This is a genomic window from Pseudoalteromonas sp. DY56-GL22 (genome assembly GCF_041414715.1).
GTDB lineage: Bacteria > Pseudomonadota > Gammaproteobacteria > Enterobacterales > Alteromonadaceae > Pseudoalteromonas > Pseudoalteromonas simplex.
Genome location: NZ_JANHZR010000005.1, coordinates 1 through 115,343 on the forward strand (window position 1 = coordinate 1; position 115,343 = coordinate 115,343).

The 115,343-nt window shown below is 40.9% G+C and carries 113 protein-coding genes and 1 pseudogene (1 of these 114 running past the window's edge); 83 read left to right on the plus strand and 31 right to left on the minus strand.

All coding sequences use genetic code 11. From position 1 onward, the window contains the following. The coding region (locus tag NO991_RS12100) for a beta strand repeat-containing protein (protein WP_371352059.1) at positions 1 to 3,561 on the plus strand (3,561 nt) is incomplete at its 5' end. A 157-nt stretch (positions 3,562 to 3,718) separates the two neighbouring features. On the opposite strand, the gene flgN is transcribed toward NO991_RS12100, so the two are convergent. From flgN to flgA, 3 genes are all read right to left on the minus strand, one after another. Beyond that, a complete protein-coding gene (flgN, locus tag NO991_RS12105; protein ID WP_371352060.1) occupies positions 3,719 to 4,150 on the minus strand; it encodes a flagellar export chaperone FlgN in 432 nt (143 codons plus the stop codon). Further along, complete coding sequence (flgM, locus tag NO991_RS12110; RefSeq protein ID WP_054553314.1) at positions 4,143 to 4,463, minus strand: flagellar biosynthesis anti-sigma factor FlgM; 321 nt, start codon at positions 4,461 to 4,463, stop codon at positions 4,143 to 4,145. Before flgM ends, flgN begins: the two co-directional genes overlap by 8 nt. Before the next feature lie 79 nt (positions 4,464 to 4,542). After that, positions 4,543 to 5,247, minus strand: a complete 705-nt coding sequence (gene flgA, locus NO991_RS12115) for a flagellar basal body P-ring formation chaperone FlgA (RefSeq protein ID WP_054553313.1) — start codon at positions 5,245 to 5,247, stop codon at positions 4,543 to 4,545. 142 nt (positions 5,248 to 5,389) lie between these two features. Between flgA and NO991_RS12120 the strand changes: the two genes are divergently transcribed. The 21 genes from NO991_RS12120 (at position 5,390) to NO991_RS12220 (ending at position 26,818) form a co-directional block, all read left to right on the plus strand. Next, positions 5,390 to 6,322 carry a chemotaxis protein gene (locus NO991_RS12120; protein WP_054553312.1) on the plus strand — a complete coding sequence of 311 codons (933 nt, stop codon included), beginning with the start codon at positions 5,390 to 5,392 and terminating at the stop codon, positions 6,320 to 6,322. Between the two features lie 21 nt (positions 6,323 to 6,343). Continuing rightward, positions 6,344 to 7,174, plus strand: a complete 831-nt coding sequence (locus tag NO991_RS12125; protein ID WP_054553311.1) for a protein-glutamate O-methyltransferase CheR — start codon at positions 6,344 to 6,346, stop codon at positions 7,172 to 7,174. A gap of 135 nt (positions 7,175 to 7,309) precedes the next feature. Further along, entirely contained in the window at positions 7,310 to 7,720 is a 411-nt protein-coding gene (gene flgB, locus NO991_RS12130) for a flagellar basal body rod protein FlgB (protein ID WP_166341756.1), read from the plus strand. Between the two features lie 2 nt (positions 7,721 to 7,722). Beyond that, a complete protein-coding gene (flgC, locus tag NO991_RS12135) occupies positions 7,723 to 8,154 on the plus strand; it encodes a flagellar basal body rod protein FlgC (RefSeq protein WP_036970207.1) in 432 nt (143 codons plus the stop codon). A gap of 13 nt (positions 8,155 to 8,167) precedes the next feature. Next, positions 8,168 to 8,851, plus strand: a complete 684-nt coding sequence (locus tag NO991_RS12140) for a flagellar hook assembly protein FlgD (RefSeq protein WP_371352061.1) — start codon at positions 8,168 to 8,170, stop codon at positions 8,849 to 8,851. Positions 8,852 to 8,902: 51 nt separating this feature from the next. Then, positions 8,903 to 10,270: a flagellar hook protein FlgE gene (gene flgE, locus NO991_RS12145; protein WP_054553308.1), complete on the plus strand. Its 1,368-nt coding sequence runs from the start codon at positions 8,903 to 8,905 to the stop codon at positions 10,268 to 10,270. 160 nt (positions 10,271 to 10,430) lie between these two features. Continuing rightward, positions 10,431 to 11,195 (plus strand): flagellar basal body rod protein FlgF, encoded by a 765-nt coding sequence (locus NO991_RS12150; RefSeq protein ID WP_054553307.1) that lies wholly within the window; start codon positions 10,431 to 10,433, stop codon positions 11,193 to 11,195. A 21-nt stretch (positions 11,196 to 11,216) separates the two neighbouring features. Next, positions 11,217 to 12,005, plus strand: coding sequence for a flagellar basal-body rod protein FlgG (gene flgG / locus NO991_RS12155; RefSeq protein WP_054553306.1), 789 nt, complete (start codon positions 11,217 to 11,219; stop codon positions 12,003 to 12,005). Positions 12,006 to 12,020: 15 nt separating this feature from the next. Further along, a complete protein-coding gene (flgH, locus tag NO991_RS12160) occupies positions 12,021 to 12,704 on the plus strand; it encodes a flagellar basal body L-ring protein FlgH (protein WP_054553305.1) in 684 nt (227 codons plus the stop codon). A 12-nt stretch (positions 12,705 to 12,716) separates the two neighbouring features. Then, positions 12,717 to 13,811, plus strand: coding sequence for a flagellar basal body P-ring protein FlgI (locus tag NO991_RS12165; protein ID WP_054553304.1), 1,095 nt, complete (start codon positions 12,717 to 12,719; stop codon positions 13,809 to 13,811). Between the two features lie 194 nt (positions 13,812 to 14,005). Next, a complete protein-coding gene (gene flgJ, locus NO991_RS12170) occupies positions 14,006 to 14,974 on the plus strand; it encodes a flagellar assembly peptidoglycan hydrolase FlgJ (RefSeq protein ID WP_054553303.1) in 969 nt (322 codons plus the stop codon). A gap of 13 nt (positions 14,975 to 14,987) precedes the next feature. After that, positions 14,988 to 16,997, plus strand: a complete 2,010-nt coding sequence (flgK, locus tag NO991_RS12175; RefSeq protein WP_371352062.1) for a flagellar hook-associated protein FlgK — start codon at positions 14,988 to 14,990, stop codon at positions 16,995 to 16,997. Between the two features lie 2 nt (positions 16,998 to 16,999). Beyond that, positions 17,000 to 18,232, plus strand: coding sequence for a flagellar hook-associated protein FlgL (gene flgL, locus NO991_RS12180; protein ID WP_300583707.1), 1,233 nt, complete (start codon positions 17,000 to 17,002; stop codon positions 18,230 to 18,232). A gap of 347 nt (positions 18,233 to 18,579) precedes the next feature. Further along, complete coding sequence (locus NO991_RS12185) at positions 18,580 to 19,542, plus strand: flagellin (RefSeq protein WP_138619201.1); 963 nt, start codon at positions 18,580 to 18,582, stop codon at positions 19,540 to 19,542. A 414-nt stretch (positions 19,543 to 19,956) separates the two neighbouring features. Further along, on the plus strand, positions 19,957 to 20,922 hold the full coding sequence (locus NO991_RS12190) for a flagellin (RefSeq protein ID WP_138619199.1): 966 nt from the start codon (positions 19,957 to 19,959) through the stop codon (positions 20,920 to 20,922). A 162-nt stretch (positions 20,923 to 21,084) separates the two neighbouring features. After that, positions 21,085 to 22,047, plus strand: a complete 963-nt coding sequence (locus tag NO991_RS12195; protein ID WP_138619197.1) for a flagellin — start codon at positions 21,085 to 21,087, stop codon at positions 22,045 to 22,047. 79 nt (positions 22,048 to 22,126) lie between these two features. Further along, a complete protein-coding gene (locus tag NO991_RS12200) occupies positions 22,127 to 22,543 on the plus strand; it encodes a flagellar protein FlaG (RefSeq protein ID WP_138619195.1) in 417 nt (138 codons plus the stop codon). A 26-nt stretch (positions 22,544 to 22,569) separates the two neighbouring features. Continuing rightward, on the plus strand, positions 22,570 to 23,976 hold the full coding sequence (gene fliD / locus NO991_RS12205; protein ID WP_138619193.1) for a flagellar filament capping protein FliD: 1,407 nt from the start codon (positions 22,570 to 22,572) through the stop codon (positions 23,974 to 23,976). 41 nt (positions 23,977 to 24,017) lie between these two features. Further along, a complete protein-coding gene (fliS, locus tag NO991_RS12210; protein ID WP_138619191.1) occupies positions 24,018 to 24,446 on the plus strand; it encodes a flagellar export chaperone FliS in 429 nt (142 codons plus the stop codon). Further along, on the plus strand, positions 24,436 to 24,732 hold the full coding sequence (locus NO991_RS12215; protein ID WP_171043852.1) for a hypothetical protein: 297 nt from the start codon (positions 24,436 to 24,438) through the stop codon (positions 24,730 to 24,732). Before fliS ends, NO991_RS12215 begins: the two co-directional genes overlap by 11 nt. Before the next feature lie 7 nt (positions 24,733 to 24,739). After that, a complete protein-coding gene (locus tag NO991_RS12220; protein WP_138619187.1) occupies positions 24,740 to 26,818 on the plus strand; it encodes a 6-hydroxymethylpterin diphosphokinase MptE-like protein in 2,079 nt (692 codons plus the stop codon). Between the two features lie 17 nt (positions 26,819 to 26,835). Here the strand turns inward: NO991_RS12220 and NO991_RS12225 are convergent, their stop codons facing one another. The 7 genes from NO991_RS12225 to NO991_RS12255 form a co-directional block, all read right to left on the minus strand. Next, the gene (locus NO991_RS12225) at positions 26,836 to 28,137 is read right to left on the minus strand and encodes a DUF4910 domain-containing protein (protein ID WP_371352063.1); all 1,302 of its coding nucleotides are present in this window, start codon (positions 28,135 to 28,137) and stop codon (positions 26,836 to 26,838) included. Then, positions 28,116 to 29,171: a pseudaminic acid synthase gene (pseI, locus tag NO991_RS12230; protein WP_138619183.1), complete on the minus strand. Its 1,056-nt coding sequence runs from the start codon at positions 29,169 to 29,171 to the stop codon at positions 28,116 to 28,118. The genes NO991_RS12225 and pseI overlap by 22 nt, the downstream gene beginning before the upstream one ends. A 4-nt stretch (positions 29,172 to 29,175) precedes the next feature. After that, on the minus strand, positions 29,176 to 30,069 hold the full coding sequence (locus NO991_RS12235; RefSeq protein ID WP_371352064.1) for a DapH/DapD/GlmU-related protein: 894 nt from the start codon (positions 30,067 to 30,069) through the stop codon (positions 29,176 to 29,178). Next, on the minus strand, positions 30,066 to 31,025 hold the full coding sequence (locus NO991_RS12240; RefSeq protein WP_371352065.1) for a hypothetical protein: 960 nt from the start codon (positions 31,023 to 31,025) through the stop codon (positions 30,066 to 30,068). The genes NO991_RS12235 and NO991_RS12240 overlap by 4 nt, the downstream gene beginning before the upstream one ends. Further along, positions 31,025 to 31,714 carry a pseudaminic acid cytidylyltransferase gene (gene pseF, locus NO991_RS12245; RefSeq protein WP_294413444.1) on the minus strand — a complete coding sequence of 230 codons (690 nt, stop codon included), beginning with the start codon at positions 31,712 to 31,714 and terminating at the stop codon, positions 31,025 to 31,027. The genes NO991_RS12240 and pseF overlap by 1 nt, the downstream gene beginning before the upstream one ends. A gap of 14 nt (positions 31,715 to 31,728) precedes the next feature. After that, positions 31,729 to 32,421, minus strand: coding sequence for a phosphoadenylyl-sulfate reductase (locus tag NO991_RS12250; RefSeq protein WP_371352066.1), 693 nt, complete (start codon positions 32,419 to 32,421; stop codon positions 31,729 to 31,731). Between the two features lie 62 nt (positions 32,422 to 32,483). Then, positions 32,484 to 33,236, minus strand: coding sequence for a phosphosulfolactate synthase (locus NO991_RS12255; protein ID WP_138619173.1), 753 nt, complete (start codon positions 33,234 to 33,236; stop codon positions 32,484 to 32,486). 145 nt (positions 33,237 to 33,381) lie between these two features. Between NO991_RS12255 and NO991_RS12260 the strand changes: the two genes are divergently transcribed. Genes NO991_RS12260 through NO991_RS12280 form a run of 5 tightly spaced genes read left to right on the plus strand, consistent with a single transcriptional unit; the run spans position 33,382 to position 38,507 of the window. Beyond that, positions 33,382 to 35,019: an L-aspartate oxidase gene (locus NO991_RS12260; RefSeq protein WP_371352068.1), complete on the plus strand. Its 1,638-nt coding sequence runs from the start codon at positions 33,382 to 33,384 to the stop codon at positions 35,017 to 35,019. Between the two features lie 3 nt (positions 35,020 to 35,022). After that, a complete protein-coding gene (locus tag NO991_RS12265; protein ID WP_138619169.1) occupies positions 35,023 to 35,382 on the plus strand; it encodes a 2Fe-2S iron-sulfur cluster-binding protein in 360 nt (119 codons plus the stop codon). Next, the gene (locus tag NO991_RS12270; RefSeq protein WP_300543701.1) at positions 35,382 to 36,881 is read left to right on the plus strand and encodes an argininosuccinate lyase; all 1,500 of its coding nucleotides are present in this window, start codon (positions 35,382 to 35,384) and stop codon (positions 36,879 to 36,881) included. Before NO991_RS12265 ends, NO991_RS12270 begins: the two co-directional genes overlap by 1 nt. Beyond that, on the plus strand, positions 36,881 to 38,287 hold the full coding sequence (locus tag NO991_RS12275) for a class I adenylate-forming enzyme family protein (protein ID WP_138619165.1): 1,407 nt from the start codon (positions 36,881 to 36,883) through the stop codon (positions 38,285 to 38,287). Before NO991_RS12270 ends, NO991_RS12275 begins: the two co-directional genes overlap by 1 nt. Next, positions 38,277 to 38,507, plus strand: a complete 231-nt coding sequence (locus tag NO991_RS12280) for an acyl carrier protein (RefSeq protein WP_339980780.1) — start codon at positions 38,277 to 38,279, stop codon at positions 38,505 to 38,507. The genes NO991_RS12275 and NO991_RS12280 overlap by 11 nt, the downstream gene beginning before the upstream one ends. Before the next feature lie 5 nt (positions 38,508 to 38,512). Here NO991_RS12280 and NO991_RS12285 read toward each other — a convergent pair whose 3' ends face one another. Genes NO991_RS12285 through pseB form a run of 3 tightly spaced genes read right to left on the minus strand, consistent with a single transcriptional unit; the run spans position 38,513 to position 41,510 of the window. Next, a complete protein-coding gene (locus NO991_RS12285) occupies positions 38,513 to 39,313 on the minus strand; it encodes an AAC(3) family N-acetyltransferase (RefSeq protein ID WP_371352069.1) in 801 nt (266 codons plus the stop codon). 19 nt (positions 39,314 to 39,332) lie between these two features. Beyond that, positions 39,333 to 40,499 (minus strand): UDP-4-amino-4,6-dideoxy-N-acetyl-beta-L-altrosamine transaminase, encoded by a 1,167-nt coding sequence (gene pseC, locus NO991_RS12290; RefSeq protein ID WP_371352070.1) that lies wholly within the window; start codon positions 40,497 to 40,499, stop codon positions 39,333 to 39,335. A 9-nt stretch (positions 40,500 to 40,508) separates the two neighbouring features. Continuing rightward, the gene (gene pseB, locus NO991_RS12295; protein ID WP_138619159.1) at positions 40,509 to 41,510 is read right to left on the minus strand and encodes a UDP-N-acetylglucosamine 4,6-dehydratase (inverting); all 1,002 of its coding nucleotides are present in this window, start codon (positions 41,508 to 41,510) and stop codon (positions 40,509 to 40,511) included. 209 nt (positions 41,511 to 41,719) lie between these two features. Between pseB and NO991_RS12300 the strand changes: the two genes are divergently transcribed. After that, a complete protein-coding gene (locus tag NO991_RS12300; protein WP_300543689.1) occupies positions 41,720 to 42,505 on the plus strand; it encodes a flagellin in 786 nt (261 codons plus the stop codon). A gap of 142 nt (positions 42,506 to 42,647) precedes the next feature. After that, entirely contained in the window at positions 42,648 to 44,087 is a 1,440-nt protein-coding gene (locus tag NO991_RS12305) for a sigma-54 dependent transcriptional regulator (RefSeq protein WP_300543686.1), read from the plus strand. 33 nt (positions 44,088 to 44,120) lie between these two features. Here NO991_RS12305 and NO991_RS12310 read toward each other — a convergent pair whose 3' ends face one another. Next, positions 44,121 to 44,708, minus strand: a complete 588-nt coding sequence (locus tag NO991_RS12310; protein WP_187490181.1) for a DNA-3-methyladenine glycosylase I — start codon at positions 44,706 to 44,708, stop codon at positions 44,121 to 44,123. A 128-nt stretch (positions 44,709 to 44,836) separates the two neighbouring features. Here NO991_RS12310 and NO991_RS12315 point away from each other — a divergent pair, with 128 nt between their 5' ends. The 31 genes from NO991_RS12315 to NO991_RS12465 all read left to right on the plus strand — a co-directional run bounded on the left by NO991_RS12315 (position 44,837) and on the right by NO991_RS12465 (position 75,374). Further along, on the plus strand, positions 44,837 to 45,949 hold the full coding sequence (locus tag NO991_RS12315) for a PAS domain-containing sensor histidine kinase (protein WP_054562185.1): 1,113 nt from the start codon (positions 44,837 to 44,839) through the stop codon (positions 45,947 to 45,949). Then, entirely contained in the window at positions 45,946 to 47,349 is a 1,404-nt protein-coding gene (locus NO991_RS12320; protein WP_371352071.1) for a sigma-54-dependent transcriptional regulator, read from the plus strand. Before NO991_RS12315 ends, NO991_RS12320 begins: the two co-directional genes overlap by 4 nt. A 170-nt stretch (positions 47,350 to 47,519) precedes the next feature. Continuing rightward, positions 47,520 to 47,852, plus strand: a complete 333-nt coding sequence (gene fliE, locus NO991_RS12325; RefSeq protein WP_054553276.1) for a flagellar hook-basal body complex protein FliE — start codon at positions 47,520 to 47,522, stop codon at positions 47,850 to 47,852. 20 nt (positions 47,853 to 47,872) lie between these two features. Beyond that, positions 47,873 to 49,588: a flagellar basal-body MS-ring/collar protein FliF gene (gene fliF, locus NO991_RS12330; protein ID WP_054553275.1), complete on the plus strand. Its 1,716-nt coding sequence runs from the start codon at positions 47,873 to 47,875 to the stop codon at positions 49,586 to 49,588. Continuing rightward, a complete protein-coding gene (gene fliG / locus NO991_RS12335; RefSeq protein ID WP_054553274.1) occupies positions 49,581 to 50,621 on the plus strand; it encodes a flagellar motor switch protein FliG in 1,041 nt (346 codons plus the stop codon). The genes fliF and fliG overlap by 8 nt, the downstream gene beginning before the upstream one ends. Before the next feature lie 3 nt (positions 50,622 to 50,624). Beyond that, positions 50,625 to 51,443 (plus strand): flagellar assembly protein FliH, encoded by an 819-nt coding sequence (gene fliH / locus NO991_RS12340; RefSeq protein WP_054553273.1) that lies wholly within the window; start codon positions 50,625 to 50,627, stop codon positions 51,441 to 51,443. A gap of 17 nt (positions 51,444 to 51,460) precedes the next feature. Next, positions 51,461 to 52,795 carry a flagellar protein export ATPase FliI gene (gene fliI / locus NO991_RS12345; protein WP_054553272.1) on the plus strand — a complete coding sequence of 445 codons (1,335 nt, stop codon included), beginning with the start codon at positions 51,461 to 51,463 and terminating at the stop codon, positions 52,793 to 52,795. Continuing rightward, positions 52,795 to 53,250, plus strand: coding sequence for a flagellar export protein FliJ (fliJ, locus tag NO991_RS12350; protein WP_054553271.1), 456 nt, complete (start codon positions 52,795 to 52,797; stop codon positions 53,248 to 53,250). The genes fliI and fliJ overlap by 1 nt, the downstream gene beginning before the upstream one ends. 112 nt (positions 53,251 to 53,362) lie before the next feature. After that, on the plus strand, positions 53,363 to 55,681 hold the full coding sequence (locus NO991_RS12355; protein ID WP_300360308.1) for a flagellar hook-length control protein FliK: 2,319 nt from the start codon (positions 53,363 to 53,365) through the stop codon (positions 55,679 to 55,681). A gap of 72 nt (positions 55,682 to 55,753) precedes the next feature. Then, entirely contained in the window at positions 55,754 to 56,275 is a 522-nt protein-coding gene (fliL, locus tag NO991_RS12360; protein ID WP_054553269.1) for a flagellar basal body-associated protein FliL, read from the plus strand. Between the two features lie 9 nt (positions 56,276 to 56,284). Continuing rightward, complete coding sequence (gene fliM / locus NO991_RS12365; RefSeq protein WP_054553268.1) at positions 56,285 to 57,376, plus strand: flagellar motor switch protein FliM; 1,092 nt, start codon at positions 56,285 to 56,287, stop codon at positions 57,374 to 57,376. 22 nt (positions 57,377 to 57,398) lie between these two features. Beyond that, positions 57,399 to 57,800 carry a flagellar motor switch protein FliN gene (gene fliN / locus NO991_RS12370; protein WP_054553267.1) on the plus strand — a complete coding sequence of 134 codons (402 nt, stop codon included), beginning with the start codon at positions 57,399 to 57,401 and terminating at the stop codon, positions 57,798 to 57,800. Continuing rightward, positions 57,797 to 58,180 (plus strand): flagellar biosynthetic protein FliO, encoded by a 384-nt coding sequence (fliO, locus tag NO991_RS12375; protein WP_054553266.1) that lies wholly within the window; start codon positions 57,797 to 57,799, stop codon positions 58,178 to 58,180. Before fliN ends, fliO begins: the two co-directional genes overlap by 4 nt. Before the next feature lie 4 nt (positions 58,181 to 58,184). Beyond that, positions 58,185 to 58,925 (plus strand): flagellar type III secretion system pore protein FliP, encoded by a 741-nt coding sequence (gene fliP / locus NO991_RS12380; protein ID WP_054553265.1) that lies wholly within the window; start codon positions 58,185 to 58,187, stop codon positions 58,923 to 58,925. A 40-nt stretch (positions 58,926 to 58,965) separates the two neighbouring features. After that, complete coding sequence (gene fliQ, locus NO991_RS12385; protein ID WP_054553264.1) at positions 58,966 to 59,235, plus strand: flagellar biosynthesis protein FliQ; 270 nt, start codon at positions 58,966 to 58,968, stop codon at positions 59,233 to 59,235. Continuing rightward, positions 59,236 to 60,015 (plus strand): flagellar biosynthetic protein FliR, encoded by a 780-nt coding sequence (gene fliR / locus NO991_RS12390; protein WP_054553263.1) that lies wholly within the window; start codon positions 59,236 to 59,238, stop codon positions 60,013 to 60,015. Between the two features lie 9 nt (positions 60,016 to 60,024). Then, positions 60,025 to 61,155: a flagellar biosynthesis protein FlhB gene (gene flhB / locus NO991_RS12395; RefSeq protein ID WP_054553262.1), complete on the plus strand. Its 1,131-nt coding sequence runs from the start codon at positions 60,025 to 60,027 to the stop codon at positions 61,153 to 61,155. A gap of 71 nt (positions 61,156 to 61,226) precedes the next feature. Continuing rightward, positions 61,227 to 63,338 carry a flagellar biosynthesis protein FlhA gene (gene flhA / locus NO991_RS12400; protein ID WP_054553261.1) on the plus strand — a complete coding sequence of 704 codons (2,112 nt, stop codon included), beginning with the start codon at positions 61,227 to 61,229 and terminating at the stop codon, positions 63,336 to 63,338. 20 nt (positions 63,339 to 63,358) lie between these two features. Then, entirely contained in the window at positions 63,359 to 64,840 is a 1,482-nt protein-coding gene (gene flhF, locus NO991_RS12405; protein WP_199529236.1) for a flagellar biosynthesis protein FlhF, read from the plus strand. Continuing rightward, positions 64,833 to 65,693 (plus strand): MinD/ParA family protein, encoded by an 861-nt coding sequence (locus NO991_RS12410; protein WP_054553259.1) that lies wholly within the window; start codon positions 64,833 to 64,835, stop codon positions 65,691 to 65,693. Before flhF ends, NO991_RS12410 begins: the two co-directional genes overlap by 8 nt. Before the next feature lie 26 nt (positions 65,694 to 65,719). Continuing rightward, positions 65,720 to 66,430: an RNA polymerase sigma factor FliA gene (locus tag NO991_RS12415; RefSeq protein WP_054562345.1), complete on the plus strand. Its 711-nt coding sequence runs from the start codon at positions 65,720 to 65,722 to the stop codon at positions 66,428 to 66,430. Between the two features lie 40 nt (positions 66,431 to 66,470). Continuing rightward, complete coding sequence (cheY, locus tag NO991_RS12420; protein WP_016708035.1) at positions 66,471 to 66,854, plus strand: chemotaxis response regulator CheY; 384 nt, start codon at positions 66,471 to 66,473, stop codon at positions 66,852 to 66,854. A gap of 17 nt (positions 66,855 to 66,871) precedes the next feature. After that, positions 66,872 to 67,639, plus strand: a complete 768-nt coding sequence (locus tag NO991_RS12425) for a protein phosphatase CheZ (RefSeq protein WP_138599034.1) — start codon at positions 66,872 to 66,874, stop codon at positions 67,637 to 67,639. A 15-nt stretch (positions 67,640 to 67,654) separates the two neighbouring features. Beyond that, positions 67,655 to 69,946, plus strand: coding sequence for a chemotaxis protein CheA (locus tag NO991_RS12430; protein ID WP_054553257.1), 2,292 nt, complete (start codon positions 67,655 to 67,657; stop codon positions 69,944 to 69,946). A gap of 62 nt (positions 69,947 to 70,008) precedes the next feature. Next, the gene (locus NO991_RS12435; RefSeq protein WP_138618591.1) at positions 70,009 to 71,169 is read left to right on the plus strand and encodes a chemotaxis response regulator protein-glutamate methylesterase; all 1,161 of its coding nucleotides are present in this window, start codon (positions 70,009 to 70,011) and stop codon (positions 71,167 to 71,169) included. Next, on the plus strand, positions 71,162 to 71,926 hold the full coding sequence (locus NO991_RS12440) for a flagellar motor protein (protein ID WP_138599032.1): 765 nt from the start codon (positions 71,162 to 71,164) through the stop codon (positions 71,924 to 71,926). Before NO991_RS12435 ends, NO991_RS12440 begins: the two co-directional genes overlap by 8 nt. A gap of 6 nt (positions 71,927 to 71,932) precedes the next feature. Next, positions 71,933 to 72,892: a flagellar motor protein MotB gene (locus NO991_RS12445; RefSeq protein WP_138599031.1), complete on the plus strand. Its 960-nt coding sequence runs from the start codon at positions 71,933 to 71,935 to the stop codon at positions 72,890 to 72,892. An 11-nt stretch (positions 72,893 to 72,903) separates the two neighbouring features. Then, positions 72,904 to 73,674, plus strand: a complete 771-nt coding sequence (locus tag NO991_RS12450; RefSeq protein WP_054553253.1) for a ParA family protein — start codon at positions 72,904 to 72,906, stop codon at positions 73,672 to 73,674. A gap of 2 nt (positions 73,675 to 73,676) precedes the next feature. Beyond that, positions 73,677 to 74,435 carry a chemotaxis protein CheW gene (locus NO991_RS12455; RefSeq protein ID WP_055020708.1) on the plus strand — a complete coding sequence of 253 codons (759 nt, stop codon included), beginning with the start codon at positions 73,677 to 73,679 and terminating at the stop codon, positions 74,433 to 74,435. A 21-nt stretch (positions 74,436 to 74,456) separates the two neighbouring features. Beyond that, a complete protein-coding gene (locus tag NO991_RS12460; RefSeq protein ID WP_054553251.1) occupies positions 74,457 to 74,954 on the plus strand; it encodes a chemotaxis protein CheW in 498 nt (165 codons plus the stop codon). A 15-nt stretch (positions 74,955 to 74,969) separates the two neighbouring features. Beyond that, positions 74,970 to 75,374 (plus strand): DUF2802 domain-containing protein, encoded by a 405-nt coding sequence (locus tag NO991_RS12465; RefSeq protein WP_054553250.1) that lies wholly within the window; start codon positions 74,970 to 74,972, stop codon positions 75,372 to 75,374. A 17-nt stretch (positions 75,375 to 75,391) separates the two neighbouring features. On the opposite strand, the gene NO991_RS12470 is transcribed toward NO991_RS12465, so the two are convergent. Together NO991_RS12470 and NO991_RS12475 are read right to left on the minus strand one after the other, a co-directional pair. Then, complete coding sequence (locus tag NO991_RS12470; RefSeq protein ID WP_054553249.1) at positions 75,392 to 75,700, minus strand: EscU/YscU/HrcU family type III secretion system export apparatus switch protein; 309 nt, start codon at positions 75,698 to 75,700, stop codon at positions 75,392 to 75,394. A gap of 5 nt (positions 75,701 to 75,705) precedes the next feature. Beyond that, positions 75,706 to 78,330 (minus strand): flagellar hook-length control protein FliK, encoded by a 2,625-nt coding sequence (locus tag NO991_RS12475; protein WP_371352074.1) that lies wholly within the window; start codon positions 78,328 to 78,330, stop codon positions 75,706 to 75,708. Positions 78,331 to 78,432: 102 nt separating this feature from the next. Between NO991_RS12475 and ccmA the strand changes: the two genes are divergently transcribed. Genes ccmA through NO991_RS12525 form a run of 10 tightly spaced genes read left to right on the plus strand, consistent with a single transcriptional unit; the run spans position 78,433 to position 86,148 of the window. Continuing rightward, positions 78,433 to 79,053 (plus strand): cytochrome c biogenesis heme-transporting ATPase CcmA, encoded by a 621-nt coding sequence (gene ccmA / locus NO991_RS12480; protein ID WP_138599030.1) that lies wholly within the window; start codon positions 78,433 to 78,435, stop codon positions 79,051 to 79,053. Beyond that, a complete protein-coding gene (ccmB, locus tag NO991_RS12485) occupies positions 79,053 to 79,739 on the plus strand; it encodes a heme exporter protein CcmB (RefSeq protein ID WP_054553246.1) in 687 nt (228 codons plus the stop codon). Before ccmA ends, ccmB begins: the two co-directional genes overlap by 1 nt. 1 nt (position 79,740) lies before the next feature. Then, the gene (locus NO991_RS12490) at positions 79,741 to 80,478 is read left to right on the plus strand and encodes a heme ABC transporter permease (RefSeq protein WP_054553245.1); all 738 of its coding nucleotides are present in this window, start codon (positions 79,741 to 79,743) and stop codon (positions 80,476 to 80,478) included. Between the two features lie 2 nt (positions 80,479 to 80,480). Further along, positions 80,481 to 80,684, plus strand: a complete 204-nt coding sequence (gene ccmD / locus NO991_RS12495; RefSeq protein WP_054553244.1) for a heme exporter protein CcmD — start codon at positions 80,481 to 80,483, stop codon at positions 80,682 to 80,684. Beyond that, entirely contained in the window at positions 80,681 to 81,160 is a 480-nt protein-coding gene (gene ccmE, locus NO991_RS12500; RefSeq protein ID WP_054553243.1) for a cytochrome c maturation protein CcmE, read from the plus strand. Before ccmD ends, ccmE begins: the two co-directional genes overlap by 4 nt. 1 nt (position 81,161) lies before the next feature. Next, entirely contained in the window at positions 81,162 to 83,117 is a 1,956-nt protein-coding gene (locus NO991_RS12505) for a heme lyase CcmF/NrfE family subunit (RefSeq protein WP_187490190.1), read from the plus strand. Continuing rightward, positions 83,114 to 83,683 (plus strand): DsbE family thiol:disulfide interchange protein, encoded by a 570-nt coding sequence (locus NO991_RS12510; protein WP_138599028.1) that lies wholly within the window; start codon positions 83,114 to 83,116, stop codon positions 83,681 to 83,683. The genes NO991_RS12505 and NO991_RS12510 overlap by 4 nt, the downstream gene beginning before the upstream one ends. After that, entirely contained in the window at positions 83,683 to 84,144 is a 462-nt protein-coding gene (locus NO991_RS12515; protein ID WP_138599027.1) for a cytochrome c-type biogenesis protein, read from the plus strand. Before NO991_RS12510 ends, NO991_RS12515 begins: the two co-directional genes overlap by 1 nt. Beyond that, a complete protein-coding gene (gene ccmI, locus NO991_RS12520; RefSeq protein ID WP_138618589.1) occupies positions 84,145 to 85,407 on the plus strand; it encodes a c-type cytochrome biogenesis protein CcmI in 1,263 nt (420 codons plus the stop codon). 9 nt (positions 85,408 to 85,416) lie between these two features. Continuing rightward, a complete protein-coding gene (locus NO991_RS12525) occupies positions 85,417 to 86,148 on the plus strand; it encodes a VacJ family lipoprotein (protein ID WP_138599025.1) in 732 nt (243 codons plus the stop codon). A gap of 63 nt (positions 86,149 to 86,211) precedes the next feature. Here NO991_RS12525 and NO991_RS12530 read toward each other — a convergent pair whose 3' ends face one another. Continuing rightward, entirely contained in the window at positions 86,212 to 87,435 is a 1,224-nt protein-coding gene (locus NO991_RS12530; RefSeq protein WP_054553237.1) for an EAL and HDOD domain-containing protein, read from the minus strand. A 370-nt stretch (positions 87,436 to 87,805) separates the two neighbouring features. Here NO991_RS12530 and putP point away from each other — a divergent pair, with 370 nt between their 5' ends. After that, positions 87,806 to 89,317 carry a sodium/proline symporter PutP gene (gene putP, locus NO991_RS12535; RefSeq protein WP_371352075.1) on the plus strand — a complete coding sequence of 504 codons (1,512 nt, stop codon included), beginning with the start codon at positions 87,806 to 87,808 and terminating at the stop codon, positions 89,315 to 89,317. 63 nt (positions 89,318 to 89,380) lie between these two features. Here putP and NO991_RS12540 read toward each other — a convergent pair whose 3' ends face one another. Then, positions 89,381 to 89,683 carry a YebG family protein gene (locus NO991_RS12540; protein WP_294410653.1) on the minus strand — a complete coding sequence of 101 codons (303 nt, stop codon included), beginning with the start codon at positions 89,681 to 89,683 and terminating at the stop codon, positions 89,381 to 89,383. 246 nt (positions 89,684 to 89,929) lie between these two features. On the opposite strand from NO991_RS12540, the gene NO991_RS12545 reads away from it, so the two are divergent. Further along, the gene (locus NO991_RS12545) at positions 89,930 to 90,223 is read left to right on the plus strand and encodes a helix-hairpin-helix domain-containing protein (RefSeq protein WP_054553235.1); all 294 of its coding nucleotides are present in this window, start codon (positions 89,930 to 89,932) and stop codon (positions 90,221 to 90,223) included. Between the two features lie 27 nt (positions 90,224 to 90,250). Here NO991_RS12545 and NO991_RS12550 read toward each other — a convergent pair whose 3' ends face one another. The 3 genes from NO991_RS12550 to NO991_RS12560 all read right to left on the minus strand — a co-directional run bounded on the left by NO991_RS12550 (position 90,251) and on the right by NO991_RS12560 (position 92,352). Next, the gene (locus tag NO991_RS12550) at positions 90,251 to 90,553 is read right to left on the minus strand and encodes a DUF6170 family protein (protein WP_054553234.1); all 303 of its coding nucleotides are present in this window, start codon (positions 90,551 to 90,553) and stop codon (positions 90,251 to 90,253) included. Next, the gene (gene dsbB / locus NO991_RS12555; RefSeq protein WP_371352076.1) at positions 90,553 to 91,071 is read right to left on the minus strand and encodes a disulfide bond formation protein DsbB; all 519 of its coding nucleotides are present in this window, start codon (positions 91,069 to 91,071) and stop codon (positions 90,553 to 90,555) included. Before dsbB ends, NO991_RS12550 begins: the two co-directional genes overlap by 1 nt. Before the next feature lie 129 nt (positions 91,072 to 91,200). Further along, positions 91,201 to 92,352: a chorismate mutase gene (locus NO991_RS12560; protein WP_054553232.1), complete on the minus strand. Its 1,152-nt coding sequence runs from the start codon at positions 92,350 to 92,352 to the stop codon at positions 91,201 to 91,203. Positions 92,353 to 92,734: 382 nt separating this feature from the next. On the opposite strand from NO991_RS12560, the gene NO991_RS12565 reads away from it, so the two are divergent. Continuing rightward, positions 92,735 to 95,698 (plus strand): EAL domain-containing protein, encoded by a 2,964-nt coding sequence (locus NO991_RS12565; protein WP_082389262.1) that lies wholly within the window; start codon positions 92,735 to 92,737, stop codon positions 95,696 to 95,698. A gap of 16 nt (positions 95,699 to 95,714) precedes the next feature. On the opposite strand, the gene NO991_RS12570 is transcribed toward NO991_RS12565, so the two are convergent. Continuing rightward, a complete protein-coding gene (locus tag NO991_RS12570; protein WP_054553231.1) occupies positions 95,715 to 96,044 on the minus strand; it encodes a translation initiation factor in 330 nt (109 codons plus the stop codon). Positions 96,045 to 96,177: 133 nt separating this feature from the next. Here NO991_RS12570 and NO991_RS12575 point away from each other — a divergent pair, with 133 nt between their 5' ends. The 4 genes from NO991_RS12575 (at position 96,178) to NO991_RS12590 (ending at position 100,122) form a co-directional block, all read left to right on the plus strand. Beyond that, positions 96,178 to 96,483: an STAS domain-containing protein gene (locus NO991_RS12575; RefSeq protein ID WP_054553230.1), complete on the plus strand. Its 306-nt coding sequence runs from the start codon at positions 96,178 to 96,180 to the stop codon at positions 96,481 to 96,483. Then, the gene (locus tag NO991_RS12580; RefSeq protein ID WP_300361975.1) at positions 96,483 to 98,153 is read left to right on the plus strand and encodes a fused response regulator/phosphatase; all 1,671 of its coding nucleotides are present in this window, start codon (positions 96,483 to 96,485) and stop codon (positions 98,151 to 98,153) included. The genes NO991_RS12575 and NO991_RS12580 overlap by 1 nt, the downstream gene beginning before the upstream one ends. Before the next feature lie 45 nt (positions 98,154 to 98,198). After that, a complete protein-coding gene (locus tag NO991_RS12585; RefSeq protein WP_371352077.1) occupies positions 98,199 to 98,858 on the plus strand; it encodes a GAF domain-containing protein in 660 nt (219 codons plus the stop codon). A 73-nt stretch (positions 98,859 to 98,931) separates the two neighbouring features. After that, on the plus strand, positions 98,932 to 100,122 hold the full coding sequence (locus tag NO991_RS12590) for an amino acid aminotransferase (RefSeq protein ID WP_371352078.1): 1,191 nt from the start codon (positions 98,932 to 98,934) through the stop codon (positions 100,120 to 100,122). A gap of 78 nt (positions 100,123 to 100,200) precedes the next feature. Here the strand turns inward: NO991_RS12590 and NO991_RS12595 are convergent, their stop codons facing one another. The 8 genes and pseudogenes from NO991_RS12595 to NO991_RS12630 form a co-directional block, all read right to left on the minus strand. Next, positions 100,201 to 100,950, minus strand: a complete 750-nt coding sequence (locus NO991_RS12595; RefSeq protein ID WP_138599020.1) for a DUF3379 family protein — start codon at positions 100,948 to 100,950, stop codon at positions 100,201 to 100,203. Then, positions 100,950 to 101,498, minus strand: a pseudogene (locus NO991_RS12600) (sigma-70 family RNA polymerase sigma factor); the annotation flags it as partial. The pseudogene NO991_RS12600 and the gene NO991_RS12595, both read right to left, overlap by 1 nt. Before the next feature lie 78 nt (positions 101,499 to 101,576). Further along, on the minus strand, positions 101,577 to 103,226 hold the full coding sequence (locus tag NO991_RS12605) for a BatD family protein (protein ID WP_371352079.1): 1,650 nt from the start codon (positions 103,224 to 103,226) through the stop codon (positions 101,577 to 101,579). Next, the gene (locus NO991_RS12610) at positions 103,220 to 105,097 is read right to left on the minus strand and encodes a VWA domain-containing protein (protein ID WP_371352080.1); all 1,878 of its coding nucleotides are present in this window, start codon (positions 105,095 to 105,097) and stop codon (positions 103,220 to 103,222) included. The genes NO991_RS12605 and NO991_RS12610 overlap by 7 nt, the downstream gene beginning before the upstream one ends. 1 nt (position 105,098) lies before the next feature. Beyond that, entirely contained in the window at positions 105,099 to 106,088 is a 990-nt protein-coding gene (locus tag NO991_RS12615) for a VWA domain-containing protein (protein ID WP_371352081.1), read from the minus strand. Further along, positions 106,081 to 106,521 carry a DUF4381 domain-containing protein gene (locus tag NO991_RS12620; RefSeq protein ID WP_371352082.1) on the minus strand — a complete coding sequence of 147 codons (441 nt, stop codon included), beginning with the start codon at positions 106,519 to 106,521 and terminating at the stop codon, positions 106,081 to 106,083. The genes NO991_RS12615 and NO991_RS12620 overlap by 8 nt, the downstream gene beginning before the upstream one ends. Positions 106,522 to 106,523: 2 nt before the next feature. Then, positions 106,524 to 107,468, minus strand: a complete 945-nt coding sequence (locus NO991_RS12625) for a DUF58 domain-containing protein (RefSeq protein WP_371352083.1) — start codon at positions 107,466 to 107,468, stop codon at positions 106,524 to 106,526. Positions 107,469 to 107,471: 3 nt separating this feature from the next. Next, positions 107,472 to 108,428 (minus strand): MoxR family ATPase, encoded by a 957-nt coding sequence (locus tag NO991_RS12630; protein WP_054553219.1) that lies wholly within the window; start codon positions 108,426 to 108,428, stop codon positions 107,472 to 107,474. Positions 108,429 to 108,764: 336 nt separating this feature from the next. On the opposite strand from NO991_RS12630, the gene fadI reads away from it, so the two are divergent. From fadI to NO991_RS12650, 4 genes are all read left to right on the plus strand, one after another. Beyond that, positions 108,765 to 110,075: an acetyl-CoA C-acyltransferase FadI gene (gene fadI, locus NO991_RS12635; protein ID WP_371352084.1), complete on the plus strand. Its 1,311-nt coding sequence runs from the start codon at positions 108,765 to 108,767 to the stop codon at positions 110,073 to 110,075. After that, on the plus strand, positions 110,075 to 112,300 hold the full coding sequence (gene fadJ, locus NO991_RS12640) for a fatty acid oxidation complex subunit alpha FadJ (protein ID WP_371352085.1): 2,226 nt from the start codon (positions 110,075 to 110,077) through the stop codon (positions 112,298 to 112,300). Before fadI ends, fadJ begins: the two co-directional genes overlap by 1 nt. A gap of 148 nt (positions 112,301 to 112,448) precedes the next feature. Continuing rightward, positions 112,449 to 113,378, plus strand: coding sequence for a signal peptidase I (gene lepB, locus NO991_RS12645; RefSeq protein ID WP_235373038.1), 930 nt, complete (start codon positions 112,449 to 112,451; stop codon positions 113,376 to 113,378). Between the two features lie 91 nt (positions 113,379 to 113,469). Further along, on the plus strand, positions 113,470 to 114,000 hold the full coding sequence (locus NO991_RS12650) for a GNAT family N-acetyltransferase (protein WP_371352086.1): 531 nt from the start codon (positions 113,470 to 113,472) through the stop codon (positions 113,998 to 114,000). 13 nt (positions 114,001 to 114,013) lie between these two features. On the opposite strand, the gene NO991_RS12655 is transcribed toward NO991_RS12650, so the two are convergent. Beyond that, complete coding sequence (locus NO991_RS12655; protein ID WP_054553214.1) at positions 114,014 to 114,400, minus strand: MmcQ/YjbR family DNA-binding protein; 387 nt, start codon at positions 114,398 to 114,400, stop codon at positions 114,014 to 114,016. 190 nt (positions 114,401 to 114,590) lie between these two features. Between NO991_RS12655 and yeiP the strand changes: the two genes are divergently transcribed. Then, entirely contained in the window at positions 114,591 to 115,163 is a 573-nt protein-coding gene (gene yeiP, locus NO991_RS12660) for an elongation factor P-like protein YeiP (protein WP_054553213.1), read from the plus strand. 145 nt (positions 115,164 to 115,308) lie between these two features. Continuing rightward, positions 115,309 to 115,343 carry the 5' end (the start) of an RDD family protein gene (locus tag NO991_RS12665; protein ID WP_054553212.1) on the plus strand. 694 nt of this gene lie beyond the right edge of the window, so only the first 35 of its 729 coding nucleotides appear in the window; it begins with the start codon at positions 115,309 to 115,311; the stop codon falls past the right edge of the window.

The following is a 115,343-nucleotide window of genomic DNA, read 5'->3' on the forward strand; positions in this document are numbered from 1 at the left end:
AACTACACAGTCAGTGCCAGTATCAGTGATGCAGCAGGTAATAACAGCAGTGCCAGTGACAGTGGTGAAGTCGACACTATAGCGCCAGACATTCGTGTGATCCCTTCATTTTTACTGGGTAATTTGGTTGGCTTGTCTGGGACTTCAGACTTACCAGAAGGAAGTGTGATCACGATCACTGAGCACCTTGTCGGTGGATTAATTGGATTAACATACACTGCCATTACAGATGCGAATGGAGATTGGACTTTAGCGAATATTACTGTACCACTGCTTAATTTAGCTTATGTAACAGCAAGTGGAACAGATGCAGCAGGTAACACTGCAACGGTGAGCACCCTTGATTTTGATAATGTAGCACCTGAACTAACAGTGTCTGTTGCCGCACTTACTAATGACACAACACCAACTATCTCGGGTACAACGGATATGGGTCAAGGAACGGTTATTAATGTGACTGTTCAAGACGCTAATGGAGATTCGCAAAGCTTTACTGCAACTGTGCAAAGCGATCAAACTTGGTCTGTTGATGTACCAGCAGAACTTGCTGATGGCACATTCACAGTAACAGCATCGGTTCGAGACCAGGTGGGTAATTTAACAACTGAACAAACAACAGGTGTACTGGATAGTATAGCACCAACTTTAAGCGTAAATGCTATTGGTGGCACAGCTGAAGCTCGACCAACTATCTCGGGTAGTAGTAATGAGATAGGTGGTTCAGTGGTTGTTGAAATAGCGGGTCAAACTCTGACTACGACGGTTGATACAGATGGCACATGGCAGCTTGAAGTACCTGTCGACATCGTTGATGGTAGTTACACGATTACGGCTAGCATAACGGATGATGCAAACAACACGCAAACTGCAACAGCATCAATAACAGTTGATACAGTTACGCCTGTTGTATTGCTTGACGTATTGGGAATTGGAAACTCAAGTTTGCCAGTTATTTCAGGTACATCAACAGAATCGCCGGGAACTCAAGTATCTGTCACGATTACAGACAGCAATAGTGATACCCAAACACTGACTGCGACAGTGTTGGGAGATGGAACATGGCAAGTTACACCAGCCGCGTTACCTGATGGAAACTATACTGTAACAGCGTCAATAACGGATGTTGCGGGTAATATTGGCAGTGATACTGAATCTGGTTCTATAGATACACTTGCTCCTTCGCTCACTATTAATAGCTTAGGAACGACAAATGATTCTACACCTACAATTAGCGGTACAAGTAATGAACCTGCAGGTAGCATAGTCTCTTTGAGTGTTTCTAACGGTGGGAATATTTATTCATTATCAGCTACAGTGCAAATTGATGGTACTTGGTCAGTTGATGTTGTTACACCACTTGACGATGGTTCAGTTACTATTACTGCAAGCATCACTGATGCTGCAAATAACACGACGACTGCCACAGACAATGCAACATTAGACACTAATGCACCAACAGTATCTATTGGCACGTTGGCAATTACAAATGATACAACCCCCATCATCTCAGGTACCAGTGATGCAGTAGACGGCACACAAGTTACAATAAATGTTGAAGATGCACTTGGAAATACACAAACAATAACTACAACGGTAACGGGTGGTATTTGGAGTGTTGAGCTTGCTACTGTACTCAGTGAAGGACAATACACGGTAGATGCAAGTGTAACTGAAAATGGTTTAACTGGAACAGCATCAAAGGTTGGTGAGATAGATCTCACGGCGCCATCAATCTTGGTTAATGCACCAGCAATTACAAATGATACTACACCGACAATTAGTGGTACCAGTGATGCACCTCAGGGCACCGTTGTCACGTTAGTTGTGTCTGATAGTTTAGGTAATGATGTTACTGCTTCTGCTATTGTTAATGCATCAGGTAATTGGTCTGTGGCATTACCTTCCTCAATAGCTGAAGGAGCATACACGGTTGAAGCCAGTATCTCTGATGCTGCAGGTAATAGCGCAACCACTTCGGTGTCTGGCATTATAGATATCACTGCGCCTGATGTTGTTATAGACACGATTGCTGTTGCAACCGATTTAACACCGCTCGCTTCTGGCAGTGCAACAGGAGCAGTCGCTGGTAATCGAGTGGTTGTCACCTTCGTTGATGCAGCAGGTGTTAGTCATAGTGTTGAAACAACGCTTGATTCAAGCCTTAACTGGCAAGTTGAAGCAACCCAAGCGCTTGCCGAAGGACAGTATACGGTAACCGCTGTTGTGACTGATACTGCTGGGAATGATGGTTCAGTAAGTACAACGTCTGCGGTTGATACTACGGCACCGATTGTGAGCATTGATCAAAGCAGTTTAATACTCACAAACGACTCAACCCCTGTTATCAGCGGCACATCTGATGCTGCAAATAGTACAGTAGTAATTGTGTTCACTGCCGCAGGCGGTTTACAACATACAGTTACTACCACAACCGATGCGAGTGGCAATTGGCAAGTTGAAGCAGGTCAAGCGTTAGCTGATGGAGTGTACTCGGTCACTGCAAGCATCACAGATACCGCAGGTAATACAGGAACTGATAGTAAAACGGGCGGAGAAGTTGACACTGTAGCTCCAGAGTTATCAATCACGCCGTCATTCTTATTAGGTAACTTGGTATCGCTTTCTGGTACTTCAGATTTGCCTGAAGGAAGTGTTATTACCATTACAAACTACCTAATTGGAGGTGGCATAGGAGTTCCTTACACAGCCACCGTTGACGCTAATGGTGATTGGCAAGTGCTTAATTTGTCAGTCTCTTTATTAACTCTCGCATATGTTGAGGCCTCTGCGACAGATGCTGCAGGTAATACAACCACTATATCGAGTATTGATTATAGTAATGACCCTAGCTTAGATGCTTTTGATGTTACTAACTATAATCCAGGTATATTAGGTTTACTCTTACCTTTCGCCGAAGGCACTGCTGAGCCGGGAACTGAGGTTTATGCTATTGGCTCTAACTTAATCGGCCTTAATTTACTCAATATTATCGACGCTTCAGTTCTTAGTTCTTCGCCAAGCACCACAACTGATAGCGACGGTGACTGGAGCATAGGGCTTTCTTTTCTTGATTTAGGGAATGAATATTACTTTGCTATTGTTGATACTGAAACTGGTGAGTATATCGTCAAGAACACCTCTAACGATTTAGTCGGTACAGGTGTGATTGAATCAGAGCCTGATAGCGGCATCATATCTCTTGGGGCAGAACCTGTTTTAGCAGGCTTAGATAACTCTGAAGAGCCACCAGAAAATGAAAATTCAACTTCAGGCGCTGAGCAGCTCGGTGAAAGTATTGATTTAAGCGTGATATTAGCTAAAGCGGATACAGAACCGACATTGCACTCTAACTCTGCTCCGCTTGAAGTAACAATCGATGATGTTTTAAGTGACTCAGAACAAAGTGAGGTACTGGCATTGAATATCGATAGCGAACAGCAAAGTTTAGCTTTTGATCCTAATGACTCAATAAGTTCACAACCTGCAAGTGATATTCAGAGTGAATCAGAGGACATGATTAAGAAACTAATCGAAGATGGAAATAAATCTGTAGATATTTAATCAATAAAAGAAAAGCGCTGAAATGCGCTTTTCTTACAGTACCTTGCTTAATTGAGTGATATTGCGTATTACTTTTAGCTCATTTAACTCTGCAAACATTAAAAAACGCGATAACTAACTTAGTTATCGCGTTTTTTTAAAAGAATAATATTGGGGTTTAGGCTTTCAAGTTGTGGACGATTTTTTTATCGCCTTGAATTACGCTGCCGCCTTGGTCGTAGGTCATCGATGAAGGCGCACCGATTAGAATATCTTTAAGTTGTTTAACACTTAACTGTGCTTGGTGAGCCGCATGGGCGTTTACATCGTTTTTCTTTTTGCAGTTTGCTAGGAGAGTGTTAACTTGCTTAATAAGTGCACTCACGTCATCATCTTGCGATTCGTTGTGCGCGACAAGCTTTTGCACTTCTTTATCTATGGTTTGGATTTGTTGGAGCAAAGAAATTTTTTGTTGGGCAATACTCTTTAATCCTTCGCCACGTTTTGCAGCAATGGCTGTCAATTCATCATCTAAAAGTGCAGCAATAGACTCCAAGCACGAAACTTGCTGTGTTAGTTTGCTGGCTATTAAATGATTATGATCAGCCATAGACATCAAACTCGAATGCAGCGATGTTCTTTGCTAGCTTTTCAGCATCAATTTGGTATTTACCTTCGCTGATCGCTTTTTTCAGCTCAGCCACTTTATTGCTATCAAAACCAGAAGACTGCTCTGCTTTTTCTTGCAGTGATTTAAGCTGCTTTGCCTGAGGTGTTAAACTGACAGAATCTGCACTTGCTTTAGGTGCGGCTGATTTAGCAGCAGCTGCATTAGCATTATCTTTTTGTAAATCAAGCTTTTTTTGCTTGGTATTTGTCAACACAGAAGGCTGTTGTTGACCATTATTGACATTGCTTACCATAATTTTTGACCTATACATTACCCAACTTATGCCTTTATATCGGCGGGCACAGCGGATACTTTAGCATAAATAGTTAAAATTAAATATTTACCTGTACAGACTCGACTCCATCCACACGCGCATTTAATACTTTACCTGATTTTTTATTTTTTACACGTACTAATTCGTCTAACGTGCCATCTTCTAGCGCAATTCCGGTGGTTTTGATCCTTAAGCCCCGTAACGAAGCATAGATAGTTACGTTATCGCCTTTGCAAACCATGCAAACTTGGCTCATAACAATAGGTGTACCACCGCGTAAATTTCGCTTACTGCGACTGCCAATAAGTATAGACTCATCTTGTACGTATTGCGTTCTAACAAATTGCTTAGGTTTCATTTCTAGGCGTAAATGTTCGGCACGAATAACTTCACCTCGAGTAAGACTCGTTGTAACAACAACGACTGGCTCAAGTTCTATAATTCTAACGTGAACGTATTGGGTCCAACTATTTATGTCTTGGCACTTAAGTTGTACCGTGACCTGCCGATTAAAAGGAGGCTCTGTTGGTAACTCTTTGTTTAATGGCGACTCACATAACCTATCAGGAATGCGACTATCCAGAGGCAAAGCGCTTATCTGTGGTGTTGTGTTCAAGTCAGGCATGTGTTCACTCACAAAATCAACAGCGATCTGTTGAAGTTGCTCGTTGTTATAGACTTCTGCTTGTAGTTGTGTTGCAAACAACAGGCTAGAAAGAAAATAAAAAACACTGTATCTTCGGCTTTTTTTTAACAAACTCATATTGTTTCGACTATGCTTATTGTTGAAAACAAGGTATAAATATTTTGCGTCAAAAAACAGACGCTTCGTAACCTTATGTAGCTTTAACACAAAGAAGGCAATTATTGTTCCAGCTCTGATTGTTTATCTTTAGGAGATTGAAATGGCAGGCATTTTAGACTCAGTTAACCAGCGAACTCAGTTGGTTGGGCAAAACCGCCTTGAATTACTATTATTCAAACTCAGAGGGCGTCAGCGCTTTGGTATTAACGTGTTTAAAGTAAGAGAGGTTTTGCAATGCCCGCCACTTACGAACATGCCAAAATCAAATGCCTATATTCGCGGTGTTGCGCATATTCGTGGACAAACTATTTCTGTTATTGACTTATCAATGGCTGTCGGTGGTCCTGCAATTGAAAACATAAAAGACAGCTTTATCATCATTGCCGAATACAACCGTTCAGTACAAGGGTTTTTGGTTGGTGGTGTAGAACGTATCGTAAATATGAACTGGGAAAAAATAATGCCACCACCTTCGGGAGCTGGACGTTATTCTTACCTAACAGCAGTCACAGAAATAGAAAACGAACTGGTTGAGATTTTGGATGTTGAAAAGATCCTAAATGAAATCTGCCCAGTGAACACTGAAGTTAGCGCAGATGTTGTTGGTGAAGGTGAGTTCCAGAAAGATTTAGGTGAAAGAATCGTCTTTATTGCTGATGACTCTGCTGTCGCGAGAAATCAAGTAAAACGAGCGCTTGAGCCACTTGGTGTACAAACTGAGCTTGCTAAAAATGGCAAAGAGGCCTTACTAAGACTAAGAGAAATAGCTCAACTTGATTGCCAGAACGATATTACTGAGCGAGTTGGCTTATTAATTTCAGATGTTGAAATGCCAGAAATGGATGGCTATACCTTAACCGCCGAGATAAAGGCCGATCCAAAATTATCACCTTTGCATGTGATCTTACATACTTCTTTAAGTGGTGTATTCAACCAAGCAATGATTGAGAAAGTGGGAGCTGACGATTTTATTGCTAAATTTAACCCAGATGAACTAGCGACTGCTGTAAAAAAATGGGTTCATTGTGATTAATAGTTTATAGGTGGTATTACTTTGGAAAATAAGCATTTACAACAAAGCGAATACGATCAATTTCGCTCTTTTTTAGAGCAACAATGCGGCATTGTGCTTGGCGATAATAAACTTTATTTAGTTAAAAGCCGTCTCGCTCCACTTATGGCGCGTTTTAATGTCGAGTCTTTATCGCAGTTGGTAAGTAAAACACTGAGTCCTCATGAGAGGCAGCTTCGTGCCGCTGTGGTTGATGCAATGACAACCAATGAAACGCTTTGGTTTCGTGACCAGTATCCGTTTGAGTTATTGAAAACGAAATTATTTCCTGAGCTTAAAGATGTGCGTAGACCATTAAAAATATGGTCAGCGGCAAGTTCATCAGGACAAGAGCCGTATTCAATTGCCATGTCGGTTGCCGAGTTTCAGTCAAAAAACCCAGGTGTATTAAAGATGGGGGCGCAAATAATCGGCACTGATATCTCTAATACCATGCTTGATATGTGCAAAAACGCTGAGTATGACTCGCTAGCGCTTGCGCGTGGTTTGTCGATGGAACGCCGTCAAAAGTTCTTTAAAGACAGCGGCAATGGAATGGCTCAAGTCATTGACCCTATACGTAAAATGGTCAGCTTTAGACACCTTAACTTACTGGATTCATACGCTTTAATGGGCAAGTTTGACATTATATTTTGCCGTAACGTGCTCATTTACTTCTCACCAGAGGTAAAAGCTAAAATTATCTCGCAATTTGCTCAAGCCCTAAACCCTAAAGGTTACCTCTTTTTAGGTGCGTCAGAATCAATGGCGGGCTTAAGTGATAGCTTTGAGATGGTTCGTTGTAATCCAGGCATCATCTACCAGAAAAAGTAAACCTTTCTTAGCAACCTAGCTCTTAGGTTGCTAAATTTATCTATTATTCAATATCTTACGAAAATAAAATGTCCCTTTCATTATTGGCCTAGCTTTTGCATTAATCACTCTGGAGTCAATTTTTTGGAGATGGTTATGGCTATCAGTTTTGATAAAGCATTTGGTGTTCACCCCCATGCAATGTTGATCCGTTCACAACGCGCTGAGTTATTAGCGACCAATATCGCTAATGCTGATACGCCGGGCTATAAAGCGAAAGACATTGATTTTGCCTCGGCATTAAAAGCGGCAAAAAGCAACCAACAAGGCGGCAATAGCATGGTAAGAACCGATGCTAAACATATTGCCGGAGGCAGTCGTTTTGTTGGCGGTGCAGAAATGTTTCGTACGCCAAATCAATCAGATACAGGCGATGGTAACTCTGTAGATATACAAGTGGAACGAAACTTGTATGTACAGAACTCATTAGAGTATCAGGCAAGCCTGCAATTTATGAGTAGTAAAATTAAAGGCCTTAAAAAAGCCCTCGGTAGTCAAGGAGCTTAATCATGAGTTTATATAATGTTTTTGATATTTCAGGCACGGGTATGAGTGCACAAAATGTGCGCTTAAATACCACAGCGAGTAATATTTCGAATGCAAACACGATTAGCTCTAGCCAAGACCAGACATACCGAGCGCGCCATCCTGTTTTTGCTGCAGAGTTGACCAAAGCGTCAGCATCGCAAAGCAATCCTCAGGGCTCTTCTGTAGGCGTTAAAGTTTTAGGTATTGTAGAGAGCGATAAGCCGCTACAAATTGAATATAACCCGAATCACCCAAGTGCGGATGAAAATGGTTATATCTACAAACCTAACGTTAATGTTGTAGAAGAAATGGCAAATATGATTTCTGCCTCTCGCTCTTACCAAACAAATGTGCAAGTTGCTGATGCAGCTAAGCAAATGTTAAGTAAAACACTGTTGTTAGGACAACGGTAATCGAGGATAAGTTATGAGTAACGACATCAGCTCTGCATCATCATCCTATATGGATAGCTTGCGTTGGAATCAAAGCAATACGCAAACAACTGAGGAAGACAACAACACACTTTCTCAGGAAGATTTCTTTTCGTTGTTAACACAGCAGTTGTCGTTCCAGGATCCGAGTAACCCTGCTGATAACGATCAAATGATCGCGCAGATGACGAACTTTACTATGGCTGAAGGTATTTCAAACTTAAACGAGAAGTTTGACTCACTGACTGCATCAATGACATCAAATTCTGCGTTACAGGCTTCCACTTTGGTTGGTAAGCAAGCGTTATTAGAGTCTGACACCATTGACTTTGACGGTGAAAACCTTTCTAAAGGGTCGGTGGTTGCTGAGACAGCCGTTGAATCTTTAACGCTAAGAATAACAGATTCTTCAGGTCAGTTAGTACGAACCATTGAACTAGGTTCTCAGTCTGCGGGCGCACTGCGTTTTGAGTGGGATGGTAAAGATAACGATGGCAATGTGCTCCCTGAAGGCGAGTATGACATCAGTGCTGAAGGCTTTGTAAATGGAGACTACAGCAGTATGCCTATGGCGACCTTTAAGAATATTGAAAGTGTCAATATTAATGGCGCAAGCGGCATTATCGTAAATACAAAAGAGGGTGCGGTTAGGCTAACTGATATAGCTGAAATCGCATAAGTATAAAAGGTTTGGGTTAGCTTAGGCTAAGAGATAGGTTAGAGGTGAGTTATGAGCTTCAATATTGCATTAACAGGCTTAGCAGCCGCACAAAAAGATTTAGACGTAACAGCAAATAATATTGCTAACGTTAACACTACGGGCTTTAAAGAGTCTCGTGCAGAGTTCGCTGATGTATACGCATCATCAGTATTTAGTTCTGGTAAAACAAAAAATGGTGACGGTGTAAGGACAACAATGGTGGCACAACAATTCCACCAAGGTTCACTCTCTTTCACAAATAACTCACTTGATTTAGCAATTACTGGTGAAGGTTATTTCGCAATGGCGAATGACTTAGGTGCACAAGACTTTACTTACACGCGTGCTGGTGCGTTCAAACTTAATAAAGATAACTTTATTGTGGATGCGAGCGGTAATTACTTACAAGGTTTCCCTGTTGATGAAGCAACCGGTGACACAACCTCTGTAAGCTTAAGTACATCTTCTGCGCTACAAATTCCAGATGCATCAGGTTCACCACGTGCAACCACGAATGTCTATTCGTCATTTAACCTTGATTCACGTGCCTCTGCGCCAACTGTGACACCATTCGATCCAGAAACAAGTGCAACTTATAACAGCTCTACATCGACAACGGTGTATGACTCATTAGGTGAACCGCATATTCTACAGTTCTTCTTTGTGAAAACTGATTCTACAGTGACTGGTAATGAAAATGAGTGGGAAGTATACGCTACATTAGATGAAAAGCCATTTGATGCAACAGGTGTTGAGCAAACCACAACACCTTATACACCATTATCAACTTTTCAGTTTGATGCCAGTGGCTTACCACAAAGTACAGATGGTACAGCGAATACTGATACAACATTTAATCCATTAACGTTACCGAGTGGTTTAGGTGCTGCGACAGGCCTTTCTGATTTACTTTCGAATGGTGCAAGTTTCCCTGATGATGTGACTATTAACTGGCGTGATGAAGCGGCAACAGCAAATAAAGTTCCAACTCAATACGCAAGTAACTTTGAAGTAAAAGCATTAGAGCAAGATGGTGCGACTGTAGGTCGTCTATCAGGAATTGATATCGGTTCTGACGGTAAAATTGTTGCGTCATACAGTAATGGAGATACGTCGTTCCTAGGTCAAGTTGCTATGGTGCGCTTCTCTAATTCTCAGGGCTTGCAACAAGTTGGTGATACATCTTGGAAGAAGAGTTTAACGTCAGGTGAGCCGATTGCGGGTGAACCAGGTTCAGGTACTCTAGGTTCAATTAACTCATCAGCGCTTGAGCAATCAAACGTTAACTTAACCAATGAACTTGTTGACTTAATTAGTGCTCAGCGTAACTTCCAAGCAAATTCACGTGCGCTTGAGGTTAACTCAACACTACAACAAAACATCCTACAGATCCGTTAATCTTAACGGTTCTAAGCTTAATCCGACACGAAGGCTGCTTCCTCTATTGGCAGCCTTTTTTCATTCTTACTATTCATTTTTCTCTTCTATTTTAGCGTCAATTTTACTTTGGCACTTTTATTGCATTTCCTAATTATCGTATTTTTAGTGAGTCAATGTTATGGACAAAATGGTCTACATTGCCATGTCGGGTGCTAAGCAAAGTTTGCGAGGTCTTGAGCTCAAGGCCAACAATCTTGCTAATGCTAACACCACTGGCTTTAAAGCTGATTTTGCACAAGCTCGCTCTATGCAAGCCTTTGGTGAAGGTCTGCCATCTAGGGTGTTTGCAATGCAAGAACGCCCAGGATCTAATATGGAATCGGGTGGTTTTGTTGAAACTGGCCGTGAGCTTGATATCGCGATGAGCGACCGTGGTTGGTTGAGCGTACAAGATGCATCCGGCAATGAGGCGTACACTAAAACTGGCACCTTAAACATTACTCCAGATGGCGCATTGATCACGAGCCATGGCCGTCAAGTAATTGGCGAAGGTGGTCCAATCATTTTGCCATTGCCTATTGAAAAAGTTGAGTTTAGTGAAGATGGCGCTATTCAGGTTCGCCCGCAAGGTGCGCCTGCTAACTTTTTGGAAGTGGTTGATCGCTTAAAAGTGATTGAGGCTGATAACACTCAGCTTGAAAAAGGCAATGACGGTTTATTTCGACCAAAAGAAGACATGTTGGTCAATGACCTTTGTGGTTTTTGTGACATTTCACCAAACGTAAAAGTACTGTCGGGAACGCTTGAAATGTCGAACGTAAACCCAGTGCATGAAATGGTCGATATGATCAGCAATCAACGCCAATTTGAATTACAAGTTAAATTGATGAAAACAGCCGAAGAGCTCGATGAGCGTCAAGATCAGCTGTTACGCATTGTTTAAGATGACTGAGAGGGTAGAGTTATGAATCCTGCATTATGGATCAGTAAAACCGGGCTTGACGCCCAGCAAACCGATATTTCGGTGATCTCAAATAATCTCGCGAATGCCAGCACGGTAGGCTACAAAAAAAGCCGCGCCGTATTTGAAGATTTACTATATCAAAACATTAACCAGCCAGGTGGCCGCTCGTCGCAAGACACTGAAATGCCGTCAGGCTTAATGCTTGGTGCCGGTGCCAAAGTGGTTGCTAACCAAAAGAACTTTTCACAAGGTAATATGCTTACCACTGAAAATTCATTGGACTGGATGATCTCAGGCCCAGGTTTTTTTGAAGTGCAATTACCAGATGGCAATATTGCCTATTCACGTAATGGTCAATTCACGACTGACGAAGATGGTCGCATTGTAACTTCCGGCGCGGGTTTTCCATTACAGCCAGAAATGAACGTACCAGACGATGCACAATCAATTACTGTTTCACAAGACGGTGAAGTATCAGTGCGTATTTCAGGTCAAGCAGAGAACGTGGTCATCGGTCAGCTCACCATTAGTGATTTTATTAATCCATCGGGTCTTGAGCCTATGGGGCAAAACTTATACACAGAAACCGCTGTGAGTGGCGCACCTGTGCAAGGTAATCCTGGTATCGACGGTTTAGGCACTGTGGTTCAAGGTTCCCTTGAAACCTCTAACGTGAATGTAACGGAAGAGCTTGTTAACTTGATTGAAACGCAACGAATTTATGAAATGAATTCAAAAGTGATTTCAGCGGTTGATGAAATGCTTAGTTACATCAATCAGCAACTTTAATGGGTAGGAGGCAGCATGCGTAATATTATCTTAGTCACATCAGCAGCATTGATGCTGGGTGGTTGTATGACAACGCAAAATCATCATGTGGTTCAGGATGACCCTTACTATGCGCCTATGTATCCGGAACCAAGTACTGAACAAGTGGTACCAACAGGTTCGTTGTTTGATAGTTATTCGGCAAATGACTTGTACTCAGATAAAAAGGCATTACGCGCCGGCGATATCATCACTGTTAAATTGCAAGAGTCTACCCAAGCAACTAAAGCGGCAAAAACTGAAACCGACAAAGAAACAGATGCTAGTTTAGACCCTGTTATTGGGCTTGGCGGAAACCCGGTTAACATTGGTGGCGACAGCATTCAGTTTGGTATTGGCTCAGGGGCATCGTTTAAAGGCGATTCAAAGTCTAACCAATCAAATAGCTTATTTGGTGATATTTCTGTCAATGTGATGCGTGTTTTACCGAATGGGAACTTGGTTATTCGTGGTGAAAAATGGCTCACTTTGAATACTGGTGAAGAATTTATTCGCCTAGAAGGTTTAGTTCGTCCTGAAGATGTGCAAGCAGATAACACAGTAACTTCCAATCGTATTGCTAATGCGCGAATTCAATACTCAGGTAAAGGGCAAATTCAAGAAACGCAAAGTGCAGGTTGGCTGTCTCGTTTCTTTAGTAGTTCGCTTTTCCCATTTTAGAGGAATAAAGTCATGAATGGGTTTAAATACATCATCGCTCTTTGCTTAATTAGCCTGCAGTTTTCTGCACAGGCTGAGCGAGTCAAAGATGTATCTATGGTTGAGGGCGTACGCTCTAACCAATTAGTGGGTTATGGATTGGTTGTTGGTTTGCCTGGCACAGGCGAACAAAGCCGATTTACTCAACAAAGCTTTAAAGCCATGTTAAATGGTTTTGGTATCACCTTACCAGATAGCTTAAAACCTAAGATTAAAAATGTTGCCGCTGTGGCTGTGCATGCAGAGTTACCGGCATTTAGAAAACCGGGTCAAACCATTGATATTACGGTTTCGTCTATTGGTAGTGCGGGTAGTTTACGTGGTGGTACCTTATTACAAACCTTTTTAAAAGGGGTTGATGGCAATACCTATGCGATTGCACAAGGTAGCTTAGTTGTTGGTGGTCTAGGTGCGGAAGGGGCTGATGGTAGCCGTGTAATTATTAACACACCCACAGTGGGTCGTATTCCAAACGGTGCCATTGTAGAGCGTGCTATTAAGAGCCCGTTTATGCAAGGTGACTACATTACCTTTAATTTAAATCGCCCAGATTTCACAACAGCAAAGCGCCTAGAGCAAACGATTAATGATTTGGTGGGGCCTGACAGTGCTCAGGCAATTGATGCAGCGTCAGTGCGAGTGTTAGCACCGCGAGATGCATCTCAACGTGTTGCGTATTTATCTACCCTTGAAAACTTAGAGTTTAAGCCTGCAGACACAGCAGCAAAAATTATTGTTAACTCCCGCACAGGTACAATTGTGATTGGCAAAAACGTGAAGCTACAGCCTGCGGCAATAACTCATGGTGGTTTAACGGTTACGATTGCTGAGCAGCAAAATGTGTCACAGCCAAACGCTTTAAGTGATGGTGAAACTACCGTTACCAATCAAAGTATTATTGATGTGAACGAAGATGATTCACGTGCTTTTGTATTTAATCCAGGTGTTAATCTTGATGATCTCGTACGCGCAATCAATGAGGTGGGGGCCGCACCGGGTGATTTAATGGCAATCCTTGAAGCTTTAAAAGAAGCGGGGGCGATAAACGGGCAACTGGTTATCATTTAAATTAAAACGCGCTGTCGAGCGCGTTTTTTGTTTTAGTCATTCTTAAATCGTTCAGCATATAAACATCAGTCAAAATCTTGGCCCTGAAGTTACTCCATTCCTGTATCAGTTATTAGCCATTCATTTATAAAGTTTTTTATTGGCGCAATTTTTGCATTTTAATTTTCATTATTAACTATTGTGTCAAAAAGCTGATGGATACTAATCATCTCGACAAGCAAAACTTTTTTGATTTAGGCAACTTAGACTCGCTACGTCAAAGTGCTCTAAAAAGTGATGCCTCTAGCGATGCGTCAAAAGAGGCGCTGAAAAAAGCGGCGGCACAATTTGAATCTATCTTCACTCAAATGCTGCTGAAAAGCATGCGTAAAGCAAATGAAGCGTTTGAAGATAAAGATAGCCCATTTAATTCAAGCGGCGTTAAGTTTTTTGAAGAGATGCATGACCAACAGTTATCGGTTGAGCTTTCATCAAACGGCTCGCTGGGTCTAGCTGACTTAATTGTTCAACAACTCTCGCCAGATGGTAAACAGTTTACTCCAGGTTCTGTGCTTAGAACGACGGCTGAGTTCGACAGTGATAAGCGCGCAACCGGTGCAACGAGCGACAGTCACAAGATTAAAGCTGAGCCAAACGCTGTTGCAGATACCGCTGCGAACGAGCAAACAGAAAACCGCTTTGAAGATGCTGAGTCTTTCATTAGCTCTGTTTGGGAGCACGCTAAAAATGCGGCTGAGAAAATTGGCTTAAATCCAGCTGTGATGGTTGCTCAAGCAGCACTTGAAACGGGCTGGGGTAAACACATCATCAGTAAAGCTGATGGCACAAGTAGTAACAACTTATTCAATATTAAATCGGATAGGAGCTGGCAAGGTGATAAAGCGAGTAAAGTCACGCTTGAGTTTGAACAAGGTGTGCCAGTTAAAAAGCAAGCAAGTTTTCGCTCTTATCAATCGATTAAAGACAGTGTGAACGACTTTGTGGATTTCTTAAATGAAAATCCACGTTATCAAGAAGCACTTAATAATACCGCAGAGCCTGCAGCCTTTTTAGATTCGTTACAAAAAGCAGGCTATGCAACTGATCCAAATTATGCCGATAAAATTAAGCAGGTATTGAAGCGCGTTGAGCTTCAAAGCGTCGCTGCTTCATTGGTACGTTAAGGAGTAGACCCTCATGTCATTTAGCTTATATGACATAGCAAATGCCGGTGTAAGAGCTAACTCTGAGCTTTTACAAACCACCAGTAAAAACATCGCCAACGTTAATACCGAGGGCTATGTGCGTGAGCGTACTGAGTTCACAACCATGATCGATAACCAAGTCGGTCGTGGTGAAACGTATCGCTTACTGAATGAATTTGCACAAAAGCAATTAAATAGAGATACCTCAAATAAAGCATTCTTTGATCAGTTTGTAACTGAAGCAAGCCGAGTAGATAGCTTGTTTTCTGAAGAGTCAAACAGCTTATCAACCAGTATCAACTCGTTTTTTAACAACGTACAAGAAAGCTTAAATCAACCGTCATCAACAGTAGCTCGTTCACTGGTAATGACGGATGCACAAAACTTAATTGATCAAATGGACAGATTGTCGAGCATTGTGGTTGACCAAAAAGCCGTGGTAAATGAGCAGCTAGAAATCTTCTCTGATGAAGCAAATAACTTCATTCAAAGCATCAGTGAACTAAATACCAAGATTGCATCTGTTCATGGCACTGATCGTGAGTCATCGTCGAGTGGTTTGTATAACGAACGTGATAAAGCAATTCGTGACTTATCTGAGCTGATTGATATTGAAACACTCGATGGCAACAACGGCGAAAAACAAGTTTATTTAGGCTCCGGTCAAGCACTTGTCATGCAAAGCGGCACATTTAACCTGTTTTCATTCAGTGGCGACCCTGATCCGAACTTTAAAGAATTAAAACTTGATGTAAACGGTGGCAAAGCCGTGCCGCTTGAAGTTGATGTGAGTAAATTGAAAGGCAAAATTGGTGGCTTACTGGCATTTCGTGACGATATTTTAGTGCCTGCTCAAAACCAACTTGGTCAAATGGGTTTAGCGTTAGCTGATGCCTTTAACCAACAAAATAGCTTAGGTATGGACGCTAATGGTGAAATTGGCGGCGATATTTTTGCTATTCCAACGGTTGATGCGTTCGGTTATCAAGCTAATACGGGCACATCAACAATGACGGCAACCCTTGAACCTGGCAAAGGCAGCGAATTGCCAGCAAGTGATTTTATTGTGACCTATACAAGCGCAACCACTGTTGAGATTCAGGCAATCGATAATAAAGGTGAACCCATTGGCACCGCATCTACAGCGAATGTGACTGCCGGTGTGATTGACTCATCAACTATTACGGGTGGTGAAGCGTTTGGTTTACAACTCAACGTATCAGGTGCTGCCAATACTGGTGACCAATTTATGGTGAAGCTAAATTCACAAGCTGCAACGACCCTCGAGCTTGCAACTGAACGCCCTGAAGATTTAGCGTTAGCATCACCTATTCGAACTGCTACTGATATTAATAACACCAGTGATGCAAGTATTTCTGCTGGTACAGTTTCAGATATTGATAACTCAACGGGTATTACCGTGGGGCCACCTCCTAGCTTGGCGAATGGCGATATCACACTCGTGAAAACGGCGAATGCTAACGAATATCAAATTACGGATGGGAACGGTACATCGACCTTTACTATTACACCACCTGCTGAAAATATTCTTGCCCAAGCTGGCGCGCCTTATGATACCTATGGGTTTGACTTTAACATTGAAGGATCACCTGCAACAGGTGACACCTTCACAGTAGAGTTTAACACTGGTGGTTTTGATGATAACCGTAATGGTTTGCTATTGGCCGATTTACAAAATGGTGAGCTAGTGCGTCAAAATGTTGAAGCAAGTAGTACTGCTGATAATCATAAAACGTTTAATCAAGCCTATTCAGGCATTGTCACTGATATTGGTGTAGTGACTAGTCAAGCCCAAACGAATGGTGCGGCCTTTACAGCATTGGCTGATCAGTCTGAAGCTTGGTATGAATCACTATCAGGTGTAAACCTTGATGAAGAAGCGGCAAACTTACTGCGCTTTCAACAATCGTATGCAGCATCAGCACAGGTCCTTTCAACAGCACGTACTATTTTTGACACCTTATTAAGTGCGGCGAGGTAATTATGCGTATTTCAAATAACATGATGTATAAGAATAACCTTAATTCTATTCTTAACTCACAACAAAATGTAAACAAAGCGCAAGAGCAGGTTAATACCCAAAAGCGTGTATTAACTGCTGCTGACGATCCTTCCGCAACGGCTCGCGCACTACTTTATACAGATCGCATTCAGGGTAATGAGCAGTTCACAAAAAACATTACTATGCTGAATAGCCGCCTAACAACAGAAGAAAGTGTGCTGCAAAATATTAAAGGTGCGCTTGAGTCTGCTTATACTTTATCTATTCAAGCTGGTAATGGTGCGTATAGTGATATCGACCGTGAAGGTATTGCTGAAGAAGTTAAAGCATTGCAAAGTACGGTACTTGATTTGATGAATGCAAAGACCGAAGACGGTAAATTTATCTTTTCAGGTTACCAAGATAATACTCCGTCTTACACCTTTAATAATACTTCTGGTCGCTATGAATATGGTGGCGATCAGGGGCAACACAAAATCAAAGTAGCTGAAGGTGTAGAAATTAAATCAAGTGACAATGGTTTTGATACGTTCGAAAAAGTAAATGCTCGACTAAATGTGGCCTCAAACGATGGCACTGTGTCAGGCGGTATCTCAAGCTCAAAAATTTATGTTACTGAGCAAGCTGATTTCGATAAGTTTCATCAGGCAAATTACAACGCTGATCCTGCCGCAGCCGCAAATGCTAATACACTAAGCTTTATTACTACCACAGGCACACCTAATACATTTGTTGTGCAGCAAGCGGGTGTAACGATTGATAGTGGCAGCTTTGAAGGCGGCAAAATTGAATATCAAGGTATGGAAATTTCTGTTTCGCCTGTTGCAAACGGCCAAGTTGATGTTGACCTTGAAGCACCACAAAAAGAGAATGCGTTAAATACTTTGGATGACCTGATAGCAGGACTAACCAATCCTGATTTAACCCAGGAAGAGTTTGATCAAGTTTTAGCAGATGCCATTGTACAACTCGATAATGCTAAAAATCAGGTTTCACTTGTACAGGCAGGTTTGGGTGGTCGCTTAAATACAGCCAAGAAAATTGAACAATCAAACGGTGACTTAGATACTAGCAATAAAGCTGCAAAAGCTGAGCTTGTTGAGCTTGATATGGCTGAAGCGATTACTGAACTTACCAAACAAGAAACATCACTGCAAGCTGCACAGGCAACATTTGGCCGTTTGGCTAACCTTTCTTTATTTGATTACTTATAATTTTTATAGGTTAAGCTCATTTTATGAGCTTAACCTATAAAACCTTCCTTAAGATTCACACTTTAAAAGTGCTTTTAGTGCTTTCTTTTTAGTATTTATATCTTTAGTAAAACATCGTGATAGCGGCTTTCAAGGTAACCAGCAGCCATGTTTAGCTAAAGTTTTAAAATATTTTTCCTTTAAATACAGCGCATTAAATAAAAAATGAAAAATTGTTTAAAAATTCACTAAAGGATTTTTTTACCGGACCGATAACTTAATTAACCAAGCAACGTAGCAAATAACCGCTACGGCTTAATTAGAGTAAGTTTGAGAGTAAATGATAAGTTTACTTCGGGAGAAATATCATGGCACTTTATGTAAATACAAATGTTAGTTCATTAAACGCTCAAAGACAATTAATGAATTCTGGTAACTCACTTGACACTTCATTCAAGCGTTTATCATCAGGTTTTCGTATCAACAGCGCAGCTGACGATGCGGCTGGTCTACAAATTTCAGACCGTTTAACATCACAAATTAACGGCCTTAACCAAGGTAACCGTAACGCAAATGATGGTATCTCTTTAGCACAAACAGCTGAGGGTGCTCTTGATGAAGTAACATCAATGTTCCAGCGTATTCGTACGCTTGCACAACAAGCTGCAAATGGTTCAAACACTGATGAAGACCGTTTAGCACTACAAGAAGAGATCCGTTCTTTAGCATCAGAAGTAAATCGTGTGGCTGAAGATACTACTTTTGGTGGTCAAAACCTGCTTGATGGTTCTTATTCTGCAAGTTTTCAAGTCGGTGCTGATGCAGTTCAAACAATTAGCTTCAGCATGAAAAATGTTGGTGGTACAGCAAATTCACTAACTGCTAACGGTGGTTTTACAATGTCAGGTATTGCCGGTGTAGCTTCTGGAGTTACAGGAAAAGGTATGTCCACTCTTGCTGCAGGAATTAGTGATGTAGGTACAGGTTTGACTGCTGCAACTGTTGGCTTCTCAGCTTTTGGTGCAACAACAATCAGCGTGTCTTCTCAGGTTAATGCACAACAAATCTTGGCTGGTATGGATGCAATGATTGCGGTAGTTGATAAAAAGCGTGCAGAGCTAGGTGCGGTTCAAAATCGTTTCCAATCAACGATTCGTAACCAAGCTAATATCTCTGAAAACTTAAGTGCAGCTCAGTCTCGTATTAAAGATACCGACTTTGCGACAGAGACAGCTAACTTAACTAAGATGCAAATCTTACAACAAGCTAGCCAAACAATCTTAAGCCAAGCGAATCAACGTCCTCAAGCAGCATTAAGCTTACTAGGTTAATAGTTTGAGTTAAAGTGAAGTCAAAACTTTGACTTAAAAGAAAAGCGCCTTTGTCTAATGGGGTATTAACAAAGGCGCTAGATTAGGATTATAAAGCGGAGGCGCTCAAAATCCTGACAGTAGTGTTCTAACATTTGTAAGAACATAAAATATAAAGCACAAATTATGCCATAATTTGTGTCAATTGAACCCACTCTTAAACTTATCTCTTAAAAAGGCTCCAGATGGAGCCTTTTTCATTATTTTTTCGAATAGTTGGCCTACTAATTGCTCTTATCTTTTCAAGTTAACTAATTAATCCGCAAAGTGGCAGTTTTTTGCCCCAGGCTACTCAGGTTTGCCGCTGTAACAAGTCACTTTGTCAAATTCACTTTTAAAGTGACTTAACTTTGACAGAAAAGAAGAGAGTTTATTATGGCTTTATATGTAAATACTAATGTTAGTGCATTAAACGCACAAAGACAGTTGGATAGAACAGGTACAGATCTTGATACCTCTTTTAAACGTCTTTCATCAGGTCTTCGCATTAACAGTGCGGCTGATGATGCTGCTGGTTTGCAAATCTCTGACCGCTTACAGTCACAAATTCTAGGTTTGAATCAAGGTAACCGTAACGCGAACGATGGTATTTCACTTGCGCAAACTGCTGAAGGGGCATTAGAGGAAATTACTTCAAGCTTTCAGCGAATTAGGACTCTTGCACAACAAGCAGCAAACGGTTCAAATACGGATGAAGATAGGCTTGCTCTTCAAGAAGAAATTCGTCAGTTATCTGCTGAAGTAAATCGTATTGCTGCAGACACTACTTTCGGTGGTCAAAACCTTCTTGATGGTAGTTACTCAGCTAGTTTTCAAGTTGGTGCTGATGCCGTTCAGACTATCGGTTTTAGTATGAAAAATGTTGGAAGTACTGCTAATTCACTAACTGGAAATAGTGGTTTTACTATGTCGGGTATAGCTGGTATTGCTTCAGGCGTTAGCGGAAAAGGAATGTCTACATTAGTTGCAGGTATTAGTGATATAGGCACGGGATTAACTGCAGCTACAGCAGGTTTTAGTAATATTACTGCAAGTGGAATAAGTGTATCTTCTCAAGTAAATGCTCAGCAAGTGCTCGCAGCTATGGATTCTATGATTGCTGTGGTAGATAAAAAACGTGCTGAATTGGGTGCTGTACAAAACCGCTTTCAATCGACTATTCGAAACCAAGCGAATATTTCTGAGAATTTAAGTGCTGCAAAATCACGAATTAAAGATGCTGATTTCGCGGCTGAAACGGCGAATTTGACAAAAAATCAAATTCTTCAACAAGCAAGCCAAACAATTTTAGGCCAAGCAAATCAAAGACCTCAAGCTGCTTTGAGTTTGTTACAAGGTTAAAATTTAAAAAAGAGTTAAAAAATTTACAAATAAAGCTAAAGCTTTCGCTTTATCAGACGATAACTGATTTAGAGAACTATCAATCTAGGACTCTATGTCGGTTAAATAGCAGGGTAGGGGTATCCCGCTGTTTAGCTATTAAAAGATAAAGCGGAGGCTAACATGGCTATCTATGTAAATACTAATGTGAGTTCTTTGAACGCACAGCGTCAGTTAATGAAATCTGGCAACTCCCTAGACACTTCATTCCAACGACTATCATCAGGCTTACGTATTAATAGTGCGAAAGACGATGCAGCGGGTATGCAGATCACTAACCGTTTAACAGGACAAGTTAACGGCCTTAATCAAGGTAACCGAAATGCGAACGATGGTATTTCTCTTGCACAAACTGCTGAGGGGGCACTAGACGAAGTAACATCAATGTTCCAACGTATTCGTACGCTTGCACAACAAGCATCGAATGGTTCGAATACTGATGAAGATCGTCTTGCTCTTCAAGAAGAAATTCGTTCATTAGCTTCAGAAGTTAATCGAGTGGCTGAAGATACTACCTTCGGTGGTCAAAACCTTCTCGATGGAACTTATAATGCCAGCTTCCAAGTCGGTGCTGATGCAGTTCAAACAATTAGCTTTAGCATGAAAAATGTTGGTGGTACAGCAAATTCACTAACTGCTAATGGTGGTTTTACTATGTCGGGCATAGCCCAAGTCGCTTCAGGTGTGACAGGAAAAGGTATGTCGACACTAGCTGCAGGTATTAGTGATGTTGGTACAGGTTTAACAGCAGCAACAGTTGGCTTCTCTGCATTCGGCGCAACAACTATTAGCGTATCTTCACAAGTTAATGCGCAGCAAGTATTAGCAGGTATGGATGCAATGATCGCTGTTGTTGATAAAAAACGCGCTGAGTTAGGTGCGGTTCAAAATCGTTTCCAATCAACAATCCGAAATCAATCAAATATAGCTGAAAACTTAACTGCTGCACGTTCACGTATTCAAGATACTGATTTTGCAACAGAAACTGCTAACTTGACTAAGATGCAAATCTTACAACAAGCAAGTAGTTCTATCTTAAGTCAAGCAAATCAGCGCCCACAAGTAGCTCTTTCGTTACTAGGTTAGTCTAAGTTTTAAGTCGCTGTACAGAGGAAATTTTCAGTGCAGTGACTTATAATTTAATAGATAACATCTGGAGATAGAAATGATAGATATTAATTCCGCAGCTAGAGCTTCAGACAATGTTAATACTACAAACAGTGTTTCTGTAAAATCAGTATTAGATGAAGAGAAGCTTAATAAAGGCACAGAAATTGCAGGTAGAGAACCTGTAAATATTGATGAAGTTTCAAGTAAAAAGCGTCAAGAAAAGCAGGATATGATTGCCGAAGTAAAAGAAAATCTTGAGAAGCTTAATAAATATATACCGGTAACTGCAACGAACTTAATTTTTGAGTTTGATGAGCTAGGTGAACCACCGATCATTAAAGTTCTCGATAAAGAAAGTGAAGAGGTGATCCGTGAGATACCCACAGAAGAGTTTCGAGAAGTGGCTAAAGCTTTGGATGAATTTGCCGATAAATTAACTAATAAAGGCATGCTATTTAATCATTCAGCATAACAATGTAATATTTTCAGGAGGTTACAATGCCGTTAATTACTTCAGCTGGAATCGGCTCTGGCTTAGATCTTGAGAGCATTATCTCAGCAACCGTAAGTGCTGAAAACACTCCTAAAATGAACGCATTTGTTGCAAAAGAAGAGTCTTTACAGGTAGAGCTTTCAGCCATAGGTGAAATTAAATCTGCTCTTTCTAAATTGCAAGATACCATCGAGAAGTTAGCTGATCCAGATAACTTTAACAAAAGAATTGCAACTATCAAACAGCCTACAAGTGATGATGGAGATCTGATATCAGTAACACCAACTTCAGATATCTCTCCTGGGGACTTCAATATTGAAGTGGTTGAGCTTGCTCAGGGTAGTAGAGCTACTTCTAATGATGGCCTCTTTGCATCCACTGATGATGTGGTTACCGCATCAGGTGGTACTTTATCTTTTGCTGCTGGTGATAAGAGCTTTGACTTAACACTCGATGCAGGTGCAACTCTTGCTGAATTGCGTGATGCTATAAATGATTCAGATGATAATTTTGGCGTAACTGCCAATATTATTAACACAGGTACAGAGTCTAAGCTTGTCCTAACTTCATCTGTTACAGGTACTGGTAATGACTTAGTAATTACGAACGATACTGCTGAACTTGATAATGTTTCGACACTTGCTAACGATGGTGTTACTGCTGGTGGTATTGCGATTGGGTCAGGTGATGAAGCTAAAGACGCTTCGATAAAAGTTGATGGTATTACTATTACCAATGATACCAACACGTTTAAAGATGCTGTTCAAGACATGACCATTACAGCTAAAAGAGAAAGTGTCGATGGTGAAACTGCAAAGTTATCAGTTCAGGTTGATCGTGAAAGTGTCACCAAGCTTGTAGATGAATTTATAGCGAATTATAACAATGTAATAGGGCAGTTAGGCTTTCAATCAAGAGTGGGTAAGCCACTCAATGGTGATGCAACGATTCGCTCTTTACAGTCCCAGTTGGTCAATAATTTATCTGTCAACTTAACAGATGCGGGCCCATTTGAAAGTATCTTTGATATTGGTTTAGGTGTAAATAAAGACGGTTATTTAGAAAAATCGTCCTTAGTTCGTAGTTTGAACGAAGCTATGGATGAAAATTATGATGATATTGGCAAGGCTTTTGCAGGTGAAAACGGGTTAGCTACACAATTTGAAACTTTATTAGAAAACTATGTTGACTCTAACGGTATAATTAAACAAAGAGAAACAAACTTAAACGCTCAGTTAGATGATCTAGAGGATGATGTCGCTAATCATGAATACAGAATGACTGAGCTAGAAGCTAGGCTCCGTAAACAGTATTCTGGTCTAGATGTACTATTGGCTCAGATGCAATCAACTCAAACTTATTTGAGCGCTCAGTTATCTAGTTTACCAGGGTTCACTAAATCAAAGTCTTAGTGTAGCAACTAACATCTCCAGCAATTATTTTTAGGTGAATTATGTATAATGCGAAAGTAAAAAATTACCAGAAAGAAGCACTAAAAACGCGAGTCGCGGGTGCTGATCGTTATGAAATAATCCAAATGTTAATGGCTGGGGCATTAGAAAAAATGGTATTAGCTAAAGTTGCAATTGAGAAAAAGCATCTTGAAGCTAAAAGTGAGCATTTATCCAAGGCATCTGCGATTCTTGAAGCATTAAGAGGGTGCTTAGATTTTGAAGTTGGCGGTGAGGTTACAGAAAACCTTTATGCATTATACTCATATATGCTAGACCGCCTTCTTGATGCGAGCATTAAGAATGATCCAACCGTTATAGATGAAGTTTCGAGCTTATTAAAAGAAATCAAATCTGCATGGGATTCAATCCCAAATGATATTCGTCAGCAAACACTGAGTGAAAACGGTGTTGATGCTAATGTTGGCTGAGCGCTTAGATCAACTAGATACTTGCATCTGTTCTTTGTTAAAAAATATTGAAAATATGAATATTGACGATGCCGTTGCAAATACTAAACAGATCGAAAAATTACTGGAACAGTGTTTTGCTTCGTCTTACATGTCAAATACAGATGTTAGTCGTCTTGAATCAATTTTAAATGATTTTAATAACTTGGTGACAAAAGTCGCAGCTTTGAAGGTCGAAACAGCAAAATCTTTGGGCACACATCTCAAAACGCAAAAAAAATTAGACATTTATAAAAGTATTAAATGAGAGCCATATGACTAAAGAATCGAGCTTAGAACAGCAAATCGAGTCGCTCGCAGAAAAACTTGATAGTTCTTTGCAGCAACAGATAAATGAAGAGAAGTTTGCTGAGCAGGCTAACATTCGGTTTACTAATAATTTAACTGCTTTTGAAAAGTACTATCCTGAAATTGCTCAAGCGATTAAAAATTATAAAACTCGGGATGATTTTTGTTTACATGTAACCCAAGAACTTAAAGCAAATTTCGTTAAAAAAGGTGAGAAAGTACCTTTATATAGTGATAACCCTTACTCCCAATGCGTTGAACAAGTTGAAAGAAACCTAAATAAACCTGCTATTAGTGCGGTTAAATATGATTTCAGAAAAAAGAAGAAAGACAATCGCATTCATGTCAAATACATGAATAAAATTAGTGAATTACTAGCTAATATAAGAGAACAAAAACCTGATACATTGAAACAACTGCCAGATCGCTTCCCTAGCGCAATGATTTTTGGTATTGGTTTAGGATACCATCTTGAATATATGCTTGATAAGGTTGAGTTTGATTATATCCACATCGTGGAACCTGACTTTGAACTATTTTTTGCAAGTCTTTTTTGTATAGAGTGGGATGTAATTATTCAAAGAATAGATGATTCATTAGGTTGTTTATTTATACATCTAGGAATTAGCTATGAAAACTTCTTTGATTCACTTTACAAAGTTGTACAAGATATTGGAGCTTTTTCAATATCTAAAACCTTTTGCTATCAACACTACCCAAATAAAGAATTAAACTCATTAATTTCAAATTTCTTTAAGCAGTTTTATCAATTTCAGAATGGCTTTGGGTTTTACAATGATGCGGTTACTAGCATAGCTCACACAATTAAACATATGAATAGTAACTTGCCATTTTGGATAAGTGATAATGTTGTAGCTGATGATGTAGCTGAAATACCTGTTTTTGTCGTGGGTAATGGACCATCATTAGATAGTGCGGAAGAATTACTAAGACAAAATAAAGATAATGCAATTATTTTGGCTGCAGGAACCGCCTTAGGTTCACTGCTTAAAATGGGTATAAAGCCAGACTTTCATGTTTTAATCGAGCGTCCTAAACGTAATTATGAAATTTTGCTTGAGACTCAAAAGAAAGAAGATTATTCGGATTTAAATTTATTAACAACTAATGTTATTTACTCACATACTCCTGAGCTTTATAAATGGACAGGTCTTGCAATAAAGGGGAACGAAGCAGGTTCAGACTATTATGCTTTGGCTAGAATAGGGAATGGGTTGTTGCGTAGAGAAATAATTCCCTATTCAAACCCTTTAGTTGCAAATACAGCTTTGTCTTATGCTAGTTCATTTGGGTTCAAAAATATCTATTTAATTGGTGTGGATAATGCGATAACAGGTTCTGGGGAGCATCATTCTAAGTACTCTATTTACAATGATTCATCTTTAAAACGACAGTTTAAGCCTCTCAGCGGTTACGATCATGAAGTCGAAGGGAATCTTGGAAATATAGTTTATGCAAATAATTTCTATATGGTTTCTAAAAATCAAATGGAATTATTAATTAAACATAAACCAAACTCTAATTACTATAATGTTGGCCATGGTGCAAAACTAAAAGGAGCTTATCCACTAACAGAAGAAGAAGTCTTAATTCCTAGCCTTTCTACAGATAAAAATGAGGTTGTTGAATATATAAAAAATACTCAGTTTATCAGTGAGTCAGTAAAGGATGATGATTATCAAATGCTTGACTTAAAAGCTTTCTCTACTATTGCAAAACACATAAAAGATATATCTCAATCAAGCTTTTCGAGTCGTCAAGATTGTTTAGATATTCTTCGACGCCAATCGAGGTATGTGTATTCTTTGAGAGGGGGGCGTTATAGTTATTACTTTCAATTATTCAAAGGCTCTTTGTTATATTATCATTGCCCATTGATAACTCTTTTGTATAGCTATGAGGATGATAACTTGACACTTAATTGGTTTAAAGAGGGTCTAGACATGTGGAATGAGTATTTAGACGAAATGGAAGCTGATTTCCCTGAGAGTTATGATAAGCCATGTGACTGGGGACTGGAGTGAAAAAAGAAGCGTTTTATTCAAAGCGCTTCTATTAATTTATTTTCTAATGCAATCTTTATTAAGTTTATAACTTCATCAGTGCTGATTCCAAGAATGTTAGCCAGGTCTATAACATCATTTTTTCCGTCACAGTAAGCTAAAATATTAAGAAGATTCCTAGCAATATTTGATGAACCTTTTTTGCTAAGAGTTGGATACAAGTTATATTTGCTTAATTTAGGTTCACATAACTTAGTTGTAATATACTTGTGATTTTTTTCAAATAATTGAATACACTTCTTAGCAAAGTCTAGCCCACCTTTTAAACCAGAGGGGGTCATAAAAGTTAAGTCATCTAATGAAGTATGGTACTCAGGATAAACTCCATACTTTGTCCTCATTATAGAAGTAATTGGTAAATCGATATTGGGTGCACAATATTGGCGTTCATCACTTCCTCTTTTTAAAAAAGAGTATATCTTTGCGTCATTTTTATAGTTTTCACTTAATACCTTTTGAACGACTTTGTCACTCAAGTTATCGCCATAACGTGATTGTACAGTTGAATAGTCGCCGTCATCCCCTATGCATGTTAAAACTAAGCCTGCAGTAATATTATTTTTTAAATGTTCTAAATTACGGCTTAAATAGGTGATAGTGCCAATAGTCTCGGTTGTAAAAACAAAGCGATAACTATAAAAGTTACTCTCACTTTTTGCTAACCAGTTGATCAAAGCCAAAGAGACAAGGGGGCCTGAAAGTTCATTATTTGCGAGTGAGGGGTGACAAACATAACTAGATATTAAAATTTCTTTTTTACTTTTACCCGGGATAAGAAGTTCTGCATAGGTTAAGGAACCATCGAAATGATTACTGTTAATGAATACGTGGTAATCATCTTCAGTTAGAGACTTTCTTTGTTTGTCTGTTATGCAAAACCCCCATCGAGGCTCATAATAAGATGTAACATAAGGAATTGCTTCAGGCTGTTCAGGCAATGAATGCAGATGTTTTTGTAGCTCATTAAGCGGGATTATTTTATCGACTTGGGTTGAGTAGCCAAGTACATGTAAATTTGAGTCTTTAAAATTTACTACGGTATTCCCTTTAGAATCTTTTATCCATGCTTCTTCTATACTCCACTCTTTAGGAACAGTCCAATCAAATACTGGGGTACCGGAACGTACCTCATGCCTAACTAATGAGTACCCCTCAATATAATTATCAATAATATCTAAAGTCTTTCTAACACCATTACCGGTAATGCTTCTGCAAATAGGAAATAACTCCTGTGCGATTTGATGTAGTGCTTCTCCGTCTAATTCTTTAAAGTTTGACATAGTAGACTCCAATCTAAAGGGGTTCCTGCATTAATATTTTGTTTTGCTGTACACTTTAATACTTTGTTTTTGTTTTTTGGGGGTAAGCCATGGCCAGGGCGAATACTTCTTATCATGTCACTAGTGATAAGTTGTCCTTTTGGGATATCTTTAACAGCATATAGTGAACGGAAGTTTTTGCGTGGTGACGAGTTACTGTAGTCAACCTTACCAATAGTGGCGAAACCGTTTCGTAATTTATCAGTGAATTCTTTCATTAGGGAAATAGGTAAAGAAAACTCAGAGTCAATTGCTCCGTCTTTTTGACTTACGGTAATATGCTTTTCGATCATCGAAGCGCCGTTGGCAATAGCAATAAGAGAACATATTTCATCCGTACTATGGTCAGAAAGCCCAATAGGGATTTCAAAGCTTTGTTGCATATCAGCGATTGTTGATAAGTTAAATTTGTCATAAGGGGCAGGGTAGTTACTTATACAATGCATTAAACCGATATTTCTATTCCCTACTTTTTTACATGTGTCTAATACCTCTTCTATCCCAACTTTATCTATGATACCGGTTGAAATAATCACAGGTTTTAGCGTTTTAGCAGCCGCCTCAATTAAATCTAGGTCCATTGCTTCAAAAGAAGCAATTTTGTATGCAGGGCAGCCTAATTCTTCTAAAATACAAAGTCCCTGATAAGAAAATACGGAAGAAAATAGAGTGATACCTATCTCTTTCGCATAATCAAATAAATTGGGGAGCCACTCCTTAGGGGTTGCACCTTGTTCATAAAGTTCAAACAAGCTACGATCTTTCCACAAACCACTTTTTACAATGAAGTCACCTTCACTGATATCCAATGTCATATCATTAGCAGTAAAGTATTGAATTTTTACAGCATCAAAACCATTTTCTTTCGCTGCTAATATTAACTTCTTAGCACGATCAATCTCATTGTCATGATTACCTGATATCTCTGCAATTAAATAAGGTTTTGAGTAGTTTTGAATGTTGAAATTATCTATTACAATTGATTTATTAAACATAGTGTTAGCTTGCCTGGTCTTCTATGAATTTTCTGAGGTTAATAGTGTGTTTTATTGCAAAGTTACCCGAAACATCAGCTTTTTCGGGTATATCACTTACAACAGTTGAACCAATTCTAACCTTTGCTTTATCTCCAATTTTAACCCAGTTTGATATCGTACAATTGGCGCCAATCCACACATCACTTCCTATCGTTGATCTACCAGCAATATTTGAGTTACCACTAATTTCTGTGGATTGTCCGATAACAACATCATGAGCAATGTTTACGCCAATTCCTATGTGGCAATAATCACCGATAAGTGTTTTTCCCGAGTAAAACAATCCTTTTGAAATGTTTGAATTTGCATGTATGTAGCATCCTTTACCAATAATGACTGAACCATAATGAGTAATATGCTTTTTTATGCCATTTATTGACTTCGCAAGCATTCCTTCGGTACTAATAGTGCAGTTTTGGGCTATGTATGCACCATCATTTAACACCGTGTTTTTTCCAATATATGCTCCTGAACATATGGTTGTATTATGACCAATGTGAACAGGAGGGCAAATAACAGCATTTTCACTAATTGAAGCTGTTGGGCTCACATAGTGGGTTATTAAATCTTTTGTCGAGAAGTAAGTATTATGAATGTAATGAAATAGATCATCGAATCTATTAGTTGTTATCACCGCTTTATCAGTCTGAATGATTACTTCAGGAGCTATTATGCAAATTACATTGCTATTGTTTATAGCTTGTTGGAAGTATTTTTTATTTGCTGCGAGTACAATGCACTTTTCTCCTGTTCCCCAACAAAAATCTGTACATTTTGCTTGAATGTCACTATCAATATTCTGTGTTTTAATATCATCAAATACAGATAAAATTTCGTTTAAAGGGATTTTGATCATGTAAGCAATACCTCTGCTATTCTTTTTGCTGCTAACCCATCGATAAGTGGCTTCCGTGGTTTTTTAAGAGAAATGTTATTCAGAAGTTCCTTGAAGGGTTGCCCACTTATTTTGCTTGTTAGACAACCTAAACTATGTGCTAAGCCTGATTGTTGCCAAGAGTTAGCTATTTTTATTTGATTCTCAGCGAAGTAGCCACAACTAAATGGTATACCAATATATGCCATTTCATAGCTTAAGGTGCCTGCAGAAACAATAGCATAATGACAGCGTTTTATTATTTCTGAATAATCACTTAAGTCAACATGAGTTGTAATGTTAGCGTTGTTTAGTTTTTCTACTAAAGGAACTGAGCTAGATAAGGATGATGCTACAAGGTGGATCTCACCTTTGTATACCCTACTAACCTGGTTGATTATGCTGGCGGCAACACCATTATCATTACCACCGCCCATGCAAACAAATACACCCTCACCCTCTAAAGGTTTAGTAACCAAATTAGGGTTTATGATGGCAAATTTAGCGCCGCAAAGCAGCTTGATTTCTCTATTTAGTACCGCCTTTTTGTACCAGCCTTTATTCGCACAAGGGTTTATATTTATTACAAACTTACCTAAATAACTTCCTTCGCACTTAAAATCATATTGACCAAACATAATCCCATAGGAAGTTAGAGTTTCCTGGAAGATCACATCACATTGATAATGATCAATTAAAAGTTTGGGAATATTCTTTTCAATACATATTTGCGCAATTTCACCAGCATCTGAAAAGCTACTATTTATTTTTATGACCTCATCAAAGTATAGATCTATAAATGAGTTATTGAAATTTTTTCCGACAATTGCAATGGTTTTTTGTTTTCTTTTTTTTAGTTCTTTAGCTATTTCATTGCATCGGTTAAGGTGTCCATAACCAACACTTGAGTTAGCATCAAAATTAAATCCAATAGCCATTAATTCTGTTTCATTGCTTTATAATACAATTCAGCTCTAACCCAATCATCTTGAGTATCTATATCATGAACTAAATAGTGAGGTAATATATGTATTAGTGCGTCAGATGAATCTATAACTTTTTTAATTTCCTTATCGTTGATTGTTTTATACCAATAAAACTGTCCAGCGTCATGGTAAGCTTTCTGTAAATCTTGCGATCTGTTGCTCACGTGTTGAGGAAATAAAAGCTCAAGTCCGTTTTCTGTCTGGGTAAATCCCCTATATGGGCTGTAATGGAATTCAGTAGCACTGAAACAAGCATTTTTCTTGTTTGACTGATTGAGCATATCAAATGAATTTATCAACTGTTCTGGATTTATAAATGGAGTAGTTGGGTAAATACAGCAAATGTAATCAATGTTTTGTGTTTGCTCAAAAAAGTTTAAGGCATCTTGAACTACTTCTCTGGTAGGAGCGAAATCATCAGCTAGTGCAGGGTCACGCATGAAGGGAACCTCAGCGCCAAATTGCTTTGCTATTTCAGCTATTTCAAAACAGTCAGTAGATACAACCACCTTGTCAAATAAACCACTGCTAATAGCTGTTGTTATTGCGTACCCGATAATAGGTTTACCGCAGAACAGCTTAATATTTTTTTTGGGTATTCTCTTACTCCCACCACGGGCAGGAATGATCGCTATTTTCATTTATTGTCCAGTCTTTATTCGTGTAAGCCACACTCACGCTTTAATCCAAAAAAGCGTGTTTGTTCTATGCTTTCTACTTCATATATTGATTTAGTAGTGTGAGTATCACCGATTGAAATATATCCCTTATGCCACAGGGGGTTGTACTCTAGAGAGTTATCTTTTATGTAGCTATCAATATCTTCGGAGGTCCAATCTAGAATAGGAGACACTTTGTATCGATTATTTGATAATTCAACAAACATTTTTTGTTCACGTGTGGGTGACTGTTCCTTCCTTATTCCGGAGAACCATGTTGCCGCATGTAAATCATTTAATGCGCGTTGCATAGGCTCAACTTTCCGGTTTTGATTGTAAAGTTCCAAGCCCTCTAAACCATTTTCCCAAACTTTTCCAAATTTTTTTTCGTATTTTTCTCTATCGAGCAATGGCCTAAATGTTTTCAAATTTAAGTTAAGTGTAGATGTTAGGTGTTTTGAAAATTCAATTGTCTCATCAAATAGGTAACCCGTATCAATAAAAACAACTAAAATATCAGGCTTATGGAATGTCATTAAATGGAGCATAACGGCAGCTTGGGCACCGAAACTAGTACTAACGATATGTTGTTTAGGTAAGTTTTTTAGAGCCCAGCTTATACGTTGGCTAGCATTCCAGCTAACCATGCGTTTATTGATTAAGTCGATATCTATATTTGTGTCCAACATCATAACTCCATCACTTCAGAATTAAATTACTTTTAATTATATCGGCCGAAGTTTAGAAAAATTTATTTGAGATGAATTGAGCACAAAGTATCAGAGCGCAACCCTAGTCTAAGTGTCTCTAGAGAGATAACATCTTCATATGCAATATTTCCCATATTTACATCTCGGCCATATTGCTTAATCATGAAAACTTGGTGGGCTTTTTTGGGGGCTTCAAAGATTAATTTGTCGATTTCAACACCTGATTCCATTACCTCCTCGACTAATCCCATTCTTATTTCGCCATCACCTCGATATAAGCCAGCTGTTCCACTTTCTCTTCCTTCTAAAATAATACTTTTTGCTCCAGCATTAATTTCACTTTTTATTTGCTCTACCCACTTTGATGGAGAAACAACCACCTTATCATCTTTACTGCCCACTTCAGAAAGCACAGTAAAGTCTTTGGCAAATCGGCTAATTAGTTCGTTTTTTTCTTTTTGTGGGATTGAAATTGTACCGTCAGATATTTCAATTAAAGATAATTTATGTTGTTTAAGAAAATCGATGTATTCATCCACTTTATTAGTCAAGTAACAATATTCGAACAAGGTACCACCAAGGCAAGGTTCTATACCATGAGATTTAATTAAATCTAATTTTGCTTCTAAATTGGGAGTAATTAATGATGTTCCCCAGCCAAGTTTGATAACATCTATGAATTCACCGCAGGCTTCTAATTGCATTTTGAGCTGCTCTAAACCCAACCCCTTATCAAGCACATTAGTTTTACCTGTTTGGCGCGGTTTAGTTGGTCTTTGGTCGATGAGTTTCATATCTAATCCTTTTTTAAAATATATGATAGCTTAAGCATTATCTATGCCTGAATTACTGTATCTGTTTGTTTTATTTTACTTCATAATAGATTAGGTTTTAGCAAAAATACTTATTTTTTAACTGATTTGATATCTAGGAGCTTAGTTGAGTAAATTAACATCACTTAATGCTGAAGTTTTAGTTATCGGTGCAGGCATCGCTGGTTGTTGCGCTGCGTTAGAGGCAGCTTATGCAGGTAAGAAAGTAATTTTAATATCAAAGATTCCGCCTCTACACTCTCATTCAGTCAGTGCCAGAGGAGGGGTAAATGTTGCCATAAATGAACCCGATGCTTTTGCTCATATAAATGACTGTCTTAATGCGGGTAGAGGAGTTGCTAGTAAAGACTGTATTGAGTATATGTGCGAGTCTGCTCCTGAAAATCTTCATTGGTTAGAAAAATTAGGTGTGCAGTTTAGTAAAGATGAGTCAGGGCACTACAAAAACAAAGCCTTCGGGGGGTCTAATATTCCCAGAGCTTGCTTTAGTAAAGATAGGACCGGGCTTGCGATTATGGTCGCTTTAATCAAGCAAATAAAAAAGAATGAACTAATCACCTTACTAGATCAGATGATGGCTGTAGAGTTAATCCAAGAAACTTGTCAAGTTATTGGCGCTCAAGTTTTACACTTGCGGAATACTCAGTTATTCAAAGTTTTTGCTAATTCAGTGGTATTGTCTACTGGGGGAGGTTTGAATAGCTATAAATATAATACAAATGCTGTTTCTACAACTGGTGATGGCCTGTCCCTCGCATTCAATGCTGGTGCTGCATTAAGGCATATGGAATTTGTTCAGTTTCACCCTTTGGGTTTACGAAATAGTGGTATACAAATACCTGAACCTGTACTTGGTGCTGGTGGTAAAATAGTCTCAATTTCAAATGACAATGTTATGTCACGTTACTATCCAGAGAAAAAGGAGTTGGCTGGTAGAGATAAAGTGTCTATAGCAATTGCAAAAGAATTAAGTAATCACCCAGGCTCTGAACTCTATCTTGACTTAACAAACATTCCAGAGGAAAAAAAGTTTGCTTTGAAAGAAGCCTCTTTGATAGCGGCTACTTACCTAAATGCCGATGTAACTAAGGATAAAATTTCTATAATACCTTCAGCTCATTATTTAATGGGGGGGGTTAGTTGTAATATTAATGGTCAAGTTCTTAATTATATGGGCGATATAATAAATGGTTTATTTGTTGCGGGTGAAGCTGCTTGTAATGGTGTGCATGGTGCAAACCGAATCGGTGGGAATTCGTTGCTTGAAGTTGTTGTCTTTGGCCGTCTAGCTGGACAAAATGCTGCAAAGTTCCAAAAAAAGGCTAATTACCAAAATGCCTCTTTCAAGGAGTTTACTTTTCCGTTTGGGGATAGCAAAGAGAAAATGGGAGAAATTCTGAGCACTTTGAAAGCGACAATGTCTCAAAACGCCGGAGTAATAAGAAATGAAAATGGGTTGAAAGAGCAATTGAAAATATTAGCCGACTTGAATCAAAGGTATTTAGATATAAAAATTAGCGACCGCACTCACTTTTATAATCAGCAAATAAAACAATATGTTGAACTTAAAAATATGCTTTTAATCTCAGAGGCTATATGTCGAGCGGCTCTTTGTAGGCCTGAATCAAGAGGAGCCCATTATCGTGATGACTTCCCATCAGAAGGCAATTTTTTTGAAATGGCTACACTAACCTATAAACATGAGTTAGGTGGAATGGCATGTGAGTTAATTAGGATTTCATAATTAATGAACACAATAACATTAAACATTTATCGTTTTAACAAAGAAACAGTGAGTCCATCAATCTTACAACCTTTCACTCTTAGCTATAGCAATGAAGAGACTCTTCTCGATTTGCTTATGAGAGTCCTGTATGAATTTGATAGCACTCTGGCTTTCGATAAAAACTGCCGAATAGGGTTGTGTGGTAGTTGTCGTTTAAAAGTTAATGGCAAAGTGATGTTAGCTTGCAGTGAAAATGTAGCAAAGTTAGTTTCCGAATTTGGCAATGAGCTTGAAATAACCCCTTACAATTGCACGAAAGTTGTTCGTGACCTGATCGTAGAACCGCAGTTTGAAAACTGTTCAGAAATAGAGGTGAAATAATGAGTAATAGTTTTTTAGGTGCGGGTTCTCGCTTTAAAGAAGGTCCAGATCAACGCTTATATAACAGTGCATTTCAATATGAACTTGAATGTAGCCCATATATTATGAGCAACTTAAGTATAGCGGATATGAGTCATGTCATGACTTTAATTCAAGGGGGAGTAATTTCTTCATCAAAAGGAAGAAAGTTGCTATCAGGTCTTCTTGAAGTCCACCTACAAGGAACTGAAAACATTCCTTTAGATCCTGCTGTTGGAGATAGTTACAATAACAGAGATAAATATTTGCAACAGCAAATTGGCCCTGATAGTGGTTATGTTCACATCGGACGTGCTCGAAGGGAAGCTAGTACAATAGCTTGGCAAATGGTTTGCCGCGAAAAATTATTTTGCCTTCATGAAAAGTTAATTCAGTTATGTGAGGTATTTAATCACGTTGTTTCACAACATTTAAATACTTTTATGGCAGACTTTACCTATTTACAACATGCACAGCCCACTACTTTAGCCCATTATTTACAAGGGTTTCAAAGACCGCTATTAAGAGATATTGGTCGCATAGAAACAGCTATAAAAATGGTGAATTTATCTCCTGCATGTTCAGGGAGTGTTAATGGCTCTCAAATTGAGATGAATCGAGAGTTTATTGCCGAGTTGCTGGAATTTGATGGCATATTAACTCACACTCGGGATGCGATGTGGGCACCAGATATGTGTATTGATGTGATGACGAGTCTTTGTTCGATAATGACAAGCTTAAATCGAATCAGTGAAGAGTTTATTATTTGGAATAGCGCAGAATTCTCTTACCTTGAGTTAGCTGATGGCTTTACCCGCACAAGTGTCATAATGCCACAAAAGAAAAATCCATATGGGTTAGCATTCATTCGTGGTCAAGCTAGAACCTTTAATGGCATGATGACAAATATTTTATCAACAAATCAGACTATTAGTGGGCAGCCTGATAACCGACTCTATGCTTATGGAGAACTACCAAAGGCTTTAGATTATGCTATTCAGTGTGTCGACCTTTTTGCCGGGATTTTATCTACATCTAAATTTAACAAGGATAAGCTTGCAGAAGCTGCGGCTGACAAATTTATTGTTGCAACAGACTTATGCGATATGCTGGTCAAATTTTCGGACTTAGATAATCGTAGTGCTCATAAAATCATCGGTAGGGCAGTAAGGAATGCTTGTGATGAAGAGCAAGATGGTTTTACTCTTGATAGTATAAAGTTAGCAGCACAGCAGTTAAATATTGATTTGCCAAACATTCCGGATCAGGTATTTAATTCTAACATTGACATACCTTCTCTTATTTCTTTAAGGAAAGGACTTGGTAGTGCAAACCCCGAGCAGGTTAAATTAATGGTTCAGGACAGTCAAAATAGTATAGCTCAGGCACATTCGTTTCAAGAAAATTATAGAATGTCATCTTTCAATGAGCGCTTTGTGAAAAAAGTGAATCTCTTTTTGAATGAGCTAAAGGACAAATAATGTTAACAAGTATTTATACAGAAGTAGCAAACAAAAAAGGTACGAAAATAGCGGTTTCATTTGGCGATAAAGAATACAGCTATGATGAGTTTCATATAGAAATAGACAAATTCGCTACTTTTTTAAAATCAAAAAATATAAAGCCTAGTCAAAGAGTCGCAGTATCAAATTTTTCACCTGTTGAGCTCCTTTTTTCTTATTATGCTGGTGCAAAATGTGGGGTTAGCATAGTACCTATTCCCTTTATTGATCCACAGAGACTTCAGGGGGCATTGGAAACTAGTGATGCTGCATTGTTTATTGAATCTTACCCTCAATTAGAGCCAAAGAATATTGATGTTTCATTTGATCAAGAAGCTATGGTTATTTTTACTTCTGGAACGACTTCCAGCAAATTGAAAGGGGTAAGATTATCTCAGTGTGGCATCAACGATATTTGTGCATTCATGAATAGTAAGATGGAGGTTGATGAGGGAATTGCAGAATTAGTTTTTGCTTCAATAGATCATGCATTTGGTTTTGGGCGATGCCATAGTGTCCTGATGGCCGGCGGAAGAATTGTATTACCAACTCAGCTTAGTAATCCTTTATCAATTTCATCATTGTTTAGTAAGTATGATTGTAATGCATTATCAACGGCACCTTCTTTGTTAGCAGCTTTACTACAAGTAGGCAAAAGTGAGTTGGCGGCAGTTGCAGACAACCTAAAATGGCTACAAACTGGCGCAATGAGATTTGATCACTTTTTCCGAATTGAATTATGTAATTCACTGCCTAAAACAAGAATATTTCTCCATTATGGGTTAAGTGAAGCTATGCGAGTAACATTCTTTGAGCTAAACCGTAATTTAGATAAGGTCAAGACCGAAGGACCTGCTTCAGAATGCTCTGAGTTAAAAATTATTGATGATCAAGGCTGCGCTTTACCCCCTTTCGAAAGTGGACGAATAGCAATTAGAGGAAGTAATTTATGCTTAGGGTATCTCGATGATGAGCTATGGAATAGTCAGCTTCAAGATGGTTGGTTTATAACTTCTGATGTTGGGTACTTAGATGAGCAAGGTTATCTAGTCTTTTCAGGAAGAAGTGATGATGTAATAAATTATAATGGTGTTTTAGTGCACCCTGATGAAATAGAATCTAAACTGGTGACGTTATTTAAGAGCAATGCTTTTACAGTACTTGGTATGGAAGATCCCAGTAAAGTTAAAGATAGTATTATTGTTTTATGTGTAGAAGGAGAAACTAAAGTAACTCTCAAGGATGTAGCAAAACATTTGAAAGATACTGATTCAAATTTTAGACCGAATAAGCTATTTACATTAAGTGAGCTACCACGAACACGTTCTGGTAAAGTAAGTAGAGCATTAATTAAAAAGCATTTATGTGAGCAATATGAAAAGTAAACAAATCATAAAAGAGTTAATTTTAATTCAAAACCCAAGTGTGGATCTTAGTAACGAAGCGGATTTTTCATCAAGCTTTGCTGAACTTGGACTGGATTCTATAGATGTTATGACTATAGTCTTAAAAATTAAGAGAGAGCTAGGTATAGACATCAACGATGAACAGTTGTCTAAGTTAGGTACTGTTTCTGAGTTAATAGAGTTTTTAGATAATAAATAAATGCATTAAGCTTGGTAGGGGCGACTATTCGGTGGCTCCGCAAGCCAACTGTAAATATCATCTCTCATCAGCTCAGTCGTTGCTTTATAAAACTCTCTCATATTGAAGCCCCAGACGCTGCCATGGCACATTTTAGAGTGATTCAATTTAAATTGTTTTTCGAAATTTTCAAATATTTTGACATTTTTATCTCTTTTTATATCGCAGTTTAGATACGTTACTAGATGATAAAAAGCTTTCATTTTTGTGTGCTGCCCAGTTTCAATTGGATGTATGAACTCTTTTGTATACCTGTAAGGTACGTTCATGTCAGACTCACATTGGTGAACAAGGCTGACAATTTGTTTTGGGTGAATACCTACGGAAATAAAAATACTGTTAAGCTCCAGCATCCTAGAAAATGGAGTGTGCATACCATAACTATGGGGAGCTGTGTTTTCGCAAATATAAGAAGCTTCTTTTCCTATAGCAGTGCGAGACGAGAAAGGGTGAAGCTGTCTAATGCTTCCTGTTTGATTTCTGATAAATTCGCTAAAAGCACCGGTTTCAGAAGGTGTATTTTTTAGTGAAAATGGAATGTTAGTATTACAAAGTGAAAAGCTATGGGTTGGCACTACAATTGTACCTTCTGGGCCTATCAAATCCATAATCACCTTAAGATGTAAATTTAACAGCTCGAACTTACTCAAAGAAAGAGAAATACCAACTTTTGTGATATCTCCAGTAACATAAACAACTTTTCCTTCTGTGATACCAACAGAAGAGTATGCCTGTTTTAAACTTTCGTAAGATATGTCTGCTAACATGAAAGCTCTAATTCCTTGTTTAATTCACTAGGTTAAAGAATTCCGTAATTACAGCTTTTTGCTCATCTGCTGTCATAGTTGGGTGCAGAGGAATAGTAACAGCCTGTTTGTAGTAGGTTTCTGCATTAGGGAAATCACCGTCAGAAAAGCCTAAAGCTTGATAATAAGGCTGTAAATGGATAGGTATATAGTGCAAGTGAGCAATAATTCCTTGCTCGCGCATGCCTGTAATGACTGACTTGTGTTTTTCTATATCACACTGTGTTAAACGAACAATATATAAATGGTAGCTAGAGTAACACTCATTCGATTGTGTTAAATGAGCTACCGTTGAGTTTGCAAATGCATGGTTATATGTTGTTGCAATGTCGTTTCGCACTGATACAAAGTTGTCTAGCTGCTTTAACTGACTCAGTCCTAAAGCGGCTTGCATATCAGTCATTCTATAATTAAAACCAAGCTCTAACTGTTGATAATACCAAGGGCCGTGACTTGACTCGGTCATTTCTTCAGGAATATTAGTAATACCATGACTTCGCAAGCGGCTCATTTTTTTGTTGAGCCCAGCGCAGTTGGTAACCGCCATACCCCCTTCAGCAGATGTAATTATCTTGACTGGATGAAAGCTAAACACAGTAATATCTGAATAAACACAGCTGCCAACAGGCTTATCTTTGTACTTGGCGCCAATAGCATGCGAGGCATCTTCAATAACCTTAAAACCATACTCTTTGGCAAGTGCATTGATTGCTGCCATATCGCATGACTGACCAGCTAGATGAACAGGGATCACGACTTTAGGGAGTTGCTGGCTTTGTTTGGCTAATGTCAGTTTTTCTTTAAGCGCTGCAACAGACATATTGCCAGTTTCAAGGTCGATATCAACAAAGTCGACCTCTGCGCCACAATACAGCGCGCAGTTACTCGATGCGACAAAGGAGATTGGCGACGTCCATACAATGTCGCCTTTACCTACGTCTAAGGCAAGGCAAGCAATATGTAACGCTGAAGTCGCACTGTTAGTAGCACAGGCATAGTGAGCACCACAATATTCTGCAATGGCACTTTCAAATGCTGGAACAGCAGGTCCTTGCGTTAGCCAGTCAGACTTTAAGACATCAATTACGGCGTTGATGTCATCTTGAGAAATACTTTGTTTGCCGTAAGGAATTACCTTATTCGCCATAATGAAGTATTACAGTAACGCTTTGACATTGAAGTTTTTAATTTCTTCAATGCTCATATAATCAGGGTTATCTAGTGAGTTATACTCGAAACCTTGGGCAACTTGCTCGCCTTTTTCACCCAGTGCATTTTCAGTAAAATCATTGCTACGACTACTGAATTTAATACCCGGAGCGATAACAAAGTGATCGCTATATTCGTACGTTTCAAAGCATAAGTCGGCAGGACACATAACTTCGTGTAACTTTTCACCAGGGCGAATACCGATTATTTTAATTGGTAAGTCAGGTGCCATGGCTTTGGCAAGATCAGTAATACGAATTGAAGGGATCTTTGGAACGAAAATTTCACCACCTAACATACGCTCAAAGTTAGTTAATACAAAATCAACACCTTGTTGCAGGCTGATCCAAAAGCGAGTCATTTCTTCATGAGTAATTGGTATATGGTCGCGGCCTTGGTCGATAAACTTTTGGAAAATAGGCACAACAGAGCCACGCGAACACACTACATTACCGTATCTTACTACAGCAAAGGTTGTTTTATGGCCGCCAGCAATATTGTTAGCAGCAACAAATAACTTGTCTGATGCAAGTTTAGTCGCACCATATAAATTGATTGGGTTCGCGGCTTTATCAGTTGACAGTGCAATGACTTTTTCTACGTTATTATCAAGGGCGGCATCAATAACGTTTTCAGCACCATTAATATTGGTTTTGATACATTCCATTGGGTTGTATTCAGCGGCGGGTACTTGTTTTAATGCTGCAGCGTGAATCACATAGTTTACGCCACGCATAGCACGACGAAGCCTTTCTTTATCGCGTACATCACCAATGAAGTATCGCATACAGGGTTGGTCAAACTCTTGCTGCATTTCAAACTGCTTTAGTTCGTCCCGTGAGAAGATAATGATCTTCTTAGGTTTATAGCGTTCTAGTAGCGTTTTGACGTATTTTTTGCCGAATGAACCAGTACCACCGGTAATTAAAATCGTTTTATTGTCGAACATAGCGTTACCTAAGTTATTTATCATTGGCGTAGTTATTTATAAAAGTGAAATACGCAAAGTGAGAATTTTGACACAATTCTCAGTAATTTAACTATTAACTAATACACTAGCAAGTCAGATGCCAAGTTAATTTATCTAAACCATGGTACAAAGTACAAAATTTGGCAAATTAAGCTATAATTTAAGCAATCGGTTTGTCGGAGGCCGCCATGAAAATTCAATCACCCAATACCGGGTTTTTAAACCAAACTCAGCAAACGGGCAATAAGCTTGCTGAGCAACTAGCATCAGGTAAAAAAGTAAATTCAGCGGCAGATGATGCCGCTGCATTGCAAATTATTGATAGACTAACATCGCAACAAGATGGCTACAGTCAAGCAATTAACAATGCGTACGATGGTATTTCTTACTCGCAAGTAACAGAGTCAAATCTATCTGGTGTAAATGATGCCGTTTCTCGCATTCGAGAGCTGTCTATTCAAGCGGGTAATGGTGCGCTCACAGATAGTGATAGGGCTGCACTCCAAGAAGAAGTGTCGCAATTACAAACGCAAATATCAGAAACATTTGAAAATGCCACATTCGGTGGTAAACCTTTATTTGATGGTGAGCAAGTGTCGTTTCAAGTGGGTCCTGATGCTAACACCACACAATCAGTGACGCCATCTGATGGTAGTATTGCTTCAGTTATTGCGGGAATCGATATTTCAACCCAAGCAGGAGCTCAAGCTGCGATTGATATTAGCGACCAAGCAGCTGAAGAAATTAACACGCAAAGAGCTGAGCTAGGCGCTTTTCAAAACACCTTGGCGAGTACGATAAAAGGTTTAGGTAACCAGCGAGAGAGCATTGCTGCGAGCCAAAGCCGAATAGAAGATACTGACTATGCAAAAGCTGTGTCTGATCAAGTAGCTAATGATATTTTATCGCAAGCATCGATTGCCCTACGTGGTCAGGCAAATCGTTCAGCCGAATCTATATTAGGCTTGCTTTAATTCTTTAGTATTAAATTTTAGTGCTAAGTGACTATTTTTTGGCGTTGATGTCAATAAATTGCCGCTTAGCGCTTGCATCCCTCCTAAACTCGCTTACAATTTAGAAATTAACTAACCTCGTGGTAACTGTGGTTCGCCAATAATGATCTTAATTTTAGACAATAATAATAATCGTGCGATAGGTTTACATGCAGCACTTACCTTCATTGGTGAAACTGCACAATTAGTTGATGAGACTTCATTACAGTCTTTTTGTGAAAAACATCAACAGCAAGAATGCATGGTCATTCTTGGTGCTTTACAGCAGCTAAATCACGAGGCTGTGATCAAACAGTTTCCTGCCATTCCGTTTTTATTAATTGGTGAAACACTCAAACCGCTGCTAAGCATTGCTAATGTAGTTGGTTTAATTTGTGAACCATTTAACCATGACGTAACTACTCAGCTATTGCATGATTGTCAGCAATATCAGCGCATGCTACCAGGTGACCATAAACAAGCTAAATCTAACAAATCATTTGATGGTTTAGTCGGTGAAACCGAAGCTGTAAAAGATGTGCGCTTTTTAATTGAGCAAGTAGCAAAAACCGATGCCAACGTGCTGATCTTAGGTGAGTCAGGCACAGGTAAAGAAGTTGTTGCACGTAACGTTCATTTACTCTCTAAACGCAATACCGGGCCATTTGTGCCGGTAAACTGTGGTGCTATTCCTGGTGAACTACTTGAAAGTGAGCTATTTGGCCATGAAAAGGGCGCCTTTACGGGCGCTATTTCTGCACGCAAAGGGCGCTTTGAATTAGCGCAAGGCGGCACGCTGTTTCTAGATGAAATAGGTGATATGCCTTTGCAAATGCAGGTTAAACTACTACGTGTGTTGCAAGAGCGTAGCTATGAGCGAGTAGGGGGTACTAAGCCTATTCAAGCTGATGTACGCATTATTGCTGCAACTCACCGCAACCTTGAAGAGATGATTGAAAAAGGCGACTTCCGTGAAGACCTTTTTTATCGCTTAAACGTGTTTCCAATTGAAAATCCTTCGCTAAGTGAGCGTGCTGACGACATTCCTTTGCTGTTGAAAGAGTTAATGCGTCGTGTGAACGAGCAAAGTGGCACAACGGCCAAATTCACTGAGCGTGCGATTCAAAGCTTAAAAGAGCATGCGTGGCCGGGGAATATTCGTGAGCTTGCTAACTTAGTTGAGCGCATGGTGATCATGTTCCCTGATAAAGTGGTTGATGTGCCAGACCTACCAGCTAAATATCGTTATATTGAAGTTGATGCTTATGAGCCTGAGTACCCTGAAGAGTTGATGGAGCGAGATGCTTTCAACGATATTTTCAGTACCGGCTTTAGTGATTATGATGAGGAAGAGCTTGATACCCCAGCAACAACGGCTGACTCAGGTTTATTACCAGATGAAGGAATTGAGCTCAAAGAATACCTAGCTGAGCTAGAAATCAGCTTAATCAGCCAAGCATTAGAGCGCTACGATTATGTTGTTGCACGTGCAGCAGAAATTTTAGGTGTTCGCCGCACCACACTGGTCGAAAAAATGAAGAAATATAACCTAACGCGCGATTAAGCCGCGTTAGGTTTCTTCCTCGGTTTTATCTCTTTAATATTCACTAATTATCTCAGCTTTTCTAAAGCAATCATTGCTATGGTCATTTACCATGCCACAGGCCTGCATGTGGGCATACACCGTCGTCGGGCCTAAAAACTTAAAGCCGCGCTTTTTTAAATCTTTGGCGAATGCTGTAGAGGCTTCAGTAATAGCCGGGTAATCCTCTAATTTATCAAGATTGTTTACCAATGGTTTGCCACCAACAAACTGCCATTGGTAATTTGAGAAACTGCCAAACTCTTTTTGAATCTCAATAAAACGTTGCGCGTTATTGATAGTGGCGGCGATTTTAGCGCGATTACGAATAATACCTTCAAACTGCATTAAACTTTCGACGTCGTCTTCGGTCATTCTGGCAACATCTTCAACAACAAAGTTTTTAAAGGCACTGCGATAGCCATCACGTTTTTTAAGTATGGTATACCAACTCAGTCCCGCTTGTGCTGACTCTAAGGTTATAAACTCAAATAAGCGGTGATCATCATATAATGGCACCCCCCATTCTTGGTCATGATAGGCCACATAATCTTCTTTGCTGGTATCGAGCCATGGGCAACGACAATGGTGTTCTTTTTGCATTATTCCCTCGCGATTGTCATTTTTTTGTCAGTGTTGTTTTTGTCTTTAATTTATTGAAATAAAACAAAAATAAATTTGGTACGGATTGTGCATTTGACTAGGTAGACACGATTTTTTGAGTATCGATTATGGCCTTAGCAAATGTCCTAAAACCACAATTTATCACAGCCAAACAATATAACCCATGCTTACAACAAGAAGAGTATGTGGGTGAGTTGAGTGAGCTGCGCCAACAAGCCAGTTGGTTAGGTCATTTGGTTGATACCATGCCTGCAGGTGTGGTGGTTTTGGATGGCCGAGGTATGATCGCAAAAGCCAATCAAATTGCCATTGATATGCTAGGTGAACCCCTTGAAGGTGAAAAGTGGTTTAGCGTAATTCAACGCTCATTTCGACCACAGCAAGACGATGGACATGAAGTATCACTTAAGGATGGCCGTTTAATAAAGCTTGATATTACTGCGCTTGCTCCAGAGCCAGGGCAGTTAATTTTAATGACAGATTTAACTGAAACCAGGCGCTTACAAAAGCGAGTAGCACATATGCAGCGCTTAAGTGCGCTTGGCAAAATGGTCGCTTCGCTTGCTCATCAAGTCAGAACACCGTTATCAGCGGCCATGCTGTATGCCGCAAATTTAGGCTCAAAGCGATTGCCAGAAAGCTCGCGTGGCAACTTTCATACGAAGCTAATGTCGCGTTTAAAAGATTTAGAAACCCAAGTGAACGATATGCTGTTATTTGCCAAAAGTGGTGAGCAACAAGTGGTCGAAAGCGTTTCAATGCAACAGTTACTTAATGAAGTAAAAGCCGGTGCTGATGCTATGGTTGCACAAAATAACAGTGAACTTAGCGTGAACTTGCCTGAGCCAGATATTGAAATTATGGGTAATAAAACTGCTCTGGCGAGTGCTATTCAAAACCTGATCCACAATAGTATTCAAATTATTGGCTCTGAGGCTGTGGTAACCCTGAGTGCCGAACGTGACGAAACTAGCGAAAACTGTGTTCGTATCAGTGTCAGTGATAATGGCCCGGGTGTTGATTTACGCCATGCCAACAAATTATTCGAACCTTTTTACACTACCAAAAGCCAGGGCACGGGGCTTGGACTTGCAGTTGTAAGTTCAGTCGCCAATGCGCACCAAGGACGGGTTGAAGTGACAAATAATGCTCATGGGGGAGCATGTTTTAGTTTGATCTTGCCAATTAGTGCAGAACCAATGTCAGCGGAGGCAAAATGAATACTAACTCTATCTTAGTCGTTGAAGACGACGCAGGTTTACGAGAAGCGCTAATCGATACCCTTGAGATGTCGGGTATTGATTGCGTTGCTGCAGATAGCGCTGAACAAGCGATGATCTTGCTTAAGCAAAATAGCTATTCATTGGTTGTTAGTGATGTGCAAATGGGCGCCATGAGTGGCCTTGACCTATTACGTAGCATTAAACTTAATTATCCTGAGCTGCCGGTATTAATGATGACAGCCTATGCCACCATTGATGATGCTGTAGAAGCAATGCGTTTAGGTGCGATTGATTACATGGCAAAACCGTTTGCTCCAGAAGTGCTCCTTAACATGGTGAGTCGTTATCTACCTGAAAAGGAAAAAGAAACCGATGGCCCAATCGTTGCCGATCCATCGAGTATTAAGCTATTAGAGCTCGCGAGCAAAGTTGCCCGCTCAGATGCCAGTGTCATGGTACTCGGCCCAAGTGGCTCGGGTAAAGAAGTGTTGGCTCGTTTTATCCACGATAAATCAAATCGTAGCGATGCCCCCTTTGTGGCTATTAACTGCGCTGCTATTCCTGAAAACATGCTTGAAGCAACCTTATTCGGTTACGAAAAAGGGGCGTTTACCGGCGCTATTCAAGCATGTCCGGGTAAGTTTGAACAAGCTCAAGGTGGCACCATCTTACTTGATGAAATAACTGAGATGGATTTAGGCTTACAAGCAAAATTACTGCGTGTACTTCAAGAGCGCGAAGTAGAGCGCTTAGGCGGTCGTAAAACCATAGAGCTTGATGTTCGCGTACTTGCTACAAGTAACCGAGATTTGAAAGAAGCGGTGAGCGAAAATCTATTTAGGGAAGATTTATATTATCGCTTAAATGTATTCCCGCTAATGTGGAAACCATTAGCCGAGCGTCCTGGTGACATTGTTGTATTGGCAGAGCATTTAATAGAGCGTCATTGCCTGAAAAGTAAAGAGCCTATAGCTCAACTAAGTGAGGATGCGAAACAAAAGCTGCTATCGCATGCTTGGCCAGGTAACGTACGAGAGCTCGATAACGTTATTCAACGGGCGTTGATATTATGCGATGGGAATAGTATTCATCAAGATGATGTCTTTATTGAAGAGTTGCTTACGGCGGATATCAAGCCAGTCGCTACGCCGCCACACAACGCTCCGGTATATCAAGAACAGCCTGTTGAAGTTAATCTAGATACCGTGCCACAAGTGAGTGAGCAAGGTAATTACAAAGACGAGCTGAAAGACAAAGAGCATCGTATTATTTTAGAAACCTTAGCGCGTTGTAACGGTAAGCGTAAAGAGGTTGCAGAAACCTTAGGTATCAGTCCGCGCACGTTACGTTATAAACTGGCGCAAATGCGAGACTTGGGTATCGCCTTACCTGCATAAACTCCTTCCAAAAAGTTAGTCAAACAAGCTCGCATTTTTGTGAGCTTGTTTGCTGTCAAAACTCTGACAAGTAAATTAACTGCGCTAAGCTATTGAAAATCCAGGTTTTATTTTGTGGCACGGTTTGTGCTTTATCAGTGCATAAGTAAACTGCATTGTCAGAGAGTATTATGAAAGTTCAAAACAGCGCATTATTTCAAGAAATGCAATCTATGGCTTCAGAAGTTGGTCGTAGTAACTCAATTAATAATTTACCAACACAAACTCAGCCAACTTCATCGGCACAGTTTGGTGATTTACTTACCAATGCACTTGATACAGTGAATGGCTTACAACAAGAAGCAAAACAAAAAGTAACCGCGCTTGAAATGGGCGATCGCAGTGTTTCACTTGCGGACGTAATGATTGCTTCGCAAAAGTCATCAGTTGCCTTTGAAGCGACGGTACAGGTTCGCAATAAACTTGTTGAAGCTTATAAAGAAATTATGAACATGCCTGTGTAACTAGGTAGTGGAGAATTATTGTGGCGCAATCTAATCAATCAACTGATCTAGCCTTAGCAGGCGGCGGTATCGATGCAACCGATACTGACGATCAACAAGAGCAAAAGTCAGGCTACCTAAGTGCCTTAAATGGTGTAGACGTTTTACGCCAGGCTACTTTAGTGATTGCTTTAGCAATCTGTTTGGCTATCGCAATTTTTATTATTATTTGGGCTCGTCAGCCAGATATGCGTCCGCTTGGCAAAATGCCAACGGAAGAGCTTATTCAAACGCTGGACTTCTTAGACGCTCAAAAGATTGATTACGAACTTGATGGTAACGTCATCTCTGTTGAAGAAGGTGAATACCAAAACATCAAATTATTGATGGCTCGTGAAGGCCTAGAGCAAGCGCCAAGCTCAGGTACTGACATCATCATGCAAGACATGGGGTTTGGTGTAAGCCAACGCCTTGAACGTGAACGTTTAAAACATGGTCGTGAGCAACAGCTTGCACGTACCATCGAAGAGCTAAAAAATGTTACTCGCGCCAAAGTACTTTTAGCTATTCCAAAAGAAAACGTATTTGCTCGTCGTGAAAAACAACCTTCAGCAACGGTAGTACTAACCTTAAAACGCGGCCGTACGCTTGATGGTGAAGAAGTTGACTCAGTAGTTGATATTGTTGCCTCAGCAGTCCAAGGTTTATCGCCAGAGCGTGTTACTGTTACCGATCAAAATGGTCGTTTACTGAATTCAGGCTCACAAAACTCACTTGCTGCTCGCTCTCGTAAAGAGTATGAAATTGAGCGTAAGCGTGAAGAAGAATACTTAAATAAAATCGATAGCATCCTTATTCCAGTTGTAGGTTTAGGTAACTACACAGCGCAAGTCGACTTAAATATGGATTTTAGTGCAGTCGAAGAAACACAAAAACGTTATAACCCAGACTTACCCGCTGTGCGCAGTGAAACCACGTTCGAAGAAAACAACATTGGTGGTCTTGCTGTGGGCATTCCAGGTGCGCTAACGAATCAGCCGCCAGTTAACTCTAATATTCCTGAGGTCGCTGGCCAAGGTAGTGCAGGTTCAGCAACGAACCCAAGTCGTTCGCATAAAGAAGCAACACGTAACTACGAACTTGATACCACAATTTCGCATAAGCGCCAGCAAACCGGTGTTATCCGCCGCATCAGTGTGTCAGTTGCCGTTGATTATGTACCACAAGTAGGTGAAAACGGTGAGACAACTATGGTTCCTCGCTCTGTCGAAGCATTGTCAAATATTCGTCGCTTACTACAAGGTGGTGTTGGGTTTGATATGCAACGCGGTGATGCACTTGAAGTCGTTACAGTGCCATTTGTAAGACAAGATACAGGTGAAGCGATTGAAGTTCCACTTTGGGAGCAAGATTGGTTCATGAAGATGCTACGCTTAGCATTAGGTGCACTGGTTATCATCGTACTTATTGTCTTTGTTGTAAGACCTATGCTGAAACGTCTAATTTACCCAGACGATACACTAGAAGAATATGATGAAGATGCATTAAGTGCAGGTGTAGATATTGGTGATAGCACGCTAGATATGCTAAATAAAGACTTTGACTCTGCTGCTGTAGGATTCTCAAGTGATGGTACACTACAGCTGCCAGACTTACATGGCGATGAAGATTTACTCAAAGCAGTTCGTGCATTGGTTGCAAATGAACCAGAACTGTCTTCTCAAGTAGTGAAAGCGTGGTTAACAGAAGATGACTGATCAAGAACAAAAACAATTACCACCGGCGTTTGATGTTGATAAATTAGACGGTGTTGATAAGGCGGCAATCTTATTGCTGAGCTTATCAGAAGAAGATGCTGCGCAAATCCTTAAGCACTTAGAGCCAAAGCAAGTGCAAAAGGTGGGTATGGCAATGGCCGCACTAGATGATTTATCGCAAGCGAAAATTAGCGCAGTCCATAATTTGTTTATTGAGCAAATTCAAAGCTTCAGTACCATTGGCTTCCAGTCTGAAGACTTTATTAAAAAAGCCCTTACAGCAGCGCTTGGTGAAGACAAGGCTGCCAGCCTTATTGACCAAATTGTTATGGGCTCAGGGGCGAAAGGTCTTGATTCATTGAAGTGGATGGACTCAAAGCAAGTGGCGAATATCATTCGTAACGAGCACCCGCAAATTCAAACCATTGTTTTATCTTATTTAGAGCCAGAGCAATCAGCGGAAATCTTGTCGCAATTCCCAGAAAAAGTGCGTTTAGATTTAACCATGCGTATTGCAAACCTTGAAGAAGTTCAACCAGCAGCATTGCAAGAGTTGAATGAAATCATGGAGAAACAGTTCGCAGGTCAAGCTGGTGCGCAAGCTGCGAAAATGGGTGGCTTGAAAGCGGCTGCTGATATCATGAACTACCTAGATACCAATGTTGAAGGTCAGTTAATGGATTCAATCCGTGAACACGATGAAGAGATGTCACAGCAAATCCAAGACCTTATGTTTGTCTTTGAGAACTTAATGGATGTTGAAGACCGTGGTATTCAAGCGATCCTTCGTGAAGTACAGCAAGATGTATTAATGAAAGCAATTAAAGGTACTGACGAAGCATTAAAAGAGAAGATTTTGGGCAATATGTCAAAACGTGCCGCTGAATTACTCGCTGATGATCTTGAGGCAATGGGCCCTGTTCGTATTAGCGAAGTAGAAGCGGCACAGAAAGAAATTCTTTCTACGGCACGACGTTTAGCTGACTCAGGCGAAATCATGCTTGGTGGCGGTGGTGGTGAGGAGTTCCTGTAAGCCATGAGTAAGTCTTCATTTCATACAGGACGCCCAGTGCATGCCAGTGAAGCTGCCGATGAATTATTGGAAAACTGGCCAATTCCTGAAGTGACGCAAGATACAACAAAACTCGCTGGACGCTCAACGGCGTATGGCACGCCTTTAGCTGACTTATATCGTAAAGAGCAGCAAAAGCAGCAGGCCGAAGAGCAGCCAGAAGAGCCTGAAATTCCGTCATTGACCATGGCTGAACTTGAAAAAATCCGTCAAGATGCCTATGAAGAAGGGCTAAAGCAAGGTCATGAACAAGGCTATATAGATGGTTTTGAAAAAGGCGCGCATGAGGGGAAAGAAGCTGGTTTTAAAGAAGGTGTTGAGCTTGGTAAGGAGCAAGGCCAAGAAGAAATTAAGCCTATTTTAGAAGAGCAGCTCACCAACTTAAGAAGCTTACTTGATAGCCTTTCTCAACCATTATCTAAAGTCGATGAAAGTGCCGAAAAGCAGTTAGTGCAATTAGCTGTTATGTTAACTGAAGTCTTAGTTTACCAAGAAATCAAAACCTCACCAGAAGTCATTTTACATGCTTTGAAGCAAGCCATTGATGCGTTAGGTGAAGAGCAAGTGAAAGTACGTATTCACTTACATCCTGATGATATTGCTTTAATTACCGAAAGTTATGGCGAACAAACTATCGCAGATAACCATTGGCAGTTAGTGGCAGAGCCGACTTTAGAGCGCGGTGGCTGCGAAATTAAAACCCCGCAATCATCCCTCGATATGACGATAAAAACTCGCGTCAAAGAAACGTTGGAAAACTTTTTGCATAGCAGTGGTATCTAACACTTTTTAGGCTCATTATGAGTGCTCAATCAATGACTCTTAGCGAACGCTTACAGCGCTATGAAAAACATATCAAGGCTCCAAAACCGGCTGTTGCCGGTATTCTGACGCGTGTTGTTGGTTTAACGCTAGAAGCAAAAGGGCTTAGAGCACCTGTTGGTAGTCAATGTAAAATTGAAACCATTAACGGCTTTGTTGATGCTGAAGTTGTTGGCTTTAATGACCAAACACTGTACTTAATGCCAAATGATCACATCTCTGGCGTACTACCAGGTGCGCGAGTTATCCCAAAAGTAAACGAAACAGGATTGCCTGTAGGCATGAGTTTACTTGGCCGCGTAGTGGATGGCCTTGGTCGGCCACTTGATGGCTTAGGTGCAATTAATGCTGAGCATCACTTAAAGTTTGCGCAAAACGCAATTAACCCGCTGGCAAGACGACCAATCAGTCAACCTATGGATGTAGGTGTACGAGCCATCAACTCCGTTATTACCGTGGGTCAAGGCCAGCGTATGGGTCTGTTTGCAGGCTCTGGTGTTGGTAAATCAGTGCTACTAGGTATGATGACTCGTGGTTCTGAAGCAGATGTAATCGTGGTTGGCCTTGTGGGTGAACGTGGTCGTGAGGTAAAAGAATTCATTGAAGAAATTTTAGGAGTCGAAGGGCGTAAGCGCTCAGTGGTAGTTGCAGCCCCTGCGGATGCGTCACCATTAATGCGTTTAAAAGGCTGTGAAAGTGCAGTGACCATTGCGGAATACTTTCGCGATCAAGGACTTAACGTGTTGTTATTACTTGACTCGGTTACCCGTTATGCCATGGCACAACGTGAAATTGCCTTAGCGGTTGGTGAGCCTCCGGCTACGAAAGGTTATCCGCCTTCAGTATTTGCTAAATTACCTGCGCTGGTGGAGCGTGCCGGTAATGGTGGTGAAGGGCAAGGTGCCATTACAGCGTTTTTTACTGTACTTAGTGAGGGCGATGATATGCAAGATCCAATTGCTGACTCTGCCCGCGCTATTTTAGATGGCCACATTGTTTTATCTCGAGATTTAGCCGACAGTGGTCACTATCCGGCTATTGATATTGAAAAGTCGATTTCTCGTGTAATGCCGCAGGTTGTATCTGAAGCGCATATGCAACAAGCGCGTGTGCTCAAGCAAGTGTATTCAATGTATCAACAAAACAAAGATATGATCACCTTAGGGGCGTACCAAAAAGGCACCGATCCTATGCTCGACCAAGCAATTAATATGATGCCGCGAGTCAATCAATTCCTTCAACAAGGTATGAAAGATGTGATCAGTTATGATGAAGGTCTGCAAGGTCTCGCGCAGTTATTAGGGCAAGGTTAATGGCTAAAAGTAAACTTGATTTATTGTTAAAGCTTGAGAGCGATAAAGAAGAGTCTTTACGCATGGATTATTTAAAAGCACAGCAGCACTTACAAAGTAATCAACAAAAACTGCAAGGGCTAAATAACTTTCGTTTAGAGTATTCTCAGCAGTTACATTTGAAAGGACGCTCTGGTTTGTCTAGTGCTGGCTTCAGCCAATATCATGCTTTTATTGCAAAAATTGAAGAAGCGATACGCCAGCAAGCAAGTACAGTGAATACCGCAAAACAAGTTGTGACACAGCGAAAAGCACTGTGGTTAAAGCAACAAGTGAAAGCAAAAGCAGTAGCGAAGTTAATCGAAAAGCAAGCTGAAAAACAAGCGATGCAAGTGGCAAAAGCAGAACAAAAAATGCTGGATGAATTTGCTGCAAATCAGTTTTATCAGCGTCAACTTAAAAATGCACTTCTTTAAAATACTTCTTTTTTAGGCATGTTAATTGCATTTACCTAACCAGTAGCATTAATTTTGGCACTTGCGGCGGCAAATTGCCTCATTACTTTAGATGACTAGGTTTAGGTGAATTATGGCGATCAGTGATATCAATTTGCAGGTTAAAACTGAGCAAGGTACTGGTTTTTCAGGCAAAGACTCAGAGTCTAACAACAAAGCATCGGGCTTAAGTTTTTTAACTTCACTGACAGAAGCAAGTGAAGCGGCAAACGCGCAAGCAAAAAGTGATGCAGATGCTGACTCAGTTGATGAACCTAAAGCTATCAGTACTTCTGAAGAACCTAAATCAGATGCAAAACCAGGTGATGAGAATACAGCGACTGATGCTAAAGCTGCAACTACTCCCACATCTACAGATCAGCAGCCTAAAATAAATCCAGATGTTCGTAATGAAGCTGTAACTAAAGAACAAAGCGATGAACTTGCACTTGTAGAAGATGATGATAACTCACTGCTTTCGCAAATTAATGCGGCTCAAGCTATGAGTACACGTGTTAATAAATTGATTGAAAATAATGACTTTAGCCCGGTAGTTGTTGATAAAAAACCAACCCCAATCGATACCATTACACCTGTAATACCTTCACCTATGACAGACGTTGCGCAAACCGATGATTCAAAAGTCGCAGCAGAAGATGACAACTCAATCGCAAGTTTATTACATAAGTCTAAAGTTGCGACAGCGGTAGATAGTCAACTAAAAGCGATTGGTGATTTACCGCCAAAAGATAGCGTGACCCCTATTGTTGATGGCCCATTAACAGACAAAGAAAAGCAGGGTGTTTCAGCTGTTAATACACCGGATACAAAACCTCAGGTAGCTAACTTTGCCAGTGCAATACAAGCAACTGACAGTAAAGAAACCACTGTTGATTTAGACGCTGTAAAAACAGCTGATGGAAATGAACTCAGCGCGAATGATAAAAGCAAAGCTGTTTTAAGCAAGATGCTTAGCGATGCAAATAATAGCGTTCAAACTGATGCAAAAGCGGCTGAAGTGACGACAAAGCAAGCGCATGGCAACGTTGATAAGCCAGCAGTAAACCTAGCTACTGAGCAGGTAGCTCCGAAGAGCGTTGAAGCAAGCGCGGCAAAAGCATCAGATAAACCAGTAACTGATAAGTCAATCGTTAACCTGCTTGCCAAACTACAAAGTGGCGACGGGCAGGCTGTAAGTGAGTTCGCTAAAGGTTTGTCGCTCAGCACTGATCAACAAAAGCAACTTGAGCAACAAATCAATCAACTAAAAGTTGACAATAAGCTTGGCGCTGATGAGCTGGCAACAATCAAGTCGCTATTGACTGATGTGATGAGTAGTAAGCCTACAACACAAACTGCACAGAGCCCTGTATCACAATTTGCTGTAGAGCAAGACATTGCTGATGAAAGCCTGACAAAACAAGATGCTAAATTAGCTGATAATAAAGCGCTTGATACTAAACTGCCGACTAGCATCGAAAAGCAAATCACTGCACTGACGAAAGATGAGCAGCAAGCACTGTTAAATAAAGTGAATACTCAACTGCAAACGTTAACGCCGGGTACTGCTCAGTACGAAAAACTTTCTGCGGCACAAACTGTGCTCAAAGAGGCTATTAATGCTCCTGCAATAGTCAACACAGCGATGCCGATAACCGTCGCCACAGTCAATGCTGAAAATAATAATACAAAACAAAACAATACTGCGCAGGTTACAGCCGATGTTACAAAGGCTGCAACTAGTGAAGAAGTAACTTTAGAGCTTGATACAAAAATTAATACCGAACGTACACAAGAAGCTGTGCCTTCGCGTGTAGCTCAGTTATTTACTCAGTTAACGACTCAAGCCAATGCAGCAACACAACCGGGTGCCTATGAGGTGGCTCATCAGCAATATGAGCAAGCACTAGACGCACAAACAATGCAGACTCAAGCAACGACACAAACTCAGGCTCACTCTAAATCGGTGAGCATTGACCCTGGTGTAATGCAAGCGATCAATATTATAAAGAGTGACGCCGCAAAGATGCTTCAAGAGCGAGTTAGTGCGTTACTAAATATAAATAACAAAGAAGCGGAAATTCGCTTAGACCCACCAGAAATGGGCAGTATGCAAATTCGTATACGTAGCGATGCTGAACAAGCGCAAATTAATTTTGTTGTTCAAAATCAGCAGGCTAAAGAAGCTTTAGAGCAATCAATGCCACGTTTGCGAGAAATGCTTGCGCAGCAAGGTATTGAACTTGGTGAAAGTAGTATTCAGCAAGGTAACCCTGAGCAACAACAAGAGCAGTCTGGGCAAGGGCAGCTTGCAGGAAATCAACAAGCTGAGGAGCAACAACCAGAAGTAACAGCGCAAAGCGCAGAAACTTCTCGACAACAATCTTCATCATCAATAGATTACTATGCATAAGTCCTGCTATTATAAGAAATAAAATAGTTACAGCGTGATAAACAGCTTGCTGTAACTTTGAGGGAAGTGACAATGGCCGAAGAAGCAAATTTAGAAATAGAAGATACGGGTAAAGGCAAAAAGAAGCTGATTATCATTATTGCAGCTGTAGTGTTGATTGTTGGCGCCGCCGCAGGTTACTTTTTATTTATGGGTGATGATGCCCCTGAAGAGAGCCTAGCAGATGAAACCACAGTGACTGAGGCTGCTGCACCATCGAGCTCCGCACAGATTGGTTCGGCTCTCTATGTCGCAATGCCACGCCCATTTGTATTTAATGTACCCGGTGCGAGTCGCGACCGTATTGTACAAATAAAAGTTCAGCTACTTGTTCGCGGTGAAGTGAACGAAGAAACTGCCAAAAAGCATATTCCACTTATCGAAAGTACCTTACTTGGCGTTCTTTCAACAACGACCGCAGATGAATTAGGTACCAGTGAAGGTAAAGAGTCAGTGCGTGTTGCTGCACTTGAAAAAGTACAATCAGCATTAAGTGATGTTGAAGGTAGCAAAGTGATAGAGCGGGTATTATTCACCGGCTTTGTGATGCAATAAGGGGTCAGCGTGAGCGATTTATTATCTCAAGACGAAATTGATGCGCTTTTACACGGCGTTGATGAAGTCGAAGAGGAAGATATTCACGAAGGTGATGACTTAGACAGTAATACCTTACAGTATGACTTCTCATCACAAGATCGTATTGTCCGTGGTCGTATGCCGACCTTGGAGATCGTGAATGAACGTTTTGCCCGTCATATGCGAATTAGCCTATTTAACATGATGCGCCGCACCGCTGAGGTGTCAATCAACGGCGTGCAAATGATTAAATTTGGCGAATATATTCATACCTTATTCGTGCCAACTAGTTTGAACATGGTACGTTTTCGTCCGTTGAAGGGCACTGGCTTAATTACCATGGAAGCCCGATTAGTATTCATTTTAGTGGATAACTTTTTTGGTGGTGATGGCCGCTATCATGCAAAAATTGAAGGCCGTGAATTTACGCCAACAGAACGGCGTATTGTTCAAATGCTACTTAAAATTATCTTCGAAGATTATAAAGAAGCATGGGCGCCGGTAATGGATGTATCTTTTGAGTACCTTGACTCAGAAGTTAACCCAGCAATGGCGAACATCGTAAGTCCAACTGAAGTGGTTGTTATTAGCTCCTTCCATATTGAGCTAGATGGTGGTGGTGGTGATTTCCATATCGCATTACCGTATTCAATGCTTGAGCCTATTCGCGAATTGCTCGATGCCGGTGTGCAATCAGACACCGAAGACACCGACTTACGTTGGAGTAAAGCATTACGTGATGAGATCATGGATGTAGAAGTCGACCTATCGACTCAATTGCTTGAGGTTGATTTAACGCTACAACAGATTATGGAGCTTAAAGCTGGCGATATTATCCCAGTTGAAATGCCAGAGCATATCACCGTATTTGTAGAAGAACTGCCGACCTTTAGAGCGAAAATGGGCCGCTCACGTGACAATGTGGCACTACAAATTAGCGAAAAAATTAAACGCCCTGAATCAGTTAAGTCAGAACTACATGTGTTCACAAAAGGTGGCAAAAAACTGGATTCAGATGCAGAATTAGCAGAACTAGAAGAAGATCTACATCTATCTGAAGGTGTAGATTTAGACTGGTAGTCGATTTATAAGGTTAAACATAATGAGTGATGATCAAGATACAATGGACGAATGGGCCGCGGCACTAGCCGAAGCTGAAGAGGCTGAGGGTGGCTCAGGCGATGCTGCTGTGGCAGAGCTTGATGAATTAAAAGATGAAAGACATGAGCTATCGGGCGACGAAAAGCGAAAACTTGATACCATCTTGGACATTCCGGTTACTATTTCTATGGAAGTGGGCCGTTCAAAAATCAACATTCGTAACTTATTACAGCTTAACCAAGGTTCGGTGGTAGAACTAGACCGAGTCGCTGGTGAGCCGCTTGATGTATTGGTTAACGGCACGCTGATTGCGCATGGTGAGGTGGTCGTTGTAAACGATAAGTTCGGTATTCGTTTAACTGACGTTATTAGCCAAGTTGAGCGTATTAAAAAGTTACGATGAATGCTTTAGTTGCTTTAACAAGTGCGTCGAGCACTGCATTTCCTACGGCATCACCGACGGCAGATTTACTGTCTATGGTGATGTCTTTGCTTTTAGTGCTGGTGGTTATCATTGCTTTGGCTTTTTTGGTTAAAAAACTAAATCCAAATCTTGCTAATAGTGATGAATTTAAAGTAGTGCGCAGTTTGCCTTTGGGCTCTCGTGAGCGCTTGATGGTCATTGAAATCGATAACGCTCAGCACTTAATTGGTGTGACCCCGCACAGTATTAACTATCTGCATAAACTAGAAACACCATTACAAGAAAAAGAACTGCCAGAACTTGCCAAGAAATTTGGAAAGTTACTGAACCCACAATCACCTTCAAATAAAAAGAATTAACGCTATGATCAAGTGGATACTTATTTTAGCAAGTGTGTTGTTTTTGCCGTCGGTTAATGCTGAAGGCATAGAAGCACTGACCATTACCACCAACCCTGATGGCTCTCAAGATTACTCAGTGACGCTACAAGTATTAGCGATCATGACGGCGCTGAGCTTTATTCCAGCGGCGGTCATTATGATGACCTCATTTACACGGATTATTGTGGTTCTGGCGATACTACGCCAAGCAATAGGCTTACAACAAACGCCTTCGAATCAAATTTTGTTAGGCATGTCGCTATTTTTAAGTATTTTTATTATGGCGCCAATTTATCAGCAGGTGAATGAGCGTGCCATTGAGCCGTACTTGAATGAGCAAGTTACTTCAGTGCAAGCATTAGAACTTGCCAAAGAGCCAATGAAAGCGTTTATGCTCTCACAAGTTCGTATAAAAGATTTAGAGACCTTTGCGAAAATAGCTGGTTATGAGCAATTAGATTCGCCAGAAGACACGCCGTTGATTGTATTGATCCCAGCGTTTGTTACCAGCGAATTGCAAACGGCCTTTATCATTGGTTTTATGTTTTTCATTCCCTTTTTGATAGTTGATTTAGTGGTGGCCTCCGTATTAATGGCCATGGGTATGATGATGCTTTCGCCGATGATTGTGTCTTTGCCGTTTAAGATCATGCTGTTTGTGTTGGTGGATGGCTGGAGCCTTGTGATGGGCACGCTGGCGAAGAGCTTTGGGCTCGGGGTGTAACAATGCAATTCAAGGCACATAATTAGGTAGGAGAGACAAAATGGAACCCGAAATTTTTGTCGATATACTCAGTGACGCGCTATTTTTAGTTATAAAGTTAGTGTCTGCAATCGTAGTACCTGGCTTATTAGTCGGTCTAGTCGTAGCAGTTTTCCAAGCGGCAACATCAATCAATGAGCAAACCTTAAGCTTTTTACCTCGTTTGCTAATTACCATAAGCGCACTTATTATAGGTGGTCACTGGTTCACGCAAGAGCTTATGGACTATTTTACCCGTTTAGTGATGTCTATACCGGAGATTGCAGGCTAAATGGAATTTCCATTTGCGGTCATTATTCAATGGCTCAGCGACTTTTTGCTGCCATTAGTGCGTATTAGCTCAATGATAATGATTATGGCAGGCCTTGGTGCGAAGAATGTACCAAGCCGAATTAAGCTTGGTTTAGCTGTAGTTGTAACCTTTGTTGCTGTGCCTATGCTGCCCCCTGCGACTTTCAACAATCTTTTTTCGTTTGAGATGATTCTTGTGGTCATTCAGCAAATGCTTATTGGTGTCGCGATTGGGTTTGCATCTGTTTTATTGCTAAATACTTTTGTTCTTGCTGGGCAAATACTCGCGATGCAAACAGGTCTTGGTTTTGCGTCCGTAGTTGATCCATCGAATGGTCTGAGTGTACCCGCTGTGGGACAATTTTATCTAATCTTGGCGACCTTGCTTTTCTTTGTGTTCAATGGCCACTTAATGATGATTCAAATGGTCATTCATAGCTTTGAAGTGCTACCAATTGATGGCAATTGGTGGGCGGTTGATCATTACTGGGATATCGTTACTTGGGGTGGTTGGATGTTCACCACAGCCTTGGTGCTTGCTTTAGCTCCACTGACAGCCATGCTTGTTATTAACATGTCGTTTGGTGTAATGACCCGAGCGGCACCGCAGTTAAATATTTTCTCAATTGGCTTTCCGTTTACCTTAGTAGCTGGTCTTGTGATTATTTGGGCAACATTAGGCAACTTTATGACTCAATTTGAGTTTCAGTGGTTAAAAATGGTTGAGTTAATGTGCAGCCTTGTTGGTTGTACACCTTAGGAGCGCGCCATGGCTGAAGATTCTGGTCAAGAAAAAACCGAAGAACCCACGCAGAAAAAAATTGATGATGCCAAGAAGAAAGGTCAGGTTGCCCGCTCAAAAGAGCTAGGTACCATGTTTGTGCTTATTTTTTCTGCAGTTTCACTCTTGTTGTATGGCCCTGAAATTGGTAAAGGTCTTTATAATATAATGGGACGTTTATTAAGCCTTAACCGTAATGAAACCTACGACACCACTAAGATGTTTTCAGTGTGGGGAATTGTTGCGGATGCATTGTTATTCCCTATGGCAATGTTTGTGTTGATCATCGTCATAGCCGCTTTTGTTGGCAATACTTTACTGGGGGGTTATAACTTTAGTTGGCAAGCGGCAGCCCCAAAAGCAAGTAAGATGTCGCCAGCTAAAGGTATTAAGCGTATGCTTGGCCCTCAAGCAGGAGTAGAGCTAGTTAAGTCTATTTTAAAATTTGTAGTGGTTGCAGGCTTTGCTGTGTTCTTAATTAATACTTTCTTTGATGAAATACTGCACCTAAGCATTGAAAGCGCGCCCGGAAATTTTATCCATGCACTCGAAATACTATCTTGGATGTTCTTGGGGTTAACTTGTACGTTAATCATTATTGCTGCAATAGATTCTCCTTATCAAAGTCACAAACACCATAAACAGTTAAAAATGACCTTACAAGAGGTAAAAGACGAATTTAAAAACTCTGAGGGTGATCCGCAAATAAAAGCGCGTATTCGCCGTACTCAGCGTGAAATGTCGCAAAGGCGTATGATGCAAGACGTGCCTGATGCAGATGTGATCGTAACTAACCCGACCCATTATTCTGTAGCACTCAAATACGATACAGCTAAAGCGGGTGCGCCTATTGTTCTTGCCAAAGGCGTGGACGAGCTTGCTATGCAAATTCGTAAAGTGGGCAAGGGGAATGACGTGCCAATTGTTGAATCACCCATGCTTACTCGTGCGCTGTATCACACCACCGATGTTGGTCATCAAATACCTGATCAGCTATTCACTGCCGTTGCACAAGTGTTAGCTTATGTCTTCCAGTTAAAACGCTTCCAAAAAGGGCGCGGTAAACGTCCTGTACCACTCAATAAAAAGCTCCCAATACCCGATGCCTACAAATACTAAACAGTAAATTTATAACTTGGAATAGTTATTGCAAATTCCGTGTAGTGTCAATTTTTTGAAATTGTTGAATTATGGAATTTAAAGCGGTATTACAACAACTTAACAGAGATAAAAAAGAATATGCGAAGGGTATCGGCACGCCGTTAATGGTACTTGCTGCGCTGGGTATGGTGATTTTACCCCTGCCGCCATTTCTTTTAGATATTCTATTTTCGTTTAATATCGCGTTAGCACTGGTGGTGTTACTGGTTACAGTTTACACCATGAAACCCCTTGAATTTGGTATGTTCCCTGCGGTTCTACTGATTGCAACCATCATGCGCTTAGCGCTGAATGTCGCCAGTACCCGTGTAGTATTACTCGAAGGTCATAACGGCGGTGATGCAGCCGGTAAAGTTATCGAGGCCTTTGGTTCGGTGGTTATCGGCGGTAACTATGCAGTTGGTTTAGTGGTCTTCCTGATTTTAATCATTATTAACTTTGTGGTTATCACCAAAGGTGCAGGTCGTATTTCTGAAGTATCAGCTCGCTTTACTCTTGATGCAATGCCGGGTAAACAAATGGCGATTGATGCTGATTTAAACGCTGGTTTTATCAGTGCAGAGCAAGCCCGTGAACGCCGTGAAGAGGTTACCCGCGAAGCCGATTTCTATGGTTCAATGGATGGTGCGAGTAAGTTCGTAAAAGGCGATGCAATAGCGGGTATCGTTATTCTAGTGATTAACATCGTTGGTGGTTTATTTGTTGGTATGATCCAACATGATTTATCGTTCAGCCGTGCGATGGAAGTGTACACCTTGCTAACCATTGGTGATGGTCTAGTTGCACAACTGCCTTCATTGTTACTGTCAATCGGTACTGCAATCGTTGTTACCCGTCAAAATGAATCGCACAACATGGGCGACCAAGTTAAGACTCAGCTAGGTAACGAAAAGTCTTTGTATATCGCATCAGGTATTTTGATCATCATGGGTCTAGTGCCAGGTATGCCGCATATTGCATTTTTAAGCCTAGGTGGATTACTGGGTTACCTTGCTTACTTCACCCAACAACAAAAAGCCAAAGCAGAAGCCGAAAAAGCAGAGCAAGAAGCAAATGGTGGTGCGCCAGGAACAGGTGTTGCTAATAAACAAGAGCAAAAAGAACTGGGTTGGGATGATGTTCAACAGGTTGACGTTATTGGTTTAGAAGTGGGTTATCGCTTAATTCCACTTGTTGACCAATCTCAAGGTGGTGAACTATTAAATCGTATCAAAGGTGTGCGTAAGAAACTGTCTCAGGAGCTTGGTTTCTTGGTACCTCCTGTGCATATTCGCGATAACTTAGAACTGGACCCTAACGCTTACAGAATCACTATGATGGGTGTTTCAAGCGGTGAGGGTGAGCTTAAGCATGGTGATGAGTTAGCGATTAATCCAGGCCAAGTATTTGGTCCAATCAAAGGGGTTGCCACAAAAGACCCTGCATTTGGTCTAGATGCGGTTTGGATCAAACCAGATCAAAAAGATGAAGCACAATCACTTGGCTATACAGTCGTTGATTCAGCAACTGTGGTTGCAACTCATATTAGTCAGTTACTTACTAATAGCGCAGCTTTACTGCTTGGTCATGAAGAAGTGCAAAACTTATTAGATATGTTAGCGAAGAGTCATCCTCGTCTTGTTGAAGGGCTGGTTCCTGACGTATTACCACTCACTACTATCGTAAAAGTGCTACAAAACTTACTCAATGAAGGGGTGGCAATTCGCGATATGCGCTCGATTGTTCAAACCCTTGTTGAGTATGGCCCACGTAGCCAAGACCCTGATGTACTAACGGCTGCAGTGCGAATTTCACTGCGCAGATTGATCGTTCAAGATGCTGTTGGTATGTCTTCTGAGATCCCTGTCATAACCTTGGCGCCTGAGTTGGAACAGATGTTGCATCAGTCACTTCAGAATGCAGGTGACGAAGGTGCCGGAATAGAGCCAAGCCTTGCAGAGCGACTTCAACAATCATTGAATGAAGCGCATCAAAACCAAGAAATGGCCGGTGAACCTTCGATACTGTTAACGTCAGGAATGTTAAGAACTGTGTTATCTCGCTTCGTTAAGTACACCATCCCAGGTTTAAGGGTGATGTCTTACCAAGAGGTACCAGACGAAAGACAGATTAAGATTGTCAGCTCAGTAGGCCAACAATAGGATAGTAAAGGGGTTGAACCATGAAAATTAAACGTTTTTTTGCTAAAGATATGCGCACAGCACTGAAAGAAGTGAAAGATGAACTAGGTGTTGATGCGGTTATTATGTCGAACAAAAAGCTTGCTAACGGCGTTGAAATCGTTGCAGCTGTTGATTACGACAAAGCAGCCCCGAAAGCCGAAGCTAAACCAGCAGTGGCACAATCAGCACCTGCTCCACAGCATAACTTTGTTAAACCTGAGCCAATGCGTGCTAAACCTGAGCCGCAAGCGAAAGTTGCTGATAGCCTTCAAGCGTTACTTGAGCGTCAAGCCCCACGCCCTCGTTCGCCAGAGCTTGCGTCAATGTTTAGTCAATCTGGTATTGATACGAGTGAACACTATCAAGCAAAAGAGCCAAGCTTTGAGCAGCAACAGCCTGAATATAAGCAAGCTCCTCGTTATCAATCGCAGGCAGCACCTCGTGTACAAACTCAAGCACATAGCTTAGGTTTTGATGACGATTTAGATTCTGGTTTTGATGATTTAGATTCACCCGCTGAGCACAAAAACTCAGCACCTGCGAATCAATCAGAAATGACGACCATGCGCGAAGAAATGAATGCGATTCGTCAATTACTTGAACACCAAGTATCTGGCTTAATGCAACAAGATATGGCTCGCCGCGATCCGACTCGTGCATGTATGATTGACCGCTTAGCGGGTATGGGCATTGAACGTGATGTTGCTGAGCAAATGGCCTGTTTCATTCCTGATGATGTATCACGTCAACAAGCGTGGCAAGCATTACTGCAAATGGTTGAAAACCAAATGCATACAACGAATAACGAAATCCTACGTCAAGGTGGTGTATTCGCATTAGTGGGCCCAACGGGTGTTGGTAAAACAACGACTGTTGCGAAATTAGCTGCACTGGGCGCACAAAAATATGGTGCTGATAAAGTGGCGTTGATCACCACTGATACATATAGAATTGGTGCCTACGAACAATTGGCTACTTATGGTCGTATTATTGGCTGTGGTGTTAAGCAGGTAAAAGATGCGAATGAATTAGCTGAAGTGCTATACCATTTACGTAATAAGCGTCTAGTATTAATAGATACAGCGGGTATGAGCCAACGTGATTTACGTTTAACTGAGCAATTAAACACCTTAATGCGTAATCAGCGTGTTGATATTCGTAGTTATTTAGTATTAAGTGCGACAGCACAGATAAATGTGTTGCAAGAAACCGTAAGACACTTTAAAAAGGTTCATCTAAGTGGCTGTATCTTCACTAAATTGGATGAATCTTTAAGTTTAGGTGAGATTATTAGTATAGCGATTCAAAATCGCCTGCCAATAGGGTATCTTACTAACGGTCAGCGTGTTCCTGAAGATATTCGCGTAGCGAATGCTGAAAAACTAGTGAAAAAAGCTGAACAATTGTATTTAAAACGAGCAAAAGCACAACATTCACGACGTCAAGCAGTAGCGTCGAACACAGTAGGGATGTATGATTAACACAGTATTAGATCAAGCAAGCGGCCTGCGCAAAATGAATCAAAATAATAATAGTGGCGTTAAAGTTATCGCTGTGACTGGCGGTAAAGGTGGAGTGGGTAAAACCAATGTTTCACTCAACACCGCAATCGCATTAGGGCAGCAAGGAAATCGTGTATTAGTACTAGATGCCGATTTAGGTTTGGCAAACTGTGACGTGATGCTTGGCCTTCGTGTTGAACGTAACTTATCTCATGTTTTGTCAGGCGAGTGTGAGCTTGACGAAATTCTCGTTGAAGGTCCTGCAGGTATAAAAATTGTACCAGCGACGTCTGGTTCGCAAAGCATGGTGGAATTAACACCATCTGAGCATGCAGGCCTTATCCGCGCTTTTAGCGAGTTAAACACTGAGTTTGATATTTTAATTGTCGATACCGCTGCAGGTATTTCTGACATGGTATTAAGCTTTTCTCGTGCAGCCCAAGATGTTGTTGTGGTTGTATGCGATGAACCTACCTCAATTACCGATGCTTATGCGCTTATAAAAGTGCTTAGCCGTGAGCATGGCGTATATAAATTTAAAATTGTTGCCAATATGGTGCGCAGTTTGCGTGAAGGGCAAGAATTATTTGCTAAACTTTCAAAAGTAACGGATCGCTTTTTAGACGTTTCAATGGAGTTGGTAGCTACCATTCCTTATGACGAGAACATGCGTAAATCTACGCGACGTCAAAAGGTGATTGTTGAATTATTTCCAAACTCACCAGCTGCGGTGGCGTTTAAAACATTAGCAACAAAAGCAGTTAAGTGGCCGATCCCTAATCAACCTTCTGGCCATTTAGAATTTTTCATTGAAAAACTAGTAAACGGCTAACTATGACAACATCGGTGAATAAAGCGATGGGATATCAATCAGCACAAAACTTAAATGCGATTGTTGAAAAACATGCCTCTTTAGTTAAAAAAGTGGCGTGCCATCTAATTGCTCGTTTACCTGCCAGTGTCCAACTCGATGATTTAATTCAATCAGGCATGATAGGCCTAATTGAAGCATCAAAAAACTTTGATGCTAGCAAAGGGGCTAGTTTCGAAACTTTCGCTGGAATTCGTATTCGTGGTGCGATGTTAGACGAAATTCGTAGAGGTGACTGGGCACCACGCTCAGTTCACCGAAATGCTCGCCTTGTGGCTGAAACCATTTCCGAATTAGAAAGCACGCTAAATCGTGAACCTAAAGATACAGAAGTCGCTGAAAAACTTGATATAACGCTCGATGAGTACCATCATATTCTACATGATGTAAATTCTAGTAAAGTATTAGGTATAGAGGACTTAGGCGTTGATGAAGACGTCATTACACCTGTAGGTCAGGATTTAGGACTAGACAAACCGTTTAATAACGTTAAAAATGAGCGGTTTAACCAGTCTCTATTAACGGCTATCCAATCGTTACCAGAAAGAGATGCACTTGTTTTGTCTTTGTACTACAACGACGAAATGAACTTAAAAGAAATAGGACACATACTCGATGTTAGTGAATCGCGTGTGAGTCAGATACATGGTCAGGCGATGATTAAGCTCAAAGCAAAAATCAATGACTGGATTAATTAGTAGTAAGTAAATATAGGTTCAAACCTCACCGGAGGATGTTTTGGATAAAAACATGAAAATTCTTGTTGTTGATGATTTTTCTACAATGAGACGTATCATTAAAAATCTATTAAGGGATTTAGGTTTTACCAATGTGCAGGAAGCTGACGATGGGTCAACAGCATTGCCAATGCTACAAAATCAAGAATTTGATTTTGTTGTAACAGATTGGAACATGCCAGGTATGCAAGGCATTGATTTGTTAAGAGCAATTCGTGCTGATGATAGCCTTAAGCATATTCCTGTATTAATGGTGACAGCTGAAGCGAAAAAAGAACAAATTGTTGCTGCTGCTCAAGCGGGTGTTAATGGCTATATCGTTAAACCATTCACTGCTGCGACACTTAAAACCAAATTGGAAAAAGTGTTTGAACGTTTAGGTTAATCTAAGGGGAGAGGCTTATGTCAGCACTAGCTGCGCCTCAAATAAGTTTAGAGCAAGCTCGTCAACTTGTTGAGTTTCTTGAAAATGGTGAACAAGAAAAAGCTGATCAGCTGATACTTGAAACAGCATCAAAAGAACAATCAGAGCTGTTTGCTGAAATCGGTAAACTGACGCGACAATTACATGAAGCGCTAAAAAACTTTGATCTAGATACTCGTCTTTCAGATTTAACTACCGATGCGATCCCAGACGCTAAGCAGCGCTTAAATTATGTTATGGAAATGACAGAAAGCGCCGCTAACAAAACCATGGATGCAGTTGAAGCTAGTTTACCTATAGCGCAACAACTTGCAGATGAAATAGCGACGATTAAACCAACGTGGGATCGTTTAATGAGCCGAGAAATAGAGCTCGGTGAGTTTAAAAAGCTATGTCATAGCTTAGATAATTTTATGAATAACTCGCATACTAAAACCGATGAGCTACAGGGCTTGATGACCAATGTGCTGATGGCACAGGACTATCAAGATTTGACGGGGCAAGTAATCCGTCGCGTCATTGAGTTAGTGCGAGAAGTAGAAGACAGTTTAATTAATCTCTTAACTGTGTTTGGCAGTCAAGAAGATGGTCATCAACAACAAGAAAAACAGGCCATAGAAAAAGCACCTGCAACAAGTGATACACTAGCAGGTCCTGAAGGGCCGATTATTGATAAAGACTCTCGTGATGATGTTGTCTCAGGACAAGATGAAGTCGATGATCTATTATCAAGTCTGGGCTTCTAAGAGGAGAGTAGCTGCATGAGCTTTGAAGTCGATGAAGATATTTTACAGGATTTCCTTGTTGAGGCAGGAGAAATCTTAGAGCTTTTGTCAGAGCAATTAGTTGAGCTTGAGAACAATCCCGAAGACAAAGATCTCTTAAACGCCATTTTTAGAGGCTTCCACACTGTCAAAGGCGGTGCAGGCTTTTTAAGCATGACTGAACTTGTTGATGCGTGTCACGGTGCAGAGAATGTTTTCGATTTATTACGCCAAGGTGTTCGCAGTGTCACTCCTGAGCTTATGGATGTTATTTTACAAGCTCTGGATACCATCAACGAAATGTTCGCAACGATTCAAAATCGTGAGCAACCAGAGCCTGCAGATCCTGCGCTTCTAGACGTTCTTCATAAATTAAGCCAACCACCTACAGCGGAAGAGCTTGCAGGTGAAGATGTATCAGTAGCAGACGATGTAGCAGTTGCACCTGAAGAACCTGCTGTTGAAGAGGCTGTTGTTGATGCACCTGAAGTAACAGCTAACACGGCAGCAGACAATATTGATGAAGATGATCCATTTGCGTTTGATATGTTGTTTGATGGCGGCGGTCTTGCTGATAGTAAGGCAGAACCACAGAATATTGATGAAATTACTGAAGATGAGTTTGAAAGCCTCCTCGATGAATTACATGGTAAAGGTCAAGGGCCAGCAGCGGCTGCTCCTGAAGCTATTAGCAGTGATAGTGATGACATCACCGATGATGAATTCGACAGTTTATTAGACGAATTACATGGTGTTGGTAATTTTGGTGAAGTAAAACAAGAAAATATAGCCAAACCTGAAACCGTAAAATCTGCACAACCAACTCCTCAAGCGCCAGCAGTAGATACTACAAGCAGTGACTCAGACGATGAAATTAGCGATGACGAGTTTGAGGCGTTGCTTGATGAATTACATGGTAAAGGTACAGCTCCACAGTCTTTAGAAACGGCTGCGCCAGAAAAAGCGCCTGAACCACCTAAAGCTGAACCTGCAAAACCGGCACAGCCAGCAGCATCAAAACCGGCACCTACTCCTAAGCCTGCCGCAGCTGCACCTAAACCGGCTCCAGCTCCTGCAAAAGCACCAGCAGCTTCTGCTGCACCGAAAAAAGCGCCACCACCACAAGCTGAAACAACGGTTCGTGTTGATACCAAGCGCTTGGACGAAATCATGAACATGGTGGGTGAGCTGGTATTAGTACGCAACCGTTTGGTTAGCCTTGCAAATAACAGTAACAGCGAATCAATGGGTAAAGCCATCTCTAATTTAGATGTGGTAACTGCAGACCTGCAAGGTGCGGTGATGAAAACCCGCATGCAGCCAATTAAGAAAGTATTTGGCCGCTTCCCACGCGTTGTGCGTGACTTAGCTCGCAGCTTGAAAAAAGACATTAACCTGCAGCTGGTTGGTGAAGAAACCGATTTAGATAAAAACTTAGTAGAAGCGCTTGCCGATCCGCTCGTGCATTTAGTTCGTAACTCGGTTGACCATGGTATTGAAATGCCAGATGTGCGTGAAGCCGCGGGTAAACCACGTACCGGTACAGTCACTCTTTCTGCTTCGCAAGAAGGCGATCATATCTTATTGACCATTCGTGATGATGGTGCAGGTATGGATGCTGAGAAGTTGAAAAAAATTGCTATCAGCAAAGGTGTGATTGATCACGACCAAGCAAGCCGCTTGTCGGATACCGAAGCTTACAACTTAATTTTTGCGCCTGGTTTCTCAACCAAAGAAGAGATATCTGATATTTCAGGCCGCGGCGTCGGCATGGATGTAGTAAAAACAAAAATCACCCAGTTAAATGGCTCTGTCAATATTCAGTCAGAGCTGGGTGTAGGTACTGTATTAGAAATCAAGGTGCCATTAACACTGGCTATTTTACCGACTCTTATGGTTATTGTTGGCGAGCAAACATTTGCTTTACCACTTGCTGGTGTGAGTGAAATTTTCCATCTTGATTTAACTAAAACTAATGTCGTTGATGGTCAACTGACAATAATTGTGCGTGAAAAAGCGATCCCGCTTTTCTATTTACAACATTGGTTAGTAAAAGGTGCCAACCGCCAAGAGCGTAAAGCTGAAGGTCACGTAGTTATTGTGCAAATCGGTACTAAACAAGTGGGCTTTGTGGTTGACTCGTTAATTGGCCAGGAAGAAGTTGTTATCAAACCTTTAGATGCCTTATTGCAAGGTACGCCAGGCATGGCTGGTGCGACAATTACTTCTGATGGTGGGATTGCATTGATCCTCGACGTACCTAGCATGCTTAAACACTACGTTGGCTAATAATAAATAATAAAGTGCAGCGTTTAACTGCACTTTAAGTGATATAAAACAAGAGAGTGCCAATGGCAGTCAAAGTATTAGTTGTTGATGATTCAAGCTTTTTTCGCCGCAGAGTCAGCGAAATTTTAGAGCAAGACAGCAATATTCAAGTAATTGGTTTTGCCGTAAACGGTCGTGAAGCGGTCGATAAAGCCCGTGAATTAAAACCTGATGTAATTACTATGGATGTTGAAATGCCGGTTCTTGATGGCATTAGTGCCGTGAAAGAAATAATGGCAGCAACACCGACTCCTATTTTAATGTTCTCATCACTCACCCGTGATGGCGCAACAGCAACCCTAGATGCATTGGATGCTGGGGCCCTTGATTTTTTACCGAAAAAGTTCGAAGACATTGCACGCAATAATGAAGATGCAATCGCGCTTTTACAAAATAAAGTAAAAGAAATTGGTCGCCGTCGCATTTCTCGTTTTTCGCGACCAGCACCTATTTCGAGATCAACTCCGACTCCTACACTAAGAAGTAGTGGCGCTACAAGCAGTAGCGGTATTGTCCAGCCTGATCGCAGTTTTAGTCGTCCTGCTGCTGCAAGTTCGCCGGCTGCATCGTCATCGAATACGAGTAATATTCGCGCTTCGGGCAAGAAATATCAATTGGTTGCTATCGGTACATCAACCGGTGGACCTGTGGCGCTTCAAACAATTTTGACTCAGCTGCCAGCTAATTTCCCACATCCTATTTTGCTTATTCAGCATATGCCAGCTGCGTTTACGCCAGCTTTTGCTGCAAGGCTAAATGGCTTATGCAAAATCAATGTTAAAGAAGCGCAAAATGGTGACCGTTTAGTGCCTGGCACCGCTTACTTAGCGCCAGGTGGCCAACAAATGCTAATAGAGGGGCGTGGTGGTTCTCGCACTCTGCGAGTATTTGAAGACGATAGTCCGCGTATTACTTACAAGCCGAGTGTTGATGTGACTTTTGCAAGTGCTGCAAAAACCTTCGGCGGTGATGTGCTAGCTGTAGTATTAACGGGCATGGGCGCAGATGGCCGTGATGGTGCGCGTATGCTTAAGCAAGTCGGTGCGACTATTTGGGCGCAAGATGAAAAAACCAGTGTGGTGTATGGTATGCCACAAGCTGTTGCTAATGCCGGCTTGGCGAGTGAAAGCTTAGCGCTCGCAGATGTTGCGAATCGTTTAACGCGTGAGACTGGTTGTGGATAAACTGTCTTTCTTTGGCTTAATTGTCGCAGTAAGTGCCATCGCCTTTGGTTATGCATTAGAGGGCGGGGTTGTTTCTGCACTGTTTAATGGTCCTGCGCTTATCATCGTGCTTGGTGGTACGCTTGGGGCTGTCATGCTTCAGACTCCTGCTAGTGTTTTTACTAAAACACTTAAGATCAGTCATTGGGTGTTTTTTCCGCCGTATCACGATATTGATGCAGCAATCGAGCAAGTAAAGCGTTGGTCACATAAAGCACGTCAAGAAGGTTACTTAGCCCTTGAGTCGGAAGCGCTGTCGCACTCAGACCCGTATGCGGCAAAGGGCTTGAGTCTACTTGTTGATGGTATTGATGAGCAAAAGCTTAGAGATACGCTTGAAATTGATTTAATGCTTGAACGCGAACGCTTACTCGAGGTAAGCCGAGTTTATGAAGCTATGGGCGGTTATAGCCCTACAATTGGTATTTTAGGTGCAGTACTCGGTTTGATTCAGGCCATGCAATTTATCACCGATCCTGAAAAACTGGGTGCCGGTGTTGCTACAGCGTTTATTGCCACGATTTATGGTGTTGGTTTAGCGAACTTATTATTTTTGCCTATGGCGAATAAACTCAAGCAGCAAGTGGAACAAAAAATGCTGTATCATGAACTACTCGCTGAAGGCATTATTGCTATTTCGCAAGGTGAAAGCCCACTAAATATCGAACTAAAACTTGAGGCGTACCGTGTAGAGCGCCCAAGCTTAGTTGACGAGTAATTTATTATGATGCGCCGTCGTCTGCGTCATAACACGTCAAAAAACCAACATACTGAACGCTGGCTTGTCTCTTATGCCGATTATATGACCATCATGTTTGCTTTTTTTGTGGTCATGTATGCGATCGCAATTAGTAAAAATGAAGATTTTCAAATTCTCTCAGATTCACTAGAGCAGGTGTTTGAAAAGTCTGCTCGTCAGCAACAACAGGTTGGCACTGGGGTTAACGGCACAGGCATACTAACTGACAGAGTCAGCCCTGAGAACGACATTCTATACGGTGAGAGCATTCGTAAAGATGAGCAAGGCCCTGAATTACTCGATGGGCAAAGCGAAACCAGCAATATTGAGAAAAAACATCTCGGCAAGCCTCTCGACAGCTTACTTACTAAATTACAGTCTGCGCTCATTGATGAAATTCGTGATGGCGAAGCAAGTTTAGAGCTTCATCAAGATTGGCTCATCATTGAACTAAGCTCTGGTATGTTGTTTTCATCGGGCAGTGCTGTTGCACAGCAGCGTGCAAAACAAGTTGTTAGTTTAGTGAAAGATATTATTGCACCAGTTGATAATTACATTCGTGTGCGTGGTTATACCGATAACGAAGGTATTCGTAATGAGATGTTTCGCTCTAACTGGGAGCTATCTGTAGCGAGGGCGACATCTGTCCTAGTTGAGCTTGAGAGTTTAGGTATTAACCCTGCGCGTATGGCTATTGAAGGTTACGGGCAATATTCACCTTTTGCAAGTAATGACACTGAGCAAGGACGCGCAGAAAACCGCAAAGTGGTTGTTGCGTTGTCTAAATATGGTTTACCACCACAAGAGCCAGAAAACGCAGAACAAGAGTCACAAAACCAACCGCAACAGACGACAGAAATTGAGTTGCCAAGCGATGATAACAGCATTAAAGTGATTCAATTACCACATGGTGGCATTAGGATTACCACGCGCAATGAACAATAATAAGGTGTGATGTGAAAGTTTGGACCGTAGCGAATCAAAAAGGTGGGGTAGGGAAAACAACAACAGCCGTTAGCCTTGCTGGTATTCTCGCTTTACAAGGAAAACGCGTGTTACTTATTGACACCGATCCGCATGCATCATTGACTTATTATTTTGGTATAGATTCAGAAGACTTAGAAGTCAGCGTGTATGATATTTTCGCGCGTGGTAACAGCATGGCCAGTGAAGAAATTTTGCAGGCTCTATGTCCTTCAACACTTGAAAACCTAGATATCTTACCTGCGACGATGGCAATCGCGACGCTTGATAGAAGCATGGGCAATAAAAATGGCATGGGCTTAATACTAAAAAAAGCGCTTGCCAAAATTAGCGACCATTATGACTATGCAATTATTGATTGCCCGCCTGTTTTAGGTGTTTTGATGGTCAATGCTCTTGCAGCTAGTGAGCGAATTTTAGTACCAGTACAAACAGAATTTTTGGCCTTAAAAGGGCTTGATCGTATGATGCGTACGATGGAGCTGATGCAAACATCGCAAGCAAAACAGTACCAATATACAATTATTCCTACAATGTACGATAAACGTACTAAAGCATCACTTGAAGCTTACAAGACTCTGCAGGATAATTACAAAGATAAAGTATGGTCAGGCGTGGTTCCTGTCGATACAAAGTTTAGAGATGCTAGTTTAGCACAGCAAGTGCCGATTCAATTTTGCCCGCGTTCGCGTGGGGTATTTGCCTATCGCGCCCTGCTTGATTACTTAGTTGCACAAGGTTAAAGATGAGTAAGCATTTATTTGCCAATGAAAAAGTGATGACCCAATATTTGGGCGCTTTGTTGTGTGAAGATGAGCCTACAGACCAAAATCTTGAGCCAGTCGCAAAGCTGCTGGAGCAGGTTAAAGAGCCTGAAACTAAGACAGAAGAAAAGCTGACAGACGTTCAGCCTACTCCAGAACCTGTTTTACCACCCCCAGAACCGACTAAAGAGCTTGAGAAAACCGAGAACCAAGCTAATATCAAAGATATAGTCGCAGAACCTAAAGCTGAACTGGTTGCAAAAACCTCGTCTGATCGTCAAGAAGACTATTTTGATGGTGAATTTCAGGCATTATTCTTTGAGGTTGCAGGGTTAACCCTTGCTGTACCGTTAAAAGCATTAGGGGGAATTCATCAGCTGGCAGAGGTTAACCAATTATTTGGTAAACCAAAATGGTTTAAAGGTGTCATGCTAAACCGTGAAGAAAAACTAAATGTTGTTGATACTGCACGTTGGGTTATGCCAGAAAAGTATGATGAAAAATTAGAACAATCATTAGATTATCAGTATTTAATCACCTTAGGTGACAGTCAATGGGGATTATTGGCTGAAAAGCTCGTAAATAATATTACGCTTCGTAAAGAAGATGTAAAATGGCGAGCAAAATCAGGTAAGCGGCCTTGGCTTGCAGGTGTTATCAAAGAGAAAATGTGCGCCTTGATTGACGTTGAAAATTTAAATCAATTGCTAGAGCAGGGCTTAGACAGCCGTGAGCAGTAACTATTTTTACGGAGTAATAGCATGAGTGAAGAAAGACTACTGTCAGCAAATAAAAACGCTGATAGCAACGATGAAGTGTTACAGTGGGTAACCTTTAAACTTGAAGAAGAAACGTACGGCATTAACGTAATGCAAGTACAAGAAGTACTTCGCTATACCGAAATTGCTCCTGTACCAGGTGCGCCTTCTTATGTATTAGGTATTATTAACTTACGTGGTAATGTTGTTACTGTTATCGACACTCGTGCACGTTTTGGTTTAATGGGGGCTGAGGTCACTGATAACTCTCGTATCGTTATCATTGAAGCTGAAAAGCAAGTGATTGGTATTCTAGTCGACAGTGTCGCAGAAGTGGTTTACCTACGTAGCTCTGAAATTGACAGTGCGCCAAATATTGGCACAGAAGAAAGTGCTAAGTTTATCCAAGGTGTATCTAACCGTGATGGTGAGTTACTGATCTTGGTTGATCTTAATAAATTATTAAATGACGATGAGTGGGACGAGCTAAGCGCACTATAAGCGTTTGGAAATTATATGCTGTTATACTCTTTGTTTGGTGCCTCAATCTTACTTGTATTAGTGTGTTTGGGGCTTATTTTTGTCAATAACAATAAGCAAGCGGCGGCGATTCAAGCTAAGCAAAAACAGTTACAAGAAGCTCAACAGCAATTGAGTATTTTACGTAGCGAAGTGGCTGAAATGCGAGCTGGCATGCTAAGTATTGGCAAACGTGTTGTTGCTGTTGAAGAAAAAAGTAAAGAGCTTGAACAGCTACAAGATGCACAAAAATATGATGATCCGAATGCGAAAATTTATTCGCGAGCGGTTAAAATGGTTGAGCTAGGCGCTGATTTAGAAGAAATAATTCGTGAATGCGAATTACCCAGAGCCGAAGCTGAGCTACTCATGTCACTTCATAAACAAAAAGGCGCCGAATAGGCGCTTTTTTATTTGAGCTAAGCTTTGATGTTGAGCTTACCTTGAAAGTCTTGCCAACCCGGTGGAAACTTACCACGCAATACGTACGAAAAAGCAATTAATTCAGCAATAACATAATAGAGCTCTTTCGGGATTTCTTCACCTAGCTCAAGATGCGATAAGGTTTGAGCTAAGTCCGCATCTTGATGTATCAAAATGCCTTTTTGCTCAGCAAGTTTGACGATTTCTTCAGCCAATTCACCAAAGCCTTTACTGGTTACTCGTGGCGAGCTACCCGCTTCGTAGAGTAAGCCAATTGCTGATTTATGCACCGCTTGTTCACTCATAAAAATTACACCTTAATGTTAATAATCGCATGGGATTTATAAAAAGCTTGGTGGTTTGATGTCCCTTGTTGCAAGTTTAACTCACCTACATTTAAACCATGGCCTGCTAATTTATGGCGTAGTGTTTCTAAATGCGGATGAGCAAGCGCTGTCACTTCTTGTGAAGACGCTAGCAACTGGCAATCAACTGCTTTATCCATCACCTCTGCGGTAATTTGTAACTTGCCAAGCTGTGCATAATCAAAGTTCAAGCGCACAAACCAGACATTCTTAGCTTCGAGTTTATTTTTACTTGGCTTTTTATATTGTCCTAAGCTGATTTCTGTTTGCCCTGTTTCAGGAGGTAACTTCATCGGTAAGAAAAACTGCGCTAAAGCACTGTTATCTTGTTGCTGATTGATAGGCGTTGTTTGCACCTGAGCTAGAGTGTTTTTCAGTTGCGAGGCTTCAGCCGCCATGGCTTGCATCGCAGGCTGCTGTAGTTGCTCGAGTAATTTATTGCCGTTAACGGCTTTAAAGTTGGGCACTAACACTTGCAGTAAGGCATCAAGACCAGTTTGATTATTAAAACTAAGGTTGGTTGGTGCTTGATTAATAATTGGCGCGGCAAGTGAAGCCACTGCTAATTGTTCTAACCCTTGGCTGAAGCTTGCCTGCTGAGTTTGACTAGGCAGTGCTGTTGGCCTGAGGATACTTAAAAGCTCTCGTTCAATCGTTGTAGGGTGCATGTTTTGACTCGAGATCATGCGATTAAATGCTTGATTAACGAGCCTGTTTAAATCTACCGAAGGCGATGTGTTTTGCTCACTCAGGGCTACAAGTTTCTCTGTTAATTGCACTGGTAGAGGCATACTTGCTAACGGTTTACTTTCCGGGAGCGGTAATAGCTTAGCAATCAGCGTGGCTTCGATTGGCCTTATCGGCAATAATGGCTGACTCAAGTTCGGCTCTTTCAACGCTAAGAAGGGGGCGTGTAATTGAATTTGCTGTTGAACAACTTTTTGTAACCCTACGGTTTGCTCATTGGGTGCTCGAGTCACGAAATTATGCTGTTTAGTTTGCTCACTCATATTTTTCAGTACTGAATTAGCAAGGCTACTTTTAACTGGGGCAAGCTGTTCAAATGCTGCTTTGTCAGAGTTTAGTGTATTAACAGAACTGTTAATTGACTTGTTGTCTGCAGGTGCTTTTTGCATAGCATTGTCTATGCTCAATACAGGGAGTTGTGCTTTGCTATGGTTTGTAGCCAACTGAGTCGCTTGATTTTGTGCGCTAACAAGCGGCTCTAAACTGACTTTTAACCGTTGTAGTAACTGTATTAAAGGTGCTGCCTTGTTATAGCTCACGGGTAAACTAACTTGCTTTGCAGGCTGACTTTCGGTTAATGGCTCTGTTTGTTTAGCCGCAGGTGGTGGCGTATTAGCTGTAACTGGCCTACTTTCTTTTTGCAGCACTTGAGACGAAGCAAGTTTTGGCGTGCTTTGTTGAGCAGCGGCAAACTTTACTATATTGATTTTATTAGCATTAAAACCCAGTTGGCTAATTGTATTTTTGCTTTCAATCAGCTGATGGGTTGACTGGTTAACAGCCGCTTTAGTGGTAGCAGGAAGCTTTTCAAAATAGCGCACTGCATCACTAATACGCGTTTTTAAATCAGCAAAACTGTCTTTTAGCCAAGAGCTAATGGGTGAATGTGAGCTGCTCGATGGTGCTAACAACGTTTTCTTAGGTTCAACTGCTTGGCTTTTTAATGCTTGATTGAATGTCTCTGACAGCGAGTTCTTTAACAGTATTTGTTGCACAGGCGCTTTATTTATAAGTTCAACAGTATTTTTAACTTGCTGGGGGGTTAGTTTTAATGCATGAGGATGAAATTGCCACTGGGCTTGAATTTGCTTAGCTTGTTTTGGCGATATTGTAGGTAGCGGTAAAGTTAATTCATTACTTTGCTTGTTTGCAACGCTTAACTGTACTTGTTGCCCTGCTAATTTCAAATTCATTTCAGGGGTTAGCTTAGCCACCAACTCAGCTAATTTTTGTTGGCTAACACTTTGCTGATGGAGTGAATCCCCAAAGCGATTAATAATGTTTAAATTAAAGCTATTTTGTTGGTTGGTAGCAGGCAGCAAAATGGCTTTAAGCGGTGCTTCAGCTTTTAAAAGAGCAACCAGGCTATTATTAAGAGCAAACTCAGCTTTTAATGCCGGTAGTTGTAGTAAAGGTTTACTTGGCGCAATCTGAGCGGGGTGCGGCATATTTGTATTTGCACTCCCTTGCGTTAGCAAGTTCAGCAGTGCTTGTAATTGCTGGCTTTTGCCAAGTGTAATCGTCAGTGGTGCTGGTGTGATAGTCAGCTGTTTACCATCACTACTTAATTGAATATTGGCCGCTAAAAAGCGCTCAGTTTTAAGATTTTCTTGCTCTGTTGATAAGCGCAGTGTTTGCCATGAGTTATTGATTAGCACGTCCATTTGCACACTGTGCTTACCAACCACAATATTACGAGCAGTTAGGCTCTGCTCAGCCAGCATTTTCAAGGCATCATTAGGTGATTGCTGTAGTGCACTGCTGGTTGCTTTTGGGTCTAGATTAAGCTGAGTGCTGAGAGTCAACTGGCTTTGTTTATTCATTATTTTAGATCAAATATAAGTTAATCGTTTTAAAGCAATATTCGTATTACCCTATCATTATGGTAGACTAACGCCTAATTTTGGGTATAGAGAATCGTCATCTTGTTACACATTAAGGCCGTCACCTGCATCAAGCAAGATCGTTGTTTGTTTGCGGATCTTAATTTCAGCTTGAAATCGGGACAAATTATGCAGTTAGCTGGTCCGAATGGGGCTGGTAAAACATCATTATTGCGTATTATCGCGGGTTTCGCTATGGCGGATGAAGGCGATGTTTTGTTCCAAGATCGCTCAATTACAAAATACTATGATGAATATGCACAAGAGTTATTATTCATCGGCCATAAAACTGGAGTAAATACACAGCTTACCGCCCTTGAGAATGTCGCATTTTGGCTAAAAATAAATGGCTACGATAGCAAACAAGACTTGTATCCGATCTTAGCAAAAATAGGCTTGGTAGGTCTTGAAGATGTACCTGTTCGTATGTTGTCAGCAGGGCAACAACGCCGTGTCGCTCTAGTAAGACTGTGGTTAAACAGTGCCAAACTATGGATCCTTGATGAGCCATTTACAGCCCTTGATAAAAGCGGTGTTGCATTTTTACAAGAACGCTTTGTTGAGCACCTAAATGCTGGCGGCGCGATTCTATTAACCACCCACCAAGATTTAACGACACATTTTAGTGACCTTCAAACAGTGACTTTGGAGTATCGCCACTGATGGTAAAACAGCATTCGTATTGGCAATTATTCTCTGCGGTTTTTTCTAAAGATCTTAAATTAGCGTTTCGTCAGCGTGCTGAAATCGTTAACCCTATCTTGTTTTTTCTTATTGTTATTACACTTTTTCCGTTAGCAATTGGCCCTGAACCCGGTCTACTTGCTCGTATGGCGCCGGGCATTATTTGGGTCGCTGCGTTACTCTCGACCATGTTAGGCCTAGATAAGCTATTTCGTGATGATTATCACGACGGAACACTAGAGCAATTAATTGCTTCATCATACCCTTTACCGTTAACTGTCCTTGCAAAAGTGGCAGCGCATTGGGTGATCACGGGGTTGCCTTTAGTGTTAATGACTCCGGTATTTGCTTTGTTATTGAATTTAGAAAGTTCAGCGCTTTTAGCAACCGTTCTGACCTTATTGTTAGGTACGCCATTGCTTAGCTTCATTGGCGCAATTGGCGCTGGACTCACTGTGGGACTACAAAAAGGCGGCATTTTAATGAGTTTGCTTGTTCTGCCTTTGTATATCCCTGTACTAATTTTTGCAACCTCGGCTATTGATACCAGCTCTATGGAGCTTGCCTATAGCGGACAGCTTGCAATCCTTGGTGCCATGCTAATCGTAGCGATTATAGCGGCGCCAATTGCCATATCGTCAGCATTGAAAGTGAGTGTAAGTTAATATGTGGAAGTGGTTACATCCCTACGCAAAAGCAGATCGTGCTTACCAATTGTGTAACACCTTACTGCCTTATTTCGCCGTCGTTACGGTGGTTTGTATGATTGTTGGATGGGTCTGGGGGCTTGCTTATGCCCCAGCCGATTACCAACAAAAAGACAGCTACCGAATTATTTTTATCCATGTGCCTTCAGCTATTTTATCTATGGGCGCTTACTCTTCTATGGCGATTGCAGCAGTGATCGCACTAGTATGGCAATTACGTAATGCAGAACTTGCAGTGATTGCAATTGCACCTGTTGGGGCATGTGTGACAGCGATAGCATTAATTACCGGTGCAGCATGGGGTAAGCCTATGTGGGGCGCATGGTGGGTGTGGGATGCACGTCTTACCTCTGAGTTAATTCTGTTATTTTTATACCTTGGTGTGTTATCGCTTTATCATGCTTTTGAAGATAAAAAAGCAGCGGGGCGTGCTGCTTGTATCTTAGCCATTGTTGGGGTTATCAACTTACCGATTATTCACTTCTCGGTGGAGTGGTGGAATACCTTACACCAAGGTGCAACCATTACAAAGTTTGATACTAAAGCCATTGATCCAAGCATGTTTTGGCCATTAATGGTTAACATTGTTGCGTTTGCAGGTTTTGTTGGTGTGGTGACGTTAATCCGCCTTAAAAACGAAATTCTTCAACGTGAAAAGCATCGCCCTTGGGTGCGTGATATGGTTGAGCGAGGTTAATCATGCAGTTTGATTCTTTTGCAGATTTTATTGCCATGGGTGGCTATGGCTTTTATGTATGGTTGTCTTTTGGTAGCTGTGCATTAATTTTACTCGGTATTTTATTTAGTTCGTTAAACGATACAAAACGTATTTTCTCTTCAGTAAAGCAGCAAGCACAACGTGAAGAGCGCATTAAGAAAGCGAAGCAAGAGGCAGGGCAATGAATCCAAGACGTAAAAAACGTTTATTAGCAGTTGTAGCCATTATTTTTGGTGTGGGTGCAACGATTGGTTTAGTGCTGTATGCACTGCAAGAAAACATCAATTTATTCTATACCCCAAGTGAACTTGTTGATGGTAAAGGACCAAATAAAGAAAAACCGCATATTGGTCAAAAGTTACGTATTGGTGGCATGGTTGTACCAGGCTCAGTTGTTCGTGACGAATCAAGCTTAAAGGTAAGCTTCAAACTGATTGATAAAGGCCCTATGGTGACAATTAATTATCAAGGGATCTTACCGGACTTATTCCGTGAAGGCCAAGGGATTGTGGCGCAGGGCGTGTTAGTTAAAGCCAATGAAATTGATGCCTTTGAAGTACTTGCAAAGCATGATGAAGAATACATGCCTGCAGAAGTTGCTGAAGCAGTGAAGGGTATCAAGCACGAAAAACCGACGTATAACTTAGATAACGGCAATTAATATGATCCCAGAACTCGGTTATTTTTCTTTAACACTGGCCATGGTGCTCAGTGTTCTATTGTGTATTTTTCCTATGTGGGGGGCGCATACCGGCAATTTACGTTTAATGCGTGCCGCCCCATCACTGGCAATTGGACAGTTCGTATTTGTGCTTTTGTCTTTTGCGGCACTTGTTTATGCTAGTTTAACCGACGACTTTACTGTTTCGTATGTTGCTTATCATTCAAGTAGCACCTTACCTTGGTACTACAAAATAACCTCGACATGGGGTGGTCATGAAGGGGCGATATTACTTTGGTTAGTGATGCAAGCGGGTTGGACAGCCGTAGTAGCTATGCGCTCGCAATCATTACCTTGGGTATTACGTGCTCGTGTACTTGGTGTACTAGGCTTTTTAGGTGTTGGCTTTATGTTATACACCTTGTTAATGTCGAGCCCATTTGAGCGCTTATTACCGTATTTCCCTGTAGAAGGTCGCGATTTAAATCCGTTATTGCAAGACCCAGGTATGATTATTCACCCGCCATTGCTTTATATGGGCTATGTAGGTTTATCTGTGTCATTCTCATTCGCTATTGCAGCGTTACTTACTGGTAAGCTTGATAATACTTGGGCTAAGTGGTCTCGTCCTTGGACTATGACAGCATGGGGCTTTTTAACACTTGGTATTACCATTGGTAGTTGGTGGGCATACTCAGAACTTGGCTGGGGCGGCTGGTGGTTCTGGGATCCCGTTGAAAACGCATCATTAATGCCATGGCTTGTGGCAACCGCATTGCTGCACTCATTATCAACCACCGAAAAGCGTGGTGTATTTAAGTCGTGGACCGTATTACTGGCTATTGCAGCATTCTCGTTAAGCTTACTGGGTACCTTTATTGTTCGCTCGGGTATCATTGTATCTGTGCATGCTTTTGCCTCAGATCCTAACCGCGGTATGTTTATTTTAGCATTCTTAGCCATTGTAGTTGGTGGTGGTTTATCGCTTTATGCACTGCGTGTATCACAGGTGAAAAGTGAGGGCCGTTACAAGTTTGCCTCACGTGAAGTTGCGCTTTGGTTAAATAATATTTTCTTAGTTGTGGCAACACTGATTGTATTGCTAGGTACATTATTGCCAATGATCCATAAAGAACTTGGCTTAGGCAGCATTTCGATTGGTGAGCCGTTCTTCAACAAGATGTTTGCGATTCTACTGGTGCCGTTTGCCATTTTAATGGGTATGGGCCCGCTGTTACGCTGGAAACAAAATAAATGGTCAATGTTGCAAAACAAATTTGCCCTATCGGCTGTAGTTAGCCTAGTTGCAACGGCAGCGTGGTTATATTCAAGTTACGATGTAATTGCGCCAATTACCTTTATTGCAACTACGCTAGCGGTATGGATTGTTGTTACTACAGTGGTTGATTTAGCAGCAAAAGTAACCATTCACAAAACCTTAGGTGAAGGCTTTAAACGTTTAGGACTAAGCTATTGGGCGATGGTATTAGGTCACGTTGGTTTAGCGTTCGTGATTGCAGGTGTAACGTTAACCTCTGCTTATTCAGTAGAGCGTGATGTATCAATGAAGCCGGGTGACACTGTGGCTTTAAATGAATACCAGTACCGTTTTGATGGTGTTAAGTCTATTCGCGGCGCTAACTATAGCGGCCATGCTGGGGTTGTCACTGTGCTGAAAAATGATAAACAAGTAACCGTTTTACATGCTGAAAAACGCCGTTATGACATTGGCATGCAGTTTATGACAGAAGCCGCTGTGGATGCTGGCTTTACGCGTGACTTATACCTAGCACTGGGTGAGCAATTAAGCCAAGGTGCGTGGTCGTTACGTATTTACCATAAGCCTTATGTTCGTTGGATGTGGCTCGGTGGTATCTTGATTTCACTGGCAGGCTTTTTAGTGCTTGGTGATAAACGCTATCGCCAAAAATCGACTAAGCAGGAGGCATCAGCATGAACCGTAAACTACTCGCACTAGCACCTTTACTGGTTTTCGTTTTACTGTGTGTGTTTTTATATCAAGGCTTGTTTGCTAACCCGCGTGAGCTGCAAACTGGGCGTATTGGGCAGGCTATGCCAGCTTTCAACTTGCCAGACTTGATGGATGAGTCAACGCGTTGGACAGATAGTGATTTAAAAGGTGAAGTTTACTTACTCAATGTGTGGGGCACATGGTGCCCGACCTGTTTAGCTGAGTTGGGCTATTTAACTGAGCTTAGAGAGCAGGGCGTTAAGATTGTTGGCTTATACTACGAGCAAGGCTACGACCCTGACTTTGATGGCCAGTTTGATATTAACGCACTACGCGAAGACGTTACCAGTATGCTTAATCGTGCTGGCGACCCATATCAATTCAATATCTTAGATTTAAAGCGCACATTAGCCCTTGATTTAGGGGTGTCTGGCGCGCCAGAGACCTTCTTAGTTGATAAGCAAGGCACCATTTTGCTGCACCATACCGGCGATATTAATCCGCGTGTGTGGCGAGCCAAATTCGCACCGTTAATGCAGGAGTTACAGTAATGAGACTCGTGATTTTTTTAGCAAGTTTGCTTATCACGTTTAGTGCATTTGCAGAGCAAGACAAATATCAATTTGATGACAAAGAGCAAGCTGTACGCTTCAGTGAGCTTACCAAAGAGCTGCGTTGCCCTAAATGTCAAAACCAAAACATTGCCGACTCAGACGCGGTTGTAGCCAAAGACTTACGCGACAAAGTGTTAGCGCTGGTAAAAGATGGCAAAACTAAAGATGAAGTCATCGATTATATGATTGACCGTTATGGCTACTTCGTACATTACGATCCACCCGTAACACCCGCAACCTTAGTATTATGGGTATTGCCAGTATTGATTGTGGTACTTGGCTTTGGGTTTATTGTTTTACGCCAACGTAAGGCATCGGTAAAACAAACATGGACAGAGCAAGACGAGGCACTACTTGCAAAGTTAATTGAACAAAATCAACGTCAGGAGCAAAGCTAGATGGCATTAATGTGGGCTTCTTTTGTTTTACTCACGCTGGTTGCATTGCTATTTGTTGTCGTTCCTTTTTTTAAACGCGAACGTATTCAACGCCTTGATCACAATGCAAACTCGGAGTTAATCCGAATTTATCATCAACGTTTAGATGAGCTTAAAACAGACTTAGATAACCAACGTATTGATGCACAAATGCACGACGAATCAGTTATCGAACAAAAACGTCGTTTGCTCAATGAGCTGTCTCCAGAAAAAGCGCTAAATAGTAAAGGTAACAACCGTATTTTTGCCCTTACTGGCGCTGGCTTTTTAATTGTTTTAACGGCTATCTTTTACGGTTACACGGGTAGTCAGCAGCAAATAAAAGGCTGGCATGACGCGATGGCAAACCTTAAGTCGTATGGTGAACGTGCCGTAATGCAAGATGGTGAGCCATTGACACCGAATGAGTTGCAAGCATTTGCTTTAGCATTGCGTACCAAGCTTGATCAAAGTGGTGATGATGAAGTGGCGTGGATGCTGCTAGGTCGTGTTGCGATGTCATTAAATGAATTTGATATGGCGATGCAGTCATTTGATAAAGTGCTAAAAATGAACCCGGATAACAAGCAAGTGCTGATCAGCTACTCGCAAGTTCTGCTAATGGAAGGCAGTGATGCGAATATGTCACGTGCAGCAACGATGTTATCGAGAGTGTTAAAAGCAGAGCCGACTAATATTGATGCAATCTCATTGTTAGCTCTGATTGCTTATGAGCGCAAGGATTGGCTGCAAGCTAAAACTGCGTTTGAAGTACTGCTTGCAAGTATGCAGCAAAATGATCCGCGTTATAGCATGATTGCAGAGCGTATTGCTGAAATTGATGCTCACTTAAATAATCAGCAGCAAGTTACAAATACAGAAATTGCAAAAGCTTCACACAGTGAAATTAGCATCACAGTTGATTTAGACTCAGCTCTAGCAGATTCGCAGCCACAAAACGGCACCTTGTTTGTTTTTGCAAAAGCAGCCAGTGGCCCACAGATGCCATTAGCCGTGGTAAAAATGACGGAATACAGCTTTCCGCTAACAGTGACATTGAGTGATTCGAATGCAATGGTTGAAGGTCTGAATTTATCAAGTGTCGATAAAATTATTTTAACTGCGCGTTTATCAAAAGATGCAACTGTGGTAACTTCTAGCGGCGAGTTGGAAGGCAAGTCGGGTATTTTAGAACGTGCGAACGTTAAAGAGTACGCGTTGCTAATTAATGAGTTAATACCGTAAGGATAGCCGATGTTTAGGCACAGTATATTTTTTATCTTTTTTGTAGTGCTTGCAGGATGCGCACAAATACCCGAAGAAAAAGCGGATGAGCGAGATCCGTTACAGTCGTTTAACCGTCCTATGTATGATTTTAATATGGACGTGCTTGACGCCTATATTCTTCGCCCAGCAGCTGTTGGCTACGTTACAGTAACGCCAACACCGGTAAGACGTAGCATTGTTAATTTTACCGATAACATCACCGCACCAACGGATATGGTCAATGCTGGTCTGCAGGGTAAGCCTGGTAATATGGGTATTAGCTTAGCGCGCTTTTTAGTGAACTCTACAGTAGGTCTACTCGGTTTTTTTGATGTTGCTTCATCGCTGGGCTTAGAAATTGTCGATGAAGATTTTGGCCAAACTCTTGGTGTATGGGGAGTGGGTGATGGTGCTTACTTGATGATCCCTGGTATGGGACCAAGTACCGCACGAAACTTAACTGGTGATGTTGTTGATAATTTCGTATTACCTGAAATAACACTAACAACACCTCAAACAATATTAGTGTTTGCACTTAAAGCGGTTGAAGCCCGTGCTTCATTAATGCCACAAGAGAGCCTATTAAATGAGTCGCTAGACCCTTATATCTTCATGAAGGATATCTACTTCCAGCGTCAATTATATGAGCTACATGATGGTAATCCGCCACTAGAAAAAGAACCAGATGACTTTGACGAAGACTTCTTAGAAAATCTTTAAAAGTGTTAAATAAAAATGCCAGCAATTGCTGGCATTTTTATATCGTTAAGGGATGGGTATTCATCAGTCCCCAAATACACTCATTTGGTCATTAGACCAACTTAATGCATCATGGTAAGCGTCCGGTACTTCTTCAGGTTTAAGTCCAAGTTGTTGTTGGATTTCTTTCGCTTTTTCCCAATTTGCTTGCTCATAAAATTTTACCAGCTTTAAATACGTTGCTAATAAGCCTTCATCTTTGAGTAGCGCATCTTTAATTTCAATAGTCAGCGGTAACTTGTTCATTACACTTGGCATATCTTCGTCGAGGATTGCATCCATTAACGACATCATACCCGTTAAAAATGCCATACCAGTATCTCGCATTTTGCCGTGGCTGATTGCCAATAATTCAGCAAACCGAGCACGGGTCAATGAAAGGCGAATTAGTTCGGCTGGCTTATCTGCTGCGACTTGCGCTGCAAATAAAAGTGATAAGAAACGTTTAATTTCTTCACTTCCTAATACAATAAGCGCTTGTTTAATTGTGCTGATTTCAGCGCGACGTTTAAAGGCCGCTGAGTTTGAGTAGCGTAGCAACTTATAAGATAAGTTAACGTCACGTTCAAACACCTCAGTGATTTTTCTGAGGTTTAGATCAATACTCGATGTTTCATATAGAAGCTCGGCAAGAGCCATCTCTGATGGCGGCAAAGTTTTGCTTTGTACCATCTCAGGTTTTGAAAAGAAAAACCCTTGGAAGTAGCTAAAGCCCATTTCTAGGGCAAGCTGATACTTTTCGTATGTTTCAACTTTCTCAGCAAGCAACTTTATGTGTGGATACGGCTTAATAGCCTCGATGATCGCTTTTATTGAGTCTACATCACAAGTTAGAAAGTCAATCTTAATAATATCGATGTAAGGATAAAAGTGTCGCCATACAGGTTGGTGAATGTAATCATCAAGTGCAAGTATATAGCCTTTTTCTTTTAGATCTTTAACTAATGCCAGTAAGCGTTTACCTGGTTGGATTGTTTCTAATATCTCTACTACCACCTGCTCTTTACCAAGTAAAAGTGGATAACCCTTTTGCAAGGTTTCTAGAGTAAAGTTGATATAAGCAGGTTTGTTATCCGTTAAATCCTCTAAACCAAAATTAAATTGGCTGCCTTCAATAAGTCGTGACGTTGCTTCATCGCCATCAATATCAGGAAAAACGTTGTCTACGCCATCTCGAAATAAAAGCTCGTAGCCAATTAGTTTTTTATCCCTGTCTAAAATAGGTTGGCGTGCAGCGTAAAAATACATAGTCCAAACATGTCCACATCTGTTAATTCATTTACTTCTCGCAATATATTGCATTGTGCCTGAAATAGCATTAGCTAAATGTTCATTTGCGAGGAAAAGTTATTATTTTATTAAGAATTAAAGACTAGGATAATTTGCAGATAAATTCTATAACTTGCGATTAAATATAAGAAAAATGTTAGATAAAAGTTGAAAAATTGAGCTTTGTCATTTATCTGCTTGATTGGAGTTAAGGGGGGTAAGCATGATATAGTCGTGGGTGATATAGGTTTTTACCCCAATAATGTCTTTAAATTAAATAACTTGCGAGTCATTATTCGGATTAAAAGCCAACATTAAACAACTTTTGGAGGCTAATTTGGAAACAGGAATGATAATTTCGTTAGCATTTTACTTCATCGTCATGTTGGGGATTGGGCTATATGCTTATCAGCAATCTACCGACGATGTATCAGGCTATATGCTAGGTGGTCGTAATTTATCACCAAGTGTTGCTGCGCTTTCAGCTGGCGCATCTGACATGAGTGGTTGGCTGCTAATGGGCCTACCAGGTGCAATGTACTTGTTTGGTTTAAGTAAGGTTTGGATTGCCATTGGTCTAGTACTCGGTGCTTGGGCTAACTACTTCTTAGTCGCGCCTCGCTTGCGTGTTTACACAGAAAAGGCGAATGACTCAATCACCATTCCTGATTACTTTGCAAACCGCTTTGATGATAATAAGAATATTCTGCGTGTTATCTCTGCGATTGTTATCATTGTTTTCTTTACTTTATATACCTCATCAGGTGTTGTTGCAGGTGGTAAGTTGTTCGAAAACTCATTTAATATGAGCTACGAAATGGGTCTATACATCACAACAGGTGTCGTCGTGTTATATACCTTGTTTGGTGGCTTCTTAGCCGTGAGCCTGACTGACTTTGTGCAAGGTTGTATCATGTTTATCTCGCTGCTGGCTGTGCCAATTGCGACGTTTACCATGCTTGATCAGCCAGTTATGGATACACTTGCCAATGCACGCTATGACTTATTATTAAGCTCACCAAAAGAATCTGAAATTCATGCACTTAATATGATGGATTGGTTTGCAGGTGGTTCGACTATAGCGATTATTTCAGCAATGGCATGGGGCCTTGGTTATTTTGGTCAGCCACATATTATTGTGCGTTTTATGTCTGTACGTTCAGTGAAAGATATGCCAACCATGCGTCGTGTGGGTATGTCGTGGATGACGCTATCAGCAATTGGTGCTGTGCTAACTGGTCTATTTGGTGCTGCTTATATGCTTGAAAACCAAATGCCTATTGATGATAAAGAAACTATTTTCTTAGTGTTGTCTGAGCTTATCTTCCATCCTTTAATTGCCGGTTTCTTATTGGCAGCAATTTTAGCGGCAATTATGAGTACTATCTCTTCACAGTTGTTAGTGTGTTCAAGCTCTCTAACTGAAGATTTCTACAAAATTTACTTAAACCGTAGTGCATCTCAAAAAGAACTGGTTTTAGTTGGTCGTATTAGTGTTATCTTAGTTGCCTTATTTGCTATTTACCTAGCTTATGACCGTAATAGCTCTATTTTAGACTTAGTAAGTAATGCATGGGCTGGTTTCGGTGCAGCATTTGGTCCACTGGTGCTACTGAGCCTTTACTGGAAGCGCATGAACTTACAAGGCGCTATAAGTGGTATGGTCGTTGGTGCAGCAACAGTGCTGTTTTGGATATACGCGCCAATTACTGTGGACGGCCAAGCACTAAGTGCAATCATTTATGAGATTGTCCCTGGCTTTATTTTATCAACAATAGCCATTGTTGTTGTTAGCCTTATGACGGCTGAGCCGAAAAAAGAAATTACAGACTTATTTGATGAAGTTGAATCGTCATTGTAGTTTTTGATTAAACACAAAAAAGGGCAACGGATGTTGCCCTTTTTTTATGATCTAAATTTGCGTTTAGCTTGCCGCTTTTTCTTTTATATCAGCAACGTTATCGTCTGACTTTGCTTTTTTAGGTTTAGCTTGAGCGTCTTTTGCACCTTTAAGTACCGCCATAAATTGGTCTTTTTCTTTTGCCATTTCAAGCGCCAGTGACTCAATTTGTTGCTCGCTTAATGGTACATCAACTTTTTCAAGCATAAGTTCTAATGACTCAGCAATGTCGAGCATTTTGTCATACGCATCAGCTTCTTTCTTAGTAGTAAACGTCATGCGCTCGACTCCGTTTCTTTCTACAACATATTTAACAACAACAGCCATGATTTCTCCTGCATTTAAGCCTGGCATTGCAGCGTAAAATCGCTGCTAAGATTACTGTTTTTATATACAGTAATGCTTCGAGCCTTACTTTGCAAGTAACTTGAGAAAATTTTTATTTAGTAAATTTGACAATACTTTGTGTATTAGCTTTATTTAAAATGTTACCCAAAGTTAAACACAAGCGATGGAGTGAGTGTTGGGTAATCGCTAACTATCAGTCCAAACAAGGGCGTCATGGAGGAAATTATGAAATTACTATCAAGTATTTTACTTGCCGCTACTCTTGCATTACTACCTGCTACACAGGTATCAGCCGAAACACCAACCAAAGCAACACAAGTTAAAATGCAAAAGCTGAGTATTAATAAAGCCAGCATTGAGCAGCTAACTCAATTACCGGGTATTGGTGAATCAAAAGCGAAAGCGATTGTCGAGCATCGCACCAAGCAAGGCTCGTTTAAGTCGCTAGAACAATTAAAAGAAGTAAAAGGAATTGGTGATAAGCTATTCGCTAAACTTGAGGGGAAAATTACACTATAAATAGCAGGTTATCACCTATACAGGGCGTTATTCGCCCTGTTTAAATTCATTGATAGCCTTGTCTAAATGCGCTAACGCGAACATGTTTTCGATAGGTGTTGTGATAAGAGGGTAACTTAAACCTGCTAACAACAACCAAGGAATAAGCATCCACCCTTCAAAGTAAGCTAAACCTAAAAATAATGGCGCTAAAAAGGCAAGCTTACATACCGATAAAATGATCTTTTTGCTCGGGCTTAAATGAGCTAAAGCAAGAGCAATAATCTGCTGGCGTTGCCTTACTTTAAAGTTTTTTAAAGTAGGGATTTGGCTAGTAAAAAAATAAATCATTATAGCGACTTTTTGCTCACTAATCGGCTAACTAAAACAGCCACAAATACCACTGAAAATGCTGCAAAAATCACTTCCATCCATGCCGGCATGCTCATTGAAGCAAACTGCCAATCGATATTGCCACAATCACCAGTGGCAGCAAAGAAGCTAGGGATCCATTCATGCAAAGGCATAAAACTTGGGAAGTTAGGTTCAAATGCACAGCTAAATGCAAACGGGTCGGTATTGTTTTGCATTGCAATGTGTTCTTTAGCAATAAAGTAACCCCAAATTGCTGAGATACCCCAAGTGGCAAATGTGACTAAGCGAACAACCATACTTTTTGGGTTAATCGCACCAATCACACCTGCTGCAAGTAAGCCTAAAACAGCGGTGCGCTGATAAATACACATGATGCATGGCTCAAGTCCCATGTTGTATTGAAAAAACAATGCTGTGACTTCAAATGCGAGTGAAATAAACGCTAGTAATAACCAAGGTGTTCTTTTAGTTGCTAATTCTGCTAACCAATTCATGAAAGATCCAATTTCAAATTGTTTTCAAGATTATGCTTAGACAGGGCTATGGGTGCAAGTATCTAAGATGAAATTATACGAAAAAGGAGTCGACAGACTCCTTTTCATTAGTCATATCTAGGCAGGCTATTACACACTAACAGCCTGCAAAGACTCACTTTGGTAACAGCCTAATACACGTGTGTACTGAGTGTGTTCTTTCAGCTCTTCAAGCGCTTGCTTAACATGTAAGTCATCAAGGTTTGCTTCGAGGTCAACATAAAACACTTCTTCCCACGGATTTCCTGGTACGGGGCGAGATTCTAGTTTTACTAGGTTAATTTGGTGATGTTTAAAAATCATTAAAGCATCAGCCAATGAACCTGCTTGTTGTTTAGTCGCCATGATTAAACTGGTTTTGGTCGGAATTTGCTTCGATACTTGTAGCGGCTTACGGGCGACAACAATAAAGCGGCTGTGGTTTTCGCTTTGGTTTGCAAGGCCTGACTTAATTACTTCTAAACCAACATTTTTGCCAGCTTGAGCTGAGCCGATAGCGGCGCTATTTGCTGTTTCAACCGCAGATTGCAATGCGTGGAAGGTTGAATCACAGGTTTCATGTTGAATGTCACCTAGGCCTTGAATGAAACGGCTACATTGAGCAAAAGGTTGTGGATGAGCAAAAATTTTATTGATATGAGATAGCTCAGTACCTGGCATTGCTAATAAACAGTGCTCAACGCTATGGGTTACTTCACCTACAATTGATACTTGTGCGTGTTGTAATAAGTCGAATACTTCATTGATACTTCCTGAGCTGGTGTTTTCAATTGGCAGTAAGCCAAAATCAGCCTGTCCACTTTCAACTTTACCAGTGATCTGTTCAAAGCTAGAGCAACCCATTTCAATCACTTTGCCAGGGCGGCGGCTAAAATATTTATGGCAGGCTAGTTGGCTATATGAGCCTTGCCCACCCAAATACGCAACACGATGGCTTTCGCTCATAGCTTCTGGGTTGAGGTTCTTTTGCAGCATGGCTTGCTGGTTTAAAACTGAGTCTTCAAGAATAGTTTGAAACACATTATTAATGTAGTAAGCGTCAAGACCTAATGACTTACCATAACTGATTAGTTTTTCCAGTAGTGCTTGTTCGCGAGCTTCATCACGAATTGGTTTGTTATTGGCTATTTTATATTCGACTACGCTGTGGCTTATACGGCGTCTTTTAGCCAGTAACACAAGTAAGTCGGAGTCGATTTCATTTATATCGTGTCGTAACGCATTTAATGTATCAATGCTCATGTTGGTTTCCTCATTCCAAAACAGTGCACAAACAAAAAAGCCTCCCAAGAGGGAGGCTTTAGCTATTCGGTGAAATTATCTCGCAAACAGTTAAGCCTCCTCTATCTAAAGAAGCTAAAAAAAGAAAAATAAGTGCGAGAGATATTTTGTTTCATTGGACTAATGTAAAAATACTTCTATGTAAAGTCAACTGCATAAACATGCTATTTTGGACAAAGCGAAAGATTCCTCAGAAATTTCATTAATCTTCATAAAAAATTTATAAATCTAAAAATGAATCTGGTATATTTGTTTTTGCATAATAAATAATAACAATTATTAATAAGGTAGTCCTGTGGTGTATCGACGACCGCCATCCCGGTTTGGGGTGAATTCATTAAGTATGAAATTGTCGCTGTTAATCTCTGCTATTTGTTTAATTGCAGGTATCTGCGCTGCAGCTTTAATGCTTAAATCAGAAGAAAAACAGCTTGTTTTTGAAGAGCACGAACTTTTAAAGCATTCGAGTGAACGCTTGAGTCGTCAATTCAATCGCTTAATTAACACCAAAATAAATATTGCAGAGCAAGCTAACAATGTCGTTAGTAGTCAGCTACTGCATAATGAGTCACATCTACAAAATAACCGCAGCGCAGATATAAAGTTTGCAGTTGATGGCAGTATTCGCAGCACTTCTGAGGATGGTTTATCAGCTTCATTTATTCCACAAGACCAGTACTCTAATTTTTATAAGCAGCTGATTAACGATTCTGAGTCGCTATGGAAAATTGTCTCACCAACGCTTATCCAAGACTTTTTTAATTTTTATTTAATCACTAAAGATAACTTTATACGTATTGCTCCACCTAATTGGGCGCTCAATGTACCGGGCGATTTTGACTTTACCAAAGGCGAGACATTTAATTACGCACAAGCTGCAACAAACCCGAGCCGAGAAGCTGTATGGTCAAAGGTGTATTACGATACTATTTGGCATAAGTGGGTAGTAAGCGTGCTTGTGCCAATCTATCTTGATAACGAATTTTTTGGTGTCACTGGTAGTGATATTGCGCTTGAAACCTTATTGGCACAGCTGCCTATTGGCGATCGTGAGCAACATTTATTAGTGTTTGATGCGAAAGGTCAGCTCTTAGCTCATCCTGATTTAGATAAAACAACGCTTGAGCAATATGGCCGTGAAGGTAAAAAGTTACTGACTGAAGATTTTGTTAATCCTGATCTACAAAAATTAGTGTCTGAAACCATTCGCTTAAAATTACCAGAGTCTGCAAATTCATTTGTACAAGATGGTGAAACCCATATTATCAATATCCGCAAAGTCGAGAACCTTAATTGGTATATTGGTATTTATAAAAAGCGCTCGTCGGCACTTTCTGCGCTTGAAGAGCTAAAAGTAAAGTTCTTTGGCTTGTTTATCCTGTACGCTATTTTAGTTGCTTTGTTATTGCATCAAGCACTTTATCAATTAGTACTGCGTCGTATTCACTCTTTGGTAAATGCGGTTGTTAGTTTTGGCAAAGGGCAATTTCAAACTGAATTTCCTAAAGTGAACAAAGACGAAATAGGCACGCTTAATGGCTCTTTTAGAGACATGGCAATAGAAATTCGTAAATTAATCGATGGTCTAAATCAGCGCATTAGCGAAAAAGAAATAGCTGAAAAAGCAGCGAACCGATTATCCAAAGCGGTTGCCTTCTCAGGCACAGGCGTTGTGATCACTAATCAAGACTTTGAAATCAAATACGTGAACCCGAAAATGGTTGAGATGACGGGTTTCGAGGAACGCCACTTTATTGGCTCACCATTGATGAATATTATCTCTCAAGAAATGGCGATTTTAGTTGACGATATTGATATCGACCTACGTAGCCGTAACTATTGGCGAGGAGATACTTTATTACAGGGTAATGAGCGTCAATCTGTATGGGTTTCATTGAGTATTTCTCCAATCCGCGAAGAAGGGGGGGAAATCACCAGTTACGTGGCTTCAGCTCAAGATATTTCGTTTGTGAAAGAAAGTCAGCGAAAAATGGAACAGCTTGCCTATTTTGATACATTAACAGGGCTTGCAAACCGTACTTTCTTTAGAATGCAGCTACGCAAGTCTATGGCACTTGCTGAACGTGGTCATTATGCATTTGCTTTATTTTACTTTGACTTAGATGAATTTAAACGTATCAACGATACGCTAGGTCACGATGCGGGCGATCAGTTATTGGTTGAAGTTGCTAATCGTTTGAAAAAGCGTTTACGCACCGAAGATACCATTGCACGTTTAGGTGGTGATGAGTTCGCAGTCCTGTTAAGTGGTATTGAGCATCAAACTCACGCCATGGAAGTGGCGAATACCATTCAACGTACTCTTAATGAGCCTATCAAACTAGGTAACAATGAAGTGATAATTAGTGCCAGTATTGGTATCACGATGGCACCATTTGATAGCCAAGAGGAAGATCAGCTACTGAAGCATGCTGACCTTGCTATGTATGAAGCAAAAGCGAAAGGGCGTAATACTTACCACTTTTATAGCCAAGAGCTTAATGCTGCTGCCAATGAACGCTTGTTTATTGAAAATGAGTTACGTACAGGTATTCGTGAGGGGCAGTTCCAGGTTTACTATCAGCCACAAGTAGATTGTCGCAAGAATCAAGTTGTTGGCTATGAAGCACTCATACGGTGGTTCCATCCAAATGAAGGCATGATACCGCCAACTAAATTCATTCCTATTGCTGAAGCTACAGGTTTGATTGTTGAGCTTGGAGCGTGGATATTGCAAGAAGCGTGTGAGTTTGCTGCACGTTTAGCAAGCCAAGACTTAAAAAATAATATTTCAATCAACTTATCAGCACGTCAATTTAAAGATGCTAATTTGGTGTCGACGCTTGATAAAATCATCAAGCAAACAGGAGTTGAACCAAAACGCATTCACTTAGAATTGACTGAAAGTATGTTAATGGGACATGTTGAGGCGGCGATCTTACAACTGCATCAACTAAAAGCACTTGGCGTTTCAATTTCAATTGATGATTTTGGTACCGGATACTCGTCACTGAGTTATTTGAAACGCTTTCCAGTCGATATTTTAAAAGTTGACCGCTCTTTTGTGAAAGATATCCCTGAAGACAGTAATGATATGGAGATCACTGCTGCGATTATCGCAATGGCACAAAAACTTAAGCTTAACGTTGTTGCTGAAGGGGTCGAAACTAAAGAGCAAATTGAGTTTTTACAAAATAATAACTGCTTTGTTGTGCAAGGGTATTACTTCAGTCCGCCTGTGAGTGAGGCTGAATTACCTAAGTTATATGAGCATTTACAGTCACTAGATTTAATCAAGAATGATTAATAAAGTAGGGGGGAAGTTAACCCCCTGCTATTTTTACTTTGAATTTCAGCGCTTCGAGAATCGCTTTTAGCTTATCTCTGTCATCACCTTGAACTTCGATGATACCCTCTTTTACTGCACCGCCTTGACCCATCTTACTTTTAATGGTTTTGGCTAATTTTTTTAAGTCATGTTGTTGGCTATCAATGCCAACCACTAACATCACACCCTTACCTTTTCGACCTTTTGTTTGGCGTTCGATTCGTAAAAAACCATCTTTAAACATTTTACTTTGTGCAGGTTTACTTTCTTTGGGTTGTTCAATGCGCCCTGTAGAAGTTGAGTAAACTAGATTATTTTCGCTCATAGTGGATCTCGTTGTAGAAGCTTAGATAAATGATAACAAATTTAATCCTAAGTGTTTTATTTTTTGGCTTATTTGTTCTAAGCAGTTATATTTAGATAAGTCTTCGGAAAGATTTGTTAAATAGGAGTTTATTATGAGTTTGACGCGCAGTACATCTGCTGATGGCGCTATTTTAACCGTACAGATAAAAGGAAAGTTTGATTTTAATTTGGTGCAATCTTTTCGTCAGGCATACGCCGACTTAAACAGCAATATCAATAAAGTCGTTATTGACCTTAGAGAAACTGATTATATGGACAGTTCAGCATTAGGTATGTTGCTCAATATGAAAAAAAACCTAACGGGCAAAGTTGATACAATACAAATAAGTAACTGTCAGCCTCAATTAAAGAAAATCTTACAAATATCTCGTTTTGATAAAAAATTTGATATCGATTGATGCTTAATATATTGGTAGTCGATGATTTAGAGCTAAATCGTCGTTTATTAACTGTGATGTTAGAGCAACAAGGCTACCGAGTTTTCACTGCCGAAAATGGACTTGTTGCTTTAAGTCTTCTTGATGAACAAAAGATAGACATCGTACTGCTTGATGTCATTATGCCAGTAATGGACGGCTTTGAAACAGCTGCAATTATAAAAGAGCGCTACAGCCAAGTTTACTTACCTATTATTTTTATAACCTCTTTAGAAGACGAAGCAAGTTTTGAACGCTGCTTAGCGGTCGGTGGGGATGACTTTTTACACAAGCCATTCCAAGAGGTAATCTTAAATGCGAAAATTAAAGCACACAGCCGCATTCGCAACCTAAGTCAAAAAGCAAGAGAGCAGAATTTACAACTTGAGTACCATCAAAATCAAGTTGAACGTGAGCATGAAATTGTCGAGCACATTTTTAATAACGCGCTTGAAAACCAACAGTCATTCCCTACCCATTTAGATTTTCATTTATCGCCTGCCGCTATGTTTAATGGCGACATGTTCTTGGTTGGGCAAAGTCCAATTGGCAGCTTGTATTGTATGCTAGGAGACTTTACTGGTCATGGCTTAGCTGCTGCTGTTGGTGCATTACCGGCATCTAGAGTCTTTTATACGATGGTAAGTAAGGGCATGTCGGTAAGTGACATTGCAGCTGAGATTAACTCAGTATTGGCGAAGTTATTACCTGGGCATATGTTTTGTGCGGCAACTATTCTAGAGCTTAGCAATACAGGTAAAAGTGTTTCTGCATGGTTAGGTGGTCTGCCAGACACCTATATCATCGATCAGCAGGGAAATATAATTCGTACATTAGAATCTCAACATATGGCGTTGGGAATTTTAGAGGATGATGAATTTGAACGCGCTTTGATCCATACAGAGGTTGAAACTACATCACGAATCGTTATGGCGACTGACGGAATTATTGAAACGATTAATCCAAGAGAAGTTTATTTTGGAGAAAAACGGTTTAAAGATGTGCTTGCCTCTAGAGATAACATTTCCTGTCATCAAGTGCTCGAAAGAGTTAAGCGTTTTGCACAAGGTAACGAGCAGCAAGACGATTTAAGTTTAGTGTTGTTAAATTGTTTGCCGGTGCCTGAACCTGAACAAATGGTAGAACCTTATTCTGAATTGCCATTTAACTTCTCTTTAAGCTTAAATTCAAAGCAGATTAAAAGCACTGATCCTGTTTTAGAGGTTGTTAATGTAATCAGTCGGGTACCAGGTTTAAACGCTCACCGAGCCAATATTTTTCTCATCTTATCTGAGGCTTATAATAATGCGCTTGATCACGGTGTTTTAGGACTCGACTCTGATGTGAAAAATCATGACGATGGTTTTTTAATTTATTATCAACAACGAGAAAAAGCATTAGCTAATTTAACCGATGCATTAATTATCATTGATATCCGCTATAGCCCTGAAGAGTATGCTTTGTATTTTACAATTTGTGACTCGGGACATGGATTTAACAAACAAGATTCTGAGCAACAAAACTTAGTGCGAGAGCATGGCAGAGGTTTATGTTTGCTGAGCGAAATTGCGACTGGCGTCACATTCAATAGTGCAGGCAACCAAGTCGAAATTTATTATCAATTAACAGCAAGCAGTACTAGCTCACACTAAAATCGCATGTTATCATTCTGGCATTATAGATGTTTGGATGGCTAAATGATTTCTAACTACTTATCGACTGCTCAACTTGATTTACCAGAAAGCTTGGTTGCTGAGCAATTATCAAACCTTGAACATTACTTTGCACAGTCAGCTTTACCTGCAGTGCGCTGGGAATACCAAATTCCTGAGCTAGGCGAGGGCGGTGCGTGTAGCTTGTTTGGCTACTTACAAGATGAACCATTCAAATTAAATGATTATGTTGCCGATGATGCTACCAATACTGAAAAGCTGGCTAAGCTTCAACAAATTATCGATTTTGTTGTTGCCCAAACTCAGGTTGATTGGTTTGGTATTTACCAAGCAACCAATACTGAAGAAGGCTCTCAGTTATTAAAATTGGTATATCACGGAGCACCGAGTCGTCCGTTATTCCCGCTAACTGAAGCATTTGCTAAAGGTAGTAACAATGTTCAAGTGGCACTTTCTAAGCAAGGTCGTGTGATCAATAACGTTGCTGATTATCTTGCCCAAGGTGGAGAGTATTATACTTGCGACCCGAAGGTGAAAGCTGAGACTTGTTTACCATTATTATCAGACAAAAATGAATGCTTAGGTATTATAGATGCGGAAGCATTTAATAATGATTTCTTTGATCAGCAAACCCTTGCACTACTTGTGGCTTGTTGTATTAAAATTCCTCAACTCTTGGTCTAATTTAACTAGTAATCAGGCTGGGTTTTTATGTTAAGCTAGTGGCAACGCTAACCCCTATAAAAAGAGATAGTCAATGTTCTCAGAATTAAAACCATTACCAACAGATCCTATTCTTGGCCTAATGGCGGCCTTTAAACAAGATACAAACCCAAAGAAAATCGATTTGGGTGTAGGTGTTTATAAGGATGAGCAAGGCAATACGCCGGTATTAAAAGCGGTTAAAAAAGCGGAAGCGTTTCGTTTAGAAAACGAAACCAGTAAATCGTACATTGGCTTGGCAGGTAACCTAGATTACTGCCAAAAAATGGAAAACTTATTACTGGGTGAGCATCCAGCACTTTTAGCTAATCGTGTTCGCACGGCACAAGCACCAGGTGGTACAGGTGCATTACGTGTTGCAGCAGAATTTATCAAACGTTGCAACAAAGATGCGACAGTATGGGTAACTACGCCAACGTGGGCAAACCACATCAGCTTATTTGAAGCGGCGGGCTTAACAGTAAAAGAATATCCTTACTACGATTACGAAAATAAAGACCTTTTATTTGATGATATGATTAATACCCTTAAGCAAGTGCCTAAAGGTGATGTGGTGTTATTCCACGCATGTTGTCACAACCCAAGCGGTATGGATTTAAATGCTGAGCAATGGAGCACAGTTGCTGATCTTGCTGTTGAAGTTGGTTTCACGCCACTGGTTGATATTGCTTACCAAGGTTTTGGTTCAAGCCTTGAAGAAGACGCAGCGGGTCTTCGTAAATTAGCAGCAGCGGTAGATGAGCTAATCATCTGTTCTTCTTGTTCGAAAAACTTCGGTTTATACCGCGAGCGTATCGGTGCATGTTCAATTATTGCTAAAGATGCAGCAACTGCTGATATCTCAAACTCTGTATTATTAAGCGTTGTACGTAGCATCTACTCAATGCCGCCAGCTCACGGTGCTGATATTGTTAGCACGATTTTAGGTAGCACTGAGCTGACGCAAATGTGGCATGACGAGCTTGATGAAATGCGTAATCGTATTAATGGTTTGCGCACTTTAATCAAAGAAAGCTTAGCTGAGAAAGGCATTGAGCAAGACTTCTCATTTATTGACCGTCAAAATGGTATGTTCTCATTTCTAGGTATTAATAAAGAGCAAATCGAGCGCTTACAAAAAGAGTACTCAATCTACATTGTTGGTTCTAGCCGTGTAAACGTAGCTGGTATCAGTGATGCAAACATTGATTACTTTGCAAATGCAGTAGCAGACGTTTGTAAGTAATCGGCTTTATAGCGATAAAAAAAACCGCAGTGACTGCGGTTTTTTTATGCCTGTAATATGTGTTACTACGAGTAGGTATTAGTGCAGCCAGCGAATGGCGTCATTGATCATGTTATTGTAGCTATCAAGTGGCGCACCAATACTCGCGATTAAGATAGTATCAGCCCGGTCGCCTCGGTTGATGTGGCCTGCGAAACGCTCATCATTGAAATCATCAGAGCCGGTGCCAAATGGTTGCTCGTCAGAAGGCACAATGAATACCGTCATTGGGCCAAAATCTGACTCAAATACCAAGTGTAGGCCTTTTTTACCCTGAAAATCACAAAACATTAAATAGGTTACTTTACCTGGTAGCTCATCTAAGTGACCGCCAATGGTGGCAAACTTTTCGTTTACCGAAGCAAGATCTATTGCCTCATGTTTATCTAGCGAGCCAATTTCATGGTAAAGGTGCGCAAAGGCATGCTCACCCACACTGTATAACGTATGTTGTTTGTTACTGACAAAGAACACACTAATTGCCACTAAAAATGACGCTGCAGCGGCTAAATACAGTCGATTAAAGGCAAAGCGTGACTTAGCCTCAACAATGGTGTCTAGCGGTTGCTCAGCGCTTTCTGCTTCAGAACTATATGTATTATCAATAATTCGCTGTGCTAAATTTTCAGGCACGGGGATGTTAAGTGCTTTGCTTAGTTCATCGTCAAAGGCACGTACATCATCAATAAACGCCTGTTTATCTGTGTCCTGCTCGGCAAACGCTTCAAGTTCCTTATCAATAGTGCTTGGCTCGGCGAGGATGCGGCGGCGAAACTCGAGTTCATCCATTAATTTGATGCTCCTCTAAGTTGGTCATCATCACTGCTTAAAGCCTCTTTAAGCTGGTTTCTGGCACGAAAAAGTCGTGTCATGACAGTATTTTTATTTAAATCGAGGATCTCGGCGATTTCATCGCCAGAGCAACCCATTACCACTTGCAGCAGCAATGGTTCTCGATATTCTTGTGATAACTTTCCTATTTGTCGTTGAATCACTGTTTGTTCCATTTCAGCATCAAGGGTTGAACTTTGTTCATCTACAAGGGTGTCGTTTTCAACATCGGCGTAATCAAATTGTTTACGTTCAAAACGGCGTGCATTCTCGCGGCGCAAAATAGTCAACAGCCAAGGTTTAACTGCTTGTTGGTCTTGCAGTGAATCCAAGGCACGCCAAGCCCTCAGGAAGGTTTCCTGCACTAAGTCCTCAGCAATGTTCTGATCACGACACAACCAATACGCAAAGCGAAAAAGCTCACTGTGGTAGACATGAACCAGCGCTTCATATCGCTTTTGTTTTTCTGTCATAGTAACTAAGACCTGCCTATCAGAAAAAAACTTTCTGAGATTATTATTTTTTTCTTAAAAAAACGGCTAACTTAAGATTAGCCGTTTATTTTCAACTGTTTAGGTTAATAGTTAATCATAAAGATTCTTTAATTCAGTGTCATTACTTGTTGATTTAGTTTGCTTTGCGGCTTGGCTTAGCAAGCTGACGATTAAACTTAAATCAACCTGTTCATCGGCTGAACTATAAAGTTTAGTGCTTAATTTAGCAATTTCATCATTAAGTTGTGTGTTTTTCAGTGATGCTAGTAAACATTCGATGGCCGCAGCATTTTTACCAGTCTGTTGTTTTGCGTAGTGGTTTAATGCGTTATAAAACCCAGAGTTATTGTTTTGTTTTGCAAACTGCTTAAGCTCATTTAACGATGCTGATGAACCACTGGTAGGTAATGGCTCAGCTGTCGGTTGCTGAGGACGCTTTTTAAAGTAAAGCACTAAGGTGATTAGCCAAAGTCCATAGCCGACCACTGCCACGATAATAAGCCACATAGGGATCGTTACTTTTGTGACCGTTTGCATATTAGTTGGCGTATCACCCAGCTCATTAGAGCTTGCGGTTTGCGGCTCTGCGATAGCAGGGGCTGTTGGTGTGAGTGGGTTTGTACTTGGCACAACTGTTAATGTACGAGCAGGTATGGTTGCGTAGCTAATACGATTGATTTTAGTATTAAACCAAGGCAGCTTTATTTCAGGCAATGTGTAAGTGCCCGGTGTTTGCGGTAATAAAGCATAAGAAGCTGTTTGCTGAGAAATAACACGGCCATCACGTACCAGATGGTTACTCTCTTTTTCATCAGGGTAGCTTCTAAAGCCTTGCACCTGTGGCATATCGATATCAGGAAGTTGCTCTTTAGTAACCCCCAATGCGGTTAAGGTGATAGTTCGAGTGATTGGCGTGCCAACTTCAACGGTGTCGTCTTTTGGTTGCCATTGCTCATCAAGGTTAACCAGTTCGCTTGGTAGCCATGCACCTGTGTAGTTATCTGGGATTGGCTTGATTTCAACATCAACATCTTCGCCCATCGCTGACACAGCCATTTGGCGATAGTTTTGACGAATACGGCCGTTGAACACAGGTGCCGTAATAGTATTTACGCCACTTTTTTGTGGCTGCACTAAGTACTCACGGGTGATCACTAAATAGCGTTTGCCATCAATTAACTCATAGTCTTCAGATTGCTTGTTAATTGGGGTTAGCTCAGCGTTTTCCATTTCTGGCGTAGTTAAGTTGCCATCAAGCAATTCTTTGTTGTTGTCTAAATACAATTTAACCGTATAAACACCGGCTTCTTGCACGTATAAGCTAGTTGGCTTGATGCTTGTTTTAATGAAGGCTTCTTTATTTTGCTCTGAGGTTTGACTGCGCTTAGCTACCGTTAGCTCAATGGGTTTTGAACTGACACCGGCAACAGTAAAGGCAGGGATGGTATAAGTGCCTTCTTTGCGGGTCATCAGCTTTACAGACCAGTTAGTTTGCTTACTGATTTCACCATTAATAATATTAGTACGTGAGCTGACACTGGTTGGCCCTACAACAAAGTCTTTTAATAACACCGAAGTGTCTGGTTGTTCGCTGTTAATAGAGTCGTCTGCTGAGATGGTTAAAACAAAAAACTCACCAGCAAGGACAGGGTTTTTATCAACACTTGCCTGTAGCTGGGTGGCAGCCCAAAGCGGCGCTGCCGCGATTAGCAATAAACAACATAATAATCGCATTACCATGATTTTTCGGCTCCTCGTGGACGACGTTGGTAGTTTCGTTTTTGTGCTTCTAATTGCATTTTATTTCTTAATAAGATCGCTGGATCATCGGGAACTTTACGCAGCAGCTGGTTAAGTTGCTGAGCTTTTTCTTTCTCTTCATTGGTCAGTTCAGCAGCTTGTGCTTGCATAGCCTGTTGCTCTGCTTGCTGTTTCGCTTGTTCATCGCTTTGCGATGGCTGTGGCTGGGCCTGTTGTTGCTCAGGAGCTTGCTCTGGCTGTTGTTCTCCAGATTGTGACGACGTGTCTTTTTCAGATTCCATTTCAGGTTTGTTTTGCTGGTCACTATTAGACTCGCTTTGCTCACCTTTTTGATCTGATTGCTCACCTTGCTCTGACGGTTGTTGGCCATCTTGCTGCTCACTCTGCTCAGAGTTTTCACCTTGCTGTGAATTTTCACCCTGTTGCTTTTGCTGGTTATCTTGCTGGCCATCAGAGTTTTGTTGATCATTGTTTTGCTGTTGATCTTGTTGCTGCTGTTGTTGCTCTTGCTGCTGCAATAGCTGTTCTACGAGGGCTTGGTTTTCTTTTGCCTCAGTGAAGTCATTTTTAAGTTGTTGGGCTTGCTTATACGCTTCTATGGCTTGCTCTAGCTCACCGGCCTTAGCAAGGGCATTTCCGTAGTTATACAAACCCGTTGCAGATTTATCTTCACTAAACGCATCCATAGCAGCTTGGTAATTACCTTGCTGATAAAGAGCGGCGCCTTTAAGTTGTGTGTTTTGTGCTTGGGCGGCTTGTTCAAATTGATTTTGCTGATAGGCATTAAGAGCACGTTGGTCTTGGTTTTTAAATACGTCTGGTAATTCAGCGGCGTAAACCTGTTGCTGAGGTAGGAGCATAACAAACAAAAAGCCAAGCACTAGGCTGCTACGACGAATTAAAAAGAGCGCTAACGGCAATAAAATAATCAGGCCGTAAATACCGGCATCAACTCGCCATAATGCTTGGCTTTGTTTCTCATCTTTGAGTACTTCTGCATTGGCAGTGGGGGCAAATGTTTGAATATCCTGATTACTGGTTTGATACAGTGCGAATTTGCCACCGCTGTTGCGCGCAAGCGCACTTAAGCGGCTGATATTTAGCGTCGGAATCACAATCTGTCCTTGCATATCTTTTAAAAAGCCACCTTCTGGTAGCTTAATCGGCGCACCTTGCTCTGTGCCGACGCCATAGACATTTAAACGATAACTAGACTGAGCGGTAAAGCGGCTAATATCTTCTTGATCTAGGCTATCAACCCCATCGGTGACTAAAATAATATCACCATCTAAATAGCCGGCTTGTTTAAGTAAATCGTCGGCTTTTTCTAGGCCTTCAATAACATTCGAACCTTTGCTCGGCATGATATCTGGGCTTAGACTTGGGATAAGGTTAGCTAACGTGCTAGCGTCATTGGTTAGCGGCGAAATAGTAAATGCAGAGCCTGCATAAGCCACTAGTGCCGTATCACCTTCTTTGAAAAGCTCAATCATGTCGAGTGCTTTAAAGCGAGCTTGTACTAATCGGCTTGGTGCGATGTCGGTACTGAACATGGAGTACGACATATCCATCACAATAACTCGCGCATTCTTTGCTTGAAACACGGGAACTTGTTTTTTCTCAAAGCTTGGACCTGCTGAAAAAACGATGGCTAACAGGGTAAACACCGCAACTAGCCAAAGCGGTTGGCTTTGTTTTTTATGATTGTCGCTCATTACAAACTGCGCCAAATGGGGCGCAATTAAATCAGCGGGGGCGCTTTTTTTGTTGCGTACCAACAGCACACTAAAAATAATCAGCGCGGGGATTAACAACCAAAGTAGGGCAGGGCGAATAAATTCAAAATCCATACTAGCTCTCCTGCTTAAATTGGCGAATAAAACTGACGAGCATTGCTAAGCTTATTAAGCCCAGCGCCACAAGTAGTGGAATATAAAACAATGAAATTTGTGGGCGGAACGTTTGTTCATCGCTACTAATTGGCTCAAGCTTATCGAGCTCTTGATAAATTTGCTGTAAACCGGCTACATCTTTTGCTCTAAAGTATAAGCCGCCAGTTTGCTCGGCAATGCGTTTTAGTAAAGTTTCATCCAAGTTACCACCACTCATACCACCCATATTAAACAGGCTAAAGCCACGTTTACTATCTGAGCCAACACCTATGGTATACACTTTAATGCCTTCTTCGCGGGCTAACAGTAGCGCATCTTCAGGGTCAAGGTTACCGGCGGTGTTTTGACCATCGGTTAATAGCACTACGATACGGTTACTTTCATCTTTATTAGCAAAACGTTTTACGGATAAACCTAACGCATCACCAATGGCTGTTGCTCTACCTACTAGGCCGATTTGCGCTTCACTGAGCATTTGGCTCACGGTTTTAACATCACGAGTAAGAGGTGTTTGTAAAAATGCGGTATCACCAAATAAGATAAGGCCAAGGCGGTCACCTTGACGCTGCTCGATAAAATCACTGAGTACTGCTTTTACCATAGTGAGCCTATCTACATATTGATTATTTCTATACTCCATATCTTGCTCTGTCATTGAGCCAGATAAGTCCACCGCAAGCATAATGTCGCGTCCTTCATTAGGCAGCGTAATAGGTTCATCAAGCCAAGTTGGGTTTGCAATAGCGACAATCAAAGAGACCCAAACAGCCCATTCGAGCAATGAAACTTTGCGGCTATGTTGCTGTACTGCTTGATTATTTAAGCCCAGCTTAGCAAAGCCAGGAATACGTAAACGTAACTGCCCTTGTTGCTTTAACGGCATAAAGCGGCTTAATAACCAAGGTAGGGGTAAAAGCACAAAACACCATGGCCAACTAAACTCAAACATTAATTGGCTCCTTGAGTTTAAAGTTGCTAATAGCACTGCGTAATTTAGCCCCGAGCTCAGCATTATTACTTTGTTGTTGATAAAGCGGCATTAACTCGTCGTAACTAAAGTTGTCTCCACTGAGTTTAGATAAACTTTCTGACCACTTAGCCAAAGGCTGAGAAGCAAGCTGACTGCTGTAATAATGACGAGTTAAGCGTTTTAAAATAATGTGCAGCTCTTGCGTATCCTCATCACTAAGGGTTTTACTTAATTTAATGGCTTGTTTTTTGGCTTTTTTAAACTGCTGGTTTTTATATAAAAGCACTAAGCCGAAAATTATTAACGAACCAACTAAGGCGATGATCAACCACCAAATTGGAGCAAGTGGCCACCATGCAACCTCGGTCGGTGCAATGACATCATGTAAGCCATCTAGCGGATTTTTTTGCATTGTTACTTTCTCACTAATTGCAGCTCAAGAGGCGTGGCTGCACTGAATGAAATTAAACTAAGCCCAGATTTTTGTAAGCGTTTTAATCTATTAGAAAACGACTCTTCGGCAGACTTAGCAAAGCGCTCGCGAAATTGCTTATCCATTAGAGGTAAAGCAAGCTCTTGGCCATTTGCTGATACAGTCACCGTTTGTTTAAAAGCAGGTAGCTGGTGCTCGAACGGATCGCTAATATGACAGCCAATCAATTCACAGTGCCTGCTCAGCATTTCAAGTTGTTTGAAGCTGGCTTCATCAAGGGCACTAAAATCAGAGACGATATAAACCAAGCTCCCTGGTTTTGCTAAATGATTAAGGCGTTTAAGGTTTTCGCTGAATAAGCTGGAGGCTGTTTGGTCAATATTAGCCAGTGCTTGACTGTGAATATCACATAAGTTGTGACAAAGCTTTAACACGGCTTTTTCTCGTGAGGTCGGTTTTAATTCGTGATGACCTTGCTGATTAAACACCAGACCACCGATGCGATCACCTCGTTGACACGCCGACCAAGCAACCAGTGCGCTAATGTGCGCTGCTTGCACTGACTTTAACAGTAACTTTGAGCCAAACAGCATCGAGTTAGAAAAGTCGGTAAAGACAAAAACAGGGCGTTCTTTTTCTTCTTGAAACAACTTAGTGTGGGTTTCGCCAGTGCGTGCAGTAACACGCCAGTCGATAGAGCGTATGTCATCACCGGCTTGGTAATGACGCACCTCGGCAAACTCCATACCGCGGCCTTTATGGGGCGCAAGGTATTGCCCAGCCAAGCTGTTTTTGATTTTTACTTTGGGCGCAAGTTCTAGCAAACGAGCTTTGGCTTTGTAATACATCAACTCTTTGAGTGATAAATTGACGCCTTGACTATGACTTGCTGCTAACCACGCCGCTGGATCAAATTGGCTCGACATAGATTATGGCACTGCCACCAATTCTAAAATACGGCTGATCACATCGTCTTTACTGATGCCATCGGCCTGTGCTTCGTAACTTAAGATAATACGGTGACGCAATACATTATGCAGCACTGCTTGAATATCATCTGGGGCAACAAAGTCACGGCCTTCAAGCCAAGCATGCGCGCGGGCACACTTATCAAGGGCAATGGTTGCACGTGGGCTTGCGCCATATTCAATCCAGCGACCAAGTTGCTCATCAAGCTCAGCTGCTTCACGAGTGGCAACAATTAATTGTACTAGGTATTTCTCAAGCGGCTCAGCTAAATACAAACCTAATATGGCTTTACGGGCAGCAAATAACTCACTTTGACTAATTTGTTGTGTCGTTGCTTGCTTGTCAGAAATAGCCTCGCCACGGGTTAGGCGTAGGATATCTAATTCGTGTTCAGCACCCGGGTAATCAATACTCAAATGCAATAAGAAGCGGTCAAGCTGAGCTTCTGGTAGTGGGTAAGTGCCTTCTTGTTCTAGCGGGTTTTGGGTTGCCATAACCATAAATAGATCAGACAGTGGATAGGTGTTTTTACCTACCGTTACTTGGCGTTCAGCCATGGCTTCTAGTAGGGCTGATTGCACTTTAGCAGGAGCACGGTTTATTTCATCTGCCAAAATTAGGTTATGAAATAACGGGCCCTTTTCAAATACGAACTCACTGGTTTGCTGGCGATAAATATCGGTACCAGTTACATCTGCAGGTAATAAGTCTGGGGTAAATTGTACACGTTGGAAACTGCCTTCAACGCCTTTCGCTAAGGCATTGACTGCACGCGTTTTCGCAAGACCCGGAGGGCCTTCAACTAATAAGTGGCCATCTGCCAAAATTGCGATTAACAGTGCTTGAGTTAATTGTGGTTGGCCGATAATTTGCGTGTCTAGGTATGATTTTAATTGTGAAAATGCGTTAACTGCCATAATAAAAAGACTGTCCTAAAAGCGTGAGTCAAAAATTGTTTTTGTTATGCGCCAATACGTTATATTCAGTGCCGATAAATTCTTTTCGCGGTACCGTGGTGGGGCGCTACTAACAAGTTATAAGGATTCAAAAGTTATAACACAAGTGTTAGACACAAAATCCTCAAATAGTTCGTTATTTTTTAAGGATTTTTAGCCTACCATATAAATTCGGTGTTTTTTTGTAAATAGGCCGAAAAAAGCCTATGGTTGAAAACTTACTATTGGCATTCGTACACGGGTTGTTTTAGAATCAGGAAAAACAAACAGGTCAGACCTGTCAGCGGGAGAGCATAAATGTCTGAGCAAAATATACTTAAAACAGCAAAAGGCGATCGTATCGCTATCGTTAGCGGCCTGCGAACGCCATTCGCAAAGCAAGCCACAGCATTCCATCATGTACCAGCCCTTGATTTGGGTAAGTTAGTTGTCAACGAAATGCTTGAGCGACTTAACTTCGATAAATCTGAAATTGACCAACTTGTATTTGGTCAAGTAGTGCAAATGCCAGAAGCGCCAAATATTGCCCGTGAAATCGTATTAGGTACGGGTATGCCTGTTTCTGTTGATGCTTATTCTGTTTCGCGAGCGTGTGCGACAAGTTTCCAAGCCATTGCTAACGTAGCCGAGTCAATTATGGCAGGTTCAGTGCAAGTAGGTATTGCCGGTGGTGCTGACTCATCGTCTGTATTACCAATTGGTGTTAGTAAAAAATTAGCGGGTAGCCTTGTTGATTTAAACAAAGCCCGTACGCTTGGCCAGCGATTAAAGATTTTCTCTAAACTACGTTTAAAAGATTTACTTCCGGTTCCGCCTGCGGTCGCTGAGTACTCTACTGGTTTATCTATGGGTCAAACAGCAGAGCAAATGGCGAAAACGCATAACATTAGCCGCGAAGATCAAGATGCTTTAGCGCATCGTTCACACACCCTTGCAAGCCAAGCGTGGGCAGATGGTAAACTGAAAGACGAAGTAATGACTGCCCATGTAGCACCTTATAAGAGCTTTATTGAGCAAGACAATAACATTCGTCATAACTCAACCGTTGAAGGCTACGCGAAGTTAAAACCAGTGTTTGACCGCCAACATGGCTCAGTTACCGCAGCTAACGCAACGCCATTAACAGATGGTGCTGCTGCGGTATTAATGATGAGCGAGAGTAAAGCTAAAGCATTGGGTTACGACATTCTAGGTTATGTACGTAGCTTTGCTTTCTCAGCAATTGGTGTACATGAAGATATGCTAATGGGCCCGGCGCACTCAACGCCAATAGCCCTAGATAGAGCAGGTATCACATTAGCTGATTTAGACTTAATCGAAATGCACGAAGCATTTGCAGCGCAAACACTGGCTAACATGAAGATGTTTGCATCAGATAAATTTGCACAAGAAAAGCTAGGTCGCAGCAAAGCGATCGGCGAAATTAACATGGACAAGTTTAATGTATTAGGTGGCTCACTTGCATACGGTCACCCATTTGCGGCAACAGGTGCGCGCCTGATCACGCAAAGCTTACATGAACTTAATCGTCGCGGTGGCGGCTTAGCGCTTACGACTGCGTGTGCAGCGGGTGGCTTAGGCGCAGCCTTTGTATTGGAGAGTGCGTAATGACAGATTCAGTATTTAGTTTATCAGTGGCAGATGACGGCGTAGCCGTTGTAACCATTGATGTGCCGGGTGAGAAAATGAACACCCTGCGCAGCAGTTTTGCAGAAGATTTAAAAACCTTACTCAAAGACGCACAAGCGCAAGCAGTAAAAGGCATGGTATTTATCAGTGGTAAAAGCGATAACTTTATCGCCGGTGCTGATATTAAAATGCTTGATAGCGCCAATAGCCGTGAAGATGCATTAGCGTTAAGCGAAATGTGCCAACAAGCATTTTTCGATATGAAAAAGCTACCTTTCCCAACAGTAAGTGCTATTCATGGTGCTGCATTGGGCGGCGGTTTAGAGTTTGCTTTAGCGTGTGATTATCGCGTGTGTTCAGATAGCGATATCACTAAGCTTGGTTTGCCAGAAGTGCAGTTAGGCTTATTACCTGGCGGTGGTGGTACTCAACGTTTACCAAAATTAGTTGGCCTGCAAAAAGCACTTGAGTGGATGCTTACAGGTAAGCAAGTGCGTGCTAAGCAAGCGAAGAAAGCAGGCTTAGTAAATGACTGTGTACCACATAGCGTATTGCTTGACGTTGCTAAAGAGTTTGCTCTTAAAGGTAAGGCGAAGGTTACTAAACCTAAGTTAGATCGTTTAAGCCAATTACTTGAGTCGAACCCATTTGGCCGCAATATTATTTTCAAAAAAGCACAAGAAAACGTGCTGAAGAAAACAGGTGGTCATTACCCAGCACCTTTAGCCATTATTAAAGCGGTGCGTGCAAGTGTTGAACTTGATCAGTTAAAAGCATACAAAACTGAAGCTGAAGGTTTTGCCACGCTGGTAATGAGTGATGAGTCAAAAGCATTACGCGGTATTTTCTTTGCAACCACTGAAATGAAAAAAGAGTGGCGTAATGATGATGCACCAGTAATCGCTAAAGCGGCAGTATTAGGTGGCGGCCTCATGGGCGCGGGTATTGCCCATGTTAGTGCTGTAAAAGCGGGTGTTCCAGTGCGCATTAAAGATGTGGCTGAAAAGGGCATCAGCAACGCAATGAACTACAGCTACAAGATTTTGGATAAAAAGCAAAAACGTCGTATTTTATCTAAGGCTGATCTACAACAAACCATGAACCGCATTACCGGTACCACCGATTACAGTGGCTTTAAACACATTGATATCGTTATCGAAGCGGTGTTTGAAGATCTTGCTTTAAAGCAAGGTATGGTGGCTGATGTAGAACGTGAATGCCAAGACAACACGATTTTTGCAAGTAATACCTCATCATTACCAATTGCACAAATTGCTGCTGATGCAGCGCGCCCAGAAAATGTAATTGGTCTGCATTACTTCTCACCTGTTGAGAAAATGCCACTTGTTGAGATCATTCCACACGCTGGTACGTCTGAAGAAACTATCGCTCGCGTTGTTAACTTTGCCCGTAAGCAAGGTAAAACACCGATTGTGGTTAAAGACATGGCAGGTTTCTATGTAAACCGTATCTTAGCGCCTTATGTCAATGAAGCGGCTAATTTACTGCTTGCAGGTGAGCCAATTGAAAAGATTGATCAAGCATTGGTTGAGTTTGGTTTCCCTGTTGGGCCTTTAGCGTTACTTGATGAAGTAGGGATTGATATCGGTTCTAAAATTGCGCCAATCCTTGAAAAAGAATTGGGCGAGCGCTTTAAAGCCCCGGATGCCTTTAATCGCTTAATCGATTCTAAGCGTTTAGGTCGTAAGACTGGCCGTGGTTTTTATCTTTACGACAAGAAAGATAAAAAAGTGGATGAGTCAGTTTACGAGCTACTTGGTGTTACGCCATCACCTCGTTTAAACAAGAGCGAAATTGCTAAACGTTGTGTTGCGCAAATGCTTAACGAAGCGGTGCGCTGTTTAGATGATGGCATTATTGCAAGCCCGCGTGACGGTGATATTGGTGCTATTTTTGGTATCGGTTTCCCACCATTCTTAGGCGGTCCATTTAGCTATATGGATAAACTGGGTGCAGCACAAGTGAGCTCAGAAATGGCGACTTTTGCTAACTACAACCCAATTTTCACACCTTGCGATACGTTAAAAGCAATGGCTGAAAAGGGTGGTCGTTTTTACCAAGCAGAAAGCGAAGAGCCGGCTGTAGCTGAAGCTAAGCCTGTCGATCCGGTTGAAGTAACCAAAGAAGTGGTTGAAGACGAGCAAGCGTCAGAAGATGCTGATACAGAAACGACTAAAAGCTAATTCTTTAAATTAGTTAATTTTAAAAGCCCTGCTCATTGAGCGGGGCTTTTTACTTTAAAGAAATGTAAGGTATTTTATGGCGTTACTGTGATTTTATATTTAACATTAGCCAATTGTTCAATGACTTAATATAAACAAGGATGTCAGAGTGTCTACTTCATGGAAGCCTAAAGGCTTTATCGCAATTATTCTTGGTGTGTTGTTACAACCATTTGTATTTTTGTACGTTAACAAATTCAGGTTGTTTATCACTTACCTTGCCTTAACGATCCTATGTTACTTGCTTGACATTAAAATCCAAGCTAGTGCAGGAGAGGCTGATTGGTATCAAGGCATTTATCTCACAAGTGTGTTTATAATTATATGTCCACTCCATGCTTTTTGGATAACTAAACACTATAACGCAGATAAGAAGCGGCCTTGGTTCGCAAATTGGTGGGCTGTCACTTTAATTTATCTTGCCGTCTCTGTTGCTCTTATTTTAATGAGAATTTTTTCATTTGAGCCTTTCACTTTACCAGCTTCATCTATGGCACCGCAGTTAGATAAAGGGAGCCAAGTTCTAATTAGTAAAATAGGTTTTGGTAATTATCGGTACTTAGGCTATCAAATTTCAAGATCACCCATGTCAGCTAAAGTAAGTCGAGGTGATGTTGTTGCTTTTCAGTATCCGCAAAACCCTGATTATACTTGGTTGAAACGTGTAATAGGGGTGGGTGGCGATAGGATAGTTTATCAAAATAAAACGGTTTATATTAAAAAAGCATGTAATGAGAGAGCCGACATCTGCGCAGACTTCATCCCTTTAGAGCAATCTCTCGTTTCTCAAACTGAAGGTGGGCTTAAAGTTCTGCAAGAGGTAAATGATGGTAAACGTTATCAAATTTTACTAAATGAGAATCACCATGAACAGGTAAGTCATTATTTCAACCAAGTTGGCAGCGAAAAGGCGGAATGGATCATCCCTAAAAATCATTACTTCGTTTTAGGTGACTCTAGAGATAATAGCTCAGATAGCCGCTTCTGGGGCTTTGTTCCTAAAGATAACGTGATAGGAAAAGTGATTTATATTTGGTAGCTGCATAAGCTGCAGTATTGGCCATAAGTGGTATTTAACTCACCAAGTTGGTTTGTTATAACTAGGTTTATTTACAAAGCGATTAATCACCATGACTCTCACCACTGCGCGATTAACATTAAGGCTGTTAAATGCCGATGACTGGCCGCTGTTTTATACTTTGCATAATGATGCTCAAGTGATAGAGAAGTGCTTCGATAAGCCCTCAGAGACGCAACTACGAGCAAAGTTTAATGAGCGTTTAAAGCCTTGGCAGCCAAATTCGAATTCACCACTTTGTTTAGTTATTGTTGAAACCAGTACGGGTAAAGAGGTGGGTGTGACGGGGTTTACTTCATCAACAGTGCCAGATAGTCAAGAAGTTGGTTATTTGCTACTGCCTAACTTTCATGGTCGTGGCTATGCCACAGAGTCTTTGCAAGCGGTGCTTTATTACGCCAAATCAGAACATGCTGTGCGTGAATTTAAAGCGGTTGTCACCGAGGGTAATATCGGTTCAGAAAAAGTACTTGAGAAATGTGGTTTTCAGTTAGTCGATAAGCAACTAGATGCGTATGCTATTGGCGGTGTTTTGTATACCGATCATCATTTTCATTTAAGTTGCACTGATCACAGAGCGTGATCAGTGCGCAATTTTACAGATGAAGCTCAATTGCTTTTCTGTCTTTTTCTGGCATATTCGCAACCACTAAATCAAACGAATTATCAATCATTCGTTCAATCTCTCCCTGTGGTACGGTGCCATCTAAAATAACCGTATTCCATAAACGTTTGTTCATGTGATAACCCGGGATCACCGACGGGAAAATATCACGCAGTGCTTGGGCTTCATCTGGATCGCATTTCAGATTTAGCCACCATACAAGGTTTCCCTCATCGTCAGTTTGACCTTCTTTGCCCTCGGCAAGGGTAGCAAACATTTTATGATTCACCTTGTAAACGTCGACATCTTGGCCAAATGGTTGGGTGATCATCACCAATGGCTTTTTCATTAAATACTCGTGTACTGTGTGTTGATTCATGATCCAATCCTTGAAGTCATTTTTCGTAGTTATAAACATAGCAGCTTTTTCGTAGTTTGGAGACAACTATCGTTATAATTTGCTGAAAAATAATATAAATAAAGGCTCTGAGATTAAACTGTAAATTTTTATTGAACAAAAGCTATTACGTGGTAAATTTCTGTCATCAAAAAACGATAGGAATACACCCATGCCTAAGGCAAGTGAAGTTAAAAAAGGCGCCGCTATCGAGCATAACGGCCGTGTTTTAGTAGTTAAAGATATTCAACGTTCTGTACCACAAGGTCGTGCTGGTGGCAGTTTATACCGCATGCGTTTATACGATGTGGTAACAGGCGGTAAAGTTGATGAAACATTTAAAGACAGCGATATGTTAAAGCTTGCTGATCTCATTCGTCGCGAAGCAATGTTCTCTTACATTGATGGTGAAGAGTATGTTTTCATGGATAATGAAGACTACACGCCATATAACCTTAATAAAGAAGCGATCAGCGAAGAGATTTTATTCGTTAATGAAGAAACTCAAGGCCTTCACGTGATTGTGATTGATGGCTCACCAGTTGGCTTAGATTTACCATCAAGTGTTGAGCTTGTTGTTGAAGAAACAGACCCTTCAATCAAAGGCGCTTCAGCAAGTGCACGTTCAAAGCCAGCACGTTTAACAACGGGTTTAACGATTCAAGTTCCTGAGCATATTTCAACAGGTGACCGTATTCGTATCAACACCGTTGAACAAAAATTTATGGGACGCGCAGAAAAATAACTCTGTGGTCCATTAGAGAACCGGCTTTTTGCCGGTTTTTTGCTTTATTAGTAACTCGCTCATTACAAAATTCATTGAAAAAGGAACGAAAAACGCGCATTATTACCGGCTTACGAAAACAATAATAATTATCAGTAGTAGATTAATGTTGAACCACGGATTGGAAAACAGAGAATACAT

Coding starts and splice junctions, on each gene's coding strand:
- NO991_RS12320 (WP_371352071.1), top strand. CDS start 45,946: ATGAATACTAACTCTATCTTAGTCGTTGAAGACGACGCAGGTTTACGA.
- NO991_RS12465 (WP_054553250.1), top strand. CDS start 74,970: ATGCTGTTATACTCTTTGTTTGGTGCCTCAATCTTACTTGTATTAGTG.
- fliS (WP_138619191.1), top strand. CDS start 24,018: ATGTATAATGCGAAAGTAAAAAATTACCAGAAAGAAGCACTAAAAACG.
- NO991_RS12240 (WP_371352065.1), bottom strand. CDS start 31,025: ATGGCTATTGGATTTAATTTTGATGCTAACTCAAGTGTTGGTTATGGA.
- flgM (WP_054553314.1), bottom strand. CDS start 4,463: ATGGTAAGCAATGTCAATAATGGTCAACAACAGCCTTCTGTGTTGACA.
- ccmD (WP_054553244.1), top strand. CDS start 80,481: ATGCAGTTTGATTCTTTTGCAGATTTTATTGCCATGGGTGGCTATGGC.
- NO991_RS12150 (WP_054553307.1), top strand. CDS start 10,431: ATGGACAAAATGGTCTACATTGCCATGTCGGGTGCTAAGCAAAGTTTG.
- NO991_RS12250 (WP_371352066.1), bottom strand. CDS start 32,421: ATGTTGGACACAAATATAGATATCGACTTAATCAATAAACGCATGGTT.
- NO991_RS12505 (WP_187490190.1), top strand. CDS start 81,162: ATGATCCCAGAACTCGGTTATTTTTCTTTAACACTGGCCATGGTGCTC.
- NO991_RS12300 (WP_300543689.1), top strand. CDS start 41,720: ATGAAAATTCAATCACCCAATACCGGGTTTTTAAACCAAACTCAGCAA.
- fliH (WP_054553273.1), top strand. CDS start 50,625: ATGAGTAAGTCTTCATTTCATACAGGACGCCCAGTGCATGCCAGTGAA.
- NO991_RS12630 (WP_054553219.1), bottom strand. CDS start 108,428: ATGGCAGTTAACGCATTTTCACAATTAAAATCATACCTAGACACGCAA.
- fliE (WP_054553276.1), top strand. CDS start 47,520: ATGAAAGTTCAAAACAGCGCATTATTTCAAGAAATGCAATCTATGGCT.
- NO991_RS12305 (WP_300543686.1), top strand. CDS start 42,648: ATGATCTTAATTTTAGACAATAATAATAATCGTGCGATAGGTTTACAT.
- flgJ (WP_054553303.1), top strand. CDS start 14,006: ATGGATACTAATCATCTCGACAAGCAAAACTTTTTTGATTTAGGCAAC.
- dsbB (WP_371352076.1), bottom strand. CDS start 91,071: ATGAATTGGTTAGCAGAATTAGCAACTAAAAGAACACCTTGGTTATTA.
- NO991_RS12225 (WP_371352063.1), bottom strand. CDS start 28,137: ATGTCAAACTTTAAAGAATTAGACGGAGAAGCACTACATCAAATCGCA.
- NO991_RS12565 (WP_082389262.1), top strand. CDS start 92,735: ATGAAATTGTCGCTGTTAATCTCTGCTATTTGTTTAATTGCAGGTATC.
- fliG (WP_054553274.1), top strand. CDS start 49,581: ATGACTGATCAAGAACAAAAACAATTACCACCGGCGTTTGATGTTGAT.
- fliR (WP_054553263.1), top strand. CDS start 59,236: ATGGAATTTCCATTTGCGGTCATTATTCAATGGCTCAGCGACTTTTTG.
- NO991_RS12475 (WP_371352074.1), bottom strand. CDS start 78,330: ATGAATAAACAAAGCCAGTTGACTCTCAGCACTCAGCTTAATCTAGAC.
- flgK (WP_371352062.1), top strand. CDS start 14,988: ATGTCATTTAGCTTATATGACATAGCAAATGCCGGTGTAAGAGCTAAC.
- NO991_RS12185 (WP_138619201.1), top strand. CDS start 18,580: ATGGCACTTTATGTAAATACAAATGTTAGTTCATTAAACGCTCAAAGA.
- pseF (WP_294413444.1), bottom strand. CDS start 31,714: ATGAAAATAGCGATCATTCCTGCCCGTGGTGGGAGTAAGAGAATACCC.
- NO991_RS12310 (WP_187490181.1), bottom strand. CDS start 44,708: ATGCAAAAAGAACACCATTGTCGTTGCCCATGGCTCGATACCAGCAAA.
- ccmE (WP_054553243.1), top strand. CDS start 80,681: ATGAATCCAAGACGTAAAAAACGTTTATTAGCAGTTGTAGCCATTATT.
- NO991_RS12445 (WP_138599031.1), top strand. CDS start 71,933: ATGATGCGCCGTCGTCTGCGTCATAACACGTCAAAAAACCAACATACT.
- putP (WP_371352075.1), top strand. CDS start 87,806: ATGATAATTTCGTTAGCATTTTACTTCATCGTCATGTTGGGGATTGGG.
- flhA (WP_054553261.1), top strand. CDS start 61,227: ATGGAATTTAAAGCGGTATTACAACAACTTAACAGAGATAAAAAAGAA.
- flhF (WP_199529236.1), top strand. CDS start 63,359: ATGAAAATTAAACGTTTTTTTGCTAAAGATATGCGCACAGCACTGAAA.
- NO991_RS12540 (WP_294410653.1), bottom strand. CDS start 89,683: ATGGCTGTTGTTGTTAAATATGTTGTAGAAAGAAACGGAGTCGAGCGC.
- flgN (WP_371352060.1), bottom strand. CDS start 4,150: ATGGCTGATCATAATCATTTAATAGCCAGCAAACTAACACAGCAAGTT.
- NO991_RS12625 (WP_371352083.1), bottom strand. CDS start 107,468: ATGTCGAGCCAATTTGATCCAGCGGCGTGGTTAGCAGCAAGTCATAGT.
- NO991_RS12270 (WP_300543701.1), top strand. CDS start 35,382: ATGAGTAATAGTTTTTTAGGTGCGGGTTCTCGCTTTAAAGAAGGTCCA.
- ccmI (WP_138618589.1), top strand. CDS start 84,145: ATGGCATTAATGTGGGCTTCTTTTGTTTTACTCACGCTGGTTGCATTG.
- NO991_RS12425 (WP_138599034.1), top strand. CDS start 66,872: ATGTCAGCACTAGCTGCGCCTCAAATAAGTTTAGAGCAAGCTCGTCAA.
- NO991_RS12650 (WP_371352086.1), top strand. CDS start 113,470: ATGACTCTCACCACTGCGCGATTAACATTAAGGCTGTTAAATGCCGAT.
- NO991_RS12165 (WP_054553304.1), top strand. CDS start 12,717: ATGAATGGGTTTAAATACATCATCGCTCTTTGCTTAATTAGCCTGCAG.
- NO991_RS12140 (WP_371352061.1), top strand. CDS start 8,168: ATGAGTAACGACATCAGCTCTGCATCATCATCCTATATGGATAGCTTG.
- NO991_RS12560 (WP_054553232.1), bottom strand. CDS start 92,352: ATGAGCATTGATACATTAAATGCGTTACGACACGATATAAATGAAATC.
- NO991_RS12470 (WP_054553249.1), bottom strand. CDS start 75,700: ATGAGTGAACAAGCGGTGCATAAATCAGCAATTGGCTTACTCTACGAA.
- flgL (WP_300583707.1), top strand. CDS start 17,000: ATGCGTATTTCAAATAACATGATGTATAAGAATAACCTTAATTCTATT.
- NO991_RS12255 (WP_138619173.1), bottom strand. CDS start 33,236: ATGAAACTCATCGACCAAAGACCAACTAAACCGCGCCAAACAGGTAAA.
- NO991_RS12285 (WP_371352069.1), bottom strand. CDS start 39,313: ATGTTAGCAGACATATCTTACGAAAGTTTAAAACAGGCATACTCTTCT.
- NO991_RS12605 (WP_371352079.1), bottom strand. CDS start 103,226: ATGGTAATGCGATTATTATGTTGTTTATTGCTAATCGCGGCAGCGCCG.
- fliJ (WP_054553271.1), top strand. CDS start 52,795: ATGGCTAAAAGTAAACTTGATTTATTGTTAAAGCTTGAGAGCGATAAA.
- NO991_RS12275 (WP_138619165.1), top strand. CDS start 36,881: ATGTTAACAAGTATTTATACAGAAGTAGCAAACAAAAAAGGTACGAAA.
- ccmB (WP_054553246.1), top strand. CDS start 79,053: ATGGTAAAACAGCATTCGTATTGGCAATTATTCTCTGCGGTTTTTTCT.
- NO991_RS12315 (WP_054562185.1), top strand. CDS start 44,837: ATGGCCTTAGCAAATGTCCTAAAACCACAATTTATCACAGCCAAACAA.
- NO991_RS12530 (WP_054553237.1), bottom strand. CDS start 87,435: ATGTATTTTTACGCTGCACGCCAACCTATTTTAGACAGGGATAAAAAA.
- pseI (WP_138619183.1), bottom strand. CDS start 29,171: ATGTTTAATAAATCAATTGTAATAGATAATTTCAACATTCAAAACTAC.
- fliO (WP_054553266.1), top strand. CDS start 57,797: ATGAATGCTTTAGTTGCTTTAACAAGTGCGTCGAGCACTGCATTTCCT.
- NO991_RS12280 (WP_339980780.1), top strand. CDS start 38,277: ATGAAAAGTAAACAAATCATAAAAGAGTTAATTTTAATTCAAAACCCA.
- NO991_RS12410 (WP_054553259.1), top strand. CDS start 64,833: ATGATTAACACAGTATTAGATCAAGCAAGCGGCCTGCGCAAAATGAAT.
- fliQ (WP_054553264.1), top strand. CDS start 58,966: ATGGAACCCGAAATTTTTGTCGATATACTCAGTGACGCGCTATTTTTA.
- NO991_RS12585 (WP_371352077.1), top strand. CDS start 98,199: ATGATTTCTAACTACTTATCGACTGCTCAACTTGATTTACCAGAAAGC.
- fliL (WP_054553269.1), top strand. CDS start 55,754: ATGGCCGAAGAAGCAAATTTAGAAATAGAAGATACGGGTAAAGGCAAA.
- yeiP (WP_054553213.1), top strand. CDS start 114,591: ATGCCTAAGGCAAGTGAAGTTAAAAAAGGCGCCGCTATCGAGCATAAC.
- flgH (WP_054553305.1), top strand. CDS start 12,021: ATGCGTAATATTATCTTAGTCACATCAGCAGCATTGATGCTGGGTGGT.
- NO991_RS12430 (WP_054553257.1), top strand. CDS start 67,655: ATGAGCTTTGAAGTCGATGAAGATATTTTACAGGATTTCCTTGTTGAG.
- NO991_RS12655 (WP_054553214.1), bottom strand. CDS start 114,400: ATGAATCAACACACAGTACACGAGTATTTAATGAAAAAGCCATTGGTG.
- flgA (WP_054553313.1), bottom strand. CDS start 5,247: ATGAGTTTGTTAAAAAAAAGCCGAAGATACAGTGTTTTTTATTTTCTT.
- NO991_RS12460 (WP_054553251.1), top strand. CDS start 74,457: ATGAGTGAAGAAAGACTACTGTCAGCAAATAAAAACGCTGATAGCAAC.
- NO991_RS12235 (WP_371352064.1), bottom strand. CDS start 30,069: ATGATCAAAATCCCTTTAAACGAAATTTTATCTGTATTTGATGATATT.
- fliI (WP_054553272.1), top strand. CDS start 51,461: ATGAGTGCTCAATCAATGACTCTTAGCGAACGCTTACAGCGCTATGAA.
- NO991_RS12620 (WP_371352082.1), bottom strand. CDS start 106,521: ATGCAAAAAAATCCGCTAGATGGCTTACATGATGTCATTGCACCGACC.
- NO991_RS12570 (WP_054553231.1), bottom strand. CDS start 96,044: ATGAGCGAAAATAATCTAGTTTACTCAACTTCTACAGGGCGCATTGAA.
- flgG (WP_054553306.1), top strand. CDS start 11,217: ATGAATCCTGCATTATGGATCAGTAAAACCGGGCTTGACGCCCAGCAA.
- NO991_RS12515 (WP_138599027.1), top strand. CDS start 83,683: ATGAGACTCGTGATTTTTTTAGCAAGTTTGCTTATCACGTTTAGTGCA.
- NO991_RS12200 (WP_138619195.1), top strand. CDS start 22,127: ATGATAGATATTAATTCCGCAGCTAGAGCTTCAGACAATGTTAATACT.
- NO991_RS12580 (WP_300361975.1), top strand. CDS start 96,483: ATGCTTAATATATTGGTAGTCGATGATTTAGAGCTAAATCGTCGTTTA.
- NO991_RS12550 (WP_054553234.1), bottom strand. CDS start 90,553: ATGATTTATTTTTTTACTAGCCAAATCCCTACTTTAAAAAACTTTAAA.
- fadI (WP_371352084.1), top strand. CDS start 108,765: ATGTCTGAGCAAAATATACTTAAAACAGCAAAAGGCGATCGTATCGCT.
- NO991_RS12415 (WP_054562345.1), top strand. CDS start 65,720: ATGGGATATCAATCAGCACAAAACTTAAATGCGATTGTTGAAAAACAT.
- flgB (WP_166341756.1), top strand. CDS start 7,310: ATGGCTATCAGTTTTGATAAAGCATTTGGTGTTCACCCCCATGCAATG.
- NO991_RS12510 (WP_138599028.1), top strand. CDS start 83,114: ATGAACCGTAAACTACTCGCACTAGCACCTTTACTGGTTTTCGTTTTA.
- NO991_RS12265 (WP_138619169.1), top strand. CDS start 35,023: ATGAACACAATAACATTAAACATTTATCGTTTTAACAAAGAAACAGTG.
- pseB (WP_138619159.1), bottom strand. CDS start 41,510: ATGTTCGACAATAAAACGATTTTAATTACCGGTGGTACTGGTTCATTC.
- fadJ (WP_371352085.1), top strand. CDS start 110,075: ATGACAGATTCAGTATTTAGTTTATCAGTGGCAGATGACGGCGTAGCC.
- fliN (WP_054553267.1), top strand. CDS start 57,399: ATGAGTGATGATCAAGATACAATGGACGAATGGGCCGCGGCACTAGCC.
- pseC (WP_371352070.1), bottom strand. CDS start 40,499: ATGGCGAATAAGGTAATTCCTTACGGCAAACAAAGTATTTCTCAAGAT.
- NO991_RS12455 (WP_055020708.1), top strand. CDS start 73,677: ATGAGTAAGCATTTATTTGCCAATGAAAAAGTGATGACCCAATATTTG.
- NO991_RS12595 (WP_138599020.1), bottom strand. CDS start 100,950: ATGGATGAACTCGAGTTTCGCCGCCGCATCCTCGCCGAGCCAAGCACT.
- NO991_RS12525 (WP_138599025.1), top strand. CDS start 85,417: ATGTTTAGGCACAGTATATTTTTTATCTTTTTTGTAGTGCTTGCAGGA.
- NO991_RS12215 (WP_171043852.1), top strand. CDS start 24,436: ATGTTGGCTGAGCGCTTAGATCAACTAGATACTTGCATCTGTTCTTTG.
- NO991_RS12590 (WP_371352078.1), top strand. CDS start 98,932: ATGTTCTCAGAATTAAAACCATTACCAACAGATCCTATTCTTGGCCTA.
- NO991_RS12220 (WP_138619187.1), top strand. CDS start 24,740: ATGACTAAAGAATCGAGCTTAGAACAGCAAATCGAGTCGCTCGCAGAA.
- NO991_RS12195 (WP_138619197.1), top strand. CDS start 21,085: ATGGCTATCTATGTAAATACTAATGTGAGTTCTTTGAACGCACAGCGT.
- NO991_RS12435 (WP_138618591.1), top strand. CDS start 70,009: ATGGCAGTCAAAGTATTAGTTGTTGATGATTCAAGCTTTTTTCGCCGC.
- NO991_RS12545 (WP_054553235.1), top strand. CDS start 89,930: ATGAAATTACTATCAAGTATTTTACTTGCCGCTACTCTTGCATTACTA.
- NO991_RS12190 (WP_138619199.1), top strand. CDS start 19,957: ATGGCTTTATATGTAAATACTAATGTTAGTGCATTAAACGCACAAAGA.
- NO991_RS12120 (WP_054553312.1), top strand. CDS start 5,390: ATGGCAGGCATTTTAGACTCAGTTAACCAGCGAACTCAGTTGGTTGGG.
- NO991_RS12355 (WP_300360308.1), top strand. CDS start 53,363: ATGGCGATCAGTGATATCAATTTGCAGGTTAAAACTGAGCAAGGTACT.
- flhB (WP_054553262.1), top strand. CDS start 60,025: ATGGCTGAAGATTCTGGTCAAGAAAAAACCGAAGAACCCACGCAGAAA.
- NO991_RS12575 (WP_054553230.1), top strand. CDS start 96,178: ATGAGTTTGACGCGCAGTACATCTGCTGATGGCGCTATTTTAACCGTA.
- fliP (WP_054553265.1), top strand. CDS start 58,185: ATGATCAAGTGGATACTTATTTTAGCAAGTGTGTTGTTTTTGCCGTCG.
- NO991_RS12610 (WP_371352080.1), bottom strand. CDS start 105,097: ATGGATTTTGAATTTATTCGCCCTGCCCTACTTTGGTTGTTAATCCCC.
- NO991_RS12615 (WP_371352081.1), bottom strand. CDS start 106,088: ATGTTTGAGTTTAGTTGGCCATGGTGTTTTGTGCTTTTACCCCTACCT.
- flgE (WP_054553308.1), top strand. CDS start 8,903: ATGAGCTTCAATATTGCATTAACAGGCTTAGCAGCCGCACAAAAAGAT.
- NO991_RS12490 (WP_054553245.1), top strand. CDS start 79,741: ATGTGGAAGTGGTTACATCCCTACGCAAAAGCAGATCGTGCTTACCAA.
- flgC (WP_036970207.1), top strand. CDS start 7,723: ATGAGTTTATATAATGTTTTTGATATTTCAGGCACGGGTATGAGTGCA.
- fliD (WP_138619193.1), top strand. CDS start 22,570: ATGCCGTTAATTACTTCAGCTGGAATCGGCTCTGGCTTAGATCTTGAG.